Annotated in this window: 109 protein-coding genes and 1 tRNA gene (2 of these 110 cut by a window edge); 60 read left to right on the top strand and 50 right to left on the bottom strand. The window is 71.4% G+C overall.

The features are described 5' to 3' along the window. The 5 genes from FHX39_RS03665 to FHX39_RS21980 form a co-directional block, all read right to left on the bottom strand. Positions 1–2124, bottom strand: the 5' portion of a protein-coding gene (locus FHX39_RS03665) for a DEAD/DEAH box helicase (protein WP_332836648.1). Its footprint begins 363 nt before the window's first position; only the first 2124 of its 2487 coding nucleotides appear in the window; the start codon lies at positions 2122–2124; the stop codon falls past the left edge of the window. A gap of 62 nt (positions 2125–2186) precedes the next feature. Beyond that, on the bottom strand, positions 2187–2813 hold the full coding sequence (locus FHX39_RS03660; RefSeq protein WP_183336844.1) for an anthranilate synthase component II: 627 nt from the start codon (positions 2811–2813) through the stop codon (positions 2187–2189). Then, positions 2810–4318 carry an anthranilate synthase component I family protein gene (locus FHX39_RS03655; protein ID WP_183336843.1) on the bottom strand — a complete coding sequence of 503 codons (1509 nt, stop codon included), beginning with the start codon at positions 4316–4318 and terminating at the stop codon, positions 2810–2812. The genes FHX39_RS03660 and FHX39_RS03655 overlap by 4 nt, the downstream gene beginning before the upstream one ends. Positions 4319–4364: 46 nt before the next feature. Then, positions 4365–5438: a permease gene (locus tag FHX39_RS03650; protein ID WP_198423250.1), complete on the bottom strand. Its 1074-nt coding sequence runs from the start codon at positions 5436–5438 to the stop codon at positions 4365–4367. A 59-nt stretch (positions 5439–5497) separates the two neighbouring features. Then, the gene (locus FHX39_RS21980) at positions 5498–6010 is read right to left on the bottom strand and encodes a DUF4333 domain-containing protein (RefSeq protein ID WP_183336842.1); all 513 of its coding nucleotides are present in this window, start codon (positions 6008–6010) and stop codon (positions 5498–5500) included. Positions 6011–6105: 95 nt separating this feature from the next. On the opposite strand from FHX39_RS21980, the gene FHX39_RS03640 reads away from it, so the two are divergent. Further along, positions 6106–6366, top strand: a complete 261-nt coding sequence (locus FHX39_RS03640; RefSeq protein ID WP_183336841.1) for a hypothetical protein — start codon at positions 6106–6108, stop codon at positions 6364–6366. Between the two features lie 27 nt (positions 6367–6393). On the opposite strand, the gene FHX39_RS03635 is transcribed toward FHX39_RS03640, so the two are convergent. Genes FHX39_RS03635 through FHX39_RS03625 form a run of 3 tightly spaced genes read right to left on the bottom strand, consistent with a single transcriptional unit; the run spans position 6394 to position 10099 of the window. Continuing rightward, positions 6394–7797 (bottom strand): MFS transporter, encoded by a 1404-nt coding sequence (locus tag FHX39_RS03635; protein WP_183336840.1) that lies wholly within the window; start codon positions 7795–7797, stop codon positions 6394–6396. Between the two features lie 53 nt (positions 7798–7850). Beyond that, positions 7851–8561: an enoyl-CoA hydratase/isomerase family protein gene (locus tag FHX39_RS03630; RefSeq protein ID WP_183336839.1), complete on the bottom strand. Its 711-nt coding sequence runs from the start codon at positions 8559–8561 to the stop codon at positions 7851–7853. Further along, a complete protein-coding gene (locus FHX39_RS03625; RefSeq protein ID WP_183336838.1) occupies positions 8561–10099 on the bottom strand; it encodes an aldehyde dehydrogenase in 1539 nt (512 codons plus the stop codon). Before FHX39_RS03625 ends, FHX39_RS03630 begins: the two co-directional genes overlap by 1 nt. An 87-nt stretch (positions 10100–10186) precedes the next feature. On the opposite strand from FHX39_RS03625, the gene FHX39_RS03620 reads away from it, so the two are divergent. The 5 genes from FHX39_RS03620 (at position 10187) to FHX39_RS03600 (ending at position 18203) form a co-directional block, all read left to right on the top strand. Further along, positions 10187–10870 (top strand): GntR family transcriptional regulator, encoded by a 684-nt coding sequence (locus FHX39_RS03620; RefSeq protein ID WP_183336837.1) that lies wholly within the window; start codon positions 10187–10189, stop codon positions 10868–10870. Positions 10871–10937: 67 nt separating this feature from the next. Further along, positions 10938–14345 (top strand): formate dehydrogenase, encoded by a 3408-nt coding sequence (gene fdh, locus FHX39_RS03615; protein ID WP_183336836.1) that lies wholly within the window; start codon positions 10938–10940, stop codon positions 14343–14345. Then, a complete protein-coding gene (locus FHX39_RS03610) occupies positions 14342–15574 on the top strand; it encodes a 4Fe-4S dicluster domain-containing protein (RefSeq protein ID WP_183336835.1) in 1233 nt (410 codons plus the stop codon). Before fdh ends, FHX39_RS03610 begins: the two co-directional genes overlap by 4 nt. Next, positions 15571–16893, top strand: a complete 1323-nt coding sequence (nrfD, locus tag FHX39_RS03605) for an NrfD/PsrC family molybdoenzyme membrane anchor subunit (RefSeq protein WP_198423247.1) — start codon at positions 15571–15573, stop codon at positions 16891–16893. The genes FHX39_RS03610 and nrfD overlap by 4 nt, the downstream gene beginning before the upstream one ends. Further along, complete coding sequence (locus FHX39_RS03600; RefSeq protein WP_183336834.1) at positions 16890–18203, top strand: L-lactate MFS transporter; 1314 nt, start codon at positions 16890–16892, stop codon at positions 18201–18203. The genes nrfD and FHX39_RS03600 overlap by 4 nt, the downstream gene beginning before the upstream one ends. 109 nt (positions 18204–18312) lie before the next feature. Here the strand turns inward: FHX39_RS03600 and FHX39_RS03595 are convergent, their stop codons facing one another. After that, entirely contained in the window at positions 18313–18999 is a 687-nt protein-coding gene (locus FHX39_RS03595; protein WP_183336833.1) for a hypothetical protein, read from the bottom strand. Between the two features lie 146 nt (positions 19000–19145). Here FHX39_RS03595 and FHX39_RS03590 point away from each other — a divergent pair, with 146 nt between their 5' ends. Both FHX39_RS03590 and FHX39_RS03585 read left to right on the top strand, forming a co-directional pair. Further along, positions 19146–19829: a response regulator transcription factor gene (locus FHX39_RS03590; RefSeq protein ID WP_183336832.1), complete on the top strand. Its 684-nt coding sequence runs from the start codon at positions 19146–19148 to the stop codon at positions 19827–19829. Continuing rightward, the gene (locus FHX39_RS03585; protein WP_183336831.1) at positions 19826–21220 is read left to right on the top strand and encodes a sensor histidine kinase; all 1395 of its coding nucleotides are present in this window, start codon (positions 19826–19828) and stop codon (positions 21218–21220) included. The genes FHX39_RS03590 and FHX39_RS03585 overlap by 4 nt, the downstream gene beginning before the upstream one ends. Before the next feature lie 76 nt (positions 21221–21296). Here the strand turns inward: FHX39_RS03585 and FHX39_RS21975 are convergent, their stop codons facing one another. The 4 genes from FHX39_RS21975 to FHX39_RS03565 all read right to left on the bottom strand — a co-directional run bounded on the left by FHX39_RS21975 (position 21297) and on the right by FHX39_RS03565 (position 23632). Next, positions 21297–21929: an MSMEG_6728 family protein gene (locus FHX39_RS21975; protein WP_183336830.1), complete on the bottom strand. Its 633-nt coding sequence runs from the start codon at positions 21927–21929 to the stop codon at positions 21297–21299. An 11-nt stretch (positions 21930–21940) separates the two neighbouring features. After that, positions 21941–22300 carry an antibiotic biosynthesis monooxygenase family protein gene (locus tag FHX39_RS21970; RefSeq protein WP_183336829.1) on the bottom strand — a complete coding sequence of 120 codons (360 nt, stop codon included), beginning with the start codon at positions 22298–22300 and terminating at the stop codon, positions 21941–21943. Then, positions 22297–23271 (bottom strand): selenide, water dikinase SelD, encoded by a 975-nt coding sequence (selD, locus tag FHX39_RS03570; RefSeq protein WP_183340855.1) that lies wholly within the window; start codon positions 23269–23271, stop codon positions 22297–22299. Before selD ends, FHX39_RS21970 begins: the two co-directional genes overlap by 4 nt. Positions 23272–23362: 91 nt before the next feature. Next, a complete protein-coding gene (locus tag FHX39_RS03565) occupies positions 23363–23632 on the bottom strand; it encodes a hypothetical protein (protein ID WP_183336828.1) in 270 nt (89 codons plus the stop codon). A 193-nt stretch (positions 23633–23825) separates the two neighbouring features. On the opposite strand from FHX39_RS03565, the gene FHX39_RS03560 reads away from it, so the two are divergent. The 10 genes from FHX39_RS03560 to FHX39_RS03515 all read left to right on the top strand — a co-directional run bounded on the left by FHX39_RS03560 (position 23826) and on the right by FHX39_RS03515 (position 33089). Beyond that, positions 23826–23921: transfer RNA gene (locus tag FHX39_RS03560), tRNA-Sec, on the top strand. A gap of 43 nt (positions 23922–23964) precedes the next feature. Further along, on the top strand, positions 23965–25056 hold the full coding sequence (locus FHX39_RS03555) for a mechanosensitive ion channel family protein (RefSeq protein WP_183336827.1): 1092 nt from the start codon (positions 23965–23967) through the stop codon (positions 25054–25056). Between the two features lie 9 nt (positions 25057–25065). Then, entirely contained in the window at positions 25066–26388 is a 1323-nt protein-coding gene (gene selA / locus FHX39_RS03550) for an L-seryl-tRNA(Sec) selenium transferase (RefSeq protein ID WP_183336826.1), read from the top strand. Between the two features lie 4 nt (positions 26389–26392). After that, positions 26393–28174 carry a selenocysteine-specific translation elongation factor gene (gene selB, locus FHX39_RS03545; RefSeq protein ID WP_183336825.1) on the top strand — a complete coding sequence of 594 codons (1782 nt, stop codon included), beginning with the start codon at positions 26393–26395 and terminating at the stop codon, positions 28172–28174. Positions 28175–28210: 36 nt separating this feature from the next. After that, positions 28211–28732 carry a gamma carbonic anhydrase family protein gene (locus tag FHX39_RS03540; RefSeq protein ID WP_183336824.1) on the top strand — a complete coding sequence of 174 codons (522 nt, stop codon included), beginning with the start codon at positions 28211–28213 and terminating at the stop codon, positions 28730–28732. Beyond that, positions 28729–29499 carry a PIG-L deacetylase family protein gene (locus FHX39_RS03535; RefSeq protein WP_183336823.1) on the top strand — a complete coding sequence of 257 codons (771 nt, stop codon included), beginning with the start codon at positions 28729–28731 and terminating at the stop codon, positions 29497–29499. Before FHX39_RS03540 ends, FHX39_RS03535 begins: the two co-directional genes overlap by 4 nt. Then, positions 29496–30077 (top strand): methyltransferase domain-containing protein, encoded by a 582-nt coding sequence (locus FHX39_RS03530; protein WP_183336822.1) that lies wholly within the window; start codon positions 29496–29498, stop codon positions 30075–30077. Before FHX39_RS03535 ends, FHX39_RS03530 begins: the two co-directional genes overlap by 4 nt. 54 nt (positions 30078–30131) lie before the next feature. Continuing rightward, complete coding sequence (locus FHX39_RS03525) at positions 30132–30929, top strand: GAF and ANTAR domain-containing protein (protein ID WP_183336821.1); 798 nt, start codon at positions 30132–30134, stop codon at positions 30927–30929. Positions 30930–31040: 111 nt separating this feature from the next. Beyond that, positions 31041–31991 carry a manganese catalase family protein gene (locus FHX39_RS03520; RefSeq protein ID WP_183336820.1) on the top strand — a complete coding sequence of 317 codons (951 nt, stop codon included), beginning with the start codon at positions 31041–31043 and terminating at the stop codon, positions 31989–31991. A gap of 18 nt (positions 31992–32009) precedes the next feature. Further along, positions 32010–33089 (top strand): acyl-CoA dehydrogenase family protein, encoded by a 1080-nt coding sequence (locus FHX39_RS03515; protein WP_183336819.1) that lies wholly within the window; start codon positions 32010–32012, stop codon positions 33087–33089. A gap of 100 nt (positions 33090–33189) precedes the next feature. Here FHX39_RS03515 and FHX39_RS03510 read toward each other — a convergent pair whose 3' ends face one another. From FHX39_RS03510 to FHX39_RS03500, 3 genes are all read right to left on the bottom strand, one after another. Then, positions 33190–33666: a MarR family winged helix-turn-helix transcriptional regulator gene (locus FHX39_RS03510; protein WP_183336818.1), complete on the bottom strand. Its 477-nt coding sequence runs from the start codon at positions 33664–33666 to the stop codon at positions 33190–33192. Between the two features lie 25 nt (positions 33667–33691). Then, positions 33692–34447, bottom strand: a complete 756-nt coding sequence (locus FHX39_RS03505) for an SDR family NAD(P)-dependent oxidoreductase (RefSeq protein WP_183336817.1) — start codon at positions 34445–34447, stop codon at positions 33692–33694. A 69-nt stretch (positions 34448–34516) separates the two neighbouring features. Next, a complete protein-coding gene (locus FHX39_RS03500) occupies positions 34517–35206 on the bottom strand; it encodes a FadR/GntR family transcriptional regulator (RefSeq protein ID WP_183336816.1) in 690 nt (229 codons plus the stop codon). A 130-nt stretch (positions 35207–35336) separates the two neighbouring features. Between FHX39_RS03500 and FHX39_RS03495 the strand changes: the two genes are divergently transcribed. From FHX39_RS03495 to FHX39_RS03485, 3 genes are read left to right on the top strand one after another with little or no spacing between them, the layout of a single operon-like run. After that, a complete protein-coding gene (locus tag FHX39_RS03495; protein WP_183336815.1) occupies positions 35337–36296 on the top strand; it encodes a proline iminopeptidase-family hydrolase in 960 nt (319 codons plus the stop codon). Then, positions 36293–37723 (top strand): APC family permease, encoded by a 1431-nt coding sequence (locus FHX39_RS03490; RefSeq protein WP_183336814.1) that lies wholly within the window; start codon positions 36293–36295, stop codon positions 37721–37723. Before FHX39_RS03495 ends, FHX39_RS03490 begins: the two co-directional genes overlap by 4 nt. Beyond that, positions 37720–38658: an acetamidase/formamidase family protein gene (locus tag FHX39_RS03485; protein ID WP_183336813.1), complete on the top strand. Its 939-nt coding sequence runs from the start codon at positions 37720–37722 to the stop codon at positions 38656–38658. The genes FHX39_RS03490 and FHX39_RS03485 overlap by 4 nt, the downstream gene beginning before the upstream one ends. Positions 38659–38775: 117 nt before the next feature. Here FHX39_RS03485 and FHX39_RS03480 read toward each other — a convergent pair whose 3' ends face one another. Next, the gene (locus FHX39_RS03480; RefSeq protein ID WP_198423244.1) at positions 38776–39675 is read right to left on the bottom strand and encodes a LysR family transcriptional regulator; all 900 of its coding nucleotides are present in this window, start codon (positions 39673–39675) and stop codon (positions 38776–38778) included. A 97-nt stretch (positions 39676–39772) separates the two neighbouring features. Between FHX39_RS03480 and FHX39_RS03475 the strand changes: the two genes are divergently transcribed. From FHX39_RS03475 to FHX39_RS21965, 5 genes are all read left to right on the top strand, one after another. Then, the gene (locus FHX39_RS03475; protein WP_183336811.1) at positions 39773–40864 is read left to right on the top strand and encodes an alcohol dehydrogenase catalytic domain-containing protein; all 1092 of its coding nucleotides are present in this window, start codon (positions 39773–39775) and stop codon (positions 40862–40864) included. Positions 40865–41219: 355 nt separating this feature from the next. Then, on the top strand, positions 41220–41825 hold the full coding sequence (locus tag FHX39_RS03470) for a nucleoside deaminase (RefSeq protein ID WP_183336810.1): 606 nt from the start codon (positions 41220–41222) through the stop codon (positions 41823–41825). A 105-nt stretch (positions 41826–41930) separates the two neighbouring features. Next, positions 41931–42329, top strand: a complete 399-nt coding sequence (locus tag FHX39_RS03465; RefSeq protein WP_183336809.1) for a DoxX family protein — start codon at positions 41931–41933, stop codon at positions 42327–42329. Beyond that, positions 42326–43258, top strand: coding sequence for an oxidoreductase (locus FHX39_RS03460; RefSeq protein WP_183336808.1), 933 nt, complete (start codon positions 42326–42328; stop codon positions 43256–43258). The genes FHX39_RS03465 and FHX39_RS03460 overlap by 4 nt, the downstream gene beginning before the upstream one ends. Then, positions 43255–43974: a (2Fe-2S)-binding protein gene (locus tag FHX39_RS21965; protein WP_183336807.1), complete on the top strand. Its 720-nt coding sequence runs from the start codon at positions 43255–43257 to the stop codon at positions 43972–43974. Before FHX39_RS03460 ends, FHX39_RS21965 begins: the two co-directional genes overlap by 4 nt. 23 nt (positions 43975–43997) lie before the next feature. Here FHX39_RS21965 and FHX39_RS03450 read toward each other — a convergent pair whose 3' ends face one another. After that, positions 43998–44450, bottom strand: a complete 453-nt coding sequence (locus FHX39_RS03450) for a hypothetical protein (RefSeq protein WP_183336806.1) — start codon at positions 44448–44450, stop codon at positions 43998–44000. 61 nt (positions 44451–44511) lie between these two features. Between FHX39_RS03450 and FHX39_RS03445 the strand changes: the two genes are divergently transcribed. Continuing rightward, on the top strand, positions 44512–44760 hold the full coding sequence (locus FHX39_RS03445; protein WP_183336805.1) for a helix-turn-helix domain-containing protein: 249 nt from the start codon (positions 44512–44514) through the stop codon (positions 44758–44760). A gap of 68 nt (positions 44761–44828) precedes the next feature. After that, positions 44829–45764, top strand: a complete 936-nt coding sequence (locus FHX39_RS03440; protein WP_183336804.1) for a quinone oxidoreductase family protein — start codon at positions 44829–44831, stop codon at positions 45762–45764. A 49-nt stretch (positions 45765–45813) separates the two neighbouring features. Here FHX39_RS03440 and FHX39_RS03435 read toward each other — a convergent pair whose 3' ends face one another. After that, positions 45814–47163, bottom strand: coding sequence for an MFS transporter (locus FHX39_RS03435; protein WP_183336803.1), 1350 nt, complete (start codon positions 47161–47163; stop codon positions 45814–45816). A 56-nt stretch (positions 47164–47219) separates the two neighbouring features. Then, positions 47220–48068 (bottom strand): IclR family transcriptional regulator, encoded by an 849-nt coding sequence (locus FHX39_RS03430; RefSeq protein ID WP_183336802.1) that lies wholly within the window; start codon positions 48066–48068, stop codon positions 47220–47222. A 166-nt stretch (positions 48069–48234) separates the two neighbouring features. On the opposite strand from FHX39_RS03430, the gene FHX39_RS03425 reads away from it, so the two are divergent. From FHX39_RS03425 to FHX39_RS03410, 4 genes are all read left to right on the top strand, one after another. After that, positions 48235–49164 carry a D-isomer specific 2-hydroxyacid dehydrogenase family protein gene (locus tag FHX39_RS03425; protein ID WP_183336801.1) on the top strand — a complete coding sequence of 310 codons (930 nt, stop codon included), beginning with the start codon at positions 48235–48237 and terminating at the stop codon, positions 49162–49164. Positions 49165–49512: 348 nt separating this feature from the next. Continuing rightward, positions 49513–49797: a pyrophosphorylase gene (locus FHX39_RS03420; RefSeq protein ID WP_183336800.1), complete on the top strand. Its 285-nt coding sequence runs from the start codon at positions 49513–49515 to the stop codon at positions 49795–49797. Positions 49798–49939: 142 nt separating this feature from the next. After that, complete coding sequence (locus FHX39_RS03415; RefSeq protein WP_183336799.1) at positions 49940–55867, top strand: polymorphic toxin type 30 domain-containing protein; 5928 nt, start codon at positions 49940–49942, stop codon at positions 55865–55867. A 29-nt stretch (positions 55868–55896) separates the two neighbouring features. After that, positions 55897–56229: a hypothetical protein gene (locus tag FHX39_RS03410; RefSeq protein ID WP_183336798.1), complete on the top strand. Its 333-nt coding sequence runs from the start codon at positions 55897–55899 to the stop codon at positions 56227–56229. Between the two features lie 641 nt (positions 56230–56870). On the opposite strand, the gene FHX39_RS03405 is transcribed toward FHX39_RS03410, so the two are convergent. Together FHX39_RS03405 and FHX39_RS03400 are read right to left on the bottom strand one after the other, a co-directional pair. Then, entirely contained in the window at positions 56871–57284 is a 414-nt protein-coding gene (locus FHX39_RS03405) for a hypothetical protein (RefSeq protein WP_183336797.1), read from the bottom strand. A 569-nt stretch (positions 57285–57853) separates the two neighbouring features. After that, positions 57854–58198, bottom strand: a complete 345-nt coding sequence (locus FHX39_RS03400; protein ID WP_183336796.1) for a hypothetical protein — start codon at positions 58196–58198, stop codon at positions 57854–57856. 420 nt (positions 58199–58618) lie between these two features. Between FHX39_RS03400 and FHX39_RS03395 the strand changes: the two genes are divergently transcribed. The 7 genes from FHX39_RS03395 to FHX39_RS03365 all read left to right on the top strand — a co-directional run bounded on the left by FHX39_RS03395 (position 58619) and on the right by FHX39_RS03365 (position 68503). Further along, a complete protein-coding gene (locus FHX39_RS03395) occupies positions 58619–61375 on the top strand; it encodes a type I restriction endonuclease subunit R (protein ID WP_183336795.1) in 2757 nt (918 codons plus the stop codon). Continuing rightward, positions 61372–62259 (top strand): restriction endonuclease subunit S, encoded by an 888-nt coding sequence (locus FHX39_RS03390; RefSeq protein ID WP_183336794.1) that lies wholly within the window; start codon positions 61372–61374, stop codon positions 62257–62259. The genes FHX39_RS03395 and FHX39_RS03390 overlap by 4 nt, the downstream gene beginning before the upstream one ends. A 39-nt stretch (positions 62260–62298) precedes the next feature. After that, positions 62299–62628 (top strand): restriction endonuclease subunit S, encoded by a 330-nt coding sequence (locus FHX39_RS03385; protein WP_183336793.1) that lies wholly within the window; start codon positions 62299–62301, stop codon positions 62626–62628. Further along, the gene (locus tag FHX39_RS03380) at positions 62621–64120 is read left to right on the top strand and encodes a class I SAM-dependent DNA methyltransferase (protein WP_183336792.1); all 1500 of its coding nucleotides are present in this window, start codon (positions 62621–62623) and stop codon (positions 64118–64120) included. Before FHX39_RS03385 ends, FHX39_RS03380 begins: the two co-directional genes overlap by 8 nt. After that, a complete protein-coding gene (locus tag FHX39_RS03375; protein ID WP_183336791.1) occupies positions 64117–65220 on the top strand; it encodes a restriction endonuclease in 1104 nt (367 codons plus the stop codon). Before FHX39_RS03380 ends, FHX39_RS03375 begins: the two co-directional genes overlap by 4 nt. Positions 65221–65926: 706 nt before the next feature. Then, positions 65927–67198 (top strand): phosphoribosyltransferase-like protein, encoded by a 1272-nt coding sequence (locus FHX39_RS03370; RefSeq protein WP_456299344.1) that lies wholly within the window; start codon positions 65927–65929, stop codon positions 67196–67198. A gap of 186 nt (positions 67199–67384) precedes the next feature. Continuing rightward, on the top strand, positions 67385–68503 hold the full coding sequence (locus FHX39_RS03365; RefSeq protein ID WP_183336789.1) for a reverse transcriptase family protein: 1119 nt from the start codon (positions 67385–67387) through the stop codon (positions 68501–68503). Positions 68504–68726: 223 nt separating this feature from the next. Here the strand turns inward: FHX39_RS03365 and FHX39_RS03360 are convergent, their stop codons facing one another. The 4 genes from FHX39_RS03360 to FHX39_RS03345 all read right to left on the bottom strand — a co-directional run bounded on the left by FHX39_RS03360 (position 68727) and on the right by FHX39_RS03345 (position 73032). Further along, the gene (locus FHX39_RS03360) at positions 68727–69545 is read right to left on the bottom strand and encodes a nitrilase-related carbon-nitrogen hydrolase (protein WP_183336788.1); all 819 of its coding nucleotides are present in this window, start codon (positions 69543–69545) and stop codon (positions 68727–68729) included. 94 nt (positions 69546–69639) lie between these two features. Then, on the bottom strand, positions 69640–70803 hold the full coding sequence (locus tag FHX39_RS03355; RefSeq protein WP_183336787.1) for a cupin domain-containing protein: 1164 nt from the start codon (positions 70801–70803) through the stop codon (positions 69640–69642). A gap of 39 nt (positions 70804–70842) precedes the next feature. Further along, positions 70843–71823 carry a nuclear transport factor 2 family protein gene (locus FHX39_RS03350; protein WP_183336786.1) on the bottom strand — a complete coding sequence of 327 codons (981 nt, stop codon included), beginning with the start codon at positions 71821–71823 and terminating at the stop codon, positions 70843–70845. A 210-nt stretch (positions 71824–72033) separates the two neighbouring features. After that, the gene (locus FHX39_RS03345; RefSeq protein ID WP_183336785.1) at positions 72034–73032 is read right to left on the bottom strand and encodes a LacI family DNA-binding transcriptional regulator; all 999 of its coding nucleotides are present in this window, start codon (positions 73030–73032) and stop codon (positions 72034–72036) included. A 144-nt stretch (positions 73033–73176) separates the two neighbouring features. Here FHX39_RS03345 and hisD (FHX39_RS03340) point away from each other — a divergent pair, with 144 nt between their 5' ends. Genes hisD (FHX39_RS03340) through FHX39_RS03325 form a run of 4 tightly spaced genes read left to right on the top strand, consistent with a single transcriptional unit; the run spans position 73177 to position 76999 of the window. After that, complete coding sequence (hisD, locus tag FHX39_RS03340) at positions 73177–74523, top strand: histidinol dehydrogenase (protein ID WP_183336784.1); 1347 nt, start codon at positions 73177–73179, stop codon at positions 74521–74523. A 52-nt stretch (positions 74524–74575) separates the two neighbouring features. Then, the gene (locus tag FHX39_RS03335) at positions 74576–75334 is read left to right on the top strand and encodes an SDR family NAD(P)-dependent oxidoreductase (protein WP_183336783.1); all 759 of its coding nucleotides are present in this window, start codon (positions 74576–74578) and stop codon (positions 75332–75334) included. Next, complete coding sequence (locus FHX39_RS03330; RefSeq protein WP_198423243.1) at positions 75331–76071, top strand: HpcH/HpaI aldolase family protein; 741 nt, start codon at positions 75331–75333, stop codon at positions 76069–76071. The genes FHX39_RS03335 and FHX39_RS03330 overlap by 4 nt, the downstream gene beginning before the upstream one ends. 46 nt (positions 76072–76117) lie before the next feature. Further along, positions 76118–76999, top strand: a complete 882-nt coding sequence (locus FHX39_RS03325) for a GolD/DthD family dehydrogenase (protein WP_332836929.1) — start codon at positions 76118–76120, stop codon at positions 76997–76999. A gap of 36 nt (positions 77000–77035) precedes the next feature. Here FHX39_RS03325 and FHX39_RS03320 read toward each other — a convergent pair whose 3' ends face one another. The 8 genes from FHX39_RS03320 to FHX39_RS03285 form a co-directional block, all read right to left on the bottom strand. Continuing rightward, positions 77036–77215 (bottom strand): hypothetical protein, encoded by a 180-nt coding sequence (locus FHX39_RS03320; RefSeq protein ID WP_183336782.1) that lies wholly within the window; start codon positions 77213–77215, stop codon positions 77036–77038. A gap of 56 nt (positions 77216–77271) precedes the next feature. Continuing rightward, positions 77272–78237 carry an anti-sigma factor RsbA family regulatory protein gene (locus FHX39_RS03315; RefSeq protein ID WP_183336781.1) on the bottom strand — a complete coding sequence of 322 codons (966 nt, stop codon included), beginning with the start codon at positions 78235–78237 and terminating at the stop codon, positions 77272–77274. Between the two features lie 182 nt (positions 78238–78419). After that, positions 78420–79412, bottom strand: a complete 993-nt coding sequence (locus FHX39_RS03310; protein ID WP_183336780.1) for a BadF/BadG/BcrA/BcrD ATPase family protein — start codon at positions 79410–79412, stop codon at positions 78420–78422. Beyond that, on the bottom strand, positions 79409–80710 hold the full coding sequence (locus tag FHX39_RS03305) for a family 4 glycosyl hydrolase (RefSeq protein ID WP_183336779.1): 1302 nt from the start codon (positions 80708–80710) through the stop codon (positions 79409–79411). The genes FHX39_RS03310 and FHX39_RS03305 overlap by 4 nt, the downstream gene beginning before the upstream one ends. Before the next feature lie 45 nt (positions 80711–80755). Beyond that, entirely contained in the window at positions 80756–81571 is an 816-nt protein-coding gene (locus FHX39_RS03300) for a 6-phosphogluconolactonase (protein WP_183336778.1), read from the bottom strand. A gap of 40 nt (positions 81572–81611) precedes the next feature. After that, entirely contained in the window at positions 81612–82421 is an 810-nt protein-coding gene (locus FHX39_RS20910; protein ID WP_183336777.1) for a carbohydrate ABC transporter permease, read from the bottom strand. Next, entirely contained in the window at positions 82418–83392 is a 975-nt protein-coding gene (locus FHX39_RS03290) for a carbohydrate ABC transporter permease (protein WP_332836646.1), read from the bottom strand. Before FHX39_RS03290 ends, FHX39_RS20910 begins: the two co-directional genes overlap by 4 nt. Next, positions 83389–84747 (bottom strand): ABC transporter substrate-binding protein, encoded by a 1359-nt coding sequence (locus FHX39_RS03285; RefSeq protein WP_183336776.1) that lies wholly within the window; start codon positions 84745–84747, stop codon positions 83389–83391. Before FHX39_RS03285 ends, FHX39_RS03290 begins: the two co-directional genes overlap by 4 nt. Before the next feature lie 130 nt (positions 84748–84877). On the opposite strand from FHX39_RS03285, the gene FHX39_RS03280 reads away from it, so the two are divergent. Continuing rightward, a complete protein-coding gene (locus FHX39_RS03280) occupies positions 84878–85597 on the top strand; it encodes a GntR family transcriptional regulator (protein ID WP_183336775.1) in 720 nt (239 codons plus the stop codon). Positions 85598–85606: 9 nt separating this feature from the next. Here the strand turns inward: FHX39_RS03280 and FHX39_RS03275 are convergent, their stop codons facing one another. The 6 genes from FHX39_RS03275 to FHX39_RS03250 all read right to left on the bottom strand — a co-directional run bounded on the left by FHX39_RS03275 (position 85607) and on the right by FHX39_RS03250 (position 91863). Next, complete coding sequence (locus FHX39_RS03275) at positions 85607–86278, bottom strand: alpha/beta fold hydrolase (RefSeq protein ID WP_183336774.1); 672 nt, start codon at positions 86276–86278, stop codon at positions 85607–85609. Then, a complete protein-coding gene (locus FHX39_RS03270) occupies positions 86275–87186 on the bottom strand; it encodes a carbohydrate ABC transporter permease (RefSeq protein ID WP_183336773.1) in 912 nt (303 codons plus the stop codon). The genes FHX39_RS03275 and FHX39_RS03270 overlap by 4 nt, the downstream gene beginning before the upstream one ends. Next, positions 87183–88058: a carbohydrate ABC transporter permease gene (locus tag FHX39_RS03265; protein WP_183336772.1), complete on the bottom strand. Its 876-nt coding sequence runs from the start codon at positions 88056–88058 to the stop codon at positions 87183–87185. The genes FHX39_RS03270 and FHX39_RS03265 overlap by 4 nt, the downstream gene beginning before the upstream one ends. 96 nt (positions 88059–88154) lie before the next feature. Next, entirely contained in the window at positions 88155–89486 is a 1332-nt protein-coding gene (locus FHX39_RS03260; protein ID WP_183336771.1) for an ABC transporter substrate-binding protein, read from the bottom strand. Between the two features lie 120 nt (positions 89487–89606). Then, entirely contained in the window at positions 89607–90932 is a 1326-nt protein-coding gene (hisD, locus tag FHX39_RS03255) for a histidinol dehydrogenase (RefSeq protein WP_183336770.1), read from the bottom strand. Positions 90933–91059: 127 nt separating this feature from the next. Then, entirely contained in the window at positions 91060–91863 is an 804-nt protein-coding gene (locus FHX39_RS03250; RefSeq protein ID WP_198423242.1) for a nitrilase-related carbon-nitrogen hydrolase, read from the bottom strand. Between the two features lie 147 nt (positions 91864–92010). Between FHX39_RS03250 and FHX39_RS03245 the strand changes: the two genes are divergently transcribed. Both FHX39_RS03245 and FHX39_RS03240 read left to right on the top strand, forming a co-directional pair. Continuing rightward, entirely contained in the window at positions 92011–92643 is a 633-nt protein-coding gene (locus FHX39_RS03245) for a TIGR03085 family metal-binding protein (protein WP_183336769.1), read from the top strand. A gap of 11 nt (positions 92644–92654) precedes the next feature. Further along, on the top strand, positions 92655–93155 hold the full coding sequence (locus FHX39_RS03240) for a DUF309 domain-containing protein (protein ID WP_183336768.1): 501 nt from the start codon (positions 92655–92657) through the stop codon (positions 93153–93155). Positions 93156–93191: 36 nt separating this feature from the next. Here the strand turns inward: FHX39_RS03240 and FHX39_RS03235 are convergent, their stop codons facing one another. After that, positions 93192–94601, bottom strand: coding sequence for an aminotransferase class I/II-fold pyridoxal phosphate-dependent enzyme (locus FHX39_RS03235; RefSeq protein WP_183336767.1), 1410 nt, complete (start codon positions 94599–94601; stop codon positions 93192–93194). Positions 94602–94727: 126 nt separating this feature from the next. Further along, positions 94728–95252 carry a Dps family protein gene (locus FHX39_RS03230; protein ID WP_183336766.1) on the bottom strand — a complete coding sequence of 175 codons (525 nt, stop codon included), beginning with the start codon at positions 95250–95252 and terminating at the stop codon, positions 94728–94730. A gap of 560 nt (positions 95253–95812) precedes the next feature. Here FHX39_RS03230 and FHX39_RS03225 point away from each other — a divergent pair. Then, a complete protein-coding gene (locus tag FHX39_RS03225; RefSeq protein WP_183336764.1) occupies positions 95813–96406 on the top strand; it encodes a hypothetical protein in 594 nt (197 codons plus the stop codon). A gap of 185 nt (positions 96407–96591) precedes the next feature. Further along, a complete protein-coding gene (locus tag FHX39_RS03220; protein ID WP_183336762.1) occupies positions 96592–97158 on the top strand; it encodes a hypothetical protein in 567 nt (188 codons plus the stop codon). Positions 97159–97177: 19 nt separating this feature from the next. Here FHX39_RS03220 and FHX39_RS03215 read toward each other — a convergent pair whose 3' ends face one another. Continuing rightward, complete coding sequence (locus FHX39_RS03215) at positions 97178–97618, bottom strand: hypothetical protein (protein ID WP_183336760.1); 441 nt, start codon at positions 97616–97618, stop codon at positions 97178–97180. Positions 97619–97687: 69 nt separating this feature from the next. Between FHX39_RS03215 and FHX39_RS03210 the strand changes: the two genes are divergently transcribed. The 4 genes from FHX39_RS03210 to FHX39_RS03195 all read left to right on the top strand — a co-directional run bounded on the left by FHX39_RS03210 (position 97688) and on the right by FHX39_RS03195 (position 101656). Continuing rightward, a complete protein-coding gene (locus FHX39_RS03210; RefSeq protein WP_183336758.1) occupies positions 97688–98698 on the top strand; it encodes a decaprenyl-phosphate phosphoribosyltransferase in 1011 nt (336 codons plus the stop codon). Beyond that, positions 98695–100182 (top strand): FAD-binding oxidoreductase, encoded by a 1488-nt coding sequence (locus FHX39_RS03205; RefSeq protein ID WP_232530567.1) that lies wholly within the window; start codon positions 98695–98697, stop codon positions 100180–100182. Before FHX39_RS03210 ends, FHX39_RS03205 begins: the two co-directional genes overlap by 4 nt. Positions 100183–100208: 26 nt before the next feature. Further along, a complete protein-coding gene (locus FHX39_RS03200) occupies positions 100209–100967 on the top strand; it encodes a decaprenylphospho-beta-D-erythro-pentofuranosid-2-ulose 2-reductase (protein ID WP_183336757.1) in 759 nt (252 codons plus the stop codon). An 80-nt stretch (positions 100968–101047) separates the two neighbouring features. Then, complete coding sequence (locus FHX39_RS03195) at positions 101048–101656, top strand: rhomboid-like protein (RefSeq protein WP_183336755.1); 609 nt, start codon at positions 101048–101050, stop codon at positions 101654–101656. Here the strand turns inward: FHX39_RS03195 and FHX39_RS03190 are convergent. Further along, positions 101640–102482 (bottom strand): hypothetical protein, encoded by an 843-nt coding sequence (locus FHX39_RS03190; RefSeq protein WP_183336753.1) that lies wholly within the window; start codon positions 102480–102482, stop codon positions 101640–101642. The two genes, FHX39_RS03195 and FHX39_RS03190, sit on opposite strands and share 17 nt — an antisense overlap. 171 nt (positions 102483–102653) lie before the next feature. On the opposite strand from FHX39_RS03190, the gene FHX39_RS03185 reads away from it, so the two are divergent. After that, positions 102654–103004, top strand: a complete 351-nt coding sequence (locus tag FHX39_RS03185; RefSeq protein WP_332836645.1) for a hypothetical protein — start codon at positions 102654–102656, stop codon at positions 103002–103004. 33 nt (positions 103005–103037) lie between these two features. Here the strand turns inward: FHX39_RS03185 and FHX39_RS03180 are convergent, their stop codons facing one another. Continuing rightward, positions 103038–104399 (bottom strand): serine hydrolase domain-containing protein, encoded by a 1362-nt coding sequence (locus FHX39_RS03180; RefSeq protein WP_183336751.1) that lies wholly within the window; start codon positions 104397–104399, stop codon positions 103038–103040. Between the two features lie 136 nt (positions 104400–104535). Between FHX39_RS03180 and FHX39_RS03175 the strand changes: the two genes are divergently transcribed. After that, positions 104536–105009 carry a VOC family protein gene (locus FHX39_RS03175; protein ID WP_183336749.1) on the top strand — a complete coding sequence of 158 codons (474 nt, stop codon included), beginning with the start codon at positions 104536–104538 and terminating at the stop codon, positions 105007–105009. A 19-nt stretch (positions 105010–105028) separates the two neighbouring features. Here FHX39_RS03175 and FHX39_RS03170 read toward each other — a convergent pair whose 3' ends face one another. Beyond that, on the bottom strand, positions 105029–105604 hold the full coding sequence (locus FHX39_RS03170) for a DinB family protein (RefSeq protein WP_332836644.1): 576 nt from the start codon (positions 105602–105604) through the stop codon (positions 105029–105031). A gap of 103 nt (positions 105605–105707) precedes the next feature. Between FHX39_RS03170 and FHX39_RS03165 the strand changes: the two genes are divergently transcribed. Beyond that, positions 105708–107513, top strand: a complete 1806-nt coding sequence (locus FHX39_RS03165) for an acetyl/propionyl/methylcrotonyl-CoA carboxylase subunit alpha (RefSeq protein WP_332836643.1) — start codon at positions 105708–105710, stop codon at positions 107511–107513. Positions 107514–107612: 99 nt separating this feature from the next. Then, entirely contained in the window at positions 107613–108422 is an 810-nt protein-coding gene (locus FHX39_RS03160) for a hypothetical protein (protein WP_183336747.1), read from the top strand. A 197-nt stretch (positions 108423–108619) separates the two neighbouring features. On the opposite strand, the gene FHX39_RS03155 is transcribed toward FHX39_RS03160, so the two are convergent. Then, entirely contained in the window at positions 108620–109477 is an 858-nt protein-coding gene (locus FHX39_RS03155; protein ID WP_332836642.1) for a Sir2 family NAD-dependent protein deacetylase, read from the bottom strand. 74 nt (positions 109478–109551) lie between these two features. Here FHX39_RS03155 and FHX39_RS03150 point away from each other — a divergent pair, with 74 nt between their 5' ends. Both FHX39_RS03150 and FHX39_RS03145 read left to right on the top strand, forming a co-directional pair. Beyond that, complete coding sequence (locus FHX39_RS03150) at positions 109552–110256, top strand: haloacid dehalogenase type II (protein ID WP_183336745.1); 705 nt, start codon at positions 109552–109554, stop codon at positions 110254–110256. Next, positions 110253–110477, top strand: coding sequence for a hypothetical protein (locus FHX39_RS03145; RefSeq protein WP_183336743.1), 225 nt, complete (start codon positions 110253–110255; stop codon positions 110475–110477). Before FHX39_RS03150 ends, FHX39_RS03145 begins: the two co-directional genes overlap by 4 nt. On the opposite strand, the gene FHX39_RS03140 is transcribed toward FHX39_RS03145, so the two are convergent. The 3 genes from FHX39_RS03140 to FHX39_RS03130 are packed head-to-tail and all read right to left on the bottom strand — an operon-like array spanning position 110474 to position 112648. Next, entirely contained in the window at positions 110474–110869 is a 396-nt protein-coding gene (locus FHX39_RS03140) for a hypothetical protein (protein WP_183336741.1), read from the bottom strand. The two genes, FHX39_RS03145 and FHX39_RS03140, sit on opposite strands and share 4 nt — an antisense overlap. A 49-nt stretch (positions 110870–110918) precedes the next feature. Then, positions 110919–111227 carry a hypothetical protein gene (locus FHX39_RS03135; RefSeq protein WP_183336739.1) on the bottom strand — a complete coding sequence of 103 codons (309 nt, stop codon included), beginning with the start codon at positions 111225–111227 and terminating at the stop codon, positions 110919–110921. Further along, positions 111227–112648, bottom strand: coding sequence for an NAD(P)H-quinone dehydrogenase (locus tag FHX39_RS03130; protein WP_183336737.1), 1422 nt, complete (start codon positions 112646–112648; stop codon positions 111227–111229). Before FHX39_RS03130 ends, FHX39_RS03135 begins: the two co-directional genes overlap by 1 nt. An 89-nt stretch (positions 112649–112737) precedes the next feature. On the opposite strand from FHX39_RS03130, the gene FHX39_RS03125 reads away from it, so the two are divergent. Both FHX39_RS03125 and FHX39_RS03120 read left to right on the top strand, forming a co-directional pair. Then, the gene (locus FHX39_RS03125) at positions 112738–113184 is read left to right on the top strand and encodes a gamma-glutamylcyclotransferase family protein (protein WP_183336735.1); all 447 of its coding nucleotides are present in this window, start codon (positions 112738–112740) and stop codon (positions 113182–113184) included. 19 nt (positions 113185–113203) lie between these two features. Then, positions 113204–113894, top strand: partial view of an SDR family NAD(P)-dependent oxidoreductase gene (locus FHX39_RS03120; RefSeq protein WP_183336733.1) — the 5' portion only. It continues 269 nt past the right edge of the window; 691 of the gene's 960 nt are visible here — the first part of the coding sequence; it begins with the start codon at positions 113204–113206; its stop codon lies off the right edge, out of view.

Genomic DNA, 113894 nt, shown 5'->3' with positions numbered 1-113894 from the left:
GAAGGCGCGGGCGTTCGCCGTGACGGGCGGCGGCGGCGCGACGAGCGCGCCGTCGGTGCCCGCGTCCTCGGTCAGCGCCTCGGGGTGCGAGAGCCGCTCCCACTCCTCGAGCAGGCTCGAGTCGACCTGGCGGACCAGCTCGCCGAGCCAGACGATCAGGTCGGTCAGCGCCTCGGTGCGCGCGTCCTCGGGGACGGTCTGGCGCAGCGCCTTGTAGGCGTCGGAGAGGTAGCGCAGCACGAGCCCCTCGGAGCGCGCCAGCTCGTAGCGGGCCACGAACTCCGCGAAGGTCATCGCCTCCGAGAACAGCTCCCGCACGACCGCCTTGGGCGACACCTTCTCGTCGAGCACCCAGGGGTGGGTGGACGCGTACGCGGTGAAGGCCACGTCCAGCAGCTCGTCGAGCGGCTTCGGCCAGGTCACCTCCTCGATGAGGACGACCCGTTCCTCGTACTCGATGCCCTCGGCCTTCATCGCGTCGACGGCCTCGCGCCGCGCGCGGTTGCGCTGGGCCATGAGGATCGGGCGGGGGTCCTCGAGCGTGGCCTCGATGATCGAGACGACGTCGAGCGCGTACGACTCGGACTGGACGTCGAGCAGGTCCAGGGCGGCGAGCGCGAAGGGCGAGAGCGGCTGGTTGAGCGCGAAGTCGCGCTGGAGGTCGACGGTGAGGCGGGCCGTACGCCCCTCGGCGTCGGGCTCCGTGAGCCGCTCCACCACGCCGGACTCCAGCAGCCCGCGGTAGATCGACAGGCTGCGAGACACGTGCCCGCGCCGCGCCGACGGCGGGTCGTCGTTGTCGGTCAGCAGGTGCCGCATCCCGGCCCAGCAGTCGCCCGGGCGCGCGACGACGTCGAGCAGCATCGCGTGGGTGACCTTGAAGTGCGAGGTCAGCGGCTCGGGCGGGGCGGAGACCAGCCGCTCGAAGGTCGGCAGCCCGTAGCCGACCGTCCCCTGCGGCGGCTGCTTGCGCACGACCTTGCGACGCTTCTTCGGGTCGTCGCCGGCCTTGGCCATGGCCTTCTCGTTCGCCACCACGTGGTCCGGCGCCTGCACGACCACCTGCCCGCTGGTGTCGAAGCCGGCCCGTCCCGCACGCCCCGCGACCTGGTGGAACTCGCGCGCGGTGAGCAGGCGGGCGCGGATCCCGTCGTACTTGCTCAGCGAGGCGATCAGCACGGTCCGGATGGGCACGTTGATGCCCACGCCCAGGGTGTCGGTGCCGCAGATGATCTTGAGCAGCCCGGCCTGCGCCAGCTTTTCGACCAGGCGGCGGTACTTGGGCAGCATCCCGGCGTGGTGGACCCCGATCCCCTGGCGGACGAGGCGGGACACGACCTTGCCGAAGCCGGCGCTGAAGCGGAAGTCGCCGATCAGCTCGGCGATCGCGTCCTTCTCCTCGCGGGTGCTGATCTTGAGGCTGGTCAGCGACTGGGCCTGCTCGACGGCCGCCGCGCGACTGGAGTGGACGACGTAGATCGGCGCCTCGTGGGTCTCGAGCAGCTCCTCGACCGTCTCCAGCATCGTCGTCGTGACGTAGCGGTGCAGCAGCGGCACGGGACGCTCCACCGAGGAGATCGTCGCCGTCGGGCGGCCCGTGCGCCGGGTCAGCTCGGCCTCGAAGCGGCTGACGTCGCCGAGCGTGGCCGACATCAGCAGGAACTGGGCGTTCGGCAGCTCGATCAGCGGCACCTGCCAGGCCCAGCCCCGGTCGACGTCGCCGTAGTAGTGGAACTCGTCCATGACCACGCAGGCCACGTCGGCGTCGGCCCCCTGCCGCAGGGCGAGGTTGGCCAGGATCTCCGCGGTGCAGCAGATGATCGGCGCACCCGGGTTGACGCTCGCGTCGCCGGTCATCATGCCGACGCGCTCGTGCCCGAAGGTCGCGACCGCGTCGAAGAACTTCTCGCTCACGAGCGCCTTGATCGGCGCGGTGTAGAACGTGCGGCCGCCGCGGGCCAGCGTGGCGAACTCGGCGCCGGTCGCGACCAGCGACTTCCCCGAGCCGGTGGGCGTGGAGAGGATGACGTTCGCGCCGGACACGAGCTCGATCAGCGCGTCGCTCTGGTGGGCGTACGGCGTCAGGCCGCGGTCGTCGACCCAGCCGGTGAACGCCTCGTACACCGCGTCGGGGTCGGGCTCCGCCGGGATGCGGTCGGCGAGCGTGCCCCCGGCGGTCGTGCTGGTCAGGGTGCGCGCGAGTGGTCGCGCGGCCGGAGCGGCTCCTCGCCCGTACGCGCGGCGACGTAGGTCTCGAGGAACGAGCGGAACAGGCCGATGCCGGCCTGCGTGGTGATCGACTCCGGGTGGAACTGCACCGACTCCACGGGCAGCTCACGGTGCCGCATCGCCATGATGTAGCCGTCGTCGCGGGAGCGCGCGCTGACCTCGAGCTCCGCCGGCAGCGTCGAGTCCTCGACGACCAGCGAGTGGTAGCGCGTGACGACCTGGTCCTTGTCGGCGGCGCGGAACATGCCGCGCCCGTCGTGGTCGATGGTGCTGGTCTTGCCGTGCATGATGTGCGCCGCCGGGGAGACGGTCGCCCCGTACGCGCAGCCGATGGCCTGGTGGCCGAGGCACACCCCGAGCAGCGGGACCTGCCCGGCGAACTCCTGCACGAGCTCCACGTGCCCGGAGTCGAGCGGGTGGCCCGGGCCGGGGCCCAGCACGAGCACGTCGGGTGCGAGGTCGCGCACGCGGTCGGCGTTGCCGGGGTCGGAGCGGATCACGACCGGCTCAGCGCCGAGCTCGGCGAGGTACTGCTCGATGATGTAGACGAAGCTGTCGAACGCGTCGATCAGGACGACCTTCATGAGACGAGCTCCTCTCCGGTGACGGCCCAGTAGGCCGCGCCCATCTTGGTCAGGGTCTCGGCCCACTCGCCGTCCGGCGTCGAGTCCGCGACCACGCCGGCGGAGGCCCGCAGGACGTACGCCCGGTCGTCGCCCGTGCCCGTGCGGACGGTCATCCGGATCGCCAGGCCCAGGATGGTCCACCCGCCGAAGCCGATCAACCCGAATGATCCGGCGTAGAGGCCGCGCCGGCTCGTCTCGAGCTCCTCGATGATCTCCATCGCCCGCACCTTCGGGGCGCCGGTCATCGTGCCGGCGGGGAAACCGGCCCGGATCACGTCGTAGACGTCGTGCTCGGCCCGGACCGTCGAGCTGACGGACGAGACGATGTGGAACAGGTGGCTGTAGGCCTCGATGACCATGAAGTCGTCGACCGACACCGAGCCGGCCACGGAGACGCGGCCCATGTCGTTGCGGCAGAGGTCGACGAGCATCACGTGCTCGGCGCGTTCCTTGGGGTCGGACAGGAGACGTTCCACGGCGAGCTCGTCGCGCGCCGCGTCGCCGCTGCGCCGAGCGGTGCCGGCGATCGGTCGCATCGTCGCGGTCCGACCCTCGAGGCGCAGGAACAGCTCGGGGCTCGCGCCGACGACCGTGCGGCCGGCGATGGGCATCAGGCTCATGTACGGGCTCGGGTTGCGTTCGCGCATCCGCCGGTAGACGGTCAGCTCGTCGGCCTGCGTGCGCACGGTGATCGCGTGGCCGACCTGGACCTGGTAGATGTCACCGACCCGGATGTGCTCCAGCGCCTGCTGGGCGTGCTCGACGAACTCCGCCTGCGTGGTGTCGTCCACCACGCCGAGCGGCGCCGGCACGGCGGGCTCGGGCAGCGCCGTCGGCAGCACCTCGAGCGCCGCGACGACCGCGGGCAGCTCGAGCTCGGGCCACCCCGGGCTCGAGGCGAGGGTGAGCCGGCCGGTCTGCTCGGTCAGGTCGATCTCGACCAGGGCCCGGACGAGGGCGAAGACCGCGTCCGGCGCGGGCTCGGGCGGGTCGTCGATGAGGCGCGGCAGCCGCTCGATGTAGCGGACCGCGTCGTAGCCGTGGAAGACCAGCACGCCGAAGCCGAACCGTTCCGCGTCGCGCTCGACGTCGAACATCGCGTCCAGCACCCGCGGCAGGTCGAACAACCCCGCATCGCTGGTGAGCCGGAAGCCGGCGCCGTCGGGCTGCGTGACGCCGCCGTGCACGAGAGCGTCGGCAGCCGCGGTCACCAGGTCGGGCACCCCGGTGAACGTGACGCGCGAGCGGTGGACCTGCACCTCGAGGAGACCGGTGACCCCGGCGAGCGAGGCGCGGGTGTCGGCGATCGGACCGGCCAGCGACTCGAGCAGGAACACCTGCTCCTCGCCGACGAGGTCGCGCAGGGCGACGTACGCGGCGAGCGGGTCGGACGTCTCGACGGACACCGTCTCCAGGTCGACCGCGATCCGGGCGCCGGCGGGCGTGGCAGAGGTGGTCGGCACGACGCCCGACCCTACCCGCGCGTGAACCTCCGAGGCAGGTAGTCCGTCAGGCGACGGCGGCCAGGATCCCGCCGGCGAGCAGGCCGGCGACCACGGTCGCGCCGGCCGTGGCGGCGGTGGCCTTCCAGCCCAGCGCACGGCCGACCATGACCGCGGAGGGGAGGCTGACCGCCGGGAGCACGATCAGCAGGGCGCCCAGCACACCGAGGCTCGCGCCCGCGGCGGCCAGGCCGAGCAGGATCGGGATCTCGCCGGCGGTCGGGAGCACCAGGACGACACCGATCAGCGCCGCCAGGAGCACGGCCAGGGCGCCGCCGTGACCGAGCAGGTCACCCAGCGTGGCCCCGACCAGGCCGACCAGGAACACGACGACCAGGTACTCCGGCACCAGCACCACGGCCAGCCGGGCGAAGCGCACCAGCAGCCGCCGCGGCACCTCGCGCCAGACGAGGGGTTCGTCAGCGGCACGTACGGCCTCCTCGGCCGCGGGCAGCTCGGCGGTGCGCCCGCCGCGGCGCGTCAGAGCGACGCCCACCAGGGCCGAGAAGCCGAGCACCAGCAGCAGCCCGACGCCGACGCGCACGAGCACCCACGAGGGCGGGGCGAGCAGGGCGAGGAAGACCAGGACCGCCGGGTTGAGCACCGGGTTGCCGAGCCAGAAGGCGAGCGCCGCGGGCAGGGGCACACCGGCGCGGCGCATCGTGACCGCGAGCGGTGCGGCGCAGCAGGTGCACATCATCCCGGGCAGGGAGGCCAGACCACCTGCGGCCGACCCGCCCAGCGGCGTCCGGCGACCGAGCACCCGGACGAGCCACTGCTTCGGGACGAGCACGTCGAGCACCGTCGCGACGACGAGGGCGACGAGCAGCGCCTTCCAGACGGCGCTGCCGTACGTGAGCGTGAAGTCCCAGGCGCGAGCGAAGGGGTTCTCGCCCGCGCCCGTGGTCAGCAGCGAGGAGCCCTTCCACGAGCCCGAGGTCGCGACCGCGCCGGCCCGCTGTGCGTACGGCAGCCACTTCGCCCAGCTCAGGCCGACCGCCGCGACGGAGACCAGGACCGCGAGACCGATCATCGCCGTTCGGCGTGAGACCGGCGTGGGCGCGGAGAGCGAGGTCGACACGCTGCGAGTGTGCCGCAGGCCCGCAGGCCCGACCGGAGCGCAGGCGAGAGCAGGACGGGTCAGATCGGCAGCAGCGTGTAGTCGCCCTTGGCGTCCTCGAAGAACACGACGAACGCGTACTCGTCGCCGTCGACGTCGCCGTGGCAGACGGTCGTGACGTCCTGGGCGACCTGCGCCGTGGCCGGGCAGGTCACGTTCTCGGGGTCGCCACCCTCGTCCCGCACCTGGCGCGCGATCTCCGCGGCCAGCGCCGGGCCGTCCAGCCCGGCCCCGGCCGACGGCGCGATCGTGCCCCGGATCGGCGTCGAGCCGCCCGAGCCATCGCCGTCGTCGGACCCCACGAACGTGCTCGTCAGCGCGTACACCCCGAGCAGCAGGACGCCGAGCAGGGCGAGCCCGCCGAGCACGACCCCGGTGATCGCCAGGCGGCGTCCGTCCGGCGCGGGCCCGGGCTGGGGCACCCCGGTCGGGGACGGTGTGTACGCGGGCGGCAGGTAGGCGTGCGAGGGCCCGTACGGGTCGAGCGGTGCGGGATGGGGCGCCCAGGGCGCGCGCGGGTCGTGGTCGGTCACGGCGGGTCTCCTCCGAGGTGTCGCCGCACGCTATCGCCGGAGGGGCAGCAGGATGGATCCGTTGCCGAACCGTTGCGAGGCAGGAGCAGACCGCGATGACGCAGGAGCCCCGGCAGGAGCTCGAGGTCCAGGGCCGCGTGGGCGAGCCTGTCGCCCTGCCCGTGGGCACCGACGGCGCGACCCCGTACGCATGGACGCTCGAGCTGCCCGAGGGCGTCGAGGCGGCGGGCACGCACGACGGCCGCCTGCTGGTCCGGGCCGACGAGCCCGGGAGCCACGTCCTGATCGCCACCCTCGCGGACCCGGCGTCACCGACCCCGATGACGGTCCTGCCCATCCGGCTGACGGTGCGCTGAACCCGCCAGCCGGAACGCGGCGAGGGGTCAGCCGACCTTGGGGCGGAGCGGGACGTCCGCCGTGACGCGAGCGGTGTCGTCCGTCGTCACCAGCTGGTCGTCGGCCAACGCCATGCTGCCGTGCGTCTCGGGCAGCATCGCGAGCCCGATGATCGCCAGGACCACCAGTCCCGACACGGAGGCGATGGCAAGCGCGAGGCTCCCGCCGAACCACTGCGCCGCGATGATGCCGGCCAGCAGCGGCCCGGCCGCGGTCGCGAGCCGGCCGATGCTGTTGGTCACCGCGATCGCGCTCGCGCGGACCGCAGGGCCGAAGAGCTCCGGGAAGTAGACCGAGTTGCCGGAGAACAGGCTGTAGACGCCGAACCCGACCACCGGCAGCCCGATCAGGTAGGCGGTGTACGAGTCGGCCAGCGGGTAGAGCAGCCCGACGCCGAGGATCGCCAGCACCAGGCTCACCGCGTACGCCCGTTTCCGCCCGATCGCGTCGGCGATGAAGCCCCACGCGGCGTAGCCGAGCACCCCGCCGAGGTAGAGCATGGCCATCGCGTTCGAGACGTACGGGACCGCTGCCGTGCCGGTGATCCCGTCCTTCGCCACGACACCGCGGATCACCGCCGGGGTCCAGGTCGTGACGCTCCAGAAGGCGAACAGCGCGCCGGCGGCGATCAGGGTGCACAGGACGGTGCGGCGCAGCAGCGGGCGGGTGAAGAGCTGGACGAGGACGAACCGGTCGGCGGTCGTGCGCTCGGCGCCCGCGGCCCGGGCCAGCTTCCGCTCGGCGCGACGCTCGCGGACCACGGCCATCGACTCCGGCTCCTCCACGTGACGGCGCACGAAGAGCACCAGGAGCGCCGGCAGCACGCCGACCAGCAGGACGGGGCGCCAGCCGTACGGCCCGACGAAACGGTAGACGAGCGTGGCGAGGAAGAAGCCGATCGCGAGACCCGACATCATCACGCCGGTGGCCTTGGCCCGGAAGCGGTTGTTCCAGGCCTCCGCCACGAGGGCGGCCCCGATCGGGAGCTCGACGCCCGACCCGAGCCCGGCGAGGAAGCGCAGCGTGACGAAGCTGCCGTAGTTGGGCGCGAAGGCGGCGAGCCCGGTGAAGACCGAGTAGGCCAGGACGCCGATCATCAGCACCCGGACCCGGCCGATGTAGTCGGCGAGCGCGCCGAAGACGACGGCACCGAGCGCCCAGCCGGTGAGGTAGATCGTCACGGCCAGGCCGGTCCAGAAGGACAGCGACGCCGGGGCCAGCCCGGGCAGCAGCTCACCCGTGGTCTGGCCGACCACCAGGGTGAAGAGGCTCGAGTCGAGGCCATCGAGCGCCCACCCCAGCGTGGTGGCGGCGAGCACCATCCACTGGGCGCGCGTGATCTCGTGGCGCCAGCCGGGGCCTGCGGGGGCGGTGGGTGCTGCGGTGCTCATGGTGGTCCCTTTCGTCGTCGAACGGGGTCGTGGGGCGGTGGGGGGGCCGGCGGTCAGCCGGGCTGCTCGCCGCGGCGCAGCGAGCCGACGACGAGCCGGTCGACGCTGAGGTCGAAGGCCTGGTCGCGGGTCAGCGCACGTCCGGCGCGGACCATCGAGCGGATCTCGGAGTGCACCCGGGAGCCGTGCCGCAGGACCGCGTCGATGCTGCGGTCCGTGGTGCCCACGAGCTCGGGGGCGCCGGCGACGACGTGGTTGACCAGGCCGAGCTCACGCGCCCGGACGGCGTCGATGGGCAGCCCGGTCGCGGTCAGCCAGAAGGCCTCGCGCTCGCCGACGAGGGCGGGCAGCCAGGCGAGCACGAGCGCCGGGGCCAGCCCGATGCCCGCCTCCGGGAACGAGAACTGGCTGCTCGCGACGGCCACGGCGAGGTCGCACGACGCGACCACCCCGACGCCGAAGCCGGCCGCGTCCCCACTCACCTCGGCCACGGTGAGCAGCCGCGTCCCGTCGAGCGCCCGGTGCAGGCCGACCAGGACCTCGCTCTCCTCGCGCAGCTCGCCGGGCGTCGTCCCGGCCCGCTCACGACCGAGGCAGAACGCTTCCCCACTGCTGCGGAGGCGGAACGCGGTGACGCCGACCGGGGGCGCCAGCAGGGTCGCGGTCAGCTCCTGGCAGTCCGCGACCGTCAGCAGGCCGCCCGGTCGGGCGATGTCGACCGTGAGCACGCCGCGGTGGTCGACCCCGCTCTCGAGGCCCGGCATCAGTTGAGCCGGTCGGTCGCGACGCCGCCGTACCAGTCGACGTCGTCGGGGGCGGTCCGGACGGTGATGGCCCGCACGTGGGTGAAGTCGTGGAACGACTCCCAGCCGCCCTCGCGGCCGACCCCGCTGTCGCGCAGGCCGCCCCACGGGGACGAGGGGTCGAGGCGGTGGTGGTCGTTGACCCACACCATCCCCATCTCGAGCTGGCGGGCCACCCGGTGCGCGCGAGCGACGTCGCGGGTCCAGACCGAGGAGCCCAGACCGAACTCCGAGTCGTTCGCGATCCGGATCGCGTCGTCCTCGTCGTCGAAGGGGATGACGACCACGACGGGACCGAACACCTCCTCACGGGCGACGCGCATGTCGTTGGAGACGTCGGCCAGCACGGTCGGCTCGAGGAAGTAGCCGCCCGCCAGGCCCTCGACCCGCCCCGTACGCCCGCCCGTGACGAGGCGGGCCCCCTCGGCGACCCCGGCCTCGACGTACTCGAGGATCCGGGTCCGGGCCCGTTCGCTGATCACGGGGCCGAGCTGCGTGTCGGGCAGGCTCGGGTCGCCGACGCGCAGGGACTCGGCGACGCGGGCGAGCTCGGTGACGAAGTCGTCGTAGATCGAGCGCTGCACGATGAGCCGGCTGCCGGCGATGCAGGTCTGGCCGGCACCGATGAAGCCGCCGAAGGCCGCGCCGCGGGCCGCGACCTCGACCGGGGTGTCGTCGAAGACGAGCACCGGGGACTTGCCGCCGAGCTCGAGCGTCGCCTTGGCGAAGCGCTCGGCCGCGGCGTGCGCGATCGCGCGGCCCGGACCGGTGCCGCCGGTGAAGACGACCTTGCGGACGAGCCGGTGCTGGGTGAGCGCGGCCCCGGCGGTCGGGCCGAGGCCCGGCACGACGTTGAAGACCCCGTCCGGGATCCCGGCCTCGGCCGCGATGTCGCTGAGCAGGAGAGCCGTGAGCGGCGTCTGCTCCGACGGCTTGAGCACCACGCTGTTGCCGGTGGCCAGCGCGGGCGCCAGGCTCTTCGACGTGATCATCATCGGGTGGTTGAACGACGAGAGGATCCCGACCACGCCGAGCGGGAACCGGCTCGTGTACGAGTGGTAGTCGCCGCGCATCGGGACGACGGCGTCGCGGTCGGCGAGCAGCAGGGCCGCGTTGTAGCGGTACCACTCGGGCAGCCGGGTGATCTGCGCCTTCGTCTCCGTGATCGGGCGACCGTTGTTCATGGTCTCGATGCGGTAGAGGTCCTCCATCCGCGCCGCCATGCCGTCGGCGAACCGGTTGAGGACCAGGGCGCGGTCCTGGATGGGCATGTCGCGCCACACCCCGCTGCGGAACGCGGCGTCGGCGACCCGGACGGCCCGGTCGATGTCGGCCTCGTCGGCGCCGGCGACCTCGGCGAACACCTCGCCGGTGCTGGGGTTGGTGACGGGGATCGGCGCGGCGCCCCCGGGGAGCACCTCACCGCCGATCCGCAGGCCCGTCCGCAGGCTGCCGATGGGCAGCTCGACGACGTCGTGCGCGCGTTCGATGACGGACATCGATGTCCTCCTCTGTCTACAGAAAGTCGTATCTGTATACGGGCTACAACGGTTCGTGCGCAACTCGACGCGCGCCACAATGGGCGCATGAGCATCGAGGCCCGCGAGCTGGCGGCGGCGGACAACCCGCTGGGCGCGGCCACCCGTGTCGCCAACGCCGTCCGCGACCTCGTGCTGACCGGCGGCATCGCGGCCGGGGCCCGGCTGTCGCAGTCGCAGCTGGCTGCCGAGCACGGGGTGAGCCGCATCCCGGTCCGCGACGCGCTCCAGGTCCTGGCGGCCGAAGGCCTGGTGGAGCTCGGGGGGACGTACGCCGTCGTCCGCGGCATCTCGGTCGCCGAGCTGCAGGAGCTCTACGAGATGCGCGAGGCCCTCGAACCGGTCGCGACCCGGCTGGCCGTGCCCAACGTGGGGCTCGCCGAGGTGCTCCGGATGACCCGGCTGGCCGAGCAGATGGAGTCGTCCACCGACCCACGCGGCTGGATCGCCGCCAACGCGCGGTTCCACGCCACCGTCTACCACCAGGCGGGCCGGCCGATGATGGTCAAGACCGTCGACCAGCTACGACGCCTGACCGACCGCTACCTGCACCTGCACCTCGCGGTGATCGGCCACGTGGAGCACCTGCACGTCGAGCACCGGGCGATCCTGGAGGCCGTCCGCCGCGGGGACGCCAACGAGGTCGCCGACCTGACGCTGGCGCACCTGACCAGCTCGCACCGCTTCATCCTCGACTACCTGCTGACGAACGGTTCCGAGGGCGACGCCTGAGGGCGCTACCTCGCCGTCCGCACCCCCGTGTCGGGACGCTGGGCTATGGTCACGGCAGGAGGCGATCATGGACATCAAGAAGACGTTCCTGGACTGGCCGGTGCTGCGTCAGCTCACCGGTGGCGACCCGCTGGGTCGTGGTGCGGCGGTGCAGTCGCCCAAGACCCGCGCCATCACGCCGCGCACCGCCACGGCCGACAAGGTCGTGCAGAGCGTGTGCCCGTACTGCGCCGTGGGTTGCGGTCAGCGGGTGTTCGTGAAGGACGGTCACGTCACCCAGATCGAGGGCGACCCCGACTCCCCCGTCTCGCGTGGCCGCCTGTGCCCCAAGGGCTCGGCCAGCGAGCAGCTGGTCAACTCCCCCGGCCGCGCCACGACGATGCTCTACCGCCGCCCGAAGAGCGACCGCTGGGAGCGCATCGGGGTCGAGCAGGCCACCGACATGATCGCCGACCGCATGGTCGAGTCCCGCAAGCGCTGGTGGCAGGACACCGACGAGCACGGTCGTCCGGTCCGCCGCACGATGGGCATCGCCGCCCTCGGGGGCGCGACGCTGGACAACGAAGAGAACTACCTGATCAAGAAGCTCTTCACCGCCATGGGCGCCATCCAGATCGAGAACCAGGCCCGTATTTGACACAGCGCCACGGTTCCCAGTCTGGGAGCCTCCTTCGGCCGTGGTGGCGCGACCAACTTCCTGCAGGACCTCCAGCAGGCTGACTGCATCGTCATCGAGGGCTCCAACATGGCCGAGTGCCATCCGGTGGGGTTCCAGTGGGTGATGGAGGCCAAGGCGCGCGGCGCCAAGGTCATCCACATCGACCCGCGCTTCACCCGGACCTCGGCGGTGGCGGACACGCACGTCCCGATCCGGGCGGGCAGCGACATCGTGTTCCTGGGCGCGGTGATCAACTACATCCTGAGCAACGACAAGTACTTCCACGACTACGTCGTCGCCTACACGAACGCGGCCACGCTGGTCAGCGAGGACTTCACCGACGTCGACGACCTCGACGGCGTGTTCTCGGGCTACGACCCCGAGACGGGCACGTACGACACGGCAAGCTGGTCGTACGAGGGCGTCGGCGAGCACTCGGCCGGCGGCGGTCCTGCCTCCGCGCCCGGTGAGAAGGAGCAGGGCGAGGGCGCGACCGGTGGCTCCGAGGAGTCCGAGCAGTCCGAGAGCGACCGCGGCGCGGGCCACGAGCTCGGCGGCCACGGTGCCGCGCTGGAGCACTCCGAGGTCAAGCGCGACGAGACGCTGCAGCACCCGCGCACCGTCTTCCAGGTGCTCAAGCGGCACTTCGCCCGCTACACCCCGGAGATGGTCCAGGAGACCTGCGGCATCTCGGCCGAGCAGCTGCTCGAGGTCTGCGAGGCCGTCACCGAGAACAGCGGCCGCGACCGCACGACCTGCTGGGTCTACTCGGTCGGCTGGACCCACCACACGGTGGGCGTGCAGATGATCCGGACGTCGGCGATCGTCCAGCTGCTGCTGGGCAACGTGGGCCGTCCGGGCGGCGGGATCCTCGCGCTGCGCGGTCACGCCAGCATCCAGGGCTCGACCGACATCCCGACGCTGTTCAACCTGCTGCCGGGCTACCTGCCGATGCCGAAGGTCGGGCCGCACGACTCGCTCGACGAGTACGTCGGCGAGATCGCCAGCCCCGACCAGAAGGGCTTCTGGGTCAACTCCAAGAGCTACATGGTCAGCCTGATGAAGGCGTGGTGGGGCGATGCGGCGACCGAGGAGAACGACTACGCGTTCGGCTACCTCCCGCGCCTGACCGGTGACCACGGGACGTACGCGACCGTGATGTCGATGCTGCGCGACGAGATCGACGGCTACTTCCTGCTCGGGCAGAACCCGGCCGTCGGGTCCGCCCACGGCAAGATGCAGCGGCTGGGCCTGTCCCACCTCAAGTGGCTGGTCGTCCGCGACCTCAACCTCATCGAGTCGGCCACCTTCTGGTCCGACGCGCCGGAGATCGAGACGGGCGAGCTCAAGACCGACGAGATCGACACCGAGGTGTTCTTCTTCCCGGCGGCCTCGCACGTGGAGAAGGGCGGGACGTTCACCCAGACCCAGCGGATGCTGCAGTGGCACCACAAGGCGGTGGAGCCGCCGGGCGACGCGCAGAGCGAGCTCGAGTTCTTCTACCTCCTGGGTCAGAAGATCCGCGCACGGCTGGCGGGTTCGACCGACCACCGCGACCGGCCGATCCTCGACCTGACGTGGGACTACCCGCTCGACGAGTCCGGCGAGATCTCGGCCGACGCGGTGCTGCAGGAGATCAACGGCTTCCACCTGACCGGCGACAAGGCCGGGCAGCCGCTGAACACGTTCAACGAGATGAAGCCGGACGGCTCCACCTCGGGCGGCTGCTGGATCTACACCGGCGTCTACGCCGACGGGGTCAACCAGTCGATGCGGCGCAAGGCGGGACGTGACCAGTCCTGGGTCGCCCCTGAGTGGGGCTGGGCCTGGCCGATGAACCGGCGCACGCTCTACAACCGCGCCTCGGCCGACCCCGAGGGCAAGCCGTGGAGCGAGCGCAAGGCGCTGGTCTGGTGGGACGCCGAGGCCAAGAAGTGGACCGGGCACGACGTGCCCGACTTCGAGATCGGCAAGGACCCGTCCTACCGCCCGCCCGAGGGCGCGTCGGGTCCCGCCGGGCTCGCCGGTGACGACCCGTTCATCATGCAGGCGGACGGGAAGGGCTGGCTCTACGCGCCGGCCGGTCTGCTGGACGGACCGATGCCGACGCACTACGAGCCGGCCGAGTCCCCGGTCAGCAACCCGATGTACCGGCAGCAGGCCAACCCGACCCGCGAGGTCTTCCCGCGCGAGGACAACCTGCAGAACCCGTCGGGCGACGAGCCCGGGTCCGAGTTCTACCCGTACGTCTTCACGACCTACCGGCTCACCGAGCACCACACGGCCGGCGGCATGAGCCGCTTCCAGCCGTACCTGTCCGAGCTGCAGCCCGAGTTCTTCTGCGAGGTCTCCCCCGAGCTGGCCCGTGAGCGCGGGCTGGAGAACAACGGCTGGGCGACGATCATCAGCGCCCGGACCGCGATCGAGGCGCGGGTGCTGGTCACCGAGCGGGTCGCCCCGCTGTGGATCGGCGGCAAGACCGTGCACCAGATCGGGCTGCCGTACCACTGGGGCGTCGGCAACCAGGCCCTGATCACGGGCGACTCGGCGAACGACCTGTTCGGGGTCACGCTCGACCCGAACGTGCACATCCAGGAGACCAAGGTCTCCTCGTGCGACATCCAGCCGGGGCGTCGGCCGCGCGGCCCCGCCCTGCTGGAGTACGTGGCGGCCCACCGGGAGCGCGCCGGCGTCACGACCGCCACCGGCAACGTTCAACGGACGCCGCCCGAGGACGCGGACGGGCAGCACGCCCGGTCCGTCCACGCCAGCAACCACGGCGACGAGGCCGGACACCCCGACGAAGGATCCCGATGAGCCTGCTGACGAACCTCAAGCCGTTCGCCCGGCGGCTCGACCCCCGCAGGGGTTCGGACCAGGCCTTCACCTCGGTCGAGCCCGGCGGTCCCGCCGTCCGGGCCGGCTGGGGCGAGGAGCCCCCGCCGCGCAAGGGCTTCTTCACCGACACGTCGATCTGCATCGGCTGCAAGGCCTGCGAGGTCGCGTGCAAGGAGTGGAACGGGGTGCCGCAGGACGGCATCTTCGAGCTGCTCGGGAGCTCGTACGACAACACGGGCGCGCTGGGGGCGAGCACGTGGCGCCACGTGGAGTTCATCGAGCAGCGCAAGCCGCTCGGCGGGCAGACCACCGGCGTGACGATCGGGGTCCCGGAGACCGCCGTGGGCGCTGGCGTGCAGCTGCCCGACTCCGGCGCCGGCTCCTTCGGGGCGACGGCCTCGTCCTTCGGCAGCGTGGGGTCGTTCGACACCATCCCGGGGCCGGTCTCCGGGCCCGACCACAGCGGCATCGACCTCTTCGGCTCGCTCAAGCCGGAGCCGGTCCGACAGCCGGAGCCGGTCAAAGCCGGCACGCCGATGGTCGACCTCGGCATGCCGTCGTTCGACCTCCCCAGCGCGTCGCCCGACGCGGGCGAGCGGACCGAGTTCCGCTGGCTGATGGCGTCGAACGTCTGCAAGCACTGCACCAACGCGGGCTGTCTCGACGTCTGCCCGACCGGCGCGCTGTTCCGGACCGAGTTCGGCACCGTCGTCGTGCAGGACGACGTCTGCAACGGCTGCGGCTACTGCGTCGCCGGGTGCCCGTTCGGCGTGATCGACCGCCGCATCGGCGACAAGAACCAGCCCAAGGACGCGATCGCCAACAAGAACGCCGGCATCGCGCAGAAGTGCACGCTCTGCTACGACCGGCTCGGCGAGGGCCTGACCCCGGCGTGCGCGCAGGCGTGCCCCACCCAGTCCATCCAGTTCGGCGACGTCGACGAGCTCCGCGAGCGCGCGAACGTCCGCCTCGCCGACCTGCAGGCCGCCGGTGTCGCCGGCGCCCAGCTCTACGCCGAGGACCCCGACGGCGGCGTTGGCGGTGCGGGGGCGTTCTTCCTGCTGCTCGACGAGCCCGAGGTGTACGGCTTCCCGCCCGACCCGATCGTCACCACGGCCGATCTGCCGCGGATGTGGAAGAACGCCGGCTTCGCGGCCCTGGGCCTCGCCGCCGCCGTGACGACCGCCTTCGTCGGCGGCCGGCGATGAGCCCGGGCGAGAGCGGCGACCCGCACGAGGACAACCAGATCGGCCAGCAGGATCCCGGCAGCAAGGCGGCCAACCCCGAGCGCCACGACGGCGAGCGGCCACGCGACGGGGCCATCCGAGCGGTGCCCGGCACCGAGGGCCAGGCCAGCGCCTCGGCGACCACCCGGCGTACGGGTGGTGGCGGCCGGGGCACACGCGGACCGGGCCGCAAGGGCGGCGGACGGCGACGCAAGGGTCGCGCCGAGGAGCTGATGGTCCCGGACGCGACCTTCACCTCCTACTACGGGCGCCAGGTCGTCAAGCCGACCCCGTGGGAGTCGGACATCCCCTTCTACCTGTTCGCCGGCGGGCTGGCCGGCGGCTCGTCGTTGCTCGGGATGGGGGCCGACCTGACCGGTCGGCCGCACCTGCGGCGCAACGCACGGATCACCGCGACCGTGGCGCTGAGCGCGAGCATGCTCGCGCTCGTCCACGACCTCGGTCGGCCGACGAAGTTCTACAACATGCTTCGCGTCTTCAAGCCCACGTCGCCGATGTCCGTCGGCACCTGGGTCCTCACCGCGTACGCCCCCGGCAACGTGGTCGCCGGGGCGTCCGAGGTCGCACGCCTGCTCGACGTCCAGCGCTTCCTGCCGACCCGGCTCAAGTTCCTGAGCGGCCTGCTCGACTGGGCCGCGCGGCCCGGCGGCATCGAGGCGGCGCTGCTCGCCCCGGCGGTCGCCTCGTACACCGCGGTGCTGCTCACCGACACGTCGACGCCGGCCTGGCACGAGGCCCACCGCGAGCTGCCGTTCGTGTTCGTCGGCTCCGCCGCCGCCGCCTCCGGCGGGCTGGGCATGGTCACGGCACCGCTGGCCGAGACCGGGCCGGCCCGGATGCTGGCCGTCATCGGCGCCACGGTCGAGCTCGTCGTCGAGCACCAGATGGAGAAGTCGATGGGCTTCACCGCCGGTGCGCTGCACGAGGGCACTCCCGGAAAGCTCATGCGCGCCAGCAAGATCCTCACCGCCGTCGGCGGCGCCTCCGCCCTGCTGCTCGGACGTCGGCACCGCGCCTTCGCCGTCGCCAGCGGGCTCGCCCTCGTGGCCGGTTCCGTGTGCACCCGTTTCGGGGTCTTCGAGGCGGGGCAGGAGTCGGCGCGTGACCCCAAGTACACGGTCGTCCCCCAGCGCGAGCGGCTGAACGCCCGACGCGCAGCCGAGGCGGCCGGCCAGGACCCCGGCGCGACGCCGACCAGCGTCCGACCGGGACCTCCCGCCGACGACCTCCAGACCACCAGCCCCACCGCAGAGCACACGACGCAGGAGAACACCGCATGAGCACGGCCAGCACCACCGCGAGCCCCCGGGGCGACGCAGGCAACCCGACGAAGGGCCGGTGGGGTCTCGTCGTCGCGGCGCTGCTGCTCCAGCTGTCCCTGGGCGCGGTCTACGCCTGGAGCGTCTTCAGCTCCGCCCTGCAGAAGGCCTCCGCCTTCAAGCTGACCAAGCCCGAGGCGACGCTGCCGTTCGAGGTGGCCATCGGGATGATCTTCATCGGCACCTACCTCGGCGGCCGGATCCAGGACCGCCGCGGCCCGCGCACCGTCGCGATCGCCGGCGGCGTGATCTACGGCATCGGCGTGATCGTCGCGTCGTTCGCGCGCGACGGCGACCACCTCGCGCTGCTCGTCATCGGGTACGGCGTCCTCGCCGGGTTCGGCCTCGGGCTCGCCTACATCGTGCCGATCGCCATGCTGCAGAAGTGGTTCCCCGACCGCCGTGGGCTGATCACCGGCCTCGCGGTCGGCGGCTTCGGCTTCGGTGCCGTGGTGACGGCCCCCATCGCGCAGGCCCTGATCAAGAACAACCCGGACGTCCCGACGTCGGCCTTCCTGCCGCTCGGCATCGCCTACCTCATCGCCGCCGTGATCGGCGCCTTCTTCTTCCGCAACCCGCCGGAGGGCTACACCGTCCCCGGCTACACGCCCGCCACGTCGGGCAACGTCGTCGACAGCGGCCAGGACTACACGCAGGGCGAGGCGCTCAAGACCTGGCAGTGGTACACGCTCGCGGCCATCCTGACCCTCGCCGTGCTCGCCGGGATCGCCTTCATCTCGCAGGCCGCCGCGAGCTTCGCCGACATCTCCGGCTACACGGCCGCCGCTGCTGCTGCCGCGGTCGGCTTCCTCGGACTGTTCAACGGGGCGGGCCGCATCTTCTGGGCCGCCATCTCCGGCCGGCTGGGCCGGATGCGGACGTTCATCGCGATCCTCGCGATCGAGGGCGTCTGCATCCTGCTCATCCCGCACGCGCACAACGCGGTGCTGTTCTTCATCCTCGCCGCGCTGGTCTACCTCTGCTACGGCGGCGCCTTCGGCACCATGCCCGCCACCGCCGGGGACTTCTTCGGCGTCAAGCACGCGGGCGGGATCTACGGCCTGATGCTGATCGGCTGGAGCCTCGGCGGCGTCGTCGGCCCGCTGATCGCGGCCAAGCTGATCGGTACCGACAAGGACTACACGACCGCGTACACGGTCATCGGGATCATCGCCCTGGTCGCGATCGTCCTCCCGGTGATCACCCGCATCCCCCGGACCCGCAAGGACGCCTCCGAGGGTGCGTTGGGGACGAAGACCGCCACGCGCTGACCGTTCCGCCCGACTCGCTCGACCCCACCGCGAGGCGTACCTTCCCGCGCCGCGCGCACCCTGCAGGGTGCGCGCGACCGCAGAAGCTACGCCTCGTCGGCGTTCGGGATCAGCTGCCGCCGGTCTGGCCCTGACCCGGCGTGGGCGCACCCGACGGGGGCGCGGGCGGCGTGGGCGCGTTCTCGCCCGCGGCCGGCGGGGTGGGCGCGTTCTTCCCGTCACCCGGGGTCGGCGGCTTCGGGGCGTCCTGGCCGGCGGCCGGCGGCTGCGGGGCCTGTCCGCCGGCGGGCGGAGCCGGCGGGGCGGGCGGGGCCGGCGGCGCGGCGGGCGCACCGCTGGACTGGTCGCCCGGGGTCGGGGCACCGCTCGGCTGGTCGCCCGGGGTGGGGGCACCGCTGGGCGCACCACCGGGGGCGGGGGCGCAGGCGCCCGGCCCACCGGCCGGTCCACCCGCGGGTCCGGCCGGCCCGGCGCCCGGGGCGGGCGGAGCGGCCGGCGCACCGCTGGGAGCGTCACCGGGGGTGGGGGCACCGCTCGGCGCGTCGCCCGGGGTGGGCGCACCGCTGGGGGCGTCGCTCGGGGTCACGTCGGCGGGCTGCACCTGGGAGGTCCCGGTGCCGCCGGCGCTCGGGGAGCCGCCGGCCGCGAGGGCCGGGACCGCGATGCCGGTGGCCAGGACGGCGGCCACGGCCGCCCCGATGGCCCACTTGCGGCCGCGGTGCTTGCGGACGAACGGGCTCTGCTGGTCGTCGTGCGAGCTCAGCGTCTCGGGCTGGTTCGCGTCGTCGTGGTTCATGGGTGCTCCTCGTTCTCGGGTGTCCCGCCCCTCGGCGGTGACCTGGGAACGACTCTGCGAGCGGATCCTGAAGCCAGGCTCAAGCCAACGCCCCGGGGGCAGGTTCTTGAGGCGTTCTTCAGCGCGGTGACGCCACACTGTCTGGCGTGACTACGAAGGTTGCTGGCGCCCGCGTGCTCGTCGTCGAGGACGACGGCGCGATCCTCCGCTCGCTCGTCGGCTCGCTCGGGGACGCGGGGTACGAGGTCCGGGGCCTCCCCGACGGACGCGAGCTCGAGACCGAGCTCGACCGCTTCCGCCCCGACCTCGTCGTCCTCGACTGGATGCTTCCGGGTCGGGACGGACCGGCGCTGAGCCGGGTCATCCGCTCCCGTACGGCGGCCGCGGTGATCATGGTGACCGCGCGCGACGAGGTGGACGACCGCGTACGCGGCTTCGACGCCGGGGTGGACGACTACGTGGTCAAGCCGTTCGCCACCTCCGAGCTCCTGGCGCGCACGCGGGCGGTCCTGCGCCGGGCCGGCGTCAACGTGGGCACGGTCCAGGTCGACGACCTGCTCGTCGACCCCGGCGCGGCCCGGGTGACGCGCGGCGGGGTCGACATCGACCTGACCGCGACCGAGCTGCGGCTGCTGGTGTTCCTGGCCGAGAACCGCGACCGCGTCATGTCGACCCTGCAGATCCTCACCCAGGTGTGGGGCTACGACGACTACGCCGACAACCTGGTGCAGGTCCACGTCAGCGCGCTGCGCCGCAAGATCGAGGCGCACGGGCCGCGACTGATCCACACCGCCCGCGGGCTCGGCTACGTGCTGCGGGCCCCGCGATGAGCTCGGGCGCCGCGGTGCCCACCGACGGTCTGCGGACGCGCTCGCTGCGCAACCGGGTGACGATCACCGTCCTCGCGTTCCTCGCGGCGATGCTCGTCGTGCTGGCCGTCGTCACCGACGTGGCCCTCAACGCACGGCTCGAGGGCGAGCTGCGCCAGCGGCTGCAGGACAGGGCCAGCTACGCGACCATCCTCGTCGGCCAGCGGTCCAGCTCCCAGCTGGTGGATGCGCTCGAGGGCGACGGGGTCTCGGTCCGGCTGACCACCGCCTCGGGTCAGGTGATCCCGAAAGGCCCCCTGTCCGGTACCACGGGCTCGACGGCGACCCCCGCCCCCCTACCGCCGGGTCCGGCGGGCGGACCCAAGGGCCCGGTCGCCGAGCAGGGCAAGATCCTCTCCGTCACCGAGCAGCTCTCCGACGGCAGCACTCTCGTCCTGCTCGCGGACTCCGGCGACGTCCAGCGCACCCTCGATCAGGTGCGGACGACGCTCGCGGTCGGCGGGCTGGTGCTGCTGGCCCTGGCCGCGCTCGCCCTCCGGCCGGTCGTGAACCGCGCCCTGCGCCCGCTCGACCAGGTCACCGCCACCGCCCGAGCGATCACCGCGGGTGACCGTGGCGCCCGCCTGCGGCCCGACCGACCCGAGACCGAGCTGGGCCAAGCCGCGTCGGCGTTCGACGCGATGCTCGACGAGGTCGAGGGCGCCGAACGGTCCGCGCGCGGCGCCGAGCAGCGCCTGCGCGCGTTCTTGTCCGACGCGGCCCACGAGTTGCGCACGCCCCTCGCCGGCGTCCAGGCCGCCGCCGAACGCCTCCTGCGCGGCGTCGACGACCGGGCCCAGCGCGAGCAGCTGAGCGTCACCGTCATCCGTGAGGCCCGCCGTGCGAGCCGCCTCGCCGACGACCTGCTGACCATGGCCCGGATCGACTCGGGGCTCGAGCTGCAGCGCGTCCCGGTCGACCTGTCCGGTGTGGTCGGTCGCGTCGCCGACGTGGCCCGGCTCGCCCACCCTGCGGCGCAGGTGGAGGTCCTCGGGACGGCCGGCGCGGTCGACGCGGACCCCGACCGGGTGACCCAGGTCCTGACCAACCTCGTCGACAACGCCCTGGCCGCGACGCGGCACCAGGGTCACGTGACGCTCACCCTCGCGCGTACGCCCGACGCCGTGACCGTCGACGTGGCCGACGACGGCCCGGGGATCCCACCCGCCGACGCGGACCGGATCTTCGAACGCCTGGTCCGCCTCGACGCCTCTCGTACGAGCGGAGGGTCGGGCCTCGGCCTCTCCATCGCCCGCGGCATCGCCGAGGCGCACGGCGGCTCGCTGGCGCTGGTCCCGTCAGACGCTCAAGGCGCGAGGTTCCGTCTGAGCCTGCCCACCCACCCAGCCTGACCCGAAAGTGGTCGTTCCGGTCGAACTTCAGGCCCGAGAAAGGGCCCGGCCTGACCACTTGCTGAGGTAGCCGGGCTCAGACGCCCTGCTGCTCCGCCCGCTTCTTCTCCGCCCGCGTCTTCGCCCCGCGCTTGGCGGCGGCGCTGCGCCTGCGTCGAGCGAGCTCGGCCTCCTCGACGAGCTTGGCCAACCGGCGTTCCTCGCGCTTGACCGCGTTCGCGGCCTTGCGCTGCTCCGCCTCGATCACCGACGCCGATCGGACCGGCCACACGTACGGGACCGCCGGGTCGGCGTCCGGGAACATCGGCCCGTAGAGCTCGGGGTCCTTGCGCACCAACGCCGAACGATGGCTCTCCAGCACCGGGTCCCCGTCGACGTCCCAGGGTGGCATCGCGTCTACCTCGCGGAGCGCCTCCTCGGACCGGATCGGCGCGATCCCGAAGGTCGCGAGGTCCTCGGTGATCGTGCCGGCGCAGGTGTCGCCGAAGCCGCGCCCGACCCACGCCTCGCACATCGCGAGGCCGTAGCGCCCGAGCGCCTCCTCGTGGCCCTGCCACATCAGCACGGCCGGGTGCGTCTTCCAGGCGTAGCCGGGCACGGTGAGCGCCCGCACGATCTGGATGACCTCGACCCGCTGCTTGCCGAGGCGCTTGTCGTCCAGCGCCTCCGCGGAGCGGGCGAAGTCGGCGTACGGGAGAAAGGTCTGCACGGAGCCCGGGGCTAGAGGCCCAGCGGCTCGGGGTCGCCGGGCAGGGCGGGGTCGCCGACGTCCGGCGGCAGGTCCGGCGTCTCGAACTGCACGCGGGCGAGCTCGGAGCAGGCCTTGCCGATCAGCGCCCGGAACTCGCCGTGCTCGGGGTCGACGTCGTACGCCTGGTAGGCCGCCCCGTCGACCCAGTCGTTGGTGATGGCGAAGCTCCAGCCGCCCTCGCGCAGGCCGGCGTCGAAGCCGATCCGCATCGGGCCGACGAGGCCGGCGGGGCGCATGCCGGCGAGGCCGAGCAGGCCGGCGTCGAGCCCGAAGCGGGTCTCCTCGCTGGCGGCGGGGTCGATACGGCCGAGGACGACGTTCCTGATCACCGGACCACGATCCCATGCTCGCCGGCGGCCACCGTCTCCCCCACGACCGGGGCGCCCGGGATCTCACCCACGACCAGCAGCCCGCCGCTCGTCTGCGCGTCGGCCAGGAGCAGCAGCTCGTCCTCGTCGACCCCGTCGGCCCCGAGGTCGGGACGGACCCAGTCGAGGTTGCGGCGGGTGCCGCCGCTGACGTAGCCGTCGCGCAGCGCCTCGCGCGCCCCGTCGAGGTACGGCACCTTGGTGTGGTCGATGACGAGCGTCACCCCGGACGCGCGCGCCATCTTGAAGCCGTGGCCGAGCAGCCCGAAGCCGGTGACGTCGGTCGCCGCGGTGATCCCGGCCGCGAGGGCGGCCCGCGAGGCCTCGGCGTTGAGCCGGACCATCGACGCGATCGCCTGCGCGAACACCTCGCCCGTCGACTTGTGCCGGTTGTTGAGCACGCCGATCCCGAGCGGCTTGGTCAGGCTGACCGGAAGCCCCGCCTTGGCGGCGTCGTTCCGCAGCAGACGCGACGGATCGGCGATCCCGGTGATCGCCATCCCGTACTTGGGCTCCGGGTCGTCGATGCTCTGACCGCCGGCGAGGTGCACCCGCGCCTCACGGGCGACGTCCATCCCGCCGCGCAGGACCTCGGCCAGCAGCTCCATCGGCAGCACGTCGCGGGGCCAGCCGACGAGGTTGAGGGCGATGAGCGGCGTGGCGCCCATGGCGTAGATGTCGGACAGGGCGTTCGCCGCGGCGATCCGGCCGAAGTCGTACGCGTCGTCCACGACGGCGGTGAAGAAGTCGGTCGTCGCCACGATCGCGCGGTCGCCGTCTATGCGGACCACGGCCGCGTCGTCCCCGGTCTCGAGGCCGACGAGCAGGTCCGGCGAGGTCCACGGGACGAGCCCGGAGACCACCTTCTCGAGCTCGCCCGGCGGGATCTTGCAGGCGCACCCGCCCCCGTGGGCGTACTGGGTCAGCCGGATCGGGTGGTCGTGCCCGGTGTCGGTCGCAGAGGTCGCGGTCACGGCGTCCAACGTAGCCAGGTCCCGCCGGGCGGCACGGCGCCGACCGGCCTCAATCCCGTGTGGAGACCAGCACCCCGGTGGCGCTGCGGCACTCGTCGAGGGGGTGCCCGGTGTGCACGACCAGCGGGTTCGTGAGGTCGGCCGGCTGCGAGAACACCGCACCGCCCGCCCGCGTGCAGCTCTCCTCCCACATCCGTCGCTGGGCCGCCGCGTTGGCCCGCAGCAGCGGCACCAGACCTGCGAGGACGAGCACGATCCCGACGAGCAGCAGCAGCAGGCGACGACGCGTCGGAACCACCACGGGCACCTCCAGGCTCACGGACAGCCCAGTCTGGTCCGCACCGGGTCGCATGGGAAGGCTCCGCCCTGAGATCCGCTCACTCGATGCGCCTGCACGCCGAAATCCCCGCTCAGCGCCGCCGTCGGGGACAGATCGAGGTGACGTTTCTCAGGGCGGCGCCTGCGCCGACGTCCCCCGACCCCGCGGAACCTGCCCGGCTACAGTCGGCGACGGAGGCGTACAGGCGCCTGGTGGCCCTCCCGGTCTTCAAAACCGGTGAAGTCGAGTACCTCGGCTTGGCGGGTTCGATTCCCGTCCGCCTCCGCCAGACCTCCCGCGACGGGGACGGCCGCTTGGGCCAGTCTGGGCGGATGCCCGTCACCCTCGCCGAGTTCGCCCTGACGCTGCTCCTCGCCCTCGTGGCCACGCTGGTCGTCGTGGCGGTGACCCACCTCGTCGCCGTGCTCACCTCGCGACGCTGGCCGATGGTCGGCCGGCTGTCGCGCTACGTCGCCGTCCCGTTCCGACTGACGGCGCTGGTGCTCGTGCTGGCCGCCGTCTGCCGCGACTCCCGGCCCGACCAGGTCAGCCCACAGCTGTGGACGGGGGTCGAGCTCGCGCTGCGGCTGGCCTCGATCGGGACCGTCGCGTGGCTCGTGGGCGCGCTGCTGCTGTTCCTGGAGGACCTCGGGCTCGAGCGCTACCGCGTCGACGTGACCGACAACCAGAACGCGCGCCGCCTCCGCACCCAGGTGCTCGTCATCCGGCGGCTGACCGTCGCGCTCGTCGTCCTGATCGCGGCCGGGACCGCGCTGCTGACGTTCCCGGGCGTACGCGCGGTCGGCGCGAGCCTGCTCGCTTCCGCGGGCCTGGTCAGCGTCGTGGTCGGCGTCGCCGCGCAGTCGACCCTGGCCAACGTGTTCGCCGGCATCCAGCTGGCCTTCAGCGACGCGATCCGGATCGACGACGTCGTCGTCGTGGACGGCCAGTGGGGCCGGATCGACGAGATCACCCTCAGCTACGTCGTCGTGCACCTCTGGGACGACCGGCGCCTCGTGCTGCCGTCGGGCTACTTCACCAAGGAACCCTTCGAGAACTGGACCCGGCGCACCTCCGAGCTGCTCGGCACGGTCGAGCTCGACCTCGACTGGCGGGTCGACGTCGACGCCCTCCGGGCCCACCTCGACGAGGTCCTGGCCGGCACCGCGCTGTGGGACGGCCGCAAGCAGGCCCTGCAGGTGACCGACGCCGTCGGCGGGCTGGTCCGCGTCCGGGTCCTGGTCAGCGCGGTCGACGCGTCGGTGCTGTTCGACCTGCGCTGCCACGTCCGCGAACGCCTCGTCGCCTGGGCGCGTGACAGCGCCGACGCCGTCGCCCTCCCCCGCCGGCGCGTGGAGCTCGTCGGGCCGACCACCGCCACCTCCGCCGTCGACGCACCGCTCGGTGTGGGCGGCAGTTCCTAGGATCGGTCGATGACCACCACGGCAGACCCCCGACGTTCGGTGCCCCGCACCGACCAGGTGCTCGCCGACCCCCGGCTCCGTGCGGCGGCCCAGCGGCTCGGGCCCGACCTGGTCAAGCAGGCGGTCGTCGCCGCCCAGCAACGGGCCCGTTCCGGGGAGCTCGCGCCCACCGAGGTGGCGGACGCGGCCGTCGCGTCGTTGCCGGCGCAGGCCTCGAGCACCCGCCGGGTGATCAACGCGACCGGCGTCGTCCTCCACACGAACCTGGGTCGCGCGCCCCTCTCCCCCGCCGCCGTCGACGCGCTGGTCGACGCGGCCGGCTACACCGACGTCGAGTTCGACCTCGCCGACGGGAGCCGGGCGCGTCGCGGCCGCGGAACGCTGGCGGCGCTCGCCGCCGCCGTCCCCGCCGCCGAGGCCGTGCACGTGGTCAACAACGGCGCCGCCGCGCTCGTGCTCGCCACCACCGCCCTCGCCGCCGGGCGCGAGGTCGTGATCAGCCGCGGCGAGCTCGTGGAGATCGGCGACGGCTTCCGCCTGACCGACCTCATCGAGTCCACCGGCGCCCGGCTGCGCGAGGTCGGCACGACCAACCGGACCAAGCTCGCCGACTACGCCGACGCGATCGGCCCCGACACCGGCTGCATCCTCAAGGTCCACCCCAGCAACTTCCGCGTCGAGGGCTTCACCTCGTCGGTCGACGTGGGCGCGCTGGGCGGGCTCGGCGTCCCCGTCGTCGCCGACCTGGGCAGCGGCCTGCTCACCCGCGAGACGCTGCTGCCCGACGAGCCCGACGCCGACACGGCCCTGCGCGCCGGCGCCGACCTCGTCACCGGTAGCGGCGACAAGCTCCTCGGCGGACCCCAGGCGGGGCTCCTGCTCGGACGTACGGCCGTGGTCGAGCGCCTGCGCCGCCACCCGCTCGCCCGCGCCCTCCGGGTCGACAAGCTCACCCTCGCCGCGCTCGAGGCCACCCTGCGCGGTCCCCGGACGCCCACCTGGAGCGCGCTGCACGCCGACCCCGACGGCCTGCGTACGCGGTGCGAGGCCCTGGCCGCCGCACTCGAGGGCGTCGTGGCCGCCGAGGTCGTCCCCTCCGACGGAGCGGTCGGCGGCGGCGGGGCACCCGGGCTGACGCTGCCGGGCTGGGCCGTCGCGCTGCCCCCCGCGTACGCCGCCGCGCTGCGGACCGGCGACCCGACCGTCGTCGCGCGCACCGAGCGCGGCCGCTGCCTGGTCGACCTGCGCTGCGTCGACCCTGACGACGACGGCCGGCTCGCCGACGCGATCCGCGCGGTCGGCACAGCGACCGCCGCGCCCGGCCAGGCCTGACGCGATGCACGTCGTCGCCACCGCCGGCCACGTCGACCACGGCAAGTCGACGCTGGTCCGCGCGCTCACCGGCATGGAGCCCGACCGCTTCGCCGAGGAGAAGCGCCGCGGGATGACCATCGACCTCGGCTACGCGTGGACCCGGATCGGGGAGGGCCCGGGGGCGACCGAGCTGGCCTTCGTCGACGTGCCCGGGCACGAACGGTTCATCGCCTCGATGCTCGCCGGCCTCGGTCCCGCGCCCGCGGTCATGTTCGTGGTCGCGGCGGACGAGGGCTGGCGGCGCCAGTCCGAGGAGCATCTCGCCGCCGTCGACGCGCTCGGCCTGACGCAGGGCCTGCTCGTCGTCACCCGGAGCGACCTGGCCGACCCCGCCCGGGCAACCGCCGAGGCCCTCGAGCACCTCGCGGCCTCCACCCTCGGTACCGTCGACGCCGTCGCGGTCTCGGGGGCGACCGGCGCCGGGCTCGACGACCTCCGCCGCGCGCTCGTCGACCTCACCGGCACGCTGCCCGTGCCGCGCACCGACGGCCGCGTCCGGCTCTGGGTCGACCGGTCCTTCACCATCCGGGGGGCCGGCACCGTGGTCACCGGGACGCTCGGCGCCGGCACGCTCGCCGTCGGCGACACCCTCGCCCTCGGCCGCCGCGAGGTGACGGTGCGCGGGCTGCAGAGCCTCGGCGCCGACGCCACCTCCGTCGCCGCCGTCGCCCGCGTCGCGGTCAACCTGCGCGGTACCGACGTCGACGACGTCAGCCGAGGGGACGCGCTGCTCACCCCCGGCGCCTGGGCGTGGACCGACGTCGTCGACGTCCGGGTCCGCCCGCACACCGGCGAGGTCGCGGACCTGCCCGCCGAGCTCGTCGCCCACCTCGGCACGGCCGCGGTCCCGGTCCGGCTGCGCCCGCTCGGCGGGGCGATGGTGCGGCTCACGCTTCACCACCCGCTGCCGGTCGAGCCCGGCGACCGGCTGGTCCTGCGCGACCCCGGCCGGCACGCCGTCGCCGCCGGGGCCGTGGTCCTCGACGTCGCTCCCCCGCCCCTGGTCCGTCGCGGGGCGGCCGCCGTGCGAGCCGACGACCTCGCCCGGGCCGACGACCCCGCCGCCGCCCTGGCCGACCGCGTGCGCCGTACGGGGGCGGTGCGGGCCGCCGACCTCGTCGCGGAGGGCGTACCGACCCAGGACCCGTCCCGGGTGTCGACGGTCGGGGCGTGGTTCGTGGACCCGGCGACGTGGGAACGCTGGCAGACCGGCCTCGGCGAGGCCGTCGACGAGCAGGCCCGGCGCACCCCGCTCGACCCGCGCGTCACCGCCGAGGCCGCGCGCCGCCGGCTCGACCTGCCCGACCGTGCCCTGCTGGCCCCGCTGGTCGAGGCGGCCGGGCTCGCGTACGCCGACGGCCGCGTCGCCCGGCCCGGCGCCGGCACGGGCCTGGGCCCCGCCGAGGCCGGGATGGCCCGGCTCGAGGCGCACCTCGCAGCGGACCCGTTCGCGGCCCCGGAACGTCCCGAGCTCGACGCCTGGGGCCTCGGCGTCCCCGAGCTGGCCGCCGCCGAACGGGTCGGCCGCGTCGTCCGCCTCGCCCCCGACATGGTGCTGCTCCCGACCGGCCCCGCGCAGGCGATGCGCGCGCTCGCCGCGCTGCCGCAGCCGTTCACCACGAGCGAGGCGCGACTGGCCCTCGGCACCACCCGCCGGGTGGCGATCCCGCTGCTCGAGCACCTCGACCGCCGCGGCTGGACCGTCCGCGTGGACGGCGGCCACCGCAGGGTGAAGGGCCGCTGATGATCACCGTGACCACCGACCAGTAGGTTGCCCTCCATGCCGCTGGTGCTGCCGTACGCCGAGCACGCGCCGGTGCTCGACCCCACGACGTGGCTGGCGCCGAACGCCACCGTCGTCGGGCAGGTCCGCCTGCACGCCCGCTCCAGCGTCTTCTACGGCGCGGTGCTGCGCGGCGACATGGCGGAGATCGTCGTCGGCCGCGGCACGAACCTCCAGGACAACGTGGTGGTCCACACCGACACCGACTTCCCCGCGCTGATCGGGCTGGGCGTCAGCGTCGGGCACGCGGCGGTGGTGCACGGCTGCACGATCGAGAACCACTGCCTGATCGGCATGAACGCCACCGTCCTCAACGGCGCGGTGATCGGCACGGGCTCCCTCGTCGCCGCCGGATCGGTCGTGCTCGAGGGGACGGTCGTCCCGGCCCGCTCGCTCGTCGCCGGCGTGCCGGCCAAGGTCCGCCGCGCGATCACCGACGAGGAGCACGCGCACATCGTGCGCAACGCCACGACGTACGAGGAGCTGGCCGTCGGGCACCGGGCGGCCTCGCGCTCGTGAGCGTCCCGATCGTCCCGGTGACCCGTGCCGGGCACGCCCCCGAGGTCTGGCGTGACCGCCTCGCGGCCACCCAGCGGTGGTCCGTGGCCGACCTGCGCACGCTCGCCGGAGGTCGGGACCGGCTGCTCGCCTTCTCGGCCCACCCCGACGACGAGACGATCGGGGCCGGGCGGCTGCTGTCCGCCTGGCGGCGCACCGGTGGGCACGTGCGGTCCGTCCTCTCCACGTCCGGCGAGGCCTGCTTCGACCACGTGGGGGCACGGCCGCCCGGGCTCGCCGCCGAGCGGCTGGTGGAGTGGCGGAACGCCCTGGCGGCCCTCGACGTGGAGGCCGGCCCCGCGTACGGGCTGCCCGACGGCGGCCTCGAGGCGGCCGAGGAGGGGCTGGAGGCCGCCGTGGCCCGGACCGTGACCGACGCAGGTTCCCTCGACCGGACCGTCTTGCTCGCCCCTCACCCGGGCGACCCGCACCCCGACCACCGCACGGTCGGACGGGCGACGGGACGCGTCGCGGCCCGGCTGGGCCTCCCGGTCTGGTTCTTCCCCTTCTGGATGACCTACTGGTCGGACCCACGGACCGACGTCGGAGGCCGGCTGGTCACCGTCGAGGTCGACCGCGCCGACGAGGACGCGCGGCAGGCGGCGGTGGCGTGCTTCCCCACCCAGGTCGCCCCCGTCCGGCCGGGCTGGGGTGCGGTCATCCCGCCCGAGCTGCTCGCGCTGCACGACCGCCAGCTGCTGGTCCTGCCCGGGCCGGGCCAGCCGTGAGCGGACCGCCCGACTTCGACGCCTACTACCGCGCCGACCCGGACCCGTGGGACGTGGGCGGCAGCTTCTTCGAGCAGCGCAAGCGTGCGGTGGTGCTCGCGTCCCTGCGCCAGGCCCGCTACACCTCTGCGTGGGACCCGGCCTGCGGGACCGGCCACCTCACCGCGGACGTCGCCGCCCGCTGCGACCGCGTGCTCGCCAGCGACGCCTCCCCCACCGCCGCCCGCCTCGCCGCGGAGCACTGCGCCGGGCTGCCGGTCGAGGTCGGTCACCGGGCGCTACCGCTGCCGCCCGCGGACGACGGGTTCGCGCCCGCGCTCGTCGTGCTGAGCGAGGTCTTCTACTACCTGGCGGACGAGGTCCGGGCCGCGACGGTGGCGGTCGTCGACCAGCGGGCCGCGCCGGACGCCGAGGTCGTCGCCGTGCACTGGGACGGCGCGCCGTCCGACGCCTGGCTCAGCGGACGCGGCGGGCAGACCGAGCTCGTGACCCAGCTCGTCGCGCGCGGCTGGACGCGGCGGGTCCACCACGAGGACGACGGCTTCCTGCTCGACGTCGTGACGCGCGGCGCGGCCTGAGGGTCCGTCCGGCCGACGCTTGGCCAGACGCGTCGGGCGCGTCATCATGCGGGGGTGACTTCCTCCTCCTCGCCCCGCCGGTGGGGCGTCTCGTCCCCCGCGGTGCTGACGCTGGTCCAGGACTTCCTCCAGGACGCGGCCACGCGGACGCACGAGCGCCTGGGCGACGTCGCGGGGGTCGCGATCACGTCCGCCGTCGAGGGCGGTGAGCCGCTGACCGCGGGGTCCAGCACCGAGCTGGCCGCCGCCGTCGACCGCGTGCAGTACTCGATCGGGATCGGGCCCTGCCTCGACGCGCTCCAGGAGGGTCGGGAGAACTACGTCCCCGACCTCGCGCGGGACCGGCGCTGGGACCCGTACGGCATCGAGGCCGCGAGCCTGGGCGTCCGCACCTCGCTGTCCGTCCCGGTCGTCGACGGACGTTCCGGGGTGCTGGGCGTGGTGAAGGTCTACGCCGCCACCGTCGACGGGCTGGACGACCGTCAGCGGCACCTGGCCCGCGCCTTCGCGCTCGAGGTCGCGGGCGGCGTGGGGCTCGCCAACACGCTGGTCAGCACCTCGCTCGAGCTCGACGACCGGATCGACGCGATGGACACGCGCCGCACCATCGACCTGGCCACCGGGCTGCTGATGGGCCGGCTGGGGTGCAGCGCGGAGGAGGCCTTCGGGCTGCTCCGCCGCGAGTCGCAGAACCACAACACGAAGGTCACCGAGGTCGCCGCCGACCTCGTGGCCCGGTCTTCGAACCCGGCCGCCGGCAGCGCCGCGGCCGACACGCAGGACCGTCTTCCGGGCGGAGCGCAGCAGGCGCCGTTCAGCCGCCGTGGGGAAGCCCCGGCCCAGGGGCGCTGACGGCCGTCTCCCTCACCGCCCCGGAGGTCCGGCACGGCTCGGGCTAACGTGAGCCTTGCGGTTCTGCAGCGACGATCAGCCGCTCCTCATGCACGTCCTGAAGGAGCCCTGATGTACCTCTACTCCCAGCAGCTGATCAACGAGATCGCTCCCGGCGAGCCCGACCCGGCCGCGGCCAACGCCCTCCAGGAGGGCCTGGGCGGCCAGTTCGGCGAGATGCGCACGATGATGCAGTACCTCTTCCAGTCGATGAACTTCCGCGGCGACGCCTCCGCGCAGCCCTACCGCGACCTGCTGCAGGGCGTGGGCACCGAGGAGATCAGCCACGTCGAGCTGATCGGCACCACGATCTCCCGCCTCCTCGACGGCGCACCCGGCTACCAGGGCAAGAAGAGCGACCCGGTCGACGAGCCGGGCGCCAAGGGCGCGACGCCGCTGAGCATCGCCAAGGACACCGGCAACATCCACCACTTCCTCGTGGGTGCCCAGGGCGCGCTGCCGGTCGACTCGGCCGGCAACCCGTGGAGCGGCTCGTACGTCTACAACTCGGGCAACCTCGTGCTCGACCTGCTCTACAACCTCATGCTCGAGAGCACCGGCCGGCTGCAGAAGTGCCGGATCTACCAGATGACCGACAACCCCACGGCGCGCTCGACCATCGCCTACCTGATCGTGCGCGACCAGGCCCACGAGAACGCCTTCGCCAAGGCCCTCGAGTCGCTGGGCATCGACTGGGGCAAGACCCTGCCGATCCCGAAGACGAACGCCGAGCAGTTCCCCGAGGTCAAGAAGCTCGTCGACCTCGGTCTGCAGAGCGTGCAGTACACGTTCGACGTGGACGGCGCCAGCCAGGCGGCCAAGCTCTACCGCGGTGCCTCGCCGAGCAACGACGGCACCGAGCTGAGCACCGCGGTCATGCCGGACGGCGTCCCCGTGACGATCTCGCCCGAGCGCAAGGAGGAGTTCGCCCCGGGTCTCGACCCCGAACTGCTCGCCCTGATCCAGGCCACCGCCGAGGTGGAGATCGAGACGATCAACAAGACGGACACCACCGCCTCCTGATCATGGTCTGATCTGATCATGAGCTCTTCCGGCCCGGTCCCGACGTCACCGACCCCCGACCGCCCCACGGCGGCCGCGGGAGGTGGCGGCGGGACCGGGCCGCTCTCGCTCGCGGGGCTCTCGGTCACCGAGCCGTTCCCGCCGGCGCGACCGCTGCCGGCGGCGTACGACCGCTACCACCCCGACGTCGCCCCGGAACGTGCCGTCGTGGCCGGCCTCGTCGACGGCATCGACTGGGCCGGGCTGACCTGGCCGGCGGTGATGGAGGAGCTGATCGCCCTCGGGCGCACGGACGTCCCGCTCGCGCGGCTGAGCGAGGGCCACGTCGACGCGCTCCGCATCCTGGCGCAGGCCGACGCCGTCCCGATGCCCGGAGCCCTGTACGGGGTGTGGGCCTCCCGCTCCGCGCGGACGGGCATCAGCGCGACCGAGCGGGGCGACACGTACGAGCTCGACGGCACGCTGCGCTTCGCGTCCGGCTCCGGGCTGCTCGACCGCTCGCTCGTCCCGGTCTGGCTCGACGACGACCGCCACGTGCTGCTCGACCTCGACGTCACCGGGCTGCCCGTCGACCCCACGGTCTGGCGCACCGCCGCGATGACGCCGAGCCGGACCTACGAGATCCGGGTCGACCACGTGGTCGTGCCGCGTTCCGCGCAGCGCGGGCCCGAGGGCTTCTACCTGGGCCGGCCCGGGTTCCAGGCCGGCGGCGCCGGGGTCGCCGCCTGCTGGGTCGGCGGCGCCGCACGGGTGCTCGACGTCCTGCTCGCCTTCCACGCCCGGCCCAACCCGGCGCAGCAGGTGCGGCTGGGTCAGATACGGGCCGACCTGGTCGCGGCGGCCGCGGTCGTCCGCTCGGGCGGGCGGGCGCTGACCAGGCCGGACGTCGACACGAACGCCGTCGCCCTCGAGGTGCGGACGGTCGTCGCCGAGGCCGTCCACCGCGTCCTGGCCTCGGCGCGGATGCTCACCGGTCCCACCGGGCTCGCGCTGGACGACGCGGTGAGCCACGCGATCCCCGACCTCGAGCTCTACGTCCTGCAGCACAACGTCGACGCCGCGCTGTCCGGGCTCGGCGCTGGGCTTCCTGCTCGATAGCCCGACCGAGATCAAGGTGGGGGTCGGCGGCTGAGCGTGGATCGGCGCCCGCCGCCCGATCTCGGGGCACGAAATGAGCGGGCGCCCGACGACCGATCGCTCAGGCGCTGGTCGCGGAGGCGTCGGGACCGGCCAGGTGCTCCTCGAGCCGTCGGGTCGCCTCCTGCAGCACCCGACGGGTGACGGCGAGGTCGGCCTCGTCGGCGCCGACGAAGGACACGGCGAGCGTCAGGCCGACGGGGTCGGGCAGGCCGTCCCAGAGCGTGCGGCCCGCCTGCGTGACGCTCAGCAGCCGCTGCCGCTGGTCGACGGCGTCGGGCTGCTGGTCGACCAGGCCCTTGCGCACCAGGGTGGCGACCACCCCGCTCAGCGTCGCCCGCTCGACGCGGAGGAGCTGGCCCAGGTCGCGCTGCAGCGTCGGTCCGACGTTCACCAGCCGGTGCAGCACGTACCACTGGGTCGGCCCGAGGTCGTGCTCGCGCAGGATCGACTCGATCAGGGCGCGGGAGGCGAAGTGGTACTTCTTCGCCCACGCCCCGACCGAGTCCTGCCGGTCCCGTTCCTCCGCGTCAGCCACGGGCCCACCTCACCACGGACTCACCTCACCACGGGATCGTGGCGTCCTCCCAGCGCGTGAAGGTGCCGGTCGGGCCGTCGGGGCCGAGCAGCGCGACGCGGACGACCTCGCGGGAGCCCTCCTCGATCGACTCGGTGCCCGCGAAGTTGTTGAGCGCCGTGCTCGTGAAGCCGGGCGACACGAGGTTGATCTTGATGTCGGTGTCCTCGAGCTCGATCATCATCGCCAGCGTCATGGCGTTCTCCGCCGTCTTCGACGCGGCGTACCCGGGGCCGTAGATCCGCCGGTAGGGGAAGCTCGGGTCGGCGTTCGAGGCCAGCGAGCCGACCCCGCTCGAGACGTTGACGATGCGGGCGTCCGACGACTCGCGCAGCAGCGGCAGCATCGCCTGGTAGACGGCGAGCACGCCGAAGACGTTGACGTCCCAGATGGCCCGGACCTCGTCGAGCGAGGCGAGGCTCGCCGTCCCGGACGCGGCCATCTCGTCGGGCGTGGCGCTCCCCGTCCGCGTGTTCGAGATGCCGGCGTTGCTGACGAGCAGGTCCAGCCGGCCGTGCTCGGCGCGGATCCGCTCGGCCGCGGCGGCTATGGAGGCGAGGTCGGTGACGTCGAGCTGGATCGCGGTTGCCCCGTCGCCGATCCCGGCGGCCGCGGCCTCGCCCCGGGCCAGGTCACGCGACCCGACGTAGACCGTGACGCCGTTCGCGGCGAGCTTGGTGGCGACCTCGAGGCCGACCCCCTGGTTGGCTCCGGTGACCAGAGCGATGCGTTCCGTGGGCATGGGTGCCCTCCCTGCTAGTTCGTTAGGTACCTGTCGATTATTGTCAGGTGGCTGACGAAAAGCAAGGGGTCACCGCGCAGCGGCCCGCTGGAGGCTGCGCTCCATGGTCAGGTAGGTCAGCGCGAAGTGGCCGCGGGCGATCTCCTGGGCCCGCTCGGCCGCCCCGTCGACCACTGCGCCCACGAGCTCCTCGTGCTCGTGCAGGGCCTGCTGGAAGAACTCCGGCTCGTACGGCTCCGCGCCAAAGCCGAGCGTCGCTGCGGCCGTGAGGTGCGCGCTCAGGGCGGTGAGGTGCGGGTTGGCCGCCGCCGCGCAGACCAGCCCGTGCAGCCGCCGGTCCCAGGCGCGGGCCAGGGCCATGTCCTCCCCCGTCGTGGCGAACGCGGCCAGCGCCTCCTGCAGCTGGGTCCGCTGCTCCGGCGTACGGCGCTCCGCCGCGGCGCGGGCGATGAGCCCCTCCACCAGGCAGCGGTAGTCGAAGAGGTCCTTGAGACGGGGCAGCTCGGTCTCCAGCGTCCGGCGGGCCTCCGCCGGCGCGACGTCCTCCCACGCCTGCGTGGTGACGAACGTGCCGCCGTTGCGCCCGCGCTTGGCGACGACGAGCCCGAGCTCGTTCACCCGCAGCAGCGCCTGGCGCACGGTGACGCGGCTGACCTCGAGCCGCGTGGCGAGCTCGCGCTCGGAGGGCAGACGTTCTCCCGGCGAGAAGGCGCCGACGGCGATGGCCGTGACCAGGCGGTTCGCCACGTCCTCGGTCACGCTCGCGGGGCGCCCCAGACCAGCAACAGCCACAAGACCGTAACGAGACGCGTCATCCAAAGGTATTGAGACCACACCTTTACCGTGTTTGACTGCCGAGGCCGCAACAGCCTCGGGGGGAACCGGAACCATGAGCAGTCTAGAAGTGGGGTCGCAGACCCTGCCCGTCACGACGGGGACGATGCCCTTCCGCGGGCACGAGACCTGGTACCGCGTGACCGGCGCCCTCGACCCGGACGGCGCCGCGGACGGACCCGCTCCGCTCGTCGTCCTGCACGGCGGACCGGGGGCGGCGCACAACTACACCCTGGCCATGACGGCCCTCGCCGGCGACGGCCGTGCGGTCGTCCACTACGACCAGCTCGGCTGCGGGCTGAGCACGCACCTGCCCGACGCCGACCCGTCCTTCTGGACCGTCGAGCTCTTCGTCGCCGAGCTCCGCGCGCTCGTCGTGCACCTCGGCATCGCCGACCGCTTCCACCTGCTGGGCCAGTCCTGGGGCGGGATGCTCGGCCCCGAGGTCGTCCTGTCCGACGACTCCGGCATCCTCTCGCTCTCGATCTGCGACAGCCCGGCCTCCATGCCGCTGTGGCTGCAGGCGGCCAACGAGCTGCGCGACGAGCTGCCCGCCGACGTCCAGGCGACGCTGCTCGCCCACGAGGCCGCCGGCACGACCGACTCGGCGGAGTACCACGCCGCGGAGCAGGTCTTCTACGACCGCCACGTCTGCCGCGTGGTGCCCAACCCGCCCGAGGTCACCGCGAGCTTCGACCAGATCGACGCCGAGCCGACCGTCTACCACGCGATGAACGGGCCGAGCGAGTTCCACGTGATCGGCTCCCTCAAGGAGTGGTCGGTCGTCGACCGCGTCGCCGGGATCGCCGTCCCCACGCTCGTCGTCGCCGGCGCGTACGACGAGGCGAAGCCGATCGTGTGGCAGCCGTTCGTCGACCAGATCCCCGACGTGCGCAGCCACGTCTTCCCCGAGTCCAGCCACATGCCCCACGTCGAGGAGCCCGAGGCCTTCACCGAGGTCGTCGGCACCTTCCTCCGCGAGCACGACCACCCCACTCCCGAAGGACGCGCATGACCACCCAGCAGAACGCGGGCTCCGCCGAGCTCGCCGAGTTCGGCTACAAGCAGGAGCTCAACCGGACGCTCTCCACGACCGACCTGATCGTCTACGGCCTGGTCTTCATGGTCCCGATCGCCCCGTGGGCGATCTTCGGCGTGGTCTTCAACGCCTCGTCCGGCATGGTCCCGCTCGTCTACATCATCGGCCTCGTCGCGATGATCTTCACCGCGCTGTCGTACGCGCAGATGAGCAAGGCGTTCCCGATCGCCGGCTCCGTCTACTCCTACGTCGGCCGGGCCCTGCACCCCGTGCTTGGCTTCTTCGCCGGCTGGACGATCCTGCTCGACTACCTGCTGGTGCCGACGCTGCTGTACGTCTTCGCGGCGGAGTCGATGTCCGGCATCTTCCCGGGCGTGCCCAAGCCGCTGTGGATCATCGTGTTCCTCGTCATCAACACGGCGATCAACTACGTCGGCATCTCCTTCACCGCGATCGTCAACCGGCTGTTCCTGGCCGCCGAGCTCCTCTTCGTGGTCATCTTCGTGATCATGGCGATCGTCGCCATCAGCCGCGGCGTCAACGGCGCCGCCTTCACCACGACCCCGCTCTTCAACGCCGACCTCTTCACCCCGCAGCTCGCCGCCGCGGCGCTGTCGATCGCGGTGCTGAGCTTCCTCGGCTTCGACGGCATCGCCACCCTCAGCGAGGAGGCCAAGGGCGGTCGTCGCTCGGCCGGCATCGCCATGATCACCGGCCTCGTGCTCGTCGCGGTCTTCTTCGTGACCCAGACCTGGCTCGCCGCGATGCTCGTCCCCGGCACGACGCAGTTCGGGGACGACGAGGTCAACAACGCGTTCTTCGGCATCGTCGGCTCGATCAGCGGCAGCGCCTGGATGGTCGCCTTCCTGGCCATGAACGCCCTCGCCGTCGGCATCGCGAACGCCGTCGCCGCGCAGAGCGCTACCTCGCGGCTGCTCTTCTCGATGAGCCGCGACGGCCGGCTGCCCCGGTTCCTGGCCCACATCGACCCCAAGAGCAAGGCCCCGCAGCGCGCGATCCTCGTGGTCGCCGGGCTGACCCTCGTGCTCGGGCTCGTCTTCGTCGGGCAGATCGACATCATCTCGACCCTGGTGAACTTCGGCGCGCTGACCAGCTTCCTGCTGCTGCACGTCTCGGTGATCGGCTACTACGCGGTCAAGAAGCGCAGCAAGAACATCTTCCTGCACTGGATCTCGCCGGTCCTCGGCTTCCTGATCATCGGCTTCGTCCTCTGGAACGCCGACGCCTCCGCCAAGATCGGCGGGATCATCTGGCTCGGCGTCGGCGCCCTCGTCCTCCTGTACTACGTCCGCAAGGGCACCGGGGTCCTCGCCGAGCACGCGTCCGACCCCTTCACCGTCGCCGAGTCCGACGCGACCCTGGCCACGGAGGACCGCGCGTGAGCGACCACTTCCTCGGCCGTGAGCTCGGGACGGCGTCGTTCAGCCCGAGCCGCGAGCCCGTCCTGCGCGTGACGCCCGGCGCGGGCGACCGGATCGCCTTCGAGACCGACGACCTCGCGTACGCCCAGATGGAGGAGTTCGGCGACCTCAGCCAGGTCACGGCGACCATCAACCCGGTGACCGGCCCCGTCTTCGTCGAGGGCGCCGAGCCCGGCGACGTGCTGGCGGTGACGATCCACGCGATCGACGTCGCCGAGCAGGGCTGGTCGGTGTCCATCCCGGGCGCGGGTGCGCTGTCCGACGTCATGGGCCCGGATTTCTTCGTGCGCCGGGTCCCGGTGCGCGACCGCCGGGTGCAGCTGACCGACACCCTCGACTGCGCCGCCGCCCCGATGATCGGCTGCCTCGGCGTCGCCCCGGCCGCGGTCGACGGCTCGACGGTCATGCCGACCTACCCCACCGGCGGGAACATGGACCTCACCGAGGCCCGCGTCGGCAGCACGGTCTACCTGCCCGTGCAGGTACCGGGCGCGCTGCTCTCGGTCGGCGACCTCCACGCGGTCATGGCGCGCGGCGAGTCGACGTTCGTCGCCATCGAGATCGCCGGCACGGCCACGCTGAGCGTCGATCTGATCAAGGGCCGCTCGATCCGCGGGCCGCAGGTCGACACAGGCGACGAGTGGGTCTGCGTCGGCCTCGGCGACCCGGTGCAGGACTCGATCGTCATGGCGTACGAGTCGCTCTACGACGTCATGGTCACCGAGCACGGCTGGAGCCGCGAGGACGCGTACGTCGTCCTCAGCGCGCTTGGCCACACCGAGCTCGGCGGGCCCACGGGTTCCTCGGACCCGGACCCGCTGCACCCGTTCCGCGCCGTCGGCGCCGTCACCCTGGCCCGGATCGCCAAGGACGTGCTGCTCAGCGGCGGTCGCTGAGCCAAGCAACGCTCCCTGAGCCTGTCGAACGCTCCCTGAGCCTGTCGAAGGGCCCCGCACGGGTTGGCACCCTTGCACCTCGAGGAATGCCGACCTCTTCGAGGCCCTTCGACAGGCTCAGGGAGCGTTTCGCGCGACGTCACGCAGAGCCCGGAGCACGGCCTCGATTGCAGGCGCCGGGTCGCCCGGAGGGCGGACGGCCAGGAGGCGTCGCCGTTCGTCCGTGCCGTCGGTGACCTCGAGCATCTGAACGCCCTCGGGCAGCACGGGGGCCAGGTTCGCGGGGATCGTCGTGAGGCCGCACCCGGCGGCCACGAGGTGCAGCTTGGTCAGCCAGTCCTTCGCGCTGTGCGCCACCCGCGGCCGGCCGGCCAGTCCGGGCCAGACGCCGAGGAGCGGCTCGCTCCCCGTGCCCGGGCTGGCGATCCAGTCGACGTCGGCCAGCTCGGCGACCTCGACCGACGTCCGCCCGGCGAACCGCCCCGCCGCCGGTACCGCCACGAGGAGCCGCGCCTCGGCCAGGGTCTCGACCTCCAGCGCCGGCAGCTCGTCATCTGGCGGTCGGAATGGCGGCCGCGCCGTCACCACCGCCAGGTCCAGGCTGCCCGCCCGCACGGCCCGGACCAGCGCCGGCGTCGTGCCCTCGCGGGTGGTGACCGCCAGGCCCGGCGCCCGGAGTCGCAACGCCTTGAGCGCCTGGGGCACGAGCACCGCACCGGCGCTGATGATCGCGCCGAGCCGCACCTCAGTCCGACCGGCGGACTCCCCCGCCAGCTCGCGCCGGGCGGCCTCCAGCTCGTCGAGGACCACGGCCGCGTGCCGGAGCAGGGCCTGCCCGGCCGGGGTGAGGCGTACGCCGGCGGTCCGCCGCTCGAACAGCCGGTGCCCGACCTCCTGCTCCAGCACGGCGACCTGGCGCGAGATCCCCGACTGGGTGTAGCCGAGCTCGACGGCGGCGGCGCTGAAGGAGCCACGTTCCGCGACCTCGCGCAGCACCCGCAGGCTCGTCGTCGACACGTCCATGACGCCTACGCATACCACGTGTGCGTCATTCTCGTTTGAGGCATAGGTGGGACGGACCTAGCGTCGGCGTCAGACGACAGGAGGTCTTCCGATGAAGGCAGCAGTGCTCGAGCAGTTCGGGCAGCCCCTCGTGGTGCAGGAGGTGCCCGACCCGGTCGCGGGCGGCGGCGAGGTACTGGTGGAGGTGCTCGCGACGTGCGTGCTCCCGTACGCGGCGGACGTGTTCGGCGGCGTGCGCCGCTATCCGCTCGAGACGCCGGTGGTCCCCGGGCTCGGCGGGGTCGGCCGCGTCCTCGCCCTCGGTCCCGACGCGACCCGGCTCCGCGTCGGCGACCTGGTCTGGTGCGACCCGACCGTGCGCTCGCGCGACGACGCCCGGACGCCGGACATCACCCTGCAGGGGTGGAGCTCGCGGGGCGAGGGCGGGCTGGCGCTGTCGCGACACTTCCACGACGGCTCGTTCGCGGAGCGGATGGTCGTCCCGACCGAGAACGTGGAGCCGCTGGGCGACCTCGACGCCGACCAGGTCGTGCGCTGGGCGGCGCTCGCCGTGCCGCTCGTCCCGTACGGCGGCCTGCTCGCGGTGGGGCTCGAGGCCGGGGAGACGCTGCTGGTGAGCGGCGCCACCGGCAACTTCGGCAGCGCCGCCGTCGCGGTCGGGCTGGCCATGGGCGCGGCCCGGGTCGTGGCGGTCGGCCGCAACACGGAGGTGCTCGCCGGCCTGGAACGACGGTTCGGTCCGCGCTGCCGGTCCGTCGCCCTGACCGGCGACGCGGAGGCCGACACGACGGCGATGCGGACGGCGACGGGAGGCGGGGCAGACGTGGTCCTCGACCTCATGCCGCCCGAGGTCGGCGCCGACGTCGTCCGTCGCGCCGTGATGAGCGTCCGTCCACGGGGACGGGTCGTGCTGATGGGCGGCGTGGGCATGCTGGGCGGCGACGACCTAGCACTGCCCTACCCGTGGATCATGCGGAACGACATCACCGTGTGCGGGCAGTGGATGGGGCCGCGCACGGCGAACGGCCGCATGATCGCGCTCGCCCGCGCCGGCCTGCTCGACCTCGCGCACGAGGACGTGACGAGGTTCGCGCTCGACGCGGTGAACGACGCCGTGGCCCACGCGGCTGCGCACGGCGGACCTTTCGTCCGGACGATCATCACGCCACAGAGCGCAGCATGACGCAGGTCACAGCGGTCCGTCCGTAACGAACCCGCGCCACGAGCGATGTCACCGTCGAAGGTCGAACGGCAACCTGAACCCCCGAGCAGGCCGCCGTTCGGCTTTCCTTGTCTTTGCACCCGGTGAGCACCCCCGGGTCCGCCGGTCTTCGGCCCCTCGTCCCCTCTTCTGCGCCGGCGAAGCCGCATCGACACCCGACGAGCGTCAGAAAACCGGCGAGCACGTGTAACGCCCGACCCTCGCCTGGCGATAGAAGGGTCGAGAGTCAGCGTCAACCTGAACCCCCGAGCAGGCCGACGCTGACTCTTCCCATGTCCGGATCGGCACCCGAGTCCGCTGCACTACCCTCCTGATCATGGTCGCGACGAGCTTCGGCTACACCTTGCCCGCGTGGGTCGGCGACGAGATCGCCGACGTCCCGGACGTCCTCCCCTCGCTCGAGGACCGCATGCGCGTCGTGCACCACCTCGCCGGGCGGAACTTCCTCGAGGGCAACGGCGGACCGTTCGCCGCGATCGTCGTGGAACGCGACTCCGGCCGCCTCGTCTCCGTCGGCGTCAACGTCGTGCTCGCCTCCGGCATCTCCTCCGGCCACGCCGAGGTGGTCGCCCTCGGCCTCGCGCAGACCGCGATCGGTGGCTGGGACCTCGGCGGCGAGGGCCTGCCGGCCCACGAGCTCGTCGTCAACTGGCGCCCCTGCGTCCAGTGCTACGGCGCAACGCTCTGGTCCGGCGTCCGCTCCCTCGTCGTCGCCGGCGACGGGCCCGAGCTCGAGCAGCTCACGGGATTCGACGAAGGCCCGATGGTCGCCGACTGGCGCGACCAGTTCCGCGCCCGCGGGATCCAGGTGACCACCGACGTCCTCCGCCGCGAGGCCGTCGCGACCTGGAAGGCGTACGCCGACCACGTCGCCGCCACCGACACCGTCGTCTACAACGCGCGCTCCTCCGGCACCGCCTGAGCCCGTCGCCGTCCCCTGAGCCAGTCGACGTCCCCTAAGCCTACCGACGTCCCCTGAGCCTGTCGAAGGGCGATGAGTCCGGAGCCCGGCGCCGGTCTTCCCGGCATGAGCACCGCCGCATCCGCAGCCCGGGTCCGTCCCCTTACCGTCGCCACCTGGATCGCCCGCGCGTTCCTCGCGCTGGTGTTCCTCGGAGCGGGCGCGTCCAAGCTCGCGGGCGACCCCACGATGGTCGCGATGTTCGACCAGATGGGGTCCGGTCAGTGGCTCCGCCTGCTGGTCGGGGCGTTGGAGGTAGCCGGCGCGATCGGTGTCCTCGTCCCCCGCCTCAGCCTCCTGGCCGCGACCGGTCTGGCCCTCCTCATGCTCAGCGCCGCGGTCACCAACGTCACCGTGCTCGACGCGTCACCCTGGACGCCCCTCGCGCTGCTCGTCGTCGCCGGCTTCGCGGTCTGGTCAGGCCAGCGGCTCGCCCGTCGAAGGCCTCTACCCTCGAAGGCGTGAGCAACGGCAGCGGCTGGACCGCGGAGCAGATCCCCGACCTGACCGGCCTGCGGGCGGTGGTCACCGGCGCGAACAGCGGCCTCGGCCTCCAGACCGCGCTGGAGCTGGCGCGGCACGGCGCCTTCACGACGCTCGCCTGCCGCAACGAAGAACGGGGTCAGGCCGCCGTGGCCCAGGTCCGCGCCGAGCTCGGCGATGGACCAGGCACCGCCGACCTCGCCCTGGTCGACCTCGCCGACCTGTCGTCCGTCCGCCGCTTCGCCGAGTCCTGGCACGGCCCGCTCGACATCCTCGTGAACAACGCCGGCGTCATGGCCGTCCCGTACGGGACCACCGTCGACGGCTTCGAGCGCCAGCTCGGAACGAACCACCTCGGCCACTTCGCCCTCACCGGGCTGCTGCTGCCGGCGCTCCGCCAGGCCCAGGCCGCCCGGATCGTGAACGTCTCGAGCATCGGCCACCGGATGGGCCGCATCGACTTCGACGACCTGCAGTCGACGACGCACTACCAGCGCTGGGCGGCGTACGGGCAGAGCAAGCTCGCCAACCTGCTCTTCACCCGCGAGCTGGTCCGCCGGCTGAACCGCGCCGGTTCGACGGCGCTCGCCGCCGCGGCCCACCCGGGCGGGTCGGACACCGAGCTCTACACCGGGTTCGCCGGCGCGGCCGGGCCGCTGTCCCGGCTGGCCAAGGTGTTCACGCAGGTCAGCACGCAGCCGGCCGCCGCGGGTGCGCTTCCGAGCCTCTACGCCGCGACGATGCCCGACGTCGTGCCGGCCGACTACTTCGGCCCGTCCGGCACCGGCGAGGTCCGTGGGACCCCGACCCGCGTGGGCATGAGCGCCCGGGCCCGCGACGCCGTCACCGGCACCCGGCTCTGGGACGTCAGCGAGGAGCTGACCGGCGTCACGTACGACCTCCCGGCGTGACGGACGGCCCCACGACCGGTCGCTTCGGACCGTTCTTCGCTCTCGAGGTCGTTCCGGCGACCGTGGACCTGTCGACCGCCGGCTGGCTGCCGGTGACCGACCTGGTGACCGACCCGGATCGACTCACGGGTCGCACCCGCGCGACCCAGGTCGCGCTGAGGAAGTATCAAACGGCCGCCCTCGAGGGGGACGCGGCCTGGCGGGTCGCCGCGTCCGTCACCCAGCTCGGGGTGGGCGCACGGCTGATCGCCGTGGCGCTCGCGCTGACCGTGGACGGCGCCGACCTGCCACCGCTGGAGCGCCTGGTCTTCCAGGACAGGCTGGGCGGGCCGTACCCCCTCGCCGTGACCGCGGCCCACGAGCCACCGGCCGCTCGGGCCGCCGCGGGCGCCTGGCCGCGCGTCGTGCTGGAGTGGGCGGGTCCGGTGACGAGGGCGAGCATCGACCGCCACGGCCTGTCGCCGCGGGTCGCGTGGGGCAACGTCGCGTCGGCCGTCGCCGGAGCCGCCAAGATGATCGCCGCGGCCGACCGGGCGGCGGGGGAACGGGCCCGGATGCTCGCCGCGCAGGCCCTGGGGCTGCACGAGCTGGACGGAACCGGTTCGTCCGAGGCCGACGGCGCCTACCGTCGGCGCAGCTGCTGCCTGATCTACCGGCTCTACGACGACCCGATGTTCTGCGTCGACTGCGTGCTCGCGACGCGCGCGACGACCTGAGACTCAGGTCCGAGCCTGGTCGGTCACCGCGGCCCAGCGGCAGGCGCACGGCCGAACGAGCCCCTCGTGACCTCTCGACGTCCCCGTCCGTGCAGCACCAGGCCCACCACGGCGAGCACCACCACGCCGCCGAAATACAAGACCGGCATCGCGATCACGCCGACGGCACCGAGCGCGTCGTCGCTGTTCAGGGTCAGCACGTCGAGCAGGACCGACTGGATCACCACCACGATCGCCGTGACCGCGACCGCGATCCGGAACCCCTGGTGCGCGCTCCGGCTCGCCCACCCGAGCAGGGCGGCGAAGGCGACGTACGGGCCGACGAGCCACGCGGTCAGCCCCCACGAGAAGACCCGTTCCCCGTCCTCGCCGTAGCCCTGGAACATCCCGTACAGGCCCAGGACCACCGTCGGCACGACGGGGGTCATCACCGCGAGCAGCAGCAGGGCCCGGGGCGTGATGATGCGCAGCAGCATGGCTCAGTGTGGACGGATCGCTCCCGCGCGGCCAGCACCTCGGCCTCGTAGGGTCCAAACCGTGACCTCGCGACCCCGACCCGTCCGCACCGGACGCGCCGCCGCCCAGCTCGGGGCGCAGCTCGCGGCGCTCCGCGAGCAGCAGGACCTCAGCGTCGACCAGCTCGCGGAACGTTCCAACCTGAGCCGCGCGACCGTACGCCGTGTCGAGGGCGGCGACCCGTCGGTCGGGCTCGGCGTCTTCCTGACCGTGGTCAAGACGCTCGGCCACCTCGACGCGCTGCACGGCGCGCTCGAGCCGGAGGACTAGACCCGGAGAAGCCCCTGGCATCGGAGGTCGCCCCAGGCCTGGTGCGCGCGACCGAGTTAGATGAGGGCGTGGCACAGCACTGGGTGGCGACCCGCTACGGCAACCTCGACGGTCTCGAGCTGCGCGAGGTGACGCCTCCGGCGCCCAGTCCTGGCGAGGTGACCATCGAGGTCGCGGCCGCGGGCATGAACCCGGCCGACTACAAGCGCGTGCTGCAGGGCCAGGACGCGAACGCGCTGCCGGCGCCGATCGGCTTCGAGGTCGCGGGCGTCCTGTCGGCGATCGGCGAGGGCACGGAGATCGGGTCCGGACCGGCGCAGGTCGGGGACGCCGTGCTCGCGTTCCGGATCGCCGGCGGCTACGCCTCCGCGCTCACCGTCCCGGCCAAGGACGTGTTCGCCAAGCCCGACAACCTCGACTTCGCCGAGGCCGCCAACCTGCTGCTCGCCGGCACCACCGCGGCCGAGATGCTCGACGTCGTCCACGCCCAGGGCGGCGAGACGATCCTGCTCCACGGCGCGTCCGGGGCCGTCGGCGTGAGCGTCCTCCAGCAGGCCCGCCGCCACGGCGTGCGCGTGATCGGCACGGCGAGCGAACGCAGCTTCGACGTGGTGACCCGCTTCGGCGGGACCCCGGTCGCGTACGGGCCGGGGCTCGCCGACCGCGTACGCCGGGCGGCGCCGAGCGGGATCGCGGCCGCGCTGGACTCGGTCGGGACCGACGAGGCCGTCGACGTCTCCCTCGAGCTCGTCCCGGACCGCGAGCGCATCGTCACCATCGCCGCTGCCGGGCGGGCCCAGGCGGACGGGATCCGGATGATCGGCGGGGCGATGCCCGCGAGCGCCGCGTTCCGCGACCGGGTGCGCGCCGACCTGATCGCGCTCGCGGCCGGAGGGGACCTGGTCGTGCCGATGGCGCGGACGTTCCCGCTCGCCGAGGCCCGCGCCGCGCTCGACCTGCTGCGGGGCGAGCACCCCGGCGGCAAGCTCGCGCTGATCCCCTGAGCGCTCGGGGGGACCAGCGTCAACTCGGTCAGCGCCGGTCGGTCGCAGATCACCCCTCCTGCACCTCCGCGGCCAGCCGCCCGGGCGAGGTGAAGCGGCGCGAGACCAGCGCTACCACGGACGCGGCGATCATGGCCGCGGCGATGATCAGCAGCGAGGCCGAGAAGCCGCCGGTGAGGTCCTTGACCTTGCCGATCAGCGGCGTGACCGCGAGGCCGGCGACGTTCGCCAGGGAGTTGATCAAGGCCACGCCCGCCGCGGCCGCGACGCCCGTGGTGAAGGACGTCGCGCTCTGCCAGAGCGCCGGGATCGCCGACCAGGCCACGCCGGTCGACACGGCCAGCAGGGCGAACCCCAGGAACGTCGGGCCCGCCACCACGCTGAGCGCGAGCAGCACCCCGGAGATCGCCATCGGGACGGCCATGTGCAGGTGCGCCTGCCCCCGCTTCGCCACGCTGCGACCGACGATCAGCATGAAGACCACCGCGAACGCGTACGGGATCGCCGTCAGCAGCGAGGTCGCGAAGTTGCTCGGGTTGCCGAACGTCCCCTTGATCACCTGGGGCATCCACAGGGTCAGCCCGATGCTGTTGAACGAGTAGAGGAACAGGAACAGCGCCAGCAGCAGGATGCCGGGGTTGGTCAGCGCCTGACCCACGGAGAACGTGCGCTGCGTCTCCAGCGCCTTCCGCTCGGCGGCGAGCTCCTCGATCAACCAGGTCTTGTTCTCCGCGGGCAGCCAGGCGGCGTCCTTCGGGGCGTCGGTGAAGTAGCGCAGCACGACGAAGGCGAGCAGAACGGCGGGGATCGCCTCGAGGATGAACAGCCACTTCCAGCCCTCGAGCCCCCACACCCCGTCCATCCGGACGATGAGCCCGCTGATCGGCGCGCCGAGGCAGGTGGCGAGCGCGGAGCCGACGTAGAAACGTGCGGTCGCCCGCGCCCGGTGCCGGCTCGGGAACCACAGAGACAGGTAGAAGATGATGCCCGGCGTGAAGCCGGCCTCGGCCGCGCCCAGCAGCATCCGCACGAGGATGAACGACTTGTCGCCCTGCACGAGCGCCATGCAGCCGGCGACGATGCCCCAGGTGATCATGATCCGGGCGATCCAGACCCGCGCGCCGAAGCGGTTGAGCGCCAGGTTGCTCGGCACCTCCGCGAGGATGTAGGTCACGTAGAACAGCCCCGCGCCCACCCCGTACGCGGTCGCCGTCAGCCCGATGTCGGCGTTCATGGTCAGCGCGGCGACGGAGATGTTCGTCCGGTCGAGGTAGGCGACCAGGAACAGCAGCATGATCAGCGGCAGCAGCCGCTTGGTCACGCGTGCGACGGTGTCGCTCTCGAGCGGCGTAATCGCGGTGGGCGGGGCGTCGGTCCGCTCGGACCTGGTGGTGGACATGGATCTCCTGGAGCTCGCGCGAAGTCGGTCGTGCCGGTGGGGGCGGTACGGGTGGGTCAGGACGGCTCGGCGCGGCGGAGCCGGGCGGCGAGTCGGGTGAGGCCGGCGACGATCGACGTCTCCAGCTCGGGCGTCAGCCGGTCGGCGACGAAGCTCACGCTCACCGCCGTGGGCGAGCCCGGTGATCCGACCGGCACGCCGAAGCAGCGGATCCCGGGCACGCCCTGCTCGTCGTCGATGCTGTAGCCGCGCTCCCGCACGGCGTCGAGGTCCGACCGCAGCTGCTCGACGGTCCGCAGCGACCGTGACGTCCGGACCGGCAGCTGCTCGGTGTCGCCGAGGCGACGTTCCAGCTCGTCGTCGGACAGGCCCGCGAGCATCGCGCGGCCGAGCGCGGTGACGACGGCCGGGTTGCGGGTGCCGATCTCGTTGACGTAGCGCGCCGGCTGCTGGCCGTCGTGGCGGGCCACGTAGACCACGTCGGCCCCGTCGAGGACGGCCAGGACGACGGTCTCGCCGACCAGCTCGCGCGACGCCGTCGTCGCCCGGTGGAACTCGCCCACCACCTCCGTCGACGTCAGTGCCGCCCGGCTCAGCTCGAGCACCTTGTAGCCCAGCACCCAGCCGCCGGGGGTGCGCCGCACCATCCCGGACGCCTCGAGGCTGACGAGGAGGTTGAGCACCGAGGACTTGGCCAGCCCGAGCTCGGCCGCCAGGGCGGTCAGGAGGAGCGGCTCGCTGCGCCGGGCGAGGAGCTCGAGGAGCAGTCCAGCGCGGTACGCCGCCGGGGAGGGTGCCGTGACCCCCGGGTCTCCCTCGGCGGCACCTCCCCGACGGCTGTCCCGGTCCCCCGTCGGCTCGAGCTCGGCCTGCCCGGCCTGCTCGGTCCGAGGTGCTGCTCCCACGTCGACCTCCTCGTCGCCAGACACCAGACCACCTCTCGCCGTCGAGCGGAACCAGTCGTTCAGCCCGCTGAATTGTGCGCCGTCGATCCACGCACTGCAGGTGCTCCTCGAGCAGCCCGCTGAACGCGCCCTCGGTGCCATGGCACCGCTCCCCTAGGTTGGATGGGTGACCCCCACGACGAACGACCACGCCCCCGGCATCTACGTCGGCCCCGACCCCGACGACCGCCTCGAGGCGGCCGTACGCGAGGGCGGCGGGCAGGTCGTCGGACCGGACGAGGCCGTGGGGGTCGTGTTCCACAGCGCGGCCGACGACCCCGCCGAGAGCGTCGGGCTCGTCACCGACCGGACGCGCTGGGTGCAGCTCCCGCACGCCGGCGTCGAGCGCTGGACCTCGAACGGCCTCATCACGACCGACCCGGTCTGGACCAGCGCCGCGGGCGCGTACGGGCCCCAGGTCGCGGAGCACGCGTTCGCGCTGATGCTGGCCGGCGCGCGCCGCCTCCAGGCCGCCGCGCGGGCGCAGACCTGGGACCGGCAGCCGGGGCGGATGTTCATGGGCAGCACCGTCGCCCTCGTCGGCTACGGGGGCATCGGCCGGTGCCTGCTGCCGATGCTGGAGCCGTTCCACTGCCGCGTGCTGGCGGTCACCGACTCCGGCCCGGTTGATGGGGTCGAGCGGACGGTCTCGCGCTCGGACTACCGCGACGTCCTGCCCGAGGCCGACTACGTCGTCCTGCTCGCCGCCCTCACCCCGCAGACGCAGGGCATGATCGGTGCCGCCGAGCTCGACCTCATGCGCGACGACGCCTGGCTGATCAACGTCGGCCGCGGCGGTCTGATCGACACCGACGCCCTCGTGGACGCACTCCGGGGCGGCCGCATCGGCGGCGCCGCGCTCGACGTGACCGACCCCGAGCCCCTCCCCGACGGGCACCCGCTCTGGACCGAGCCGAACGCCCTCATCACCCCGCACGTCGCCAACCCCAAGGACGCGCACGACGCCGCCCTCGCCCAGCGCGTGACGGACAACGTCCGCCGCTTCGTCAACGGCGAGCCCCTCCTCGGCGTCATCGACCCCGAGGCCGGCTTCTGACCCACGTGCGCGGAAACGCCCCCTGAGCTTGTCGAAGGGCTGCCGAACGCGCCCTGAGCTTGTCGAACGCCCCCTGAGCTTGTCGAAGGGCCTCGAAGAGGTCGGCTCACGTCACCCGAATTCGAGCGCTGAACGACCGAAATCGGCCCCGTCGTCTCCCCGGGGGACACGGTGTTGTCCGCCCCTCCTGAAGTGTTGTCGTGGTTCCGCTGAGGGTGGCGGAGTGACCCCCCACTCGTGCCAAGATCGGACTTCGACGGGCTATGGGGTTGGAACGTCCCCGGTCAGCGCGCCCGTCTCCCCGACGATTTTGGGGTCGGCCAACGCCGACCAGGAAGCGAGTGGCTCATGTCCGGACGCGTACTTTCCAGCGAGCAGGCCAAGTCGGCCATCACGCAGATGCAGTCGATCATCAACGGCGGCCTGACCAACGAGATCAACAACCTCAACACCCAGGGCACCGCCCTGTCCGACCCGAACAACTGGGACGGCCCCCTCGCCGAGCGCTTCCGCAGCTCCACCTGGCCGGAGACGAAGTCCGCGCTCGACAAGGCCAAGGTCGAGCTCGAGGAGCTCCGCGGGCAGCTGCAGCAGATCAGCAGCAACATCATGACCGCCGGCGGCGGCAGCTGACCAGCTGCTGATCCCCGCGGGGCCGGACCACTGAGGTCCGGCCCTCACCGGGTCCGGCGCCGCCGGAGACCCGACCCCGTCTTGCTTGATCGATGGCCGCGTGCACTTCAGCACGCCGCCACCTGCTGCTGTGGAGGACCTCATGGGCCTGGGTGCCAACGCCGAACCCGTTCCGTTCGACTTCGGGGCCGCCGACGCGCTCGTCGAGGCCTGCCGCACGGCGGCGTCGTCGGTCGACGGGCAGGCCGGGCAGCGGTGGTCGCTGGTCAGCACCGGCTCGACGGAGTTCAAGGGCCTCTTCTCCCAGCTCTTCGCCCAGAACGCCCTGACGGCAGCAGGCGACGCGGGCGAGCTCTCGTCGTCCCTGCGCCAGATGGCCGACGCCGCGCAGAAGCTGGCCGACCAGGCCAGGGAAGAGCAGCAGCGCCGCGACAAGGCCAAGGCGTGGCAGGAGGAGCACGACAACCGGAGCGTCGGCACCCGCATCATCGACGCGGTCACTGGCGGCGACGACCCGCCCTTCGGCCAGCCCTCTGAGCCGGGGCCGGTGGCGGTCGCTGCGCCGCCCAGCCGGCCGCGCGAGCCCATGGCACCGGCCGGCGGCTCGGGGCAGCGGGGTGGCGGTGGCTCGACGTCATCGGCGATCCCCAAGAACCTGCACGCCTTCGCCTCCGGGTCGGCCGACCTCAACGGCCAGCTGCAGGCGGTGCCCGGCCGCCTCAGCGACGCCTACAACACCTTCTGCATGACGTGCCACTGGGGCAGCCTCGACGCCAACGGCCCGATCAACGGGTTCCGCCAGTGGCTCACGGCCAATGCGCAGGACGTGCAGTGGGCGACGGTCGTCGCCAACGCCTTCAAGGCCGCCGGGAGCAACGGCGCCGTGTCCACCCTGTCCAACAGCGCGGTCGCCTCCGCGCTCCAGGCCCACCACGTCAACATCACGCGCAACGACCTCACCATCCAGCCGGCGCAGGCCTACGGCGCTCCCCCGACCAGCGGCTACGCCGACGACCCGGTCAACACGGCCACGGGTAACTTCCTCGAGGTCGAGGCCGACGTCACCTTCCCCGGCGCGGCCAGCGCCCTGACGTTGGGGCGCACCTACAACTCGTTCGACCGCGCCGAGCACGCCTTCGGACCCGGCTGGTCGTCGATCTGCGACGCCGGCCTGACCTTCGACGAGACCAGCGGGCTCGCTCGCTTCACGCTGCCCGACGGTCGGCAGATCCACTTCCCGCGCCTCGGCGAGGGCTGGGACCGCGCCGTTGGCGAGAGCCTGTGGCTCGACCGCGACGAGTCGGGCGACCTGCTTGTGACCGGCAACGACGGCTCGTGGTGGCGCCTCACCAGCGGCGGAACGCTGCTCTCGTACGGCACCGGGCCCGAGTCGTCCCGCGCCTTCATCACGCTGCGTGGCGACGAGACCGGACGCGTCAACCGGCTCGAGCACGCTCGCGGTCAGTGGATCAGCCTCGACTGGACCGACGCCCGCATTGCTGCGGCCCACACCGCCGACGGCCGGACCGTCAGCTACGCGTACGACGCGGACGGCCACCTCCTCTCGGCCGCCGGGCCCACCGGCGCCCGCACCTACCGCTGGAACGAGAATGGCCTCATCGCCGCCGTCGTCGACGCGGACGGTGTCATTGAGGTCGACAACGTCTACGACGCCGACGGCCGCGTCACCAGCCAGCGCTCCCCCTTCGGGCGCACCACGCGCTACGTCTACCTCCCCGGTCGCACCACCGTCGTCTCCGACGAGGACGGCACCCGGTCGAACACCTGGCTGCACGACGACAAGGGCCGCCTCGTCGGCGTCGTCGACGCGGACGAGCAGCGTCAGTCCACCTCGTACGACCGCTGGGGCAACCGCGTCCTGCTCACCGAGCGCGACGGCCAGACGACCGTCCACGAGTACGACGCCCGCGGCCGCCGGACCCGCTCCGTCACGCCCTCGGGCGCCGACGTCACCTACGGCTACGACGACCTCGACCGTGTCACCACCGTGGTGACCGAGCAGGGGGCCGTCACCGAGTACACCTACGTCGGCGACGAGCGGAACCCGTCGACGATCCTCGACCCCGAGGGTGGCCTGTCCCGCCTCTCCTGGGCCGACGGTCTGCTCACCGAGATCGTCGACCCGACCGACGTCGTCGTCCGCTTCTCCTACGACGCGCACGGCGACCTCGTCGGCACCACCAACGCCCTCGGCAGCACCGCCCACCTCGAGCGCGATGACCTCGGTCGCGTCACGGCGGCGATCACGCCGTCGGGGCACACGACGACCTACACCTACGACCCCGCCTCGGGCCTGCTCGCCGAACGTCGCAACCCCGATGGCGGCGTCTGGCGCTACGAGTACACCGCCGGCGGCCGCCTCGCCGCGACGACCGACCCGCTCGGCTCGCGCACCAGCGTCGAGTACGGCCCGCACGGCGAAGAGGCCGCGACGATCGACCCCCTCGGCCGAGCCGTCACCCGCCAGCTCGACGACCTGGGCAACCTCGCCTCGGTCGAGCTGCCCGACGGCTCGCGTTGGGAGTTCGCGCACGACGCGCTCTCCCGGCTGACCGCGACGACCGACCCGACCGGCGGCACCTGGCGCCAGGAGTACGACCGCGCGGGCAACCCGGTCGCCTCGATCGACGCCACCGGCGTCCGCGTCGGCGTCAACCTCGACGCCGGGTCCAACGAGGTCGAGGTCGGCGACGGCGAGGCCTCGACGCGCACCGGCTTCGATCCGCTCGGCCGGCTGACGAAGGTCGGCCAGGCCGACGGCTCCGCCGCGATCTACACCTACGACCGCTGCGGGCGGCCCGTCGAGGCGCTCGACGCCGACGGTGGGCTCACGATCATCCGGCGCGACCCCGCCGGGCGTCCGGTCGAGGTCGTCTCCCCCTTGGGCGCGACGACCCGCTACGCCTACGACGTCTGCGGCCGGCTCGTCACCGTGACCGACCCGCTCGGCGCGGTCACCACCATCGGCTACGACGTCGACAGCCGCCCAGTCACCCAGACCCTGCCCACCGGCGAGGTCGCCCGCTCCACGTACGACGTCTGCGGCCGCATCGTCGAGCACGTCGCGCCCGGCGTCGGCACCGCGCGCTGGACCTACGACCTCGCCGGTCAGGTCGTCGAGTGGCGCGATGCCCAGAGCGGCACCCGCCGGTTCCGCTACGACGCGGCCGGGCAGCTCGTCGCCGCGATCGACGGCAACGGCGGCGAGACGACCTACGTCTACGACGCCAACGGCCGCACGACCAAGATCGTCAACCCGCTCGGCGGCGTGACGCTGCGCGAGTTCGACGCCATGAACCGGTGCATCGCCGAGACCGACCCCATCGGTCGCACCACCCGCGCCGGCTACGACGCCAGCGGCCGCCAGGTCTGGCAGGAGTCACCAGACGGTCGCCGCACGACCTGGACGTACGACGCCTCCGGCCGCCCCGCGACCATGGCTGTCGACGGCCGCACCGTCAGCGCCCTCACCCGCGACCTGCGCCGCCGGACCGTCCGCACGGTCGACACCACCCGCGAGGACGGCACCGTCGTCGAGCACGCGCTCGAGTGGAACCGTCGCGGGCAGCTCGTCCGCCGCACCCGCGACGGCCGATCGGTCGAATGGGCGTACGACGCCGACGGCCGCCGCACCTCGATGGTCACGCCCGACGGGACCACGACCGCCTACGCGTACGACGTCGCCGGCAACCTCACCTCGATCGACTCGAGCGCCCTCGGGAGAGCTGCCTTCGACCGCGACGCCGCCGGGCGCCTCATCTCCGCGCTGGCCGGTGGGCTAATCCAGTCCTGGGAGCACCGCGACGGCTTCGTCGTCGGCCACACCATCACCGACGGCGAAGGCTCGACCCGCACGACCATCGACCGCGACGGCGATGGCCGCATCTCCCGCGTCTCCAAGGGTGACGGCGTCAACCGCTCGGTGACGGAGTATGCCTACGACGGAGCCGGCCAGCCCGTGGAGTCACGGACTCGGGCGGGCATCGGGTCGGTGAGCGGCCGGTGGGCCTACGACGCGGCGGGACGGCTGCTGACCGAGACGATCGAAGACGAGGTCGGCGCAACACGCAATGGCCGGGGCGCAGGTCCCGAGGTGACTCGGCACGTGTACGACGCTGCCGGTCAGCTGCTGACGACGCTCGACGCTCAGGGGACGCGTACCCATTACAGCTACGACGGCGCCGGCCGACGGGTCCGGGCGGAGTCGAACAACGGGTTAGCACGGGACTTCCTGTGGAACCCGACGGGTTATCTAGCCGGCATCGTTCGACACGACGGCGACAGGGTCCGCAGGATCACGATCCACGCCGACGCGCTCGGCGAGCTGGCAAGCGTGGACGGGACAGAATTCTTCTGGGACAGCGCGGCCTACGCCGGAGCTCCAGTCCTGGCTGGTGACACCCCCATCCTGAGCGCGGGGCCAGTGACCGGGATCGGCGCTGGCTGGACGGCGCCGGGATGGCGTACTGCTCGTTCTGTCGGGTCCGATCCATGGGCCAGCGGCTCGGCGGGCGTGCAGCTGGGTGGTCTCGGCGCAGCCGCCATCAGCTCGTCTGGCGGTGTATCGATCGATGGGTTGGAGTGGATGGGCGCGCGGGTCTACGACCCGGCCGCTCGTGGCTTCCTGTCCGTCGATCCGTTGGAGTCGGTCGCGGCGTCCGGCACGACGGGAAACCCGTACGCCTTCGCGGGCAACGACCCCTTGCACAGTGTCGATCCCACCGGACTGCGTCCGGTCACCGATGCAGAGCTCCAGACGTACCGGGACAGCAACGGTGTCGGCGGCATGCTCAAGTCAGCGGCAAGCGCGACCGGGCAGTGGTTCAAGAACAACTGGGAGTACGTGGCCGGCGGCGCGATGGTCGTCGCCGGCGGAGTGCTCATAGCAACCGGGGTCGGGGGCCCTGCGGGCATGATGCTGGTCTCGGCGGGGGCCGACACGATCATTCAGAAGGCCACCACCGGCGAAGTCAACTGGGGTCAGGTCGCAGTTTCCGGAGCCTCCGGGGCGATCGGCTTCGGCGCCGGTGGGCTGCTGGCGAAGACAGCGCTGAGCACCGGGGCCAAGGAGGTGGTGGCGAACGTCGCCGAAGGCGTGGTCAGCAACGGTGCCGGTTACATGGTGGGTCCCGGTCCGCACACGCCCGCTGGCCTGCTGAAGAGCAGCACGATCGGCGCGGTGACCAGCGTCGGTCCGGTTCGTGGTGGCGCGGCAGTCGGCGACCTCGAGTCGGGTGCGACCCGCATGTTGAACCGGACCGAGGAGGCCGTCACCGGCTGCTTCGTGGCCGGAACGCAGGTCCTGATGGGGGACGGCTCCTCGAAGGCCATCGAGGACGTGCGCAAGGGTGACGAGGTCGTGGCGGCCGATCCCTCTACAGGCGAGACCCACGCTCGCGAGGTCGTCGAGACCTTCGTGCACGAGGACATCCCGACCTGGCGGGTCGAGACCACCGACGGGGCCGTGGTGTCGACTTCAGAGCACCCGTTCTTCGTGCAGGGCAAAGGTTGGGTGCCGGTCCGCGAGCTCATGCCTGGCGACGCGCTCGTCGACGCCAAGGGCAGCGAGGTGTCAGTGGTTGCCGTCAGCCCAACGGGCGAAGGGGCGACGGTCTACAACTTCCACGTCGACGAGCTGCACGTCTATCATGTGCAATCGAACGAAGCCTGGATCCGTGTTCACAACGTCTGCCCTCGAGGATACGATCTTCGAGGAGTTGACCCGATGAGCGTCGTCCCCGGTCACGCCGAGGTTCGTGAGCTGACGCCACATCCAGGGGCAGGATCACAGTACGGGCTGGAATTCAAGTGGCAGCACGAGTCTGGCGTCACCGCGCGCATGAGAATTCATGGCCCCGATGGAACCGCTCCTCCAGGGTCAAACTCCGCGTCGGGTGAGACCTACAGGGTCCAGATCGGCAAGCAATATCAAGATGAGGCAGGCAACCTTCACCATGCCCAGTCGCACAATCCGAACAGCCCTTACTACGACCCGTCCGCCGCAAACGCCACGCACATCCCGTGGCCGTCGCAATATCCGGGACTCTGATGTCTTTAAGTGGTGAGAGCCTGGGCCAGTTGCTCGCGCAGGCCGTCGCGGACTCACCGGAGATCCGCGAAGAGGCAGCGGAGACAGCAGTCGACTGGGAGACGTCGATGACAGACTTCCAGAAGCGCGTCGTTATCCGACTGCTGTCAGTTGTGGCGACCGCGGAGGAGCCTGGGCGTGTCCGAGAAGCGCAGCTGAACGCCATAAGCAACTTGTTCTTGCCGCCTTTCATGACGAAGGCCGACGTGGCGCCCCTCTTCGAGATCCCCGCCGACACCCTCGACCAGGGGGACGTCGAATACCTGAACGGGTTCCTCGAAGCCCTCGCCCCTTTCGCGCCAGAGCCGAGCGGACGCGGATAGCGACCCGCGCCCGCCGCCTCCATTGCCCGTCACGCGGAGGTGTGGCCGCGCACGCCGCAGAAGTGCTCGCCTCGGGCGCTATGACCCCTTGGGACCGGCCTCTGGCAAGGCCGGGATGACGACGTGTGGCTCACCGGCGGTAGCGCCCTCGACGACCTCCTGCCCGAGATCGACGTGGCCGTCTCCCTCTGCCGCCTCGGCGCGTCCTAGGTCCCCCCGTTAGCGTCGCGCCCAAGAACCACGTCGAGGTCTGGCTGATCGACCGCCGCGACCCGGCCGAGAACTCGAACCTTGACCTCGTCCTCCGTCGACGCGGTCGCCGGCCTCCGCGCCAATAGCCGCACGGTCTCCTTCACTGCGTCCAGGCCCAACGCCGTGCGCCGACCGTCGCAGCCCTGTACGGCGCCCGCGTACCGGCCTCCCCGCCGAGGAGTCCCCGGCGAACATTCAGCGGGTGCTGCGCGGGGCGCACCTGAACCGCGCGAGCCTTGAGGCGCTCGAGACGAACTGAATGCCGTCGGGCCGCCACCCACAGCACCACGTGGGCGCACAGGCTTCGGCTTTCACGCCAGCGCAGGTAAGCCCGGGCCTCTGCGGCAACTCAGGGAGCTCAGGCCACGCAGGACCGAGCGATCTGGAAGCTACCGACTTCGCCCGGACTGCCAGCGCCAGATCGCGTGGTCGAGCGTAATCACCGGGACGCTCATGCGACAGGCAGCCACCTTGACCGCCTGGCCGGCTGAGGAAGGCGTCAGCACGGGCTTGGGTCGTCCACTAGCCTCTTGGACGAGGCGGCAGATCATGCGATCAGCCTTCACCCCTGGCACCCCGGCAAGCATCAGGAAGTAACGCCAGGAGATGCCTGACCGCTGACCGGGAAGTGCTCGCCACCCTGCCTTCAACGAGGCGAGCTGCTCGGTGCCGAACGCGCGAAGCGTGAGGGTCGTCGGCGCGCCCTGCTCCACCAGCAGCTCTGCGGCCGGACGAATGGCGGCCGCCTTCAACGGCGCGCCAGACTGGCTGGACGTCCGGTTCCGGTTGCCGATGCCGCGCACCCATGCGGAAGTGTCGCCTCGAGCGTCGAAGGTTCTGAGTAGTTCGGGCGCACCGTCCGTGTCAGCCTGCGTCGGTCGCGCGGCGCGGTACCGTCCCACCACTGCCTCGACGGATCCGTAGTGCCGAGAGACTGGATCGAGTCGATGACGCACAGCGCTAGTACTGTTGGTAGCCGGTCGGGTTCACCCACTCCACGGGATCGGGTAGCTTCTGCCTGACACGACGGGCGACCTGCTCGGCGAGATCCTCGGTGGGCAGGTGCGAGGGGGCCACCGTGAAGATAATTCTCTGCCGTCGACGTCATCACGCACCCTCTCCTGCTGTCTCCTTCGGGGTGGCTGAGTAGAGCCGCCGCTCAGGCCTCGCGGTCGACCAACCAGGTGGGCAGCGAGAGCATCGACGAATGCCCGCCGCGCCGGGGTGAGGTCTTGCGGGAGATAGAGCACCACGGCGCCACGATCCAGGCTCGGGACGATACCGGTGGCGCCCGTGAGCAGGTCGACCTCGTCGTACCAGGCGCCATCTAAGCGGCCTGCAACCACCGTCTGCGGGCGGACGACCTCTTGGGTCAGCCCACCCGTGGACGCCAGTTCCCCGAGCGTGGCTGTCGGGAGGTGCCGCACGAGCGGTAAGCCTGAACCAGCGCCTGGACCGTGGCGGGGTGGTCGGCAACGTCGACGAACAGACCCGGTTCGTCACGCAGCGCGGTACGCCAGGCGCCTGCCAGCAGGGACGGGGCAAGGGGGCGCCGTTGGTCCATCCGAGGAGCGGCCCAGCGTTCGGCAAGCCGGTCGAGGGTGCTGATCTCGAGCGCTGCGACGCCCGAGCGTCCAGCCTCACGACCCTTGGCGAGCGATCTCCTGGCCACGACACCGGCCAGGTTCGACGGCACCAGAATGGTGATCCGGCGCATCGGGTCGGTCGCCTTCGCCTCGGCGCGAGTTGCCGAAGGACGCCGAGCGCCTCCGCGCTGTAGGCACACTTGTTACCCGCACACCCGCTCCTGGCTCGGCCCCGAGCCGATCACGCACAAAGTCATCATCAATCAACCCGCCACACGGTGGTAGGGGATACGCGCGGACGCGGCGTGGTCCTACTGTCCAGGGCGACAACAAGCGGCTGTTCATCGCTGGCGGTCCAAGTGGTCACGGCTGCCGGCGCAAGCCGCTTGCGGCGCGTTTACGCACGCCCCTTGGCGAATCCTCAGCGACGCGAGACTCGCCCGTCGAACTGGGCCGCCGGAGGTGCACGCTGCCCTGGCGCGCCCCGTGCACACACCAGGTCAAGGACTTCCAAGTGGGCGAGTGACACCTCAAGTAGCGTGTGGCTGGCCATGCCTGAGACATCCTTGCCACTCGCCGCCGAACAGCGTGCCCGCGTTCTGATCGACGGCCAGCTCTCGGCGGCAGGATGGTCTGTGCAGGACCGAGCGGCAATGAACCTCTTCGCCGGACCTGGGGTCGCGGTTCGCGAGACGATCATGACGAAGGGTCACGGCCGAGCCGACTACCTGCTCTACGTCGATAAGCGAGCTGTGGGTGTGATCGAGGCGAAGCCCGAGGGCACGACGCTGTCAGGCGTCGAGTGGCAGTCGGCCATGTACGCCCAGGGCCTGCCTGCCGAGGTACGCCTCAAGTCCCTCACCGTCGAGGGACGACTGCCCTTCGTGTTTGAGGCCAGCGGCTCGGAGACACACTTCACGAACGGGTACGACCCGACGCCAAGAGCGCGCCGCATCTTCGCCTTCCCCGCGCCTGCCACCCTGGCGCGAGCGCTACGTGAGGCTGAAGCCGACCTGGAGCGCCCCACGTGGCGGGCCAAGGTGCAGCACATGCCGGAGCTCGACGTCGCCCCACTGCGTCCGGCGCAGATCACCGCCATCAACGGGATTGAGAACTCGCTTGCTGAGCAACGCTTCGACCGGTCACTCGTGCAGATGGCGACCGGCGCCGGCAAAACCTTCACTGCAGTCACGGCGGCCTACCGCCTGCTCAAGCACGGCGGATTCCACCGCGTCCTGTTCCTGGTCGACCGCAACAACCTCGCTGACCAAACTTTGGCGGAGTTCCAGAACTACCGCACCTCGGATGACGGCCGGCGCTTTACCGAGATCTATAACGTCGACAAGTTGACCAGCGCTGGCGCCCTCGGCAGCACTCACGTTGTCATCTCCACCATCCAGCGGGTCTTCATGGCCCTGCGCGGTGAGGGCGTCAGTGACTCCGACGATCCAGATCTGGACTCCTACGTTCCCAAAGCCCCGGTCACCGTCGCATACAGCGCCTCTCTACCGCCGGAGGCTTTCGACCTTGTCATTGTGGACGAAGCCCACCGCTCCATCTACGGGGTGTGGCGCTCGGTGCTGGAGTACTTCGACGCCCACGTGGCCGGCCTCACCGCCACGCCAGGCAAGCAGACGTTCGGCTTCTTCCGCCAAAACCTCGTCAGCGAGTACACCTACCCCCAGTCCGTGGCGGACGGGGTCAACGTCGACTTCGACCTGTACAAGATCGCCACTGAGATCAGCCAAGGCGGCTCCCGCATCGAAGCTGGGACCGTGGTGCCCACCGTGGACAGGCGCACCCGAGTGCAGAAGCTCGTCGAACTCGACGAGGACCTGGAGTACACGAGCAAGCAGCTGGACCGGGCCGTGACCTCTACATCCCAGATCCGCTTGGTGCTAGAGACCTTCCGCGACCGGCTCTACACCGAGATCTTCCCGGGCCGCTCAACCGTGCCCAAGACACTGATCTTCTGCAAGGACGACGCCCACGCCGAGGAGGTCGTCACCACCATCAGAGAGGTCTTCGGCAAGGGCAACGACTTCGCAGCGAAGATCACTTACGTCGCCAAGGATCCCAAGGGCCACCTGCAACGCTTCCGCACCTCCGCCTCCCTGCGCGTTGCCGTCACAGTGGACATGATCGCCACCGGCACCGACGTCAAGCCGCTGGAGTGCGTGTTTTTTATGCGCGACGTGCGCTCAGCGCAGTACTTCGAGCAGATGAAAGGCCGCGGTGCCCGCACCATCGACCCTTCCGACTTCCAGGCCGTCACCCCCGACGCCACCGCGAAGACCCGCTTCGTCATCGTCGACGCCGTAGGGGTCACCGATCACGACTTTGTCGACCCACCCCTTAACCGAGACAAGGGCGCTTCCCTCAAGCAGCTGCTCACCAGAGCCGCAGCACTAACGATCACCGAAGCCGAGACCGCCACCCTCGCGTCCCGTCTAGCGGCGCTGGAGCTGCAACTCACGCCGGCCGAGCGGGCCGAGCTCGACGTCGTGGCCGGTCAGCCGGTGCGCGACGTAGTCCGCGGCTTGGTTGACGCCGTCGACCCTGACACCCAGGCCAAGGCCGCCGAAGGCGCGGCCGACCCCCAAGCCGCTGTTCAGAACTTGCTTGATCGCGCAATCGAGCCGCTGGCCGCCAACCCCGACCTGCGTCTGCGCATCCTTGAACTGCGCACCGCGCACGACAAGGTCATCGATGAAGTAAGCGTTGACGTGCTTCTCGATGCCCACGGTGTCGTCGATACCCAGCGCGCCAGGTCGATCGTGGAGTCCTGGACGCAGTACTTGCTTGAACACCGCGACGAGATCACGGCCATTCAGCTCCTCGGCGAGGCCAATGAACGACGCATCTCCTTCGCTGACATCCAAGAGCTCGCCGACCGCATCAGTCGGCCACCGCGGAGCTGGACTCCCGACCTCATCTGGGCTGCTTACGCCGCAGTCGAGGTCGGACGCGTACGACACAGCGACCGACACACCCTCACTGATCTAGTGTCGCTGCTTCGCTTCACGCTCGGCACTGACGGCGAGCTAGTGCCCTACGCCGACCGGATCCGGCAGCGCTACGCCTCGTGGTTGGCACAACAGAAGCAGGCCGGCACGACCTTCGATCATCAGCAGCGGTGGTGGCTTGACCGTATGGTCGAGGTGGTTGCCGCTTCAGCAGGCATAACGACTGACGACCTCGATGGAGCACCCTTTAGCGAACGCGGCGGCGTAGACGGGGCGCTTCGCGACCTCGGCCAACAAGCCGTGTCGTTGATCAATGAACTGAATCGGGATCTTACTGCGTGACCCACGATGCCAACCTTCGCCCGCTCGGCGAGATAGCCAGAGTGGTACCAGGACGAACCCCCCGTCACTTGGATCATCACCTCAAGGAACACCCACGTCACGATCGAACGATTCCGTTCTTCAAGGTCGGCGACATGAACGGCGCCACTGTTCGAATCACACGGGCGAGGACTCATCTGGCACCAGATGAGCTAAGCCTTCTAGGTGCCACGCCCCTGCCGGCGGGAACTCTTATATTCCCCAAGGCAGGCGGAGCGATCGCAACGAACAAGAAGAGGACACTCGCAGTGGATGGGGTCATCGACCTCAACTGCATGGGCGTGGTTGCGTCGTCGGAGGTAGAGCCGGAGTACCTCCGACTCTGGTTCGAGTCTATCGAGTTGTCATCTCTGGCCGACGGCTCGATTCTTCCCCAGATATCCAAGAGGCGGGTTGGCAGCCTGATGGTGCCTGTTCCTGCACTTGATGAGCAGCGGCGAATCGTCGATATCCTCGGAAACCACCTCTCCCGCCTTGACGGCGCGATGCAAGAAATCGCCACCGCCGCGGCAAAAGCGCGAAACTTGGACCTCAGCGCAATGCGCCGCGTCAGGCGAGCTTTCCTGGAGACAGCCGTCCCGGAAGTCCGCCTCGGGGATGTGTGCCAAACGACCCTCGGAAAGATGCTAGATGCTAAACGGGCTAACGGTATCGCTACCCCTTATCTCCGAAACATCAATGTTCGGTGGCGGAGCTTCGACCTAAGTGACGTCAAGTCGGTACAACTCACGCCTGCAGAGACGGACCGCCTGCGAATTGTTGACGGGGACATCTTGGTGTGCGAAGGGGGCGAGCCGGGTCGATGCGCAGTTTGGGATGGCGGTTCTAAGCAGATAGCATTTTAGAAGGCAATTCATCGAGTCCGCGTTAACGACGCGAGCGCCATGGTGCCGAGCTACGTCGCCTGGATGATAGAGGAGACCATCAAGTCAGGCCGCGCCGACCGACTCCTGACTGGCACGACCATCAAGCACCTGCCGCAGGAGAAACTGCGGCTGATCGAGATTCCACAACCGAACATTGAGCAACAAAGATCAGCAGCCTCGCACCTGCAGCAGCTATCGGTCGCACGGGAACGCATGGTCGGCGAAGCCAATGCGGTTGGCAATAAGTGTCGAAGTCTGCGGCAAGCCGTGCTCCAAGCCGCTTTCGCTGGCCGCTTGACCGGGCATGCTGCTGACTTGCAAATAGCGGAGGAGATTGCTGATGTCTGACGCGCGTCGCTTAGTCGACAAACTATGGTCCTATTGCAACGTCCTTCGCGACGATGGCGTGGGCACGATCGAGTACACCGAGCAGTTGACGTATCTACTTTTTCTCAAGATGGCGCATGAGCGGGAGACCCGACCGCTCAAGCCGGAGCACATCGTGCCTGCACACTGCTCCTGGCAGCGCCTGCTCGATGCGGACGGCGACGACCTTGAAGTCACCTATCGGCACATCCTCGAGGACCTCAGCCGCCGTCCCGGTGTGCTCGGCACTGTGTTCCGCAAGGCACAAAACCGCATCCAGGACCCGGCAAAACTCAAGCGCCTGATCGTCGATTTGATCGACAAGGAGAACTGGTCGGCCACCGGCACCGACATCAAGGGGGACGCGTACGAGGAGTTGCTTTCCAAGGGCGCAGAGGACATCAAGTCCGGTGCTGGCCAATACTTCACGCCACGACCACTGATCCAAGCAATGGTCGACTGCGTGCAGCCGACGGTTGCTGACACCGTCACCGACCCCGCAGCCGGCACTGGGGGGTTCCTCCTAGCAGCCCACGAGTACGCCGCACGCAACGCCGAAACCATGACCCCGAACCAGCGCGACCACCTACGCGATGACTTTGTCCACGGCGTGGAGCTTGTCGACGGCACCGCACGCCTTGCAGCGATGAATCTCATCTTGCACGGCATCGGCAAGCCCACTGGGGAGAGCCTTATCGAGGTGCGCGACTCCCTGATCGCGCCGCCGGCCAAGCGCTGGTCGGTGGTCCTGTCCAATCCGCCCTTCGGCCGCAAGTCGTCCCTGACGATGGTCGGCGCCGACGGGCGCGAGGTCCGCGAGGACCGAGAGATCGAGCGCCAGGACTTCGTTGTCACGACTGCCAACAAACAGCTCAACTTCCTGCAGCACATTCGCACGATCCTGACCATCAACGGCCGCGCAGCCGTCGTCTTGCCGGACAACGTCCTGTTCGAAGGGGGGGCAGGAGAGACGCTGCGCCGGCGGCTGCTTAAGGACTTCGACCTGCACACGATGCTGCGGCTGCCGACCGGAATCTTCTATGCCCAGGGCGTGAAGGCCAACGTCCTCTTCTTCGACAAGCGGCCCGCCTCAGAACAGCCGTGGACGGAACGCCTGTGGGTGTACGACCTGCGCACCAACCAGCACTTCACGCTCAAGCAAAACCCCCTGCGCCGCCACCACCTGGACGACTTCGTCGACTCCTATCAACCGGGAGCGCCGAGGTCAGAGCGTTCGGAGTCCGAGCGGTTCAAGGCCTTCACCTACGACGAGCTCATGGCCCGAGACAAGGCCAACCTGGACCTGACATGGCTACGCGATGAGTCACTGGAGGACTTCGACAAGCTGCCCGCGCCGGAAATCATCGCTCGGGAGATCGTCGAGGACCTCACTGCCGCGCTGGCCGAGTTCGAAGCTGTCGCTGCTGCTTTGGAACTTGAGACTGCGGGTGGAGTATCGGAGTTCGAGCAGTGAGCGACGAGCTGTGGGTCGTACGAGCCGGAGAGAAGGCCAGGTACGTCGACGAGTTCGTCGCCGGCTCCTATGTGGCCATCAGCTTTGTAGAGTTCGCCGCTGACGACCTAAGCAGCTCGGACGAGACCATCCTCAAGAGCAAGATCACGGGCCCAACGGACCGTAGCTACGCCAACCAGCTGGTGGCCTTCGCCTACCGGATGCAGGTCGGCGACCTCGTGATCGTGCCTCGACTCACGTCCCGCAACCGTGACTACCTGGTCGCCCGCATCACGGGCGCCTACGAGCACGCGAGCACAGCCGGCGCTTCCGGTCCGCACCACCGCGCCGTGGACTGGTTGGGTTCGTTCCCGAGAGAGGCTCTGACCCAGGCGGCCACCAATACGATGGGCGCAATCTCAACGGTGTTCAGACCGACTGCGGTAGAGGCCGAACTGCGGGGATTGCTCACTGCTCTCTCGCCCCTCGAAGCCCCTGTAACCGTTCGCTCGCCTAGCACTCCGGCCCAGACGCAGCCGGCACAACAGCAGTCGAGGGGAGGAGTGCTTCCAGTCACAGTGACTCCCTCATCTCGACCGCTCTCGCAAGCACAACTAGACATCGACTTTGATGCGCAGGGACGGGCGCGCATCACAGGCGCCCACCCAGCGCTCGTTAGGGAGCAGACGCCACGCCACGTAGACCCGCGCCAGGACTGGGCAGGCGTGCCCGGCATCTACGTCCTCACCGGTACAGACCTGCAGCAGTCATCATCACGCACCGGCAATGAGCGAACACTCACCACAACTCTCATCGTGAGGCCCTGGGCCTACGTTGGGCTGAGTGAAGACTTCCTCAGCCGCATCGGGAGTCACCGGCAGTCCAAACCCGAATGGCGGCGCGCACTGCTGGTCCGAAGTGCGGCACAGCCCTTCAGCAGCGACGACATCAAGTACCTGGAACAGAAGGTCCACGCCGTTCTCGACGAGACCGGCGAAGTACTCCTTGCGCAGGCAACCCCACGCGGGAACCTGTCCGCGCATCCACGCAACCCGTCGATGCTCGATGCCTGCGCCGATACCGTGGTAGCCGTGCCTAGGCTCACCGGCACGCTCATCTAAGTGACCTCAGATGCGCCGTAGCCAGGACACGAGGTACTCGCAGACCGTCTCGGATCCCGCAGCGATCGCCTCGGGCCGGTAGGCCTCTACCGGTTCTGATTCTCGGTGGCGAAGAAGGCCGCTGCTTTCCAGAACTCCTGGTCCATCCGCCTCGCGGCATTCTCGGTCCGAAGCCGTTCCAGCTCGGCCCGCTCGTCAGCGTCGACCGGACCCCCGACGGATGATCAGTCTGAGCCCGCTCCACGGCCACCCAGCGTCCCCGCAGCGGCGCGCCAACCCGGTTTCACGGGCCACCTGCAGGATCGGGCGCCCGGTGTCGATCACCAACCGGCCGCCTCATGCCGATAAGCCGAGGTGTAGGTCTTCCGCTTCCTCGACATGCAGAACATCCTCTCCGCGGACCAACGGGTCCACGGTCGATGTTTCCGCCAAGTGGGGGGCCTCAGTGCTGTTGTTCGTCCTTCAGGCCCACCGCGAAAGGCCGAGCACGGGTCTGACGATGACTATCGCTCGAACCCTCGTCCGATGAGCCCGCCGCATGCAGCACTCGGGGGGGGGGGGGGGGGGGGGGGGTGCCGCACAGAACCGTCACCCATGCCTTGCCGACCCCGCTTGTCCGCCGCATCGTCGGGTGAGTGGCTTTCCTCAGGCGCACACCGTCAGCTGAGCGGTTCTCCTCCGGCTCGTTCCGGGATGCGGTGGCATCATGACATCTGTGCAATCGGTGAGACCAAGCGATACGGAGCGGGGCCGAGCGTGGCTGAAGAACTTTGCGACTACCGATCGATATCATGCACAGCTCCTGCTCGACACGCTACAAGTCAAGAGCCCGTCCGAGGTGTTTCACGGACTGAAGGAGAGCATAGAAGCAATTACGCCCACCTTCGGGGGCAGTGCGTGCGCGCTGATACCAGTTCTATCTCTCGATGATATCGATTCGACAGTCGCTATAAAAGACTTGGGTGCTCGCACGAGCTCCCGCGAACCAGTCAGCCACGTGGCCTACGTCACTTTTAACCCGGGTGCCCCCTTGCTGGCGACACCGGGTAGTGAAGCGGCAGTCGGCACCCTAGTTCGAGACTTTACGGGCAGCCAGCCTGGGCGCGAACGCGGGCAGTGGTTACACCCTGGGAACCAACTCGAAACCCTGGCCACGCGGCGCTGCGAAGTATTGGTCCTAATCACCGACTACATCGGGTCGGGTCAACAGGTGATTGAGTTCGCGGCCACCTTCACACGAAACGCCCGGATCCGCAGCTGGCGGTCCTTTGCGCGCCTCGAGATTATCGTCGTCGCATATGCTGCCTCGAGCGCCGGGCGAAAGGCAGTCCAAGCGTGCAAACACGTCGATGCCTTGTTCGTCAACCTACCCGCTTCCTCATTCTCCGATGCGGCCTGGACCCAGGAGGAGCGTGAAGCGATTGAAGCGCTGTGCCTTTCGTACACCCCCAGGAAGCAACAGAAGGAAGCGTTGGGTTACGGTGCCAGCGCCGGACTGTTCTTCACCCATACCGCCGTCCCCAACAACCTACCTTTTATTCTCCGACGCAGCACCAAGGGCTGGCATGCCTTACTCCCAGGTCGCAAAGTTCCAGCAGATCTGGCGAAAGAATTAAGTTACTATGCGAGACCTCCCAGAGATCTCGCTTCCGCAGCTCGTTCGGCGAATCAGGCCAGACTTGCCCGTGCAATAGACTCCGGTCGCCTAACAACGTCCGCAGACGCCATCGTCATAACTCTTGCACTCATTGCTTATAGTCGCCACACTCGCGCGGCCCTTGCCCATCAATTAGCCCTGCCTGACGCACAAGTCGCGGCGATCATACAATTCCTCCAAGACGCAGACTTCGTGGATGCGGGGCTCTCGATCACGGCGCGTGGCAGAGTCGAGTTGCGCCACGCCCGTCGGCTCGACCGCGTCGCGACGGCTCGACTTCGCGGACAGACGGAGGCGTACTATCCTCTCGTACTGAGGTGAGGAGTCGCGTGGCGAACCTAGAGAAGTCGGTGCGTTGCACTGGCACGTCGAGCCAACTGGCTCGAGGTCACGGCTGACCGTGTACCGGCGGACAAGCTCACGCTACGCGTGGTCAAGCGAACATCGCTCGGCGACGCTGGCTGCGGCTTCCGTTCGCTTGGCCTGTCGGGATAACACCAAAAGTAGATGAACCCGTCGACTCCTCACCAATACACAACTGAAGGTCGAAAAGCAGGCGTACCTGAGAGTGTTCTCACTGCAAGCTCCCGCCAGATGGCCCTCAGTAGGGCGCGTCAAGCGAAACCAATCTTGAGTCTTGGTCACCTGGCTCACTCCAGTGGGGCTCCATACCTCTACCTTCGAGAGATTGTTCAACGGCGTCGGGACCCCTACACGACGATTACGCGCGTAAAACGCTCGGGAGGCACCCGATCTCTGTCGGCTCCTGAACCCGTGCTGATGGACGTACAGCGCTACATTCTTAATGCAGCTCTCGAGAACTTGAGCTTGCATCCGTCGAACTATGCATATCAGAAAGAGCGCAGCATTGTTGATTGCGCCAAGCAACACCTTGGCGCCCGATGGTTGCTCAAATTTGATATACATGATTTCTTCGACAGTGTTGAAGAACGTGATGTCTTCCGCGTCTTCGAGGCGAGAGGGTACTCAGCGCTCGTCTCACTAGAGTTGGCCCGCATCTGTACACGAGCGGGCGTATCTTCGTCTTGGGCCTCCACTCGTGGCAGTATCCCAACCTATGACGTGGATGTCATAGGGCATCTACCGCAGGGCGCGCCCACCAGTGGTGCATTGTCGAACGCGGTCGCCACACCGATCGACGACGCCTTGTCGACGCTCGCGACGAATGAAGGATTTACCTACACGCGATACTCCGACGACATGGTGCTGTCTTCGATTCGTAGTGATCTAGACCGAGCGCAACTTGTCCACGTCGTCCATGAGGTGGGCCGGGTTGTGGCAGCCCATCGGTTCCGTCTACACGAGCGGAAAACGCGTATAGTTCCACCCGGTGCTCGGCATGTTGTGCTCGGGTTGTTAGTAGACGGCGAAGATAGCGTGCGCCTGCTACCGGAGTTTCGCCGTCGCGTCGAGGTGCATATCCGCGGAGTGCGAAAGTTCGGTCTAGTGCGCCATTCGGAACATCGGGGTTTCCGATCTTTACTTTCTTTTATCAACCACGTTGACGGGTGTTTGGCATTCGCTAAAGGAGTGGATTCCGGCTGGGCCAGTTCTAGTCAGTCGGCTTGGTGGGAGGCTCTGCGCCTGAATAACTTTCCGATCTAGGTGGAGCCCACGTCTCAAAGCCGAGCTTCCCACCATCTGCACAAGTACGACCAGATCATTTGCCGATCCGCCACGCTAACCGTGTCCATCCGTCCCTATATCGACACCTTTGGTGCTCGTATGCTTCTCTAGGATCATTACTATGTCGAACAACGCTTCCAGATACCGCACAGTCAGGTAAGCACTGCGACCAGGATCGCAAAACTCGTAGAGCAAGCAAGTCTTAGTACAGTTCAGGACGACGGTCTTCGAAGGAGTTGTTCTGGACACCGACTGCCTTCGTAAAGGCTTGATTTAAATCAAGATCGGCCCACAGCACCAGGGCATCGCCATTCGCTGGACCCGCCATCGGATAACCCCAGACGTTGCAGATAACGCTACCGCCAATCCAATCGACGCCGCGCTCGGAGCCAATGCGGTCGGCGACGACGGTGAAGACGCGGTTTACCGCGGCGAAGGCCTGGGCCTTCACAACTTCAGGGGCCCGCTCGCCGGGCGGAGGAGGTAGCTTCAGCGCCGGCCAGTTCGACGGGGCGAGGACGAGCTGGGCGCCGCGGCGGGCGACGCTGCCCACCATCTCGGGGAACTCGGCGTCGTAGCAGATCATCACCGCGATCTTCCCGACGCTCGTGTTCACCACGGGAGCGGGCTCGTCACCGGCGGTGAAGATCAGCTTCTCGGTCCCCCAGAGGTGGGTCTTGCGGTAGACGACGAGGACCTCGCCGTTCTCGACGACGGCAGCGGAGTTGAACGGGCGGTCGCCGTCGGAACGTTCGCAGAAGCCACCGACGACGATCGCGTGGTGCTTGAACGACAGCTCGCGGAAGAGCTGCACCGTAGGTCCGTCGACGGGCTCCGCGCGTGATTGAGCCTCCGCGATGTCGTGGAAGACGTAGCCGCTCGTGCAGAGCTCGGGCAGGACGATCACCTGCGGCTCCGCCTCGGCCGCCTCCGCGACCGAGGCGCGCAGCCGCTTGAGCGTCCCGGCGGGGTCGTCGATGTCGATCGCGTACTGGCAGACGGCGACGCGAGTGGTGGGCACGAAGTCAGCCTCTCAGTTCACGCTGCATCGCCCGTGCCCACCGCCCTGCGACCTTGTTCAGGTCGTGTTCCCCGCGCGTTCCTGCTTCTCGAGCTCAGTCGTCCTCGGTTGCTGTCACCAGGACGGCGACGGGGGCGACGTAGCCGTTCGGGTCGAGCATCCAGCCGGCGTCGAAGGCGGCCTCGACGACCTCGGGGGCCCACTCGAGGCGTACGCGGCCGTCGCCGGCGGTGACGACGAGCAGCTCGCCCGTGCCCTCCTCGGCCGCGTCCTCCCCGGCCTCCAGCAGCTCGATGCTCCGCCACGACCCCGGCAGCACCGACAGCATGTCCTGCGGGCCGAGGTCGACCGACTCCTGCGCGTCGCCCTCGTTCAGAGTCACGCGCCAGGTGCCCGACTTCACGATCAGCGTCGAGGTGGCCCCGTGGCGATGCCGCAGCATCCCCTCGCCGGGGGTCGCCTTGAGCCACGCCATGTTGAAGCTGTGCGGCTCGTGCAGGCGCGGGACCTGACGGCGGTCCTCGCTCATCCCGTAGCCGATGACCAGCGCGAGCTGGCCGCGACCGCCCGGCACCGCCTGCGACAGCAGACCACGCGAGCTGTACCGGCGGTCCGACGCAGCCGTTACACGGCCGCGCATCTCCTCGACGCTGAACGGCGTCAGCTCGTCGATGTACTCCTGCTTGATCGGCTTGATCAGCGGCACGTCGGACGGCAGCTCGTCACCGGCGACGGTGTCGATCAGCCGGTTGTCGGCCGTGAGGTGCAGGCCGTACGACTCGGCCTCCTTGAGCACCGACGGACCCCAGATGATGCCGCCGGTGACGTCCTGGCCGAGCACGGTCAGCAGCAGGCCCTCGTCGGGACCCTCGTTGGTGAAGCCGCGGAAGATCCACGCAGGCACCGAGATGATGTCGCCGTCGTGGCTGACGTACTCCCCCGCCTTGCCGTCGACACCCCACCGCACGCGGAACGTGCCGCCGAAGTTGATGAACACCTCGGCGGTGAAGTGCAGGTGCAGGTTGTTGTTGACGCCGTTCGGCATCCCCGCGGCGCCGACGTTGTACCCGTGCGGCTCGGAGAGGTTGATGAACTGCTTGGCGTTCTGCGAGACGCCCGGGCCGATGAAGGCGTAGTTGGACTTACGGTCCGAGCCGGGGGTGCGGCAGTCGATGAAGGCGGCGTTCTCGGCGACCCAGTCGGTGCGCCGGATGGTCCGTCGGGTCAGCTCGGTGGAGGGGACGACCACGTCGGTCATGGGTGGTTCCTTTCGGAGGTGGTGCGGCAGAACGAGCGGTCAGTAGATGTTGGTGCCGGCGAACTCGACGTCGCCGCGACGGCCGTGGATCTGGCTGCGGACGGCGATCTCGTCGTAGACCCGCACCTCGCGGACCAGGCGGCCGTCCTGCACGAGGAACTGCGAGACGCCGAGGATCTCGACCGGTGAGCCGGTGAGCGGGCCGAAGTCGGCCGTGCCGTCGTAGGTGCCCTTGTAGACCCAGGTGACCGCGACGCGGAGGCCGGCGTACTTGACCGCGTAGTTCGTCTGCACGTCGCGCACCTCGAAGCGCCCGCCCGGGAACGGCCGGAGCATCTTGAGCAGCGAGCGCCGGTAGCCCTCGGGGCGCGTGATCGTGCGGTAGCCGATGGTGTGCAGCGTCAGGTCGCGCACCCAGTACTGCTCGACCGCGTTGAGGTCGCGCCCGTTCCAGACCCGCTCGATGAACTCGAGCACCATCTGGGCCTCGGAGCGGTAGTCGTCGGGACGTTCGCCCGAGTCACCGACGGCGAGGACGTTCTCCGGCGGCGGGGTCAGCATGCTGCCGGAGTAGCCGATGAACGGCTTCATCCGGGCGACCTCGTCGGGGTCCTGCCCGAGCTGCAGGCAGATCGCGAGGAAGTCGCGGACGACCCACTCCTCGACCATGCGACCGCGGCGGTAGAGGCAGTTGGCGACCGTGCGGCTGATGAAGTCGCTGCTCGGGTCGACGGAGAGCACGAGGTGCGAGCTCAGGAACGCGTCGTCGCCGCGCTCCTCCCACACCACGTCCTCGGCCTGGCCTACACGGTCCGGGGTGGCCGAGATGCGCATCAGGCTCCCCTGCACCACCTCCTCCACGCCGACCGAGGTGCCGTACGAGCCGTGCACGATGGCGTCGGGCTCGTAGTTCTCGTAGATGTGGCCGATCGCGCGGTTGACCCAGATCAGGTCGGTCACCTCGCGGATGAAGTCGTCCGGATCTGCGTACGGCTTGTACGCGATCGCGTCCAACGGCATGAGAAGTCCTCTCGTGGCTTGCGGCTTTCGCAGCAGTGTATGCGTATGCATCGACGAGAGTCGAGGCTTGCGGCGCGTGTTCTGGGTTACGTGCATCCGGGTAGGCGCGAGGTGCGGAAGGACGCCTACTTCTTCGAGGCCCTTCGACAGGCTCAGGGAGCGTTCTTGCGCTCGGGGAGCGTTCGGCGTGCTCGCTCGACGCGCGAGGCGTCAGCGCGAGGGCGGGCCGAGGGTGGAACGTTCGACGAGGTGGCTCGGAAACCACTCGTGGCGGTAGGGCTCGCCGGGGCCGAAGGTGAGGCGGTCGACCATGAGACTCGCGGCGCGGCGGGCCATGGCCTCGAGGTCGAAGGCGACGGTCGTCAGCTGCAGCAGCGGCCAGCTGGCCTCGGGGAGGTTGTCGAAACCCGTGATCGACACGTCCCCCGGGACCTCACGGCCCAGCTCACGTGCGGCGTTGAGGGCCCCGTACGCGACGACGTCGTTCGCGCAGACGATCACGGTCGGCGGGTCGTCCTGCTCCAGCAGGCGGTGGGCACCGGCGTACCCGGTCGCGAAGTCGAAGCCGCCGCGGAAGGCGAGCTCGTCGGGGACGGTGACGCCCGCCGTCGCCAGCGTCGAGCGCAGGATCAGCTCGCGGTTGGACGCCGTGCTCGCGTTGGCGGGCCCGAGCACAGCGCCGACGCGGCGGTGGCCGAGCGCGAGGATGCGCTCGGTCAGCTCGCGCATGCCGCTGCGGGCCTCGACCTCGACCGAGTCGGCCTCGACGGCGCTGGCGCGGCGGTTGAAGTAGACGAACGGCATGCCGCGATCGCGCAAGCGGACGGGGAGCAACGAGTCGGTCGCGGTGGTGGCGAGCAGGACGCCGTCGAGGGAGTTGGACAGCAGCCGGTCGGCGACGCGGCCGGTGTCGGAGGCCTCGGTGTGCAGCACGAGCTGGTAGCCGAGCGACTCCAGCGCGTGGTGCATCGGGGCGATCGTGTGCGTGTAGAACTGGTTGGCCAGGTCGGTGACCAGGAGGCCCACGCGGTGGGTCCGCCCGACCGAGAGCGCGCGGCCGGTGTCGCTGGGGACGTAGCCCAGCGCGGTCGCCGCCTCGCGTACCCGGAGACGGGTGAGCTCGGAGACCTTGGGGCTGTCGCGCAGCGCGCGGGACACCGTCGGCTGGCTGACCCCGGCGAGGCGCGCGACGTCGTGGCTCGTGACCACCTCTGCCCTCTTTCGCCCCGGGTGCCGCTGACGATTCCGCCGCACAGGAACCGAAGCCTAACGGCCGCGCCTTGACCCTGCGGGAGCGATCGGGTTAACTCGCAGCATACGTATGTAGCACCCCCGCTCGCTCTAGGAGATGCGTTGCCCACCTCGTTGAAGTCCGCCCGGACGAAGTCGTTCGCCGACGTAGCCCAGGACGAGGTGCGTGAGCGCGTCCTGGCGATCATCGGCGACATCCGCTCGACCGGGGATGCGGCCGTCCGCACGTACTCGGAGACCTTCGACAGATGGAGCCCCGAGAGCTTTCGGCTGAGCGACGAGCGCGTGCAGGAGATCATCGCCGGGCTCGACCCGCAGGTGATCACCGACATCGTCTTCGTGCAGGCGCAGGTGCGCGGCTTCGCCGAGGTGCAGCTCGCGTCCATGGCCGACGTCGAGGTCGAGACGCTGCCGGGCGTGTTCCTGGGGCACAAGCACGTGCCGGTGCAGTCGGTCGGCGCGTACGTGCCGGGCGGCAAGTACCCGCTGACCGCCTCGGCCCACATGACCATCGTGACCGCGAAGACCGCCGGGGTCCCCCGCGTCGTCGCGTGCACCCCGCCCATCCGCGGCGAGATCCCCGCGGCCACGGTCGCGGCGATGCACCTGGCCGGCGCGGACGAGATCTGGATCCTCGGCGGCGTGCAGGCCGTCGCGGCGATGGCCGTCGGCACCGAGACCATGAGCAAGGTCGACCTCATCGCCGGCCCGGGCAACGCGTACGTCGCCGAGGCCAAGCGCCAGCTCTACGGCGAGGTCGGCATCGACCTTTTCGCTGGACCGACCGAGATCCTGGTCGTGGCCGACGAGCACGCGGACCCGTTCCTCGTCGCCGTCGACCTGCTGTCCCAGGCCGAGCACGGCCCCGAGTCGCCCGCGGTGCTCATCACGACGAGCGAGCGCGTGGGCCGCGAGACGATGGCCCACATCGAGGCGATCCTGCCGGGCATGCCGACCGCCGACTACGCCGGACCGGCGTGGCGCGACTTCGGCCAGGTGACCGTCGTCGACGACCTCGACGAGGCGTACGCGCTGGCCGACAGCTACGCCTTCGAGCACGTGCAGATCCTCACGGCCGACCCGCGCGAGGCGCTCGACAAGATGCGGAACTACGGGGCGCTGTTCCTGGGCGAGAACACCTGCGTCTCCTACGGCGACAAGGTCATCGGCACCAACCACGTGCTGCCGACGCTCGGCGCCGCCCGCTACACCGGCGGCCTCTGGGTCGGGAAGTACCTGCGCACCGTCACTTACCAGGAGGTGCGCAACACCGAGACGAGCGGCGAGCTCGGCCGGGTCTGCGGCCGCGCGGCGCGGGTCGAGCTGTTCGAGGGGCACGCCCGTTCCGGGGACGTCCGGGCCGCGCAGTACCTCGGCGACTCCTACCCCTGGATCGACGAGGCCAAGGCGCGCTACCAGAGCCCGCTCGAGGCTGCTGGGCAGGCGTGACTCGCCTTCACGCCAACCTCTTCGAGGCCCTTCGACAAGCTCAGGGGGCGTAGTGGCTGACCTCAGTGGGCGGACGGCGCTCGTCACCGGCGGTGGGACGGGACTCGGGGCGGCGATCGCTCGGGCGCTGCACGCCGGCGGGGCGACGGTCGTCCTCGCCGGACGTCGAGCTGAGCCGCTCGCGGCGCTGTGCGAGGAGCTGGGCGAACGGGCGTCCTGGCGCGTGTGCGACGTGGCCGACCCGGCCTCGGTTGACGCGCTCGCGGACGCGCTGTCCGACGTCGAGGTGTCGATCCTGATCAACAACGCGGGCATCGGCGGACCGGTCGCCCCCTTGATCGAGATCGCCGTCGACGCGTGGGACGAGGTGTTCGACGTGAACGTGCGCGGGGTGTTCCTGCTGTGCCGGGCGTTCCTGCCGGGCATGGTCGAGCGCGGCAGCGGCGACGTGATCAACCTGGCCTCGGTGACGGGCAAGCGGCCGCTGACGCGACGGACCCCGTACGCGGCGTCGAAGATGGCGGTCATCGGGCTGACGTCGACGCTGGCCTTCGAGGTCGGCGCGTCGGGCGTCCGGGTCAACAGCCTCTCCCCCGGACCGGTGCAGGGTGAGCGCATGGACCGCAACTTCCGGCTCGAGGCCGAGCGCACGGGGACGTCGTACGAGCAGGCGCAGGACGCGTACGTGTCGCGGAGCGCGCTCAACCGGATGATCACCGAGGACGAGGTGGGCGCGGCCGTCGTCGCGATGCTGGGCATGACCGGGATGACCGGGGCCGACGTCGACCTGTCCGCGGGGATGATCGCGTGAGCCTCAAGGCGCGGCTGGCCGCGGGTGAGCGGGCGCTCGGCGTCCTGCTGCGCATGCCCGGCGAGGAGCTCGTCGAGATGGTCGCGGTGGCGGGCTTCGACTTCGTGCTGGTCGACGGCGAGCACGGACCGGCCGACGTCGTCGAGCTGCGCCGCCACATCGCCGCCGCCGAGCTCTACGGCGTGCCGGTGCTGGTCCGGGTGGGTTCGGCCGAGCCGGCGCTCGTCCTGCGCGCCATTGACGCAGGCGCGGTCGGCGTCGTCGCCCCGCACGTCGACACCCCCGAGCAGGCCGTCGCGCTCGTCGACTCCGCGCACTACCCGCCGCTCGGGCACCGCGGCTTCGCGACGTACGGGCGGGCTGGCCGCTTCGGGCTCGTCGACCCGCGCGCGCACCAGGAGCGGATGCGCGTGGAGACGCTGGTGTTCGGCATGATCGAGTCGCCCGCCGGGGTGCGCGAGGCCGAGGCCATCGCCGCGACCGAGGGGCTCGACGGGATCATGGTGGGCGTCGCCGACCTGGCCGCCTCGACCACTGCCGACGACCCGCCGCACCCGGACCAGGTCCGGCACGTGCACCAGGTGCTGGCCGACCAGGACAAGCTGCGCATGGACATCGTGAACAGCCTCGCCGCGGCGGAGAAGTCGTTCGCCGACGGTGCCCAGCTGGTCGTCTACAACCTCACGGCGACCGTGATGGCGCACCTGGCGGAGCTCAGGACCGCGCGGCTGGACTGACCAGTGGTCACTCCGGTGGGGTTGGAAGGGTCACGAGCACCGCGGACTGACCAGTGGTCGAAGACGGAGCGACACCAGCGCGACCGGTAGGTCCGGGCGGTGCTACGTTCCGACCGACCCCATCCCAGCCCGACGAGGAGTCCCCATCACCACCTCCAGCACCGACGCTGAGCCCGAGGTCGACCTGACCTTCCGCCTCGACGGACGGGTCGCGCTCATCACCGGTGCCGTCTCCGGCATCGGGGCGGCGATCGCCGACGTCTTCGCCGACGCGGGGGCGCAGATCGTCGTCGTCGACCTCGACGAGAACGCCACCGAGCTGCGCGCGACGGAGATCGGCCGCGGTGCCCTCGGCATCGGGTGCGACGTCTCCGACCCGACATCGGTCGACGCCGCCGTCCAACGGGCCGTCACGGCCGTCGGGCACGTGGACGTCCTGATCAACAGCGCCGGCATCGCCGCGCTGGCCCCGGCCGAGGAGCTGAGCCTCGACGCCTGGAACCGCACCATGGCGGTCAACCTGAGCGGCACGTTCTTCATGAGCCAGGCCGTCGGGCGGCACATGCTGGCCGCCGGCCGCGGCAAGATCATCAACTTGGCGTCGCAGGCCGCGAGCGTCGGCCTGGTCGAGCACGCGGCGTACTGCGCCTCGAAGGCTGGCGTGGTCGGGCTGACCAAGGTGCTCGCGACGGAGTGGGCCGGCCGCGGCGTCACCGCGAACTGCATCTCCCCCACCGTCGTGCTCACCGACCTCGGCCGCAAGGCCTGGGCCGGGGAGAAGGGCGAGGCGGCGAAGCGGGAGATCCCAGTCGGCCGGTTCGCGCTGCCGCGCGAGGTCGCCGGGGCGGCGTTGTTCCTGGCCAGCGGGGCTTCGGACATGATCAACGGAGCCGACCTCGTGGTCGACGGGGGCTACACGATCCGCTGACAGCGGGGCTTCGACAGGCTCAGGGAGCGCAGCCGGTCAGTCCTCGACCTGCGCCGAGAGCCAGGTGCCGGGGGCGAAGAGGGCCACACGGGAGCCGTCGACCGCGTCGAGGACGACGAGCGCACCCTCCTCGACCTCGAAGTGCGAGCCGATCTCGACGTACACGTCGGTGGTGCCGTCGTGCGCGGGGGTGATCTGCTGGACGTTCACGGCCATCGTGGTGCTCCTTCGTCGGTGGCCACCACGCTAGGCCGAGCCCCACCCCGACGGGATCAGCCCGCGGTCCCCCGTGGCTGGGCCGACAGGTGGAGGCGCACGGTCGTACCGAGGTCGTTGGACCGGACCTCGACGAGGTCGCAGACCTGGTGGGCGAGCCAGACCGGGTCGTGGCGAGGGCCGACCGGGGGCCGCCGACCGATGAGGAGGTCGTCCACGACGCTGCGGTCGGAGACCTCGCAGACCACCTCGTCCGGCGCGTCCCACCAGCGCAGTCGCGCCTCGCCTTCGGCCCGGCGGACGCTCTCGGCGACCAGGCCGCGGACGACGTCGTTCAGGAGGAGGACCTGGTCGGAGTACAGGTCGCCGGCGGTGGCGCGGAGCGTGACCTGCTCCGCCGCGAGGTCCAGGGCCCGGCTGGTCACCCGGAGGTCGAACCCGGGCTCACCCAGATCGGCCAGCTCGGCACCGAAGAGGGCGCGGGCGTGGTCCCGGCCGCGGTAGGTCCCGCTGCCCACGTACGAGGTGGTGGTCGCCAGGACCGGGTGGCTCCGACCCGCGTCGTCCAGCAACGCCGGGTCGACGTGCTCGACGTCGTACGGGCACACGAGCCAGAACGGCAGGTCCGGGTCGACGGCCAGGTTGAGCAGGGCCTCGGTGAGCTGAGCCTCCCGGACCTCCTCCGGACCGCGGCCGGGCCAGTCCGGTTCGCCGATGCCTCGGGCGGGAAGGCCCGGTGCGCAGTACGCGTCGAGGAGCTCCAGCAGGGCTGGGATGACGCGGGCGGGGTTGCGGGCGAGCTGGCTCAGGTCGACGAGCTGGACCTCGGTGGCTCTCGACCCGAGCTCGTCGCCGATCCATCGCGCGTGCTCCGGCGTGACGCCGATCAGGACCGTCTCGCCGGCGTCGAGGCCCTCGAGGACGAACGGCACGAGGTGGGAGACGTACTCCGCTCGACCGCGCCAGAGGAACGCCTCGTGCCGGTAGCTCTGCCGGGGTCGGCTCGGAGCCGGTGTCGTCACAGGTCCTCCCGCGGTGAAGACGATCAGTCGGCGCCGGCCGGGAAACGTGCAGCCCCCCTGCCCCGGTCGGCGCCGACCGACTCACCCCTAGCCAGCATCTCTGCCCGCCCGGAGACCGTCAGCCTACGTGAATGATGGCTGAGCGAACAGTCTGTCCAGGTCGACAGCAGGCGAACGTCCGCTCACGTCAGCAGGAACTCGGCCGGGTGGTCGGCCCGCAGGACCTCGTCGTGGATCTGCTGGTCCAGGGCCGCGCCGCCCTCGGCGAGGGCGTCGAGCAGGGCCCCGGCCACCGGGGTCGCAGCGCTGGCCACGACGTCGACCGGGCCCAGCTCGGCGGCGAACGCCTCGACCAGCGCCTCGCGGTAGGCCGGGTGCTCGGAGGTCAGGATGGAACCCCCGAGGACGCACGGCACCGGCGCTCCGCCACCCAGACCCGTACGCCGGGCCGCCACGGCCGCGAGCTGGGCGAACGCCGCCGCCTGACCGGCGACGATCCCCCACGCGACCGCGTCACCCGCACCGGCGGCGCGCAGCACCGACCGGGCGGCGACCCGCTCGTCCGGCACCGGGCGGACCGGGTGGCGCCGGGTGAAGTTGTGCAGCATCGACGCGACGTCGTCGTAGCCGTAGAGGGTCAGCAGCTCGTCGGTCAGCAGGGTCGGCCGGCCGGAACCGAGCTCGGCGTCCACGACGGCGCGGAACGCCGACTCCCCCAGCGACCGCCCGCCGAGCGGGTGCGAGATCCACCAGCAGAGGCAGAACTCGCTCCCGTCCGTGCCGCGGGCGGCGACGGCCGGGCCGGTGCCGGCGTTGATCGCGACGCCGACCCCGTCCGGGCTGCCGCAGCGCAGCAGCGAGAACCCGTCGTTCTTGATGCTGACGCTCCCCAGCTCCGGCAGCCGGTGGGCCAGGACCGTGGACCAGTGCTCCTCGTCCTCGGGCCAGTCCACGCCGGCCAGCCGGAACGCGGCGTGGTGGACCTCGCCCGGCTCGAGGCCGGCGTCGGCGAGCGCCGTACGGACGGCCCGTTCGACCTCGCCCTCCGCGTCGGGGGCGGAATAGATGTCCCCCGACGCCCCGCGCCCGCGACCGAGCACGACGCCGGTCTCGTCGGCCACGAGGGCGACGGTCTTGGAGTTGCCGGCGTCGAGGCCCAGGTAGTACGAGCTCACCGCAGGAGGCGCTCGGGCAGGTAGGCGGCGTTCGCGTGAGCGAGGTCGTCGTAGAGCTCCTCCGCGACGGCGAGCGTCGGGACGAACGGGTGGGCGACGAGGGCGCGGACGGCGTCGGCCCGGCTGCCGTCCCACGCGGCGACGGCGGCGAGGCGCTGGTACTCGGCCAGCTCCTGCGTGATGCCCCGGACGGCGTGCGGCAGCGGCTTCTGGGGGATCGGGTGGGCGCCGGTCCCGTCGACGTCGCACCACATCTCCACCACGGTGTCCTCGTCGAAGCCGGGCAGCGCGCCGCCGGTGTTGAGCAGGTTGACGGGGAGCCGCGCGGACTTGTCGTTGTAGTAGGCGCTCATCACGTCGATGGCGAGCTCGAGCTCGTGGATGCCGCCCCGCGAACGGGCCGGGTCGAGCTTGGGGTGCTCGCTCGCCGCCTGCTCGCGGTAGTGCGCCCAGTAGTCGTCCACGTGGGACAGGATGACGCCCGCGCGGGTGAGGCGCGAGGCCTGCGCCTCGCGGAAGTGCTCCTGGCCGAAGTAGTAGTACTTGAAGTAGTCGGCCGGGATGGACTGCATGGCCACGGCCAGGTGCAGCATCCGGCGGTCCCAGATGTCGACCGTGTGGTCGTCGCGGACCTTCTCCCAGCCCTGCTCGAGCAGCGGCATGATGTCCTCGCCGTCGTACAGGTGCGTGGTCGACCAGCAGTTGTGGTTGACCCCGGCCATGATCACCTCGGCCCGCTCGGGGTCGAGGCCCGCGGTCTTCAGGATCGACGGCCAGAAGATCATCGGCCCCTCGCACATCGAGTAGATGGGCGTGTCCGTGTGGTCCTCGACCGCCTGGGAGACGATGTTCACCGGGTTGGTGTAGTTGAAGATCCGCGCCCCCGGCGAGACGTCCTCGAGGTCGGCGATCAGGCCCTGGAAGACCTGCACCGAGCGCAACGACATCATGAAGCCGCCCGGGCCCTGCGTCTCCTGGCCGATGACGCCGTGCCGCATGGGGATGAGCTCGTCCTGCTGCCGCATGGCGAAGTCGCCGGGGCGAAAGCTGGTGAGCACGGCGTCGACGCCCTCGAGCCCGTCACGGCGGTTCGTCGTCGCGGTGACGGTGAGGTCCATGCCGGCGTCACGGGCCGTCTTCTCGGCCAGCGTGCGGACGATCTCGAGCTCGTCGGCGCGCTGGTCGATGAGCACGACCTCCGAGCCCTGGAACTCGTCGGCGTGGGCGATGAACGAGGCCATGGTGCCGGCGGCGCGGGAGGAGCCGCCGCCGAGGTAGGCGAGCTTGATCTGGGCCATGGGTGCGAGGTTCCTTTGCTGGTGCGGGCGTCGAGAGCGGGAGGGCTAGCGGGCGGGGACAGGCTCCGCGGCGGCGAACGCCTCGGAGTCCAGGAACAGGTGCGGGTCGACGCAGTCGGCGAAGACGGTCGCCGGCCAGGACGGGTCGTACGTGTCGGCGGCGAGCAGGTGGGCCGCGGCCCGGCCCTTCTCCCGGCCGTGCACGAGCATCGCGACGGACCGCGAGCTGGCGGCGATCGTGTCGATGCCCACGGTCACCCCGTGGCGCGGGACGCGGGACAGGTCGCCGCCGAAGGACGGGAACGTGGCCAGGTTGTCCCGGCGCGTGCTGTCGGGCAGCTCGACCACCCGCGTACGGCTGTCGCGCGCGGCCCCGGCCGGGTTGAAGGCGATGTGACCGTCGCTCGAGCCGGAGGCCAGCAGGAACAGGTCGATGCCGCCGACGTCGCGGATCCGGTCGTCGTACGCCGCCGGGTCGGCCGGGTCCGGGAACCAGAGGTTCTCGGGCCTGACGCCGCGCCCCGCTCCGGCCGCGTCGTCGAGCGGGCGCACGATCTCCTCGCGGCCGAAGCGGATGCAGGAGTGCGGCGCCTGCGGGAGCTCGTGGACGAGGGTGCCGTCGGGCCCGCTGACCAGGTAGTCGTCCATCATCACGACGACGAGGTGGTCGAGGTCGAGCCGCTCCATGTGGACCAGGTCGGCCAGCGCGGCGTACGCGGGGGCGGCGCTGCGCCCGCCCGGGCAGCCGAGCACGTACGGCCGTCCTGCCTCGCGGGCGGCGACCAGCCCGTCGGCGATCATCCGCGCGACGCGGCCGCCGAGCTCGTCGGGGGTGTCGAAGACTTCGGGCTCCACGGTCATGGCTGCTCCTCGGGGGTCGGGGTGGTGAGCGCGTGGCGGGTCATTCCTTGATCGCCCCGCTCAGGACGCCGTGGATGAACTGGCGCTGGAAGAAGGCGTAGAGCACCAGGATCGGCAGGCAGATGATCACCGCGGCAGCGGCCATGGTGTTGAACTCGGTGGTGAAGCGCCCCTGGAACGCACCCAGGGCGAGCGTGACCGGCTGCTTCGTCGGGTCGGAGATCATGATCAGGGCGACGAAGTAGTCGTTCCAGGTCCACATGGCGTTGAGCAGGACCAGGGTGAGGATCGCCGGGCGCGAGACCGGGACGAGGATCCCCCAGAGCACGCGCCAGGTGCCGGCGCCGTCGATCCGGGCCGACTCGACGAGCGAGCCGGGGATCGCCCGGAACGTCGCCCGCATCCAGAAGGCCCCGAAGGGCACCCCCATCCCGACGTGGATGACGATCAGCCCGAGCCAGGAGTTGATCAGGCCGATCTCGCGGAACTGGAAGTACAGCGGGATGATCAGCGCCTCGGTGGAGAGCATCAGCCCGAGCAGGATCACCGGGAAGAGCACCCGCCCGCCGACGACGTCGAGCACGCCGAACGCGTAGCCGGAGCCAAGCGCCAGCAGCACCTGCAGGATGACGGCGCCGACGGTGATCACCGTGCTGGCCAGCAGCGCCTGGCCGAGCGAGCCGCGCGTCCAGGCCGAGGCGAAGTTGGACCACTGCAGGTCGGTCGACGCGCTGCCGTCCATGTTCGGGCTGAGCGCCGCGAGCAGCGTCCAGAGGATCGGCAGCATCACCACGGCCGTGAACAGCAGCAGGACGAAGTAGTTGAGCACCGTCTCCGACTTGCGCGTCACGACTCACGCTCCGTGACGCGCTGGATGAGGATCGCGACCAGGAGGCAGGCGATGGCCAGCACGACGGCGATGGCCGCGGCGGCGCCGACGTCGGGGTTCTGGAACGCCTTGCGGTAGAGCAGCAGCGCCGGCGTGGTGGTCGACGACCCCGGTCCGCCCTGGGTGGCGACGTAGACGAGGTCGAACGTGCGCAGGGCGGCCGTGATGGTCAGGGTCAGCGCGACCGCGAGCTGCGGGCGCAGGCCGGGCAGGGTGACGGCGAAGAACTCCGCGACCGGGCCGGCCCCGTCCATGCGCGCCGCCTCGTACAGCTCCTGCGGGATCGACTGGGCGCCGGAGACGAAGAGGATCATGCAGAAGCCGAAGGTCACCCAGGTCCCGATGACGCCGAGCGCGGGGAGCGCCCAGGTGACGTCGCCGAGCCAGTTCTGCGCCAGGGCGCCGAGCCCGAGCGCCCGCAGCAGCGTGTTGATCGGGCCGTCGGGGGTGTAGAGGAACTTCCAGACCACGGCGGTCACGACGGTGGTGACGACCTGCGGCAGGAACAGCAGCGAGCGGAACAGGGCCGCGCCGCGGAGGTTCCGCCGGGAGATGATCGCCGCGGTCAGCATGCCGAGCGCGATCGGCAGGAACGAGAAGAAGCAGATCAGCACCCCGACGTGGCCGAGCGCGGCCCGCAGGTCCGGGTCGGTGAAGAAGTCGCCGTAGTTGCCCAGCCCGACCCAGGTCGGGGTCGAGACGCCGTCCCAGGAGTAGAGCGAGTAGTTCGCCGACTGGACCAGCGGGACGAGGACGACCCACGTGTACATGGCCAGCGCGGGCGCGAGGTAGAGCAGCCCGGCCCAGCGCATCCGCCGGTTAGGGTTGCGCCGGCGCGCGCTGCCGGTAGGGGCGTCACCCTCGACGAGGGTCCCCGCGCCGCCCCGACCGAGCCGGGGCGGCGTCGTGAGACCCGTGGTGCCCGTGCTCACCCGCGCTTCGCGGCGGCGTCGTCGTAGCTCTTCTGCCCGTCGGTGACCAGGGTCTCCGGCGTCGAGCGGCCGGCGAGGATCAGCTGCACCTGGCCGCCGATGACGTCGAGCATCTCCGGGCTGGACCAGTCGAAGAAGGGCAGGAAGCCGTCGTCCTTGGTCACCGTGGCCGCGCCGGCGACCTCGTCGGCGAACGTCGTGCCGGGTTCGACCTGGGCCGTGGAGGGACGGATCGGCAGGTAGCCGTTCTGCACCGAGAGGTCGTTCATCTCCTGGCTGCCGAGGTAGTTCAGGAAGGCTGCGGCGGCGTCGGGGTTCTTGGTCTTGGCCGAGATCCCGAACACCGCGGACGCGGCGCCGACGCTGGTCTGCGCCCCGCCGTCCGGCTGCGGCAGCTGCACGCGACCGAACTTCGTCGAGTCGGCCCCGGTGCCCACCAGGGCGCCGGAGTAGTCGAAGTGGAAGGCGGCCTTGCCGTCGGTGAAGACCTTCTTGCCGCCGTCGAAGTCCAGGCCGTTGTAGCCGGGGTTGAGGTAGCCGTCCTTCTGCCACTCGGCGAGCTTGGCGGCGGCCGTGCCCAGCCCGGTCTGCTCGAGCGTCGTGCCACCGGAGCCGTAGACGAAGTCGTTGATCGCCTTCGGCGAACCCAGCAGCGACTGCAGCGCGAAGAGCGGGTTGGTCGCGTACGTCTTCTCCTGCGTGCCGAGCGCGATCGGCGTCTCGCCCTTGGCCTTGACCGCCGCCAGCGCCGTCTCGAACTCCGCGTACGTGGTGGGGACGGCCACGCCGGCGTCGGTGAGCAGCTTCTTGTTGTAGTAGAGGCCGACCGTGGTCAGGCGCGCGCCGGGGGTGCCGTAGAGCGAGCCCTCCCCCATCTTCTTGCCGTCCGGGGTGAACTCGAGCTGGCGCAGCATCGTCGGCGACAGCTGGTCGCGCCAGCCGTAGAGCTCGGCGTACTTGTCGAGGTTGAGGATCAGGCCGGCCTTGGAGAGCGTGCCCATCGACTGCCAGCCGTTGTTGATCGTGGCGACGTCGGGGCCGTTCGGGTCGGCGAGCCGCAGGTTGAGCGTCGACATCACCTGGTCGAAGCTCTGCTCGGTCCGCTCGATCTTGACGTTCGGGTACTGCTGCTCGAAGCCCGCGATCGCCTTCTTGATGTACGCGGCGTCGGGCCCCTCCTCGAAGTCGAGGAACCTGAGCGTGACCGGACCCGCGGAGGCGACGTCGGACGAGACCGCCGACGGCTGCACGTTGCCGCCGCCCGAGTTCGCGGCCTGGGGGGCGCACGCGGCGGCGACCAGGGTCAGGGGCAGGGCGAGTGCCGCGACCAGGCGGGCGACTCTTGGAGATGACACGGATGACTCCCTCGTTGGAACCAGCACACGCACGCCCGGCATCAAGACCAGTCGCAGGACAGAACATACCGATTAGACCAATCGAGGGCAAGGGGTAGTTCCGGTCTGTCTCGATCGCTACATTGACCCGATGCGGGCCTCCTTCGCCTCCGAGCAGACGTACCGGCAGCTGACCGACGCGCTGCAGCGCGGCGTGTACGGACCGGGCGCGCGGCTGCCCGCCGAGCGCACGCTCGCCGCCCAGTACGGGGTGTCGCGCGAGACCCTGCGCAACGCGCTCAACCGGCTCGCCGACGAGCACCTCGTCGAGAGCGTCGTGGGCAGCGGCTGGTTCGTCGCGCCCGAGGTGGTGGGCGAGCCGCCGAGCGTGCTGCAGACGTTCACCGAGATGGCCCGCGCGCGCGGGCTCCGGCCGACGGCGCACGTGCTGCGGCGCCGGGTCCGGACGGCCACGCTCCCCGAGGCCGACCAGCTGCGGATCCCGCCGGGCGCCGACGTCCTGGACCTCGTCCGGCTGCGCGGCATGGAACGCACCACGATCTGCCTGGACGAGACCGTGATGCCGCTCGACCTGGCCGCGCCGTTGCAGGACGCCGACCTGGAGGACCGCTCGCTCTACGAGGAGCTCGAGACCCGCTGCGACGTCCGCGTGCACCGTTCCGTCTACTCCGTCCGGGCCGAGGTCGCCGACACCTACCTCGCCGCCCAGCTCGGCGTCACCGCCGGCTGGCCGGTGCTCGTGGGCGAGGAGGTGGGCTACACCGACGCCGGCCGCCCCGTCCTCGTCGGGGCCACCCGCTACCGCGGCGACGCGTACCGCTTCCAGGCCGACCTCTTCCGCCCGGTCTGACGCCGGCTCCTACCGGCCAGGCGCGAGCCAGCGGTTCAGGTGGGCGGAGAGCTCGTCGGGGCGCTCGAGCGGGGACAGGTGGGCGCAGTCCTCGAGGACCACGAGCTCCGCGCCGGGGACCAGGGACGCGATCTCCTCGTGCCGCTCGACGCCGCAGAGCCGGTCGTCGCGGGCGGCGACGACCAGGGTCGGGACGCGGACCTGCGCGAGACCGGGGCGTTCGTCGACGCGGGTGTCCTGCAGGCGGCACTGCGCGGCGTACGTCTCGGCGCCGAGCTCGTCGGCCATGGCCAGCACCGCCTCGTCCAGGTCGGTGCGCCCCGGCGAGCGGAGCACCGGGAGCAGAGACGCCTGCAGTGTCCGGGCACCGTCGGTGCGCAGCACCTCCCGCTGGGCGGCCCAGGCTTCGTGCTGCCCGGGCGTCGGGGCGTACGGGTTGGTCGACATCAGGCAGAGCCGTGTGACCCGTTCCGGAGCGCGCCGCACCAGCGCCATCGCCACGATCGCGCCGAGCGAGAGCCCCGCGAGCGCGAACCGGTCGGGCAGCACCGCGAGCAGCCGGTCGACCTCGCCGTCCAGCGTCGGCTCCTGCAGCACCGGCGTCACCGTCTCCACGTCCAGCGTGAGGGCCGCCCACAGCGAGGCCGTGCAGCCAGAGCCCGGCAGGAGGACGAGGGTCACCCCTTGACGGCCCCTGAGGCGAGACCGGCGACGAGGTACTTCTGCGCGATGAGGGCGATGCCGATCACGGGCAGGGTCAGAAGCACCGTGGCGGCCGAGGCCTGCTGGAGCAGCGGCAGGTTCTGCCCGAGCTGGGTGGCGATGAACACCGGCACGGTCTTCGACGACGTGTCGGTGAGCACAGCCGCTGTCAGGTACTCCTGGAAGGCGAACAGGAAGACGAAGATGCCGGCGGTGAGGATCCCCGGTCCCATGAGCGGGATCATGATGCGACGCAGCACCCCGAACCGGGTGCACCCGTCGACCATCGCCGCCTCGTCCAGCTCCGGGGGGATCTCGGCGAAGAAGTTCCGCAGCAGCCAGATGGTGAACGGCTGGTTGATGACGATGAGGGCGCCGGCCAGGGCGTACGTGGTGTCGTAGATCCCCAGGCTCTGGGAGATGTCGTACATCGGCAGCACGACCGCGAACCGGGGCAGAGCGCGGAAGACCAGTGCCAGCACGAGCAGCACGACCGAGGAGATCCCGGTGTAGCGCGACAGCGCGTACGCGCAGGGCAGACCGACGATCAGGGCGACGATCGTGCTGATCACCGCGACGACCAGGGTGTTGACCAGGTAGAGGTAGAAGTCGGTGGTCTGCCAGAGGTCGACGTAGGGCTGGAAGGTCGGCGCGAAGCGGAACACGGGCGGGTTGGCGAAGGCCACGTCCGTCGGCTTGATGCTGGACAGGGCCGCCCACAGGAACGGGAACACCATCAGCAGGCAGACGATGGTCAGCACGACGGCGGTGACCACGCCCGCCCGCCGGGACCGCCGCGACGCGGGACGGCCACGGCCGGCCTCGGGAGCGAGGTCGACGGGTGCCTGGGACGAGCGGGTGCTGGCGGCGGGGATGTCGAGGGTCACGCCCGGGCCTCCTTCACGATGTTGCGGATGGAGGGGAAGAGCAGGATCAGGATCAGGATGATGGTGAGCACGCTGATCGCGCTGCCCAGACCCAGGTTCCGCGAGGCCTCGCTGAACGCCACTCGGTAGATGTAGACCATCAGCGACTCGTTGCCGTTGGTCAGCGACTGCGGCGCGAGGGGGATGAGCGAGTCGAACACGCGGATGACGTCCATGGTCAGGATCAGGACCACGAAGCCGAGCACGCCGCGGATGCTGGGGATGATCACGTAGAGGTGCCGCTGGAGGGGCGAGGCCCCGTCGATCTCCGCCGCCTCGAGCGTCTCCTCGGAGACGCCCTGGAGCCCGGCCAGGATCATCAGCATGGCGAACGGCAGCATGAACCACACGACGTTGGCCACGATGATCAGACGGTTGGGCCAGGTGGAGGTGAACCACAGCGGGTTGCCGAAGGCGCCGCCGCTGACCGCGTTCAGGAGGTAGTCGACGATCCCGCCGAAGTTGGAGTCGAACAGCCAGGAGAAGGCCACGGCGCCCACCACCTGCGGCGAGACGTAGGAGATGAGCAGGATGCCCAGCACCAGGGGCCGAGCCCGGCCGAGCTTGTTCACCAGGGCGGCCAGGACGTAGCCGAACACGATGCAGAACGCCGACGCGACCACCGTCAGGCCGACGGTGAACAGCACCGCACGGCCGAGCCTCGCGTCGCCGAGCGCCGCCCGGTAGTTCGTCAGCCCGATGAAGGTGCCGGCCTCGCCGTAGTTGACGCTCTCGAAGCTCCACCGCAGGGTCTGGTAGAGCGGCACCAGCATGAACCCGAACATCACCACGACGCTGGGTGCGACCAGCGCCCAGAACTGCCGTCTCTTCATGGCCCTACTCCTCGTCCGCTGCGGTGGCAGGTGGGCCGCTGGGGCCGCCCCGGGGCTGGGGTGGGTCCGAGAGAGCTCGGACCCACCCGCAACCGGCTACTTCTGGGCGGCCATGACCTTCTCGGCCGCGGCCTGCATCTGCTGCTGCGCCGCCGGGACGTCGATCTTGCCCGCCATGTAGTTGGCCAGCACCGGACGGATGGCCTCGCTCACCGCCGGCACGTAGGGCTGGATCTCCTTGGTCGGGCCCTTGGCCAGCGAGTCCTTCGTCGCCGCCGCGTACGGCGAGGCGCTCTGGTCGACGGTCGTGCGGGCGGGGAACGCCGCGGGCACCGAGGCCTGCGAGGCCTCCTGGCTCACCGAAGCACCGATGACCTCGAAGAGCAGGTCCTTGTCGACCTTCGTGTTGAAGGGGATGGACCAGCCGTCGGTGGACACCGTGCTGTAGGCCTTGCCCCCCGCGAACACCGCCGGCGGGGCCGCGAAGCCGAACTTGTCGTAGAGCTTGGTGTTCTTCTGCTGCACGAGGTCGTTCATCCGACCCGAGAACATCACGGCGACGGCGGCCTTGCCGTTGTAGAGCTGCTGCTGGACCTTCGGCTGGTCGAAGGTCGTGACCTGCGGGTCCATGTACGGCAGCAGCGACTTCAGCTGCTCGAGAGCCTTGGCCGTCGGCTCCTCGGTGAAGTTCGGCTTCTTGGTGTCGGGGTTGACGAAGAAGGCGCTGTCCTGCGAGCCGAGCGCGGCGGCGAAGGCGGTGTCCAGGTCGGCGGTGCTCAGCAGCGGCAGCGCGATCGGGTACTTCATCCCCTCCGCGTCCTGGAGCCTCTTGGCGTCGGTGCGCAGCTCCTCGAAGGTGGTCGGCGGCGTCAGACCGTTCTTGTCGAACAGGTCCTTGCGGTAGGCCATGACCAGGAGCTGGGACTGCATCGGCAGCCCGTACAGCTTGCCGTCGTACGTCATCGACTTGAGCGTGTTCGGGTCCAGGTCGCCCAGGGCGTACTTGTCCTTGTTCTTCGCGTACAGGTCGTCGAGCGGCTGGAGCTTGCCCCGCGAGGCCAGGTCCGGGATCGCGTAGGTGTAGGTCTCGACGACGTCGTACGTGCCGGTGTCGCCCGCGAGGGTGGCCGTGGTCTTCTCCAGCTGGCCCGCGAAGTCGATCGGGTCGTGCTTGACCGTGACGTTGTCGTGGGTGCAGCTCGCGACCATCGTGTTGCTGAACGGGTCGACCGCCGAGGAGTTGTACGCCAGCACGTTGATGGTCGTGGGCGTCGACGGGTTGGTGAAGTCGCAGGCGACCTTGGTGGCGGTCGCCGCACCGGTGCGGGAGCCGGCGCCGCAGGCGGTGAGGGCGAGGGAGGCGGCCAGCAGGCCGACCGCCATCAGCCGGACGGGACGTTGAGATCTGGGGAGACGCATGTGACGCATGGGACCTTCTTCTCGGCAGGCGGGAACGACGGACGCAACGGGTCGGGCACAGGGTCGAGCAGGGTGGAACCCTACGTATTCAGTTGTCCCGCTCGCACGGGTCGAGCGGTCAGCCGGTAGCTACGACGAGGAGATGATGTCCAGACGCAGCTGCGCGCTGTCACGGTGGCCGGGCATGCCTTCGAAGTCCGCAATGGTTACCACAGGTCCGGCCTGCGCCTCGGTGGAGGCGCGCGTGGCCTTCTGGTAGGTCAGCTGCTTCAGGTAGCCGGTGACGGACAGCCCGCCGGTGTAGCGGGCCCCGCGGGCGGTCGGCAGGACGTGGTTGGTGCCCGACATGCCCTTGTCCGCGTAAGCGACCGTCGACCACTCGCCGAGGAACAGCGAGCCGTAGTTGGTCATGTTCTCCAGGTAGAAGTCGGTGTCCTCGGCGAGGATCTCGAGGTGCTCGGGGGCGAGGACGTTCATGATCTCGACCGCGGTCTTCGGGGAGTCGGCGACGTAGATGGAGCCCCAGTCGCGCCAGGCGGCACCGGCGATGTCGCGGGTGGCGAGTCCCTCGAGCTGGCGGGCGACCTCGACCTCGACCGCCGCGGCGAGCTCGGCCGACGTCGTCACCAGGCAGGCCGGGGTGGTCGGGCCGTGCTCGGCCTGGGCCAGCAGGTCGGCGGCGACCATCTGGGCCGTGGCGGTCTCGTCGGCGATCACCGCGACCTCGGACGGGCCGGCCAGGACGTCGATGCCGACCTTGCCGTACAGCTGGCGCTTGGCCTCGGCCACGAACGCGTTCCCCGCGCCGACGATCATGTCGGCCGGCACGCCGTCGAGCAGACCGAAGGCCATGGAGGCGAGGGCCTGGACGCCGCCGAGGGCGAAGACGCGGTGGGCGCCGGAGGCCCGCGCGGAGTAGAGGACGGCCGGGTGGACCTGGCCGTGGAGCGACGGCGGGGTGCAGCTGACGACGTTCGGCACGCCGGCCGCGCGGGCCACGCCCACGGTCATGAACGCGCTGGCCAGCAGCGGGAAGCGGCCGGCCGGGAGGTAGGCGCCGACGTTGCCGACCGGCACGTAGCGCTGCCCGCAGATGACGCCGGGGATGACCTCGTCCTCGAAGTCGACCAGGTGCGCGCGCTGCATGTCGGCGAAGCGGCGCGTGCGCTCGGCCCCTGCGTCGAGCGCGTCGCGCAGGTCCTGCGGCAGGCCGTCGACGAGGCCCGGGATCGAGCTCTCCGCGATCTCGAAGTCCTCGCCGCCCGTCCAGCCGTCGAGGCGCTCGGCGTAGCGCCGTACGGCAGCGAGCCCGTCGCGCTCGATCTCGGACAGCATGCTCGACACGGTCTCGATGACCTTCGGGTCCGACTGGGCCGCCACGTCCGGGCGCTCGGGGGCGCGGACGACGGAGAACGAACCAGTGATCCTGAGGGCATCGGCCGGGGTGAGGTGCATACGTATAACTTAGGGATCGCCGATCGCGTTTGGCAACCTCTGCGGACGCGTCGTCGCCGATCGTCACGCAACGGTGACGCGGACGTCCCCTGCTCGGTACCTCTGCTCCCGCAGCGATGCCGCGCGGTCAGTAGAGGTCGGTGCGCCGGTCGGCGAAGACGTGGTTGCGGCCGCTGATCGCCTTGTCGAGCGTGGCGTCGAGGTCGACGTCGGTCACCAGGACCGTCTCGACGCCGAACTCCGGCCCGGCGACGCGGTAGCCCTCGTGGTCGCAGATCACGCTGCCCCCGACCCAGCGGCGGCCCCGTTCCTCGCCCACCCGGTCCGCGACGACCACCACGACGCGGTTGATCGCCGCGCCGGCCATCGCCTTCGACACCTCCGGCGGGCGGACGTCGGGGCTGTCGGAGTCGGGCCAGTTCGCCGGCGAGGCGATGAGCTGGGCGCCCCGCAGGGCCACGCTGCGCAGCACTTCCGGGAAGGCGAGGTCGTAGCAGATGAGCGGGGCGACGGCCCCCACCGAGGTCTCGACGACCGGCGGCAGGACGTCGCCGGGGGTGAAGAGCTCGTTCTCGAAGTCCCACAGGTGGGTCTTGCGGTAGACCGCGAGCACGCGGCCGTGGTCGACGACGACCGCGCTGTTGTAGGGCAGGTCCAGGCCCGAGACCTCGCAGAAGCCGGCCACCAGGACCAGGTCGAACGCGTCGGACAGCTCGGCGAAGAAGCGGACGGAGGTCCCGTCGGCCGGCTCGGCCCGCGAGGTCGACTCGGTGGCGTCGGCGAAGATCGACCCGCACAGGGCCAGCTCGGGCAGGACCACGAGGCGGGCGCCGAGGCGCGCGGCCTCCGCCACGGACTCGAAGACGAGCCGCCTCGTCTTCTCCGCGTCGTCGATGTCGATGGGCACCTGGCACGCCGCCACTCTGGTCACGCGCAGATCGTTGCATCCGGATGCACGACGCGCGAGCCGTTGCGGTGACAGGTGCGTGACGATGTGGCGGCGGACCCCGTTCCTATGCTGGTCAAGATCACCGCAGCACGATCACCGCCGTACGACGCAGGAACCGAGGAGAAGCCGATGAGCTGGGTTGCCACCGAGCAGGAGTCGCTGGTGCAGACCCTGCGCAGCACCGACCCCGACGCCCCGACGCTGTGCGACGGCTGGGACGTGCGCCGGCTCGTCGCCCACCTCGTCCAGCGCGAGCAGGGCCCGGTCGCCGGTCTCAAGGACGCGGTCGCGCGGAAGCCGCCGGGCCAGGAGCCGGGCCTCGGCAAGCTGACCGACCGGGCCCGGTCGAAGCAGGGCTACGACCGGCTGGTCGACCGCTTCGTCGCCGGCGCCCCCGCCTGGTCGCCCATGAGCTGGGCGGCCGAGAAGATCAACTTTGTGGAGTACGTCATCCACCACGAGGACGTCCGCCGCGGCGGGAACGTGCCGGCCGAGCCGCGCGACCTGCCGGTCGAGGAGCAGGACGAGGTGTGGAAGCAGCTCGCGCTGTTCGCGCTCAGCCTGCGGAAGGCACCGGTCGGGGTCCGTCTGGCGACCCCGCGGGGCCAGACGCGGGTCGCGAAGGCCGGCGACGGCGTGACGCTGACCGGTGAGCCCGTCGAGCTGGCCCTGTGGATCAGCGGTCGGCGCGAGCACGCGCAGGTGGCGGTCACCGGGTCGCCGGAGTCGCTCGACGCGTTCCAGGCCTGGGCGCGGGCGTAGGGCGTACGGCGGTGGTCGAGCGCGAGCGGGACGCCCGGGGTCGGGCGCAGAACGCGCGGCCGCGCGACCAGCTGGGCCGTCCCCTGCCGCGGGGCGCGGTCGGCGTGGAGCGCGTCCCCGAGGACCTGGTCCTGGAACCGCTGCCCGCGCTCGTCGAGGCGCAGCGCCTGCTCGACGCCGGCCTCCCCTTCCACGCCCACGAGGTGCTCGAGGCGAGCTGGAAGGCCGCGCCCGACCCCGAGCGCGAGCTCTGGCAGGGTCTCGCCCAGCTCGCCGTCGGGCTCACCCACGTGCTGCGCGGCAACCCGACGGGCGCGACCACCCTCCTCCAGCGCGCCCGCCGCCGCATCGCCCTCTACGCCGGCGCCCCGCCGTACGGGATCGACGCCGTCGGCCTCGTGCGCTGGTGCGACGAGCTGCTGGAGGTGCTGACCTCTTCGAGGCCCTTCGACGAGCTCAGGGAGCGTTCTCCCGAGGCCCCGCCGACACCAGTGCTGCGCAACGCTCCCTGAGCCTGTCGAAGGGCCTCGAAGAGGTCGGCGTCTGGCTCAGGCGACCACGCGCAGCGTCGCCATCGTCGGGTCCGCCGCGTAGGCGATGCGGGTGCCGGCCCGCGCCGCGGCCTGGAGGCTCGCGACGGCCTCGGCGGTGATCCGCTCCCCCGGCGCCAGGACGGGGACGCCCGGCGGGTAGGGCGCGACGAGCTCGGCCGAGACCCGCCCCACGGCCTCGTCGACCCCCAGGGTGGTCGCCCGGGCGAAGAACGCGTCGCGCGGGGGCATCACGATCTCGGGCCGGACGCTCCAGCTGGCCGCCACCGCCCTCTCGCGCGGCGGGCCGAGATGTCGTCGGACCGCCGCGACCAACGCGACGACCAGCCGGTCGACCGTGTCCTCGGTGTCCGCCAAAGTGACGACGGGGATGAGCCAGTCGCGGTCCGCCAGCTCGACCTCGACCCCGGCCGCCCGCAGCTCGCGGCCCACGACCACGCCGTCCGCGCCGGTCCCGGCCAGGCCGACCACCAGGCGCGTGGCCTCCGCCGCCTCGAGCACGGTCAGCCCCGGAACCTCCCGTAGCCGCGCGCGGGCCGCGGCGACGAGGCGTACGGGCCGGTCCAGCTGCGCCTCGCCGTCCAGCTGCAGCAGGGCCCGGGCGGCGTCGAGGCTGGCCAGCAGCGCGCCCGCGGGGCTGGTGGTGTGGGTGGCGTCGAAGGCGGCTTGCAGCCGGGCGGGGTCGAGCCGCTCGGTCCGGGCGAGGACGAGGGCGGCCTGCGAGTACGCCGGCAGCATCTTGTGCGCGCTCATGACGAGCGCGTCGGCCCCGGCCTGCAGCGCGTGCGCGGGCAGCGCCGGGTGGAAGCCGAAGTGGGCGCCCCAGGCCGCGTCGACCAGCAGCGGGAGCCCGGCCGCGTGCACCAGCTCCGCCACCGCCGCCAGCTCGCCGACCGTGCCGACGTAGGTGGGGTCGCCGACGAAGACCGCGACGACGTCGGGATGGTCGCGCAGGCACTGCTCGACGTCGTCCCGGCGGCAGCCGAGCGGCAGGCCCGAGCCGGGGTCGACGCGGGTGGGGAGCCAGACGGGCTCGAGCCCGGCGAGGACCAGCCCCAGCAGCAGCGACCGGTGGAGCGTGCGCGGCACGACGACCCGGTCGCCGGGCCGTCCGACCGCGAGGGCGAGCGCCTGGTTGCCGTGGGTCGAGCCGGCCACCGAGAAGCGGGCGACGTCGGCGCCCCAGAGGGCGGCGGCGCGTCGCTCGGCCTCGACCAGGAGGCCGCCGGTCAGCCCGATCGAGTCCAGGCCGCCGTGCAGCGGGACGTCACCGGCCACCACTCGGCCGAAGGCGGCGCTCCGCTTGTGCCCGGGGATGGTGAAGGGGGTGGCGTCGCCGTCCAGCGCGGTCAGGTAGGCGTCCAGCAGCGGCGCCTCACCCCGTACGAGGTCCTCGAACGCGCCCATGGGTCGGCATGCTGCCACCGCCCCTCCCCCAGAACGGGAAAGTGGTCACCCCGAGCCCGCGACACGCCGTGCGTGCCGGGGCGGGATGACCACTTGCCGCGGGTGGTGCGGGTGGTACCGGTCAGATCACTCGGTGATCGGCGCCGGGGTCGTGCGGTTGGCGACCCGGTTCTCGGCCTCGATCATCCAGGCGAGCTGCTCCAGGCGCACGAGGAACCCGTGCAGGAGGTCCGCCGTCGTGGGGTCGGCGTCGTCGACGTCGTCGTGGACCTCGCGGATCGTGCCGGCGACCGCGTAGATCGCCGTGACGATCAGGTCGACCGTCTCCGCGGTGTCGACCTCGCCGCCCGGGAACTCCGCGATGCTCGACGTCTTCGCGATGGTCGACGCGCGCCCGTCCGGGGTGACGTAGATGGCGCGCATGCGCTCGCTGATCTCGTCGGAGAACTCGCGGGCGGACTCGACCAGCTCGTCGAGCTGGAGGTGGAGGTCGCGGAAGTTCTTGCCGACCACGTTCCAGTGGGCCTGCTTGCCGACGATGTGCAGGTTGATCATGTCGACCGCGACCCGCTGCAGGTTGGCGCCGAGCGCCTCGTCGGCCTTGAAGGCCGGCTTGTAGGAGTGCTTCTTCTCGGTGCTGGATGCCGTCATGGCTATGTCTCCTTCGTCGTGGTTCGCTCACGTCAACGGGTGGGCGCGGGTCAGGAATTCCTGCTCCGGCCGGCGTGCTCAGCCCGTGGACAGGTGGTGTTACCCCGCGCGGCCGCCACTCGTGCAGGCTCGGGCCAGGACGTCAGAAAGGCCCCGCGCCCCGCCGTAGCGGCCGCGCTCCCCCGACGGGAGCGGCTGGTACGGCAGAGGCGCCAGGGCCTTCTGGGTTCGTGCTGGTCGTGCTGGTTCTCCGGCCCGGTGCTGACGGGCCCCCTGCCCTTCCGGGCTGGTGAGAAGAACTCTGCCGGGGTCACCTCCGGACACCCTCAGGTGCACGACAACGTTGCCTCAGGACCTCGGCAGCATTGACCCCTCAACCAGTCAACCTCACGAACGACTCTGGTCCGACCGTCTGAGGGGGCCTTCCCTGGGCACCACCGAAGAGTTCACCGAGCGTCTGTGGACAAACGCCGGATCAGGCATCCGACCTCACGTCCCGTGAGAACGTTCACGCACTCGACGTGACCCGCCGGTCGCGGGCCGGACGCGACGGAGGCCGCATGGACAAGCGCATCGCGCGGGCGGTGGCCGCGGCCGCCGTCGTGACGCTGCCCGTGCTCGCGGGGTGCGGGACGGGGCGCGCCGAGTCCGGGGGCACGGCCACCGCCACCGCCCCCAGCAGCCAGGTGACGGCTCCCGGCACCGAGGTCGTGAACGCCACGCCCTCGCCGACCCCGAGCGCCGACCCGGCGAAGCAGACCACGCGGGTCCAGGCCGCGACCGAGAAGTTCGTCAGGACGGTGCTGACGATCGGCTACCCGGACAAGTCCTTCGACGACTACACCGACCGCATCGAGCCGCTGATGACCAAGGACGGCTTCGACTCCCTCGAGAGCGCCGACTCGATCAAGAAGGGCTCGACCGCGCTCAAGTCCCTCTACCCCCAGCGGGCCCGGTCGGCGCCGAAGTTCGCCGACGACCCCGAGGTCGTCTCGATCGACGCCACGACCGCGACGGTCACGCTCGCGTACGAGAACCTCGCCCAGCAGAAGGCCGGGGACGACTGGAAGACGCTCAAGTCGCTCGGCACGGGCAGCGTCACGGTGAAGCTCGTGCTCGACGACGGCCGGTGGCTCGTCGACAACGCCTCCTGAGGCGCGTCACCGTTGCCGCGAGGCGTCGTGCGTCTGGGCCGGGGATTGCCGCGGCTGAGAAGTTCCGGTGGGGCTGTGGACAACCGCCGGATCCGCCCCGTCCGCGGTCCGCGCGTGGCAACGTTCCTGGTCGCCGACCGTGGTCTCACGCGTCAGCACCCAGGACACGACGGAGGAGCACGACGATGAACACGCGGATCGCAAAGGCCCTGGCGGCCGGCACGGTCATGGCTCTGCCCCTGCTGAGCGCCTGCGGGGCGAGCACGACCCCGGCCGAGAGCTCGGCCGCTCCCGTCGCCCCGGCGGCGAGCGCGACCTCGGCCGCCGCGACCCCGTCGCCGAGCGCCACTCCGGTCGACGAGACCAAGAACGTCAAGGCCGCGGCGGAGACGTTCATGAAGACCGCCTTCGGCATCGACGGGCAGCTGACCTACGACGAGTACCAGGACCGCGTCAGGCCGTTGATGACCAAGGCGGGCTACGCCTCCTTCGAGACCGCGGACTTCGAGGAGGGCCTCAAGAAGTTCCGTGCCCGCTACGGCCAGCAGGCCCGGAACGTGACGGAGATCCGCAAGACCTCCAAGGTCGAGAAGCTGACGGAGGACAAGGCGACGGTCTCGGTGACCTACAAGTACCGCACCCAGCAGCGGAAGGACGGCGAGTGGCGCACCATCCGGTCAAGTGGAGAGGATGCGGTCGAGATCCCGCTGGTCAAGCAGGACGGGCGCTGGCTCGTCGACGACCTGGGCTGACGGTCAGGCGGCTCGAACGTCAGGAGGCCGGGCGCAGGAGCAGCGCGGAGGCACGGGCGTCACCGGTGAACGTCCCCGTCCAGCCGAACCCGCTGAACGTCAGGGTCGTGGTCGCCGGGTCGTCGGCCGTGACGACGAAGCCGTTACCCGTCGCCGTACGGCGGTAGAAGTCGGTCAGGGCGGCGGCGGACGGAGCGGTGAGGACGAGCGTCACGTTGTTCGTCTGGTCGACGCGGGTGGCGAGCTGGGCGCCGACGGGGACGAACACGCGGTCGACGGGACCGTTCTCGAAGCCGAGCGCGGACAGGCTGACCCCGTCGGCGGGCCGGGACACGGTCGCGGTAGGCGTCGGCGAGGTGGACGGCGGTCCCGGCTCCGACCCTGCTGCCCCGCACCCCGCAAGCACGAGGAGCGCCAGGACCGAGACGACGGCCCCGCGTCGAGCCAGGGTCGTCCGCACGGGGCGAGGGTAGCCGCGCGTACGAGGTGCGGGGCGATGTCGGTGGGCGCCGATACCATCTGAGTTCTCATGACCGACACCTCGCCCCGGTCCGCGACCTCGCGGCCGGCTCCCCCCGAAGCGGCCGCCGCGCCGGACGTCGAGCCGTCGCCGGCCACCCCGGCCGTGCCCGCCATCCCGCAGGACGACCTCCTCGAGGAGCCGCGCCGCTCGCGGCTGCCGGCGGCGATCCGGGCGATGCGACCGCGCCAGTGGGTCAAGAACGTCCTCGTCTTCACCGCTCCTCTCGCCGCCGGGCGGCTCTTCGAGCGCGACGTCCTGCTGGCCTCCGCGCTCGCCTTCGTGGCGTTCTGCCTGATGAGCGCCACGGTCTACCTCATCAACGACGTCCGCGACGTCGAGGAGGACCGGCTGCACCCGCGCAAGCGGTTCCGGCCCATCGCGGCGGGCGAGCTCCGGCCGCAGGCCGCGGTCGTCCTGGCCGTCGTCACGGGCGCGGCCGGCCTCACGCTCGGCTTCTTCACCGCGCCCCAGCTCGGCGTCACCCTGCTGATCTACCTGCTGCTGCAGCTCGGCTACTCCGCGTTCCTCAAGCACCTGCCGGTCGTCGACCTGGCGATGGTCGCCTCCGGCTTCCTGCTGCGGGCGATCGCCGGCGGTGTGGCGAGCGACCTCGCGCTGAGCCAGTGGTTCCTGCTGGTGGCGGCGTTCGGCTCGTTCTTCATGGTGGCGGGCAAGCGCTACTCCGAGATCAAGTCGCTGGGCAGCGGGGCCGGGACACGCAAGTCGCTGGAGCGCTACTCGGAGTCGTACCTGCGCTTCGCCTGGATGCTCGCGGCCGTGATGGTCCTGATCTCCTACAGCCTGTGGGCCTTCGACAACCGCGGCGTGGGCGCGTACGCGGTGCCGTGGACGGCGATCTCGATCGCACCGTTCACCCTCGGCCTGCTCCAGTACGCCCTCGAGGTCGACGCCGGGAACGCGGGCGAGCCCGAAGAAGTTGTCCTGCACGACAGGGTTCTCCAAGTGATCGGACTGGTCTGGCTCGTGGTCATCTCCATCGCGGTGTTCACGCGATGAACGCTTTCGTCCGGAACGCTTTCCCCGCCATGCCCGGCGGCGGCAGCGACCTCGACCTGCCGCACATCCGGCCCTCCGGGATCGAGGAGCAGCCGCCTCTCCCGCAGCAGCTCGTGGAGATCCACGGCTGGGGCCGGGCGGCCGGCGCGATGTCCCACCTGCACGGCATCGAGTCCGTCGCCGACGTCGTGTCCGCCCTGCGGCAGGGCGGCGGTCGCGGCGTCACGCCCCGCGGGCTCGGGCGCAGCTACGGCGACGCCGCGCAGAACTCGGGCGGCATCACGCTCGACCTGACGCGTCTCGACAAGATCCTCTCCGTCGACGCCGCCTCCGAGCCGCCGACGGTGACGCTGCAGGCCGGCGTCAGCATCGACACGCTGATGAAGGCGCTGCTGCCCTTCGGGCTCTGGGTGCCGGTGCTCCCGGGCACGCGCCAGGTGACCATCGGCGGCGCGATCGCGGCCGACGTGCACGGCAAGAACCACCACACCCAGGGCAGCTTCGGCAACCACGTCCGCTCGTTCGACCTCCTCATGCCCGACGGCAGCGTCAAGACGCTCGACCGACCGGCCGGCGACACCTGGGACGCGCTCGACGACGACGGCCGCCTGTTCTGGGGCACGATCGGCGGGATGGGGCTGACGGGCGCGATCGTCGGTGCCGTCGTCGAGCTGCAGCGGGTGGAGACGGCGTACTTCACCGTCGACACCGACCGCTGCAGCGACATCGACGACCTGATGGCCCGGATGAGCACCGGCGACGACAGCTACAACTACTCGGTCGCCTGGTTCGACGCCGTGACCCGGGGCAAGCACATGGGTCGCGCGGTGCTGACCCGTGGCGACAAGGCCAAGCTGTCCCAGCTCGACCCCAAGCGCCGCCGCGAGCCCCTGAGGTTCGCGGCGCCGTCCTTCGGGACGATCCCCGAGGTCTTCCCCAACCGGATGGTCAACGTCGCGACGGCCAAGGCGTTCAGCGAGTTCTGGTTCCGCAAGGCGCCCAAGCACCAGGTCGGCGCCCTGCAGAACATCACCGCCTTCTTCCACCCGCTCGACATCGTCGCCGAGTGGAACCGCCTCTACGGCCCGAACGGCTTCCTCCAGTACCAGTTCGTCGTGCCGTTCTCGGCGCACGAGACGTTCAAGCGGTGCTTCGAGATGATCGTGACGTCAGGCCACCTGTCCTGCCTGAACGTGCTCAAGCGCTTCGGCCCGGGCAACCTCTCGCCGCTGTCCTTCCCGATGCCGGGCTGGACGCTGACCGTCGACCTGCCGATCGAGGCGGGCCTCGACAAGCTCTGCGACGCCCTCGACGAGGAGGTCGTGAGCGTCGGAGGTCGGGTCTACCTGGCCAAGGACTCCCGCCTCACCGCGGAACGGTTCCGTCAGATGTACCCGCGCCTGGACGCCTTCCTCGCCGTCCGCGACCGGGCGGACCCGGAGCACCTCTTCATCTCCGACCTCGCACGCCGCCTGGCGCTGTGATGGCCGCTCCCCGAGAAAGCGACTCCTTGATCAACGCCACCGGCAACCCCCAGTCCCTGCTCCTGCTGGGCGGCACGTCCGACATCGCCCTGGCGATCGCCCGCACGTACGCCCGGCGCGGGGGCGGCCTCCGGGTCGTGCTCGCCGCCCGGCCGGGCGAGCGCCGTACGGGGGCCGCGGCCGAGCTCTCGGCCCTGGGCTGCCGGGTGACCGAGGTCGACCTCGACGCCCGCGACCACGCCTCGCACGCGGCGACGATCGACGCGGCGTTCGCCGAGGGTGACGTCGACGTCGCGGTCGTGGCCTTCGGGCTGCTCGGCGACGCGGAGCAGGCGTGGCAGGACCCGGAGCTCGCGCTCGAGCTGGCCGAGGTCAACTACGCCGCCCCGGTGCACCTCGGTGTCCTGCTGGCCAACCGGCTCAAGGACCAGGCGCACGGCGTGATCGTGGCGCTCTCCAGCGTGGCCGGCGAGCGCGTCCGCCGCTCGAACTTCGTCTACGGCTCCACCAAGGCCGGCTTCGACGGCTTCTACCTCGGCCTCGGCGAGGCCCTGCGCGGCACCGGTGCGCGCGTGCTCGTCGTGCGCCCCGGCTTCGTGAGGTCGAAGATGACCGACGGGATGGACGAGGCCCCCCTCGCCGCGACGCCGCAGGAGGTCGCCGATGCGACCGTCGCGGCGGTGACGGCCCAGCGCGACCTCATCTGGGTGCCGGCGCCGATGCGCTTCGTCATGTCGGGCCTGCGCCACGTGCCCCGCCCGCTGTTCCGCAAGCTGCCCCTCTGAGCCTCGCGGACCCCACCCGGCTCCGCGAGCCGTCGACGGGCTCGCTGCTCGGGCTCGCGTACGCGTCGGCCTTCGGGCTCGTGGCCTCGTACGTCACGACCCGCCCGGCGCCCGTCCGGGACGCCTGGGTCGCGTACCTGAGCACGAACCTGGCCAACCTCGCCGACCACCCGGTCCGGGCCCTGGTCGGCTCGGCCTTCGTCACCGACGACGGCACGGTGGTGAGCTGGGTCGTGCTGGCGGTGGTCGGGCTCACGGCCGCCGGTGACGCGCTCGGGAACGTCCGCCTCGCCGCTCTGCTGGCCGGTGGCCACGTGCTCGCCACGCTGGTCAGCGAGAACGTGCTCGCGGCCCAGGTCCGCGCCGGGTCGATGCCCACGACCGCACGGTTCCTGGTCGACGTCGGCCCCTCGTACGTGGTCGCTCCGGCCCTCGCGCTGGGCCTGCTCCTCGCGCCGACCCTCGTCGGCCGGGCGGCCTCCGGGCTCGGCCTGGCCCTGCTGGCCCCGCACCTGTTCGGCGGCCTGACCCGGCTCGAGGTGTCGTCGGTGGGCCACGTCGTGGCGATCGGCCTCGCCCTGCTTGCCGGTCCGACTCTGGCCGCAGACCGTCGTGCGCGGCGGGCTGCCGCGCTGTCGGGTCGCGTTCCCTCGTGCCCCGATGGTCCTCGTCTCAGGCCGTGCCGCTGAGCAGCCACTGGGTCGTCTTGGACCCGCTGGCGCCGAACGCGTAGCCGGTCACGAACGAACCGCTGATCGTCGCGTTGAGCCCGAAGTACGTCTTGTCGATCTTGGCGACCGTGTAGAAGTAGGCCGAGCTGGAGTAGCCGCTGCTCGTCAGCGAGTGGGTCACGTTCTTGCCCTTGCTGTTGCTCACCGTGACCGACCCGCCCGAGATCCGGCCGTTGGCGTCGTCGACGAGGGTGAGGGTGCCGACGTACTCGAACGGGTCGTTGATCGCGCCGGACCGCTCGGTCAGCGTGATGCCGTAGCTGCGCGAGCTCGTCTTGTGCGCGGTGGCACCGAAGCTCACCGAGCCGGCCTCGACCTTGAGCTTGGACGGGACCTTCGTCCCGGTCGCGCTGTAGAAGGACGTGCCGAACGCGCTGGTGGACACGAGCTCGAACGTCCCGTTCTTGCTCTTGAGCTTGATCTTCGGCGCAGCCGGGTCGGTGGCGTCGGCGCTGGCCTCGTACGACTTGTTGCCCGTGTAGTCGATGAACGAGCCCCTGTACTTCGTCGTGCTCCCGGACCTGAGCTGGAGCTTCAGCCGACCGGCGAGCACGAAGTAGATGCGGAAGGTGGGGCTGCTGGCGTACGCGTAGACGTCGGAGTCGATCGAGGCCGCAGCCCGCTGGGACGACGGTGCGGTGGCCCGGCCGGCAGCGGCGGTGTGCTGCGTCAGCTCGGGGTCCGGGCTGCGCGGACCGGCGTGGGCGGGGCCGGCGACGAGACCGACGGTCAGCACGGCGCCGAGCAGTGCGGTGGCCGCGCGGCGGCCGAGGTGGAGGGACATCGAGGACTCCTGTGATCGAGCGGCGTGGGACGGGCGTCCCGTCTGAAGGAGTGCCCGGACCGTCTGCTGATACGGCGCGCGCCTCAGCACGTGTGCGCGACGTCCCGCACCCTCGTCGGGTCGGGACGGGCTCGACCGGTGGTGCGGGAGCTGGGCTGCGAGGATGACCGCGTGCCCGACGTGCGGATGGTGTCCCTCGGCTTCGGCAAGTACGCGCGCTCGGACAAGATCTTCGCCCTGGAACCGCTGACCGGCGAGCAGCGCGGGGACGGACGGCGTACGCGGGTGTGGATCGAGGGCGTCCCGGACCCGGTCGTGGCGTCGCGGACCGAGAACACGATCCTGCGCGACATGGGCGAGGAGGCCGCCGCCGAGGTCTCGGTGCTGGACGAGGCGCTCGACCTCGCGTCCCGCCTGGCCGCCGCCGCGGACGCCGGCCGGGTGGACCTGAGCGACCTCGGCCGCCGCGCCCGCCGCGTCCTGGCCTCGACCACCCAGCCCCAGCTGCCGCCCGAGGACTGAGCTGCCGCCCGACGACCGAGCAGCCGCGCCGGGTCAGCCGGTCCAGCCGCCCGGCTCGACCCCGCCCGGGATCACCGACGTCGGCGCGTACGGCTCGCGGGTGAGCACGAAGGAGCCGAGGTCCAGGTGGGTCACGACGCCGGACGGGTCGCGGACCATCCTCAGCGTCTCGCCGCGGTAGTAGCCGTCGATCCCGGTCCAGGCGCCGTCCGCCTCCGGGCGGAACCGTGACTCCCGTCCCCGGCGGCCGAGCGTCACGAGCTCGAGGTGGCGCTCGGCGAGCAGCCTGACCGCGAAGGGCGCGGCCCCCCAGTACCAGGGCCCGGTCAGCGCGAGGAGCTCGGCGTCGGCCTCGGGCAGCGGTGCCCAGGCCTCGGGCAGGCGTGGCTCCGCCGTCGTCACCACCTCGACCAGGTCCTCGATGAGCGCGCCCAGGTCGGGACCCGACGTGGCGTTGGCGAAGGCGACCAGCGCGAGCCCCTGGTCGACGGCGAGGTCGAGGCCCGCCAGGAAGCCGGGCATCGAACCGCCGTGACCCACCAGCGCGTGCGGCCCGCCCGAGCACTGGAGACCGAGGCCGTAGCCGCCGGCCTCCGCGTCGGTGGCGGCGACGGGTTCGCGCATCTCGCGGAGCGAGTCGAGCGACAGCACGCGGTCGTCCCCGTCGAGCAGGAAGGCAGCGAAGCGGGAGAGGTCCTCGACGGTCGACCAGAGCTGCCCCGCCGGGGCCATCCAGCCGGCGTCGTGGGCGGGTTCGGGCAGCAGCAGGTCCGCCCAGGGATGGACCGCCCAGCCGCGGGCGTGCGGCGCGGCCGGCATCAGGCTGGTCCGGCGCAGCCCGAGCGGCTCGAGGACCTCGGCGGCGAGCACCTCGGCGAAGGACCGGCCGCGCAGGTGCGCGACGAGCGCCCCGAGGACCGCGAAGCCGGGGTTGGAGTAGTGGAAGTGCCGACCGGGCACCAGGATGCGGGGCTGGGGGCCGAGCACCCCGGCCAGCTCCGGCCGGACGTCGCCGTCGGTGCGCTCCCACCAGGGCGGCGGGGTCTCCGAGGCGATGCCCGCGGTGTGGCTCAGCAGCTGCAGGACGGTGCGGTCCCCGACGGACGTGCCCGGCAGGTGCGCCTCCACGGGGTCGGCGAGGTCGAGCAGGCCCTCGTCGCGCAGCCGCAGGACCAGGACCGCGACGAACGTCTTGGTGATCGAGCCGATCCGGTACTGCGTGTCCGGCGTCGGCGGGGCGCCGTCGACCGAGCCGCGCATCCCGGTCCAGGCGAGGGTCCCGTCGCGGACGAGGCCGGCGACCAGGCTCGGCGCGCGACCCTCGGCCTGGGCACGGGCCAGGCGGTGGTCGAGAGCGCGGCGGGTGCTGTCCAGCAGCGGCAGGGCGTCGTCCACGTCTCCACCTCACCACCCGGCCGTCCCTGACGGGCAGGCAGGTCGGCGCGGCGTCACGCCCGGTCCCGGACGGGCGATGAGTTCTGCCGTCCGGCATGGTCGGTACCGGTGATCAGACCTACCGAGGAGGACCGAGATGAGTGCCATCACGCCGTGCCTGTGGTTCGACACCCGGGGCGAGGAGGCCGCCCGCTACTGGGTGTCGCTGTTCCCGCGCTCGTCGATCACGAGCGTTCAGAGCTGGGGCCCGGAGAACCCGGAGCGTCAGGGCCAGCCGCTGCTCGTGGAGTTCGTGCTGGACGGCCACCCGTTCACCGCGCTGAACGGCGGGCCCGAGTTCACCTTCACCGAGGCCTTCTCGCTGCAGATCGACTGCGCCGACCAGGCTGAGGTCGACCACTACTGGGACGCGTTCGTGGGCGACGGGGGCCAGGAGAGCGACTGCGGCTGGTGCAAGGACAAGTTCGGCTTCTCCTGGCAGGTCGTCCCGCGCATCCTCCCGGAGCTCCTCGCCGATCCCGACCCGCAGCGGGTGAGCCGCGCGATGCAGGCCATGATGACGATGAAGCGGCTCGACGTCGCCACCTTCGAGGCGGTGCGGGCGGGCTGAGGTCCCGACCGGCGCAGCCTCAGGCCAGCTCGAGCGAGCTCGCCCCGTCCGGCTGGCCGGTGACGTCCCACAGGTGGTGGACGACGTCGTGGAGCCCGTACTGCAGCAGGGTCGTCACCGTGAAGGCCGAGCCGTTCGACCGGGTCCCCCGGCGGTCCCAGGCCCGGGGCTCGATCTCGGTGACCAGCCCGACGAGCCGCTGCGCCGCCGCCTCGAGGTCCTCGGCGACCTGCTCGGGGTCCTGGTCGGTGTAGCGGTCAGTCTGGGCCGTCTGGTCCTGGTCCCAGTTCGCGAAGACCGGGTCGTCCGCGGTGAGCATCAGCTCCACCCGCTCGAGGGTGAGCCGGAGGACGTCACGCACGTGGGCGCCGTACTCGAGCGGCGACCAGGTCGTCGGGGCCGGGCGCGACTCGACGGCGGGGCTGACGCGCAGGATCTGCACCCACTCCTCGGCGGCGACGAAGTAGCGCTCGGCCAGCTCCTCCCGCGCAACCCCGGCGGCCTCAAAGCCGCACGCGTCGCAGCGGCGCTCGAGCACCCACGTCCAGTCCTTGTCGTCCGGGACGATCTCTCCGGCCAGGTCCTCGGCTGCCACGTCCGAAGCGTGGCACACGCGGTCGGTCGCGGGCCAGGGCGACCCCGACCACTAGACTCCGCTGACGCGGGAGCCGAAGGCGCCACCGCGGAAGGTAGGGCACGTGCCAGAGGCGAGCCGTCCGGGACGCACCAGCACCGGTCGCATCAGCAAGGTCCTCGTGGCCAACCGCGGCGAGATCGCGGTCCGGGTGATCAGGGCCGCGGCCGACGCAGGCCTCGGCAGCGTGGCGGTCTACGCCGACCCCGACGCGGACGGGCTCTTCGTGACGCTCGCCGACGAGGCGTACGCGCTCGGTGGCTCGACGCCGGCCCAGACCTACCTCGACGTGACCAAGATCCTCGACGTCGCCGCACGTTCCGGCGCCGACGCCGTGCACCCGGGCTACGGGTTCCTGGCCGAGAACGCGGACTTCGCGCAGGCCGTCCTCGACGCCGGCCTGGTGTGGATCGGCCCGCCGCCGGCCGCCATCACCGCGCTGGGCGACAAGGTCCAGGCCCGCCACATCGCGCAGAAGGTCGGCGCCCCCCTCGTGCCGGGCACCGCCGACCCCGTGTCGGACGCCGCCGAGGTCGTGGCCTTCGCGACCGAGTTCGGCCTCCCGGTGGCCATCAAGGCCGCGTTCGGCGGCGGCGGCCGCGGCCTCAAGGTCGCCCGCACCCTCGAGGAGATCCCCGAGCTGTACGAGTCGGCCGTCCGCGAGGCCGTCGGCGCGTTCGGGCGGGGCGAGTGCTTCGTCGAGCGCTACCTCGACCGGCCGCGCCACGTCGAGACCCAGTGCCTGGCCGACAGCCACGGCAACGTCGTCGTCGTCTCCACGCGGGACTGCTCGCTGCAGCGCCGCCACCAGAAGCTGGTCGAGGAGGCGCCCGCGCCGTTCCTCACCGCCGACCAGCTCGACAAGCTCTACACGTCGTCCAAGGCGATCCTCACCGAGGCCGGCTACGTCGGCGCGGGGACGTGCGAGTTCCTCGTCGGGCAGGACGGCACGATCTCCTTCCTCGAGGTCAACACCCGCCTGCAGGTCGAGCACCCGGTCTCCGAAGAGGTCACCGGTCTCGACCTCGTGCGCGAGATGTTCCGCATCGCCGACGGCGAGGAGCTCGGCTACGGCGACCCCGTCACGCGCGGGCACTCGATCGAGTTCCGCATCAACGCCGAGGACGCGGGCCGCGGCTTCCTCCCCGCGCCGGGCACCCTGACGCGCTGGGTCCCGCCGCTCGGACCGGGCGTCCGGGTCGACGAGGGCTACCGCGCCGGGATGACCGTGCCCGGCAGCTTCGACTCCCTCGTCGCCAAGATCATCGTGACCGGCGTGGACCGCGAGCAGGCCCTGGAACGTTCCCGGCGCGCGCTGCGCGAGCTGGTCGTCGAGGGCATGCCCACGGTCGTGCCCTTCGACCGCGTGGTGCTCGACGACCCGGCCTTCACGGCCGCCTCCGGCACGTTCGGCGTGCACACCCGCTGGATCGAGACCGAGTTCGACAACACGATCGAGCCCTGGTCGGGCGCCGCCGCCGACGCGCCCGAGGAGGACGCCCGCGAGCGGGTCGTCGTCGAGGTCGGTGGCCGCCGGCTCGAGGTCGTCCTGCCGGCCGGTCTCGGAGCCGGGCGCGCCACGGGCTCGAACGGCGGGTCGAAGGCCCGCAAGCCCGTCCGTCGTACGGCGGCCGCCGCCGGCGCCCCCAGCGGGGACGCGCTCACCTCGCCGATGCAGGGCACGATCGTCAAGGTCGCGGTGGCCGACGGCGACCACGTCGAGCAGGGCGACCTCGTGGTCGTGCTCGAGGCCATGAAGATGGAGCAGCCGCTGACCGCGCACCGCTCCGGCACGGTCAAGGGCCTTGCGGCGGAGCTCGGCGCGACGGTCACCTCGGGCCTGGTCCTCTGCGAGATCGTCGACGCCTGACCGGCGCCTGACGGTCCCGCAGGGCCACGCGACAAGAAGTCGGTAAGAAGGCGGGAGCAGGCCTTCGGTCGAACGTGCGCGCGAATGCACACTGGCCCCATGGATCTTCTGCTGCTGCTGTTCGTCGTTGCAGTGGTCCTCGGGGGCGTGGGTCTTTACCGGCGGCACGCGGTACGTCAGCGTGAAGGCGCCGAGCGTGCTGCACTCGAGAGCCAGCTGTCCACCTCCAGGCGTGCCGCCGACGAGGACGTCACCAAGTTCGGCGAGGAGCTCCAGCGCCTCGACGTCGACGTCGCGGGCCACCCCCTCGACGAGGCCATGCAGCAGGACTACCAGCGGGCGCTGGACGCGTACGAGGACTCGAAGTCCTCGCTCGACGCCGTCACCAAGCCCGACGAGATCCGGCACGTGACCGAGATCCTCGAGGACGGCCGCTACGCCGTCGCCTGCGTCAAGGCCCGCGTCAACGGCCGGCCGCTCCCGCAGAAGCGGCCGCCCTGCTTCTTCAACCCGGCCCACGGCCCCTCGTCGCAGAACGTCGACTGGGCCCCGGCCGGTGGCGCCGAGCGCTCCGTGCCCGCCTGCCCGGCCGACGCCGAGCGCGTCCTGGCCGGCGCCGACCCGTACATCCGCACCGTCCAGGTCGGCGCGCAGCGCGTGCCCTACTGGGAGGGCGGACAGGCGTACGCGCCCTGGGCGCAGGGCTACTACGGCCGCTGGAACGGCAGCGACATGCTCTCCGGGATGCTGATCGGCAGCATGCTCTTCGGCGGCGGGGGCGGCATGTTCGGCGGGATCGGAGCCGGCCTCGGCGGGATCGGCGAGGGCATCGGCGACGGCTTCGAGTCCGTCGGCGACGGCATCGGCGGTCTGTTCGACGGCCTCGGCGACTTCTTCGGCGGGGATTAGGAGCTCAGCGCTCCCGGAGCCGGTTGCCACCTACGCTCCCGAAGCCGGTTGCTACCTACGCTCCTGAGCCTGTCGAACAGCCCGGAACGGGTTGGCTCCACCTCGATCACCGGGAGGCGCCAACCTCTTCGAGGCCCCCTTCGACAGGCTCAGGACACCGCTTCGACAAGCTCAGGGGGCGTTTTTCGTTCGACGCTCTAAGCGCTGAGCAGGTCCCGCAGGCCAGCGAGGGTCTCGGTCACGCCGGCCTCGAGCTTGAGCGTGGCGAGGTCGTCACCGCGGGTGACGCCGCGGTTGACGATGACCACGTCCCGGCCGGCCCTGGCGTTGTGGCGGACGAAGCGGAAGCCCGACATCACGGTGAGCGACGAACCGAGGACGACGAGCACGTCGGCGGCGTCCACGAGGGCGTACGCCTGGTCGACCCGGTCGCGCGGCACGGTCTCGCCGAAGAACACGACGTCCGGCTTGAGCACGCCGCCGCAGGCCCGGCAGTCGGCGAGCACGAAGTCGCCCCACTCGTCCACGACCGCGTCGCCGTCGGGTCGCAGCTCGGCGTGCTCGAGGACGCGGGGCGTACCGACGTCGGGGTTGAGCACGGCGAGGCGGTCCTGCAGCTCGCGGCGGCCCGTCACACGCCCGCAGCCGAGGCACACGACGTCGGCGATGGAGCCGTGCAGCGGGATGACCGGCGAGCTGCCGGCGCGCTGGTGGAGCCCGTCGACGTTCTGCGTGACGACGCCCATCTGCCCGTGCGGCTCGAGGGCGGCCAGCAGGTGGTGACCCTCGTTCGGCTCGGCGTGGCCCATCCGCGACCAGCCCTGGTAGGACCGGGCCCAGTAGCGGCGCTGGTTGTCGACCGAGCGGACGAACTCGGCGTAGAGCATCGGCGTCGCGCGTACGGAGGTCGGCCCGCGGTAGTCCGGGATCCCGCTGTCGGTGCTCGCCCCGGCGCCCGAGAGGACGGTCCAGGTGCGGCCGGCGAGCAGGTCGGCGACCGCCTCGATCCCCGCGCCGGTCACAGCGTCCCCGTCAACCACGTCAGCCACGGTCACGCCGCGAGAGTACCTGCGCGGTGGTGCCCGGGAGCCGCCGACGACTGGCCGTCCGCGACTGGCAGCATGGCCGGATGCCTGTTCCCCGCCCCCGCGCTCTCGTCTTCGACGTCATGGGGACCGTGGTCGACGACGTCGGCGGCGTCCGGGAGGCGACGGTCGCCGCACTGGCCCGACGCGGCGACGACGAGCAGGCCGCGATCCGGGTGGCGGCGGCCACCGCGACCCACCTGACGGAGCTGATGCGGCGGGTGAGCTCCGGGGACCGACCCTGGGCCAGCCACCGCGACCTGCGGGCCGAGGCCGTCCGCGCGGCCGTCTCCGAGGTCGGGCTCGCACCGCTCGACGGCGGCCTGGTGGCCCAGCTGGTCGACGTCGTCGAGACCTTCAAGCCCTGGCCCGACTCGGCGGCCGGGCTCGACCGGCTCCGCACCCACCGGCTCGTCGTCGCCCTCAGCAACGCCGACCCGGACGAGCTCGCCTTCCTGTCCCTGACCGGCGGCCTGGCCTGGCACCTCGCGCTGTCCACCCGACCGTCCCAGGCGTTCAAGCCCGACCCGCGTGCGTACGAGGTCGCGATCGACACGCTCGACCTCCGGCCGGGGCAGGTCATGATGGTCGCCGCCCACGTCTGGGACCTGCGCGGGGCCGCCCGCCTCGGGCTGCAGACCTGCTACGTCCAGCGGCCGGACGAGGGTCCGCCGCCGGAGGACGAGTTCGACTTGGTCGTCAGCGACCTGCTCGAGCTGGCCGACGCGCTGGGCGCGCCCGCACGATGAGCACCCCGGGACGTGTCCCCCGACCCCGCCCCCGGACCGGCCTGGCCGTCCAGCTGGGCCAGACGCTGCTGGTGCTCGGCGTCCTCGTGGTCCTGGCCGGCCTCTTCCTGCAGGGCGGCCCGTACGCGGTCGGGATCGGCGTCGTCGTGGCCGTGGTCGGCGTGGTCCTCTTCGTCGTCGGGCTGCGGCGTCGCCCCGGTGCGGCGGGCCCGGGCGGCTAGTGCCACCAGCGCCGCGCCCACCACGGAAGAGCGGGGTCGGCGAAGGGGTTGTTCGAGGTCTTGCGGCGGAACCGTTCGTCGAGGCGCGCGAGCTCAGCGCGCAGCGGAGCGCCCTCGCGACGGCCGAGGGCCCGCACCGCATCGTCGAGCGCGGCGCGGGCGCTGGGTCCGACGAACTCGGCCCAGTCGTTGTGCGGCGCGCTCAGCACCGCCTCCGGCAGGCTGACGACGTGCCGCCACTCGTCGAGCTCGAGGGCCACGTCCTTCGACGTCAGGGCGGGGTCGTCGAGCCAGTCCAGAGATTCGGCGGTGCGGGTCGGGAGCCCGCGCGTCGTGCTCGGCGGGACGCTGGGCGGCAGGGCGCGCAGCCGCTGGGGTCGGTTACGCGGCACGACCTCCGGTGGTGATCAGGACCATGACGTCAGGGTCGCACGGACGCCTTCACCGCGGGCCCGGACCTTCGACGTGGGTCTCCCACCGCGTGCGGCGCTCGTCCTCGGTCTGCTCCCACCAGGGGGTGCCGCGTTCGCCGAGCGCGACCTTGGTGGCCTGGACCCCGTCGCGCGACGTCCGTTCCTCGTCGGTCCCCCTGGTGCGCTTCACCTCGCGGCGCCAGGCCATCAGCACCGTCTGCAGCTCGTGGCGGCGTTCGTCGGGGATGAGCGGGTCGGTCGCACGCCACCTCCGGCCGTCGATGACCAGGAACCGTCCGTCCTCGGTCCGCTCCACGTCCCGCTCGGACCGCGCCATCAGGTGATCGAGCGGGTCCCGTGCAGGCGCCGCGCCGCCTCGGCGATCGAGCCGGAGAGCGACGGGTAGACCGTGAACGACGCGGACAGCTGGTCCACCGTCAGGCGCTGCGAGATGGCGAGCGCGATCGGGTAGATCAGCTCGCTCGCCCGCGGGGCGACGACGACGCCGCCGATGACGATGCCGGTCACGCTGCGGCAGAACACCTTGACGAACCCGTCCCGGTTGCCCTGCATCTTGGCCCGCGGGTTGCCCCGGAGCCGCAGCACGACCTCGCGGACGGGGACCAGCCCGTCGTCGACCTGCTGCTGGCTCACCCCGACCGTGGCGATCTCGGGGCTGGTGAAGACGTTCGAGGAGACGGTGAGCAGGTCGAGCGGGGCGACCGCGTCGCCGAGCGCGTGGTACATCGCGATCCGGCCCTGCATCGCCGCGACCGAGGCGAGCGGCAGCACCCCGGTGCAGTCCCCCGCCGCGTAGATGCCGCGGGCCTTGGTGCGCGAGACCCGGTCGACCACGATCGAGCCGTAGCGGTCGGTCTCGACGCGGGTCGTCTCCAGCCCGAGGTCCTCGGTGTTGGGGATCGAGCCGACGGCGAGGAGGCAGTGGGACCCGGTCACCTTGCGGCCGTCGGTCAGCGTGACCACGACGCCGTCGCCGTCGCGCAGGACGCTCGCGGCGCGGGAGCGGGACATGACCGTCAGCCCCCGGCGGGCGAAGACGTCCTCCAGCACCTGGGCCGCGTCGGCGTCCTCGCCGGGCAGCACCCGGTCGCGCGACGAGACGAGCACGACCTCGCAGCCCAGGGCGTCGTACGCGCTGGCGAACTCGGCCCCGGTCACGCCGGAGCCGACCACGATCAGGCGCTCGGGCAGCTCGGTCAGCGCGTAGAGGTGGCGCCAGCTGAGGATGCGCTCGCCGTCGAGCCGGGCGGTGTCCAGCTCGCGCGGCCGCGAGCCGGTCGCGACCAGGACGATGTCGGCGTCGAGCACCTCCTCGGTGCCGTCGGCGCGCGTGGCGACGACGTGCTCCGGCCCGTCGAGCCGGGCGCGCCCGTCGACCAGGGTGACGTGCTCGCCGAGCAGCCGCTCGGTGATGTCGGCCGACTGCTTGGTCGCGAGGTCGAGCACCCGCGCGTTGACCGCCGCGAGGTCGACCGTGACGCCGCGGTCGGGGTCGGCGGTGCCCGCGCAGCCGTCGCCGTCGGCGTGCAGACGCACCCCGAGCTCGGCCGACTCCCGTACCTCGGACATGACCTCGGCGGTGGCGATCAACGTCTTCGACGGGACGGTTCCGGTGAGCACCGCCGACCCGCCCAGCCCCTGGTCCTCGACGAGCGTGACCGCTCCGCCCAGCTGGCTGGCGACGAGCGCCGCCTCGTACCCACCCGGCCCACCGCCGATGATCACCACGCGGTCCATGCCCCCATCGTCTCAGGGTCGCGGGGACCTTCGCGCCGGTGGGCGTGAGCAAGCGCCCTCCGCGCTCGCCGTCGGGATAATCTCCGTGCGTGCTGTACGCCGCCTACGGGAGCAACCTGGACCCCGCGCAGATGTCCGGGCGCTGTCCCCACAGCCCGCTGCGCTGGACCGGCTGGATCCCCGGCTGGCGGCTGACCTTCGGCGGAGACGGCTTCGACGGCGCCCTGCCGACGCTCGTGGAGGCGCACGAGGCCGAGCACGTGTTCGTGGCCGTGTACGACGTGACCTCCGCCGACGAGTCGACGCTCGACCAGTGGGAGAGCGCCGACGCCTCCGGCCTCTACAAGAAGGTCCGCGTCCGGGTCGAGACGCTCGACGGGATCAAGACCGCCTGGGTCTACGTCCTCGACGACTTCGAGGGCGGCATGCCCAGCGCCCGCACCCTCGGCATCCTCGCCGACGCGGCCCAGTCCGCCGGCGCCCCCGAGGACTACCTGACCGAGCTCCGCGGAAGGCCCTGCCGCAGCGGCTGGTGAGCGCGCCTACGGTCGAGGCATGAACACCTGGACCCGCACCCCGCAGGAACCCGTCGGCTCCGGCTTCGGCGCCAAGAGCACCGCCGCCGAGGTCGTCGAGGGCGTCGACCTCACCGGCCGCCTCGCCGTCGTCACCGGCGGCTACTCCGGCATCGGGCTGGAGACGACCCGCGCCCTCGTGAGCGCGGGCGCCGACGTGCTCGTCCCCGCCCGGCGGCCCGAGGCCGCTGCGGAGGCACTCGCGGGCCTCGAGCGCACCAGCGTCGGCACCCTCGACCTGGGAGACCTGGGCAGCGTCCAGGCCTTCGCCGATGGCGTGCTCGCGCAGGGCCGCGCGATCGACCTCATGATCGACAACGCCGGCATCATGGCCACGCCCGAGACCCGCGTCGGCCCCGGCTGGGAGGCCCAGCTCGCCACCAACCACCTCGGCCACTTCGCCCTCGTCAACCGGCTCTGGCCGCTGATCGCCGCGGGTGCTGGCCGCGTGGTCTCCGTCTCGTCGGCCGGCCACCGGCGCAGCCCGATCCGCTGGGACGACCCGATGTTCACACGCGGCGACTACGACAAGTGGGAGGCGTACGGGCAGGCCAAGACCGCGAACGTGCTGTTCGCCGTCCGGCTGGACGAGCTCGCCGCCGAGTCGGGCGTCCAGGCGTTCGCCCTCCACCCCGGCGGCATCCTGACCCCGCTGCAGCGCCACCTCTCGC

Source organism: Microlunatus antarcticus (assembly GCF_014193425.1).
Classification (GTDB): Bacteria; Actinomycetota; Actinomycetes; order Propionibacteriales; family Propionibacteriaceae; genus Microlunatus; species Microlunatus antarcticus.
Note: the sequence above shows the minus strand (reverse complement) of the source record. Positions and strands in the feature narration are given on the sequence as shown.

Bases quoted from the DNA above. Each gene is read 5' to 3' on its own strand.
- FHX39_RS03625 (WP_183336838.1), bottom strand. From the start codon at position 10,099: ATGTCCGTCATCGAACGCGCGCACGACGTCGTCGAGCTGCCCATCGGC.
- FHX39_RS03130 (WP_183336737.1), bottom strand. From the start codon at position 112,648: ATGGACCGCGTGGTGATCATCGGCGGTGGGCCGGGTGGGTACGAGGCG.
- FHX39_RS03520 (WP_183336820.1), top strand. From the start codon at position 31,041: ATGTACCTCTACTCCCAGCAGCTGATCAACGAGATCGCTCCCGGCGAG.
- FHX39_RS03135 (WP_183336739.1), bottom strand. From the start codon at position 111,227: ATGGCGCGGTCCGAGCGGGACGTGGAGCGGACCGAGGACGGACGGTTC.
- FHX39_RS03635 (WP_183336840.1), bottom strand. From the start codon at position 7,797: ATGAGCACCGCAGCACCCACCGCCCCCGCAGGCCCCGGCTGGCGCCAC.
- FHX39_RS03435 (WP_183336803.1), bottom strand. From the start codon at position 47,163: ATGTCCACCACCAGGTCCGAGCGGACCGACGCCCCGCCCACCGCGATT.
- FHX39_RS03630 (WP_183336839.1), bottom strand. From the start codon at position 8,561: ATGCCGGGCCTCGAGAGCGGGGTCGACCACCGCGGCGTGCTCACGGTC.
- FHX39_RS03175 (WP_183336749.1), top strand. From the start codon at position 104,536: ATGAGTGCCATCACGCCGTGCCTGTGGTTCGACACCCGGGGCGAGGAG.
- FHX39_RS03540 (WP_183336824.1), top strand. From the start codon at position 28,211: ATGCCGCTGGTGCTGCCGTACGCCGAGCACGCGCCGGTGCTCGACCCC.
- FHX39_RS03370 (WP_456299344.1), top strand. From the start codon at position 65,927: ATGACATCTGTGCAATCGGTGAGACCAAGCGATACGGAGCGGGGCCGA.
- FHX39_RS03420 (WP_183336800.1), top strand. From the start codon at position 49,513: ATGTCCGGACGCGTACTTTCCAGCGAGCAGGCCAAGTCGGCCATCACG.
- FHX39_RS03265 (WP_183336772.1), bottom strand. From the start codon at position 88,058: ATGAAGAGACGGCAGTTCTGGGCGCTGGTCGCACCCAGCGTCGTGGTG.
- FHX39_RS03660 (WP_183336844.1), bottom strand. From the start codon at position 2,813: ATGAAGGTCGTCCTGATCGACGCGTTCGACAGCTTCGTCTACATCATC.
- FHX39_RS03610 (WP_183336835.1), top strand. From the start codon at position 14,342: ATGAGCCTGCTGACGAACCTCAAGCCGTTCGCCCGGCGGCTCGACCCC.
- FHX39_RS03505 (WP_183336817.1), bottom strand. From the start codon at position 34,447: ATGCCCACGGAACGCATCGCTCTGGTCACCGGAGCCAACCAGGGGGTC.
- FHX39_RS03350 (WP_183336786.1), bottom strand. From the start codon at position 71,823: ATGCCGTTGGACGCGATCGCGTACAAGCCGTACGCAGATCCGGACGAC.
- selA (WP_183336826.1), top strand. From the start codon at position 25,066: ATGACCACCACGGCAGACCCCCGACGTTCGGTGCCCCGCACCGACCAG.
- FHX39_RS03235 (WP_183336767.1), bottom strand. From the start codon at position 94,601: ATGGGCGCGTTCGAGGACCTCGTACGGGGTGAGGCGCCGCTGCTGGAC.
- FHX39_RS03300 (WP_183336778.1), bottom strand. From the start codon at position 81,571: ATGACCGTGGAGCCCGAAGTCTTCGACACCCCCGACGAGCTCGGCGGC.
- FHX39_RS03640 (WP_183336841.1), top strand. From the start codon at position 6,106: ATGACGCAGGAGCCCCGGCAGGAGCTCGAGGTCCAGGGCCGCGTGGGC.
- hisD (WP_183336770.1), bottom strand. From the start codon at position 90,932: ATGCACCTCACCCCGGCCGATGCCCTCAGGATCACTGGTTCGTTCTCC.
- FHX39_RS03400 (WP_183336796.1), bottom strand. From the start codon at position 58,198: ATGCGCCGGATCACCATTCTGGTGCCGTCGAACCTGGCCGGTGTCGTG.
- FHX39_RS03470 (WP_183336810.1), top strand. From the start codon at position 41,220: ATGGTCGCGACGAGCTTCGGCTACACCTTGCCCGCGTGGGTCGGCGAC.
- FHX39_RS03380 (WP_183336792.1), top strand. From the start codon at position 62,621: ATGTCTGACGCGCGTCGCTTAGTCGACAAACTATGGTCCTATTGCAAC.
- FHX39_RS03225 (WP_183336764.1), top strand. From the start codon at position 95,813: ATGGACAAGCGCATCGCGCGGGCGGTGGCCGCGGCCGCCGTCGTGACG.
- FHX39_RS03305 (WP_183336779.1), bottom strand. From the start codon at position 80,710: ATGGCCCAGATCAAGCTCGCCTACCTCGGCGGCGGCTCCTCCCGCGCC.
- FHX39_RS03210 (WP_183336758.1), top strand. From the start codon at position 97,688: ATGACCGACACCTCGCCCCGGTCCGCGACCTCGCGGCCGGCTCCCCCC.
- FHX39_RS03395 (WP_183336795.1), top strand. From the start codon at position 58,619: ATGCCTGAGACATCCTTGCCACTCGCCGCCGAACAGCGTGCCCGCGTT.
- FHX39_RS03490 (WP_183336814.1), top strand. From the start codon at position 36,293: ATGACCACCCAGCAGAACGCGGGCTCCGCCGAGCTCGCCGAGTTCGGC.
- FHX39_RS03515 (WP_183336819.1), top strand. From the start codon at position 32,010: ATGAGCTCTTCCGGCCCGGTCCCGACGTCACCGACCCCCGACCGCCCC.
- FHX39_RS03160 (WP_183336747.1), top strand. From the start codon at position 107,613: ATGGATCTTCTGCTGCTGCTGTTCGTCGTTGCAGTGGTCCTCGGGGGC.
- FHX39_RS03205 (WP_232530567.1), top strand. From the start codon at position 98,695: ATGAACGCTTTCGTCCGGAACGCTTTCCCCGCCATGCCCGGCGGCGGC.
- FHX39_RS03555 (WP_183336827.1), top strand. From the start codon at position 23,965: ATGCCCGTCACCCTCGCCGAGTTCGCCCTGACGCTGCTCCTCGCCCTC.
- FHX39_RS03385 (WP_183336793.1), top strand. From the start codon at position 62,299: ATGGTGCCGAGCTACGTCGCCTGGATGATAGAGGAGACCATCAAGTCA.
- FHX39_RS03355 (WP_183336787.1), bottom strand. From the start codon at position 70,803: ATGACCGACGTGGTCGTCCCCTCCACCGAGCTGACCCGACGGACCATC.
- FHX39_RS03465 (WP_183336809.1), top strand. From the start codon at position 41,931: ATGAGCACCGCCGCATCCGCAGCCCGGGTCCGTCCCCTTACCGTCGCC.
- FHX39_RS03600 (WP_183336834.1), top strand. From the start codon at position 16,890: ATGAGCACGGCCAGCACCACCGCGAGCCCCCGGGGCGACGCAGGCAAC.
- FHX39_RS03450 (WP_183336806.1), bottom strand. From the start codon at position 44,450: ATGCTGCTGCGCATCATCACGCCCCGGGCCCTGCTGCTGCTCGCGGTG.
- FHX39_RS03280 (WP_183336775.1), top strand. From the start codon at position 84,878: ATGCGGGCCTCCTTCGCCTCCGAGCAGACGTACCGGCAGCTGACCGAC.
- FHX39_RS03150 (WP_183336745.1), top strand. From the start codon at position 109,552: ATGCCTGTTCCCCGCCCCCGCGCTCTCGTCTTCGACGTCATGGGGACC.
- FHX39_RS03245 (WP_183336769.1), top strand. From the start codon at position 92,011: ATGAGCTGGGTTGCCACCGAGCAGGAGTCGCTGGTGCAGACCCTGCGC.
- FHX39_RS03190 (WP_183336753.1), bottom strand. From the start codon at position 102,482: ATGTCCCTCCACCTCGGCCGCCGCGCGGCCACCGCACTGCTCGGCGCC.
- FHX39_RS03365 (WP_183336789.1), top strand. From the start codon at position 67,385: ATGAACCCGTCGACTCCTCACCAATACACAACTGAAGGTCGAAAAGCA.
- FHX39_RS03320 (WP_183336782.1), bottom strand. From the start codon at position 77,215: ATGGCCGTGAACGTCCAGCAGATCACCCCCGCGCACGACGGCACCACC.
- selB (WP_183336825.1), top strand. From the start codon at position 26,393: ATGCACGTCGTCGCCACCGCCGGCCACGTCGACCACGGCAAGTCGACG.
- FHX39_RS03415 (WP_183336799.1), top strand. From the start codon at position 49,940: ATGGGCCTGGGTGCCAACGCCGAACCCGTTCCGTTCGACTTCGGGGCC.
- FHX39_RS03595 (WP_183336833.1), bottom strand. From the start codon at position 18,999: ATGAACCACGACGACGCGAACCAGCCCGAGACGCTGAGCTCGCACGAC.
- FHX39_RS03220 (WP_183336762.1), top strand. From the start codon at position 96,592: ATGAACACGCGGATCGCAAAGGCCCTGGCGGCCGGCACGGTCATGGCT.
- FHX39_RS03145 (WP_183336743.1), top strand. From the start codon at position 110,253: ATGAGCACCCCGGGACGTGTCCCCCGACCCCGCCCCCGGACCGGCCTG.
- FHX39_RS03585 (WP_183336831.1), top strand. From the start codon at position 19,826: ATGAGCTCGGGCGCCGCGGTGCCCACCGACGGTCTGCGGACGCGCTCG.
- FHX39_RS03495 (WP_183336815.1), top strand. From the start codon at position 35,337: ATGAGCAGTCTAGAAGTGGGGTCGCAGACCCTGCCCGTCACGACGGGG.
- nrfD (WP_198423247.1), top strand. From the start codon at position 15,571: ATGAGCCCGGGCGAGAGCGGCGACCCGCACGAGGACAACCAGATCGGC.
- FHX39_RS03260 (WP_183336771.1), bottom strand. From the start codon at position 89,486: ATGCGTCACATGCGTCTCCCCAGATCTCAACGTCCCGTCCGGCTGATG.
- FHX39_RS03620 (WP_183336837.1), top strand. From the start codon at position 10,187: ATGAGCATCGAGGCCCGCGAGCTGGCGGCGGCGGACAACCCGCTGGGC.
- FHX39_RS03230 (WP_183336766.1), bottom strand. From the start codon at position 95,252: ATGACGGCATCCAGCACCGAGAAGAAGCACTCCTACAAGCCGGCCTTC.
- FHX39_RS03475 (WP_183336811.1), top strand. From the start codon at position 39,773: ATGAAGGCAGCAGTGCTCGAGCAGTTCGGGCAGCCCCTCGTGGTGCAG.